This window comes from Halogeometricum rufum, from assembly GCF_900112175.1.
Lineage (GTDB): Archaea > Halobacteriota > Halobacteria > Halobacteriales > Haloferacaceae > Halogeometricum > Halogeometricum rufum.
In genome coordinates, this window is record NZ_FOYT01000001.1 from 992,602 (window position 1) to 1,103,340 (window position 110,739).

A 110,739-nucleotide genomic window follows, 5' to 3' on the forward strand; every position below is an offset into this window, starting at 1 on the left:
GTCCTCGACGCGTTCGCCGAGTTCGACCAGTCGGCCGATTTCGTCCTCGTCGAGGACGCGGGCGCTCCGCTTGTCGTCGGAGACCTCGCGTTCGACCGTCTGCCCGGTCTCGACGTCCTTCTCCATCATCATCTTCTTGTCCGCGACGGTGGCCGTCTCGACCTCGCCAGACTCGCGGTCGACGACGTAGTTGTCGGGCGAGACGGACCCCGAGACGACGGCCTCGCCGAGGCCCCAGGCGGCCTCGATGATGATGCGCGGTTCGCCCGTGGAGGGGTGCGAGGTGAACATCACGCCGGACTTCTCGGCGTCCACCATCTCCTGGACGACGACGGCGATGTCGACTTCGTGGTGGGGGAACCCCTTCCGATTCCGGTAGTATATCGCGCGCTGGGAGAACAGCGACGCCCAGCACTCCTTGACTCGTTCGATGAGGGCGTCTCGCTGGACGTTCAGGAACGTCTCTTGCTGTCCGGCGAACGACGCGTCCGGGAGGTCTTCGGCCGTCGCCGACGACCTGACGGCGACGAACGCCTCGCCGTCCCCGACGTCCTCGTAGGCGGCGAGAATCTCCTCGCCGACGGCGTCGGGAACCGGCGTCTCCATGATGAGTTCGTGTGCCCGTTCGTGCGCTTGCTTCAACGCCGCGGAGTCCTCGTGGTCCACGTCGACGGCGTCGAAGAGTTCCTCGTCGATACCCGCGTCCTCGATGAACGAACGGTACGTCCCGGCGGTCACGACGAACCCCGGCGGGACGGGGAGACCCGCGGAGGTAAGTTCGCCGAGTGAGGCACCTTTTCCGCCGACTGTGCCCAAGTCGTCGGCGCGTACGTCGTCCAGCCAAACTACAGCCATTAGCGTTCGTCAATGATTGTAAGCCCTCATAAGTACTTTCCGAACAACTCCAACGTGAATTATACTATACTCGGCTCCGAGTACGTAATTCTCGCCGGAATCGTCACTCGCCGGCACGCCGTTCGCTGCCGTGGGTTTCGCAGAGAATCTCGCCGGTTTCAGGGTCCAGATAAAACGGTTTGCCGGTGCGTACCGCGGCCCCGCAGACCGCACAGCCGTCGTCGTGTCGGAGGAAGTACTTCCCCGCCGCGCGGCCCGTCTCCAGTCGGTCCGCCTCGACGGCGACGCGCGTGAGTCCCTCGCCTATCTGCGTCCGGTCCGGTCCGTCGGCCTCCTCGAAGCGTATCGGTCGCACGGGTGAGACGACGGGCGGAAACCGCGTAAACCCCCCGTCGGCGAGAGCTTCTTTACCACGGGGGACCTCACTACTCGTGTGCTGCTCGACTGGGTATCGCTGGTGCCGGGATGGCTCGTCTTCGGCGTCGTCGGCGGACTCGTCGCCTCCGTGTTCGTGGCCGGCGTGTTCGTCGTCGGCGGCCGTCTGTTCCCCGACGAGCCGATTTCGCGGGGGAGTATCGACGGTGCCGGCCGTCGCCGGATGGAGATACGCGACTACCTTCGAGAGATAGGCGAACCGTTCGCAGAGGACCACCCGATTCACGGCGAGACGGTCGAGTTCTACCTCCCGGGGCGCGACGTGGCCGTCACGTTCGACGCGCAGGCCTACTTCCGCCTCGAACGCGCCGGGACGTACACGGTGCTGTGCGAACACGAGATGCCCGCCCGCGGACTCGGCCGCCGCTTCCCGTTCGAGGTTCCGGAACTCGAACAGCGCCCGCCCGCCCCCGACGACCCCGTCGCGACGGCGTTCGACCACCTCGACCTCCCGCAGAGCGCCAGTCCGTCGGAGGTCAAGAGCGCCTACCGCGAGAAGGTGAAGACGGCTCACCCCGACCACGGCGGGTCGCAGTCGGAGTTCCAGCGACTGCAGGAGGCGTACGCGACGGCCAGAGAACACGCGGAGCGGGCGATAGCCTCCTGACGACTCCACGTCGCGGTCGTCGCTGCTCCGCCTCTCCCTGCGCCGCCGTTCACTCCGCCGCGCGCGCCGCCTCCGTCACCTCGTAGAGGACGTCACCGTCGCGGAGGGCGTCCGTCACGCGCCCAACGAGGTCCGTCGTCGCCACGACGACGCTCTCGAGGCCGCGCGCCGCCGCTTCGGCCGCCACGTCGCCCGCCGCCAGCGACGTCTCGACGTCGACGTCCGCCTTCCGCAGGGCGACGACGGCTTCGACGCCCGCGGCGACGACCACGTCCGCGTCGTCGCACGCCGCCGCCAGCGACGCCCCGTCGAGGGCGCGACTGCCGCCCGAACGCGCGGGGGGCACCTGAACGACGGTGACGCCGCCGGGGTCCATCTCGATGACGCCCTCGAAGCCGGTGATGCTCACGTCCTCGCCCGCCTCGGCGTCCGTCGTCGCCACGCCGGTGGCCGGGCCGCCCTCGCCGGGCGTCGCGTGCAGGAGTCCCCTGCGGAGCGTGAGCGTCACCGTCTCGCCGGCGGCCACGTCCTCGGTGGCGATGGCGGCGTCCTCCTGGACGCTCTCCAACACGTCGTCGGTGACGTGGTCGGCGAACCGCCGGAGGTCCTTGGCCTCCTGAAACAGCCAGTCGACCCCCTCCTTCGTGACGCGGTACCGCGACCGACCCTCCTTCTCGACGTACCCGTCCTCGACGAGTTGCCGCGTGTACTCGCTGACGGCCTGACTCGTCACGCCCACCGCCTCGGCGACTTCGCCCTGACTCACCGCTGGCTGTCGGTCGGCGATTTCGACGAGGATACGCAGACGCGTCGCCGTCCGTTTGTCTTCGAGGGCACCGCTCATACCCGTGGGGAGGGAGTGCGCGATGAAAAATCCCCCCGACCCGTCGCCGTCCGCCGTCAGTCGTCGCGGGGGCGTCGCCCGACGCCACCGCACCGCCCGACGCCACCGCCCGACGCCCGCGAACGCCACCGCTTTGCGCGTCCGGCGCCTTCCCTCCCGCGTGGACGACGTGACCTACCGCGACAGGGCGGTGTACCTCCCCGCGGCGGAGACGCTCGTCGTCGCGGACCTGCACGTCGGCCGCGCCGAAGCCTCCGACGTGGCGTTCCCCCTCGGCGAGGGCACCGACCTCCGGGAGCGACTCGCCGCGCTGGTCGGTACGTTCGACCCCGGGGCAGTCGTGTTCGCGGGCGACGTGCTCCACCGGTTCGACACGGCCACCGCCGCCGCCGAGTCGGGACTGGCCGACCTCGTGCGCGTCTGCCGGGAGGCGGGCGCCGAACCGGTCCTCGTCCGCGGGAACCACGACACGGTGCTGGAGACGGTGTGGGACGGCGACGTGTTCGACGAGTACGTCGTCGGGTCGGCGGGCGACGCCGGCGACTCGGGCGTCGTCGTCTGCCACGGCCACGCCGACCCCGAGGCGGACGCCTCGCTGTACGTCGTCGGCCACCTCCACCCGGCGATAACCATCGAGGGCCGCCGCCGGCCGTGTTATCTCTACGGCGACGCCGCCCACCGCGGCGCCGACGTGCTGGTCCTGCCGGCGTTCACCCGCCTCGCCGCGGGCGTGCCGGTCAACGGGATGCGCGGGGAGACGCGCTCACCGCTGGTCGACGACGTGGACGCCTTCCGACCACTCGTCTACGACGAGGACGCCGAGGAGACGCTGTCGTTCCCGCCGCTGGGAGAGTTCCGCCGGATGCTGTGACTGTCCTCTGGGCCGTCGTTCGGCTCGGCCGACGGCTCTCTCACGTCACTCCGCGTCGGACAGAATCGCCGCCGCGGCCTCGCGTCCGCTCCGCATCGCCCCCTGAATCGACGACCACGCGGTGTAGTCGCCCGCGAGGTACGTCCGCCCGCCGGGTGCGCGGTAGTCCGGGAGGGCGTCGTGGACGCCCGGCGGTTGAGCGAACTGGGCGAACTCGATGCGGTCGGTGTGGAGCGGTTCCAGGTCGGCGAACGAGCGGTCGGGATACCACGAGGCAAGCGTCGCCTTCGTCCGCGTCGCCAGTTCCGAGGCGTCGCGGTCCAGCGCGGACGCGCCGAGGAACGTCGCGTTCAGGAGTTCGGCGTCGTCGGGGGCGTACTCCGGCGCTACCTCGCTCATCGGGACGACGGTGTTCGGCGCGTCGTCGCCGGCGTTGAGCAGAATCTTCCTCCGCGTCCCCAGTTTCGCGCCCTTCGGGAGGCGGTAGTACTGCGTGACGCTGCTGCGCGCCTCGGTCGGAATCAGGTCCACGCCGGTCAGCCGTCGGGCCTCCCTCGGGTCGGTGGCGACGAGGGCGGCGTCGGCGTCGACCGTCTCGCCGCCCGCGGTGACGGTGACGCCGCCGGTCGCTCGGCCGGTCGCGGCGCCCGCACCGTCGTCGGCGTCCGTTTCGGTCGCGTCCACGACCTGCTCGACGCCGGTCTCGGTGGCTATCTCCGCGCCCGCCTCGCGGGCCGCCGCGGCCAACTGCTCGGGAATCGCGCCAATCCCCTCGGCGGGGACGCCTATCTCGCCCTCGCTCAGCATCTTGAAGGTGTACTCGAAGACGCGCTTGGAGGTGGCGAGCGACCGGTCCAGCGTGATTCCGCCGTAGAACGGCGCGACGAAGTTCTCGACGTACCCATCGGAGAACCCCCACTCGCGCAGGTAGTCGCGGATACTGTCGTCCGCGCTGTCGAATATCTCCGCCTCGTCCATCGACCCGACGTGCTGGCGGAGCGCCAGCGTGCGGAGTTTGTCGGTGGTCGTCACCTCGCGGTTCAACAGCGACGCGACGGCGGCGCGCGGGTCCCGTATCGGGTCCGACAGCGTCGAGCGCTGGCCGGGGCGGGCGACGACCGCACCGGGCGAGAAGTAGCGCATGTCCAGCGCCGACAGGTCGAGTTCGCGGCGCACGGCGGGGTAGCCGGTGAACAGCACCTGGAATCCCCTGTCGAAGGTGAAGCCGTCCCGCTCCTGCGTCCGAACGCGGCCGCCGACGCCGGGTCGTCGCTCGAACACGGTCACGTCCGCGCCTGCCTCGGCGAGGTGTCGCGCCGCGACGAGGCCCGCGAGGCCCGCGCCGGCGACGACGACGCTGTCTCCGTCCATACGTCCGCGTCGTCCGGCGAACACAAAAGAGGGACGGGGTTCCGGAACGGCCGCGGGGGGCGATCACCGAACGTCGGAACTGGCGGTCAGTCGCTACTCTCCGCCGCTCCCTCGCCGTTCCCCTGTTGGAGGCGCTTCCACTCCTGGTGGCCCTGTTTGAGGATGTCGTAGGCGGCGTCGCGCGAGTCCCAGCCCTCGATCACGATCTCTGCGTCGCCGGGTTCCAGGTTCTTGTAGGTACGGAAGAACTCCTCGATGACGTTCTGCTGGTGTTCGGGGATGTCCTCACGCGCCTCGATGTGCCCGAACCGCGGGTCGTCGGCGGGCACGCCGATTATCTTGTCGTCTTTCTCGCCCGTATCGTTCATCCGGATGACCGCGACCGGGCGAAGGTCGAAGATGCAGCCCGTGAACAGTCCGTCCTCGGTCAGCGCCAGGAAGTCGAGCGGGTCGCCGTCGCCGCCGGCCGTCTGCGTGAAGAAGCCGTAGTCACCCGGGTAGACGACCGAACTGTAGAGCGCGCGGTCGAGTATGAAGCCCGGAATGTCCTTTCGGTACTCGTACTTGATCTGTCCGCCTTTCTCTATCGCGGCGACGGCCGTCGCCGTCTGCGGGAAGTTGTCGGTCTGTTCGACACCGTCGACCAGGTTCGTGGGTTCGTGAGAGCTCATCGAATCGGATCCGCCTTGCTTCGCGTGCGCGTTGCCGTCTTCAGAAGCTGCTGTGCGCCCAACTGCCGACATCCCTGCCAGGCTTCCCACGCCCGCGAGGAACGAGCGACGAGAGCCCGACGGTACCAGGCCGCTGTTGTCGTCCGCCATGCGCCTACAGCTCCAGGCACGAAATTATTAGAATTTTATAATAGTCTAAAATAACACTAACACCAGAATGAATCAATGGGTAACGGTACATATTAATCGAGGAGACGACTGTACGGAAATCGTACTAGTCTACCCCGTTCGTCGGTGAGAGCCGCTCTCTGTGGTATGCCCCCGTCGAAACACCGGCTCGGTTATGTTTCCGAGTGCGGGGCTGACGGTACGCGCTGTACCGACCCCCGAGCAAAGCGTGGCCCGGGGTCAGCGGGAGGCGGGAAATGACCAGACGTTAGTCCGTCGGCCCGTAGCCTCCACCATGGACACGAGCGAGGCGTTTCGCGGACTGGAGTGCGCCGAGACGGGCGAGCGATACGACGCGACGGCGACGGGCGAGAGCGACGCCGGCGCGCACCTGACGCCGGTGTACGACTTCGACGCCGTCGACTGGGGCGACGGCGCTCTCTCGGACCGGCCGACGGACACGATGTGGCGCTACGCGGACCTCCTGCCGTTCGCGTCCCCGCTGACGGCCGACGAGGGGGCGACGCCGTTGGTGGAGTCGGCGGCACTCGCCGACGAACTCGGCGTCGGGACGCTCTCGGTGAAGGACGAGGGGCGCAACCCGACGGGCACCGTCCTCGACAGGGGACTGTCGCCCGCCGTCACCGACGCGCGCGAGGCGGACGCCGAACTGGTCGCCCTCGCCGCCGCGGGGAACGCGGGACAGTCCGCGGCGTCGTACGCCGGGATGGCCGGGCTTCGCTCCTACGCGTTCGTCCCCTCCCGCGCGCCGTTCTCGAACAAGGCGATGGTGAACGTCCACGGCGGGGAGATGCGCGTCGTCGGCGGGCGGTACCCCGACGCCGAGGACGGACTACACGAGCAACTGCAGTCCGACTGGTTCACGCTGCAGGAGTTCGACAACCCGTACCGCCACGACGGTATCAAGACGCTGGCGTTCGAGGTGGCCGAGTCGCTGGACTGGACGGTGCCCGACGCCGTCGTCGTCCCGGCGAGTACGGGCGAAGTCGTCGTCGGCGTCGCGCAGGGCTTCCGCGAACTCCGTGAACTCGGCCTCGTCGACGCGGTGCCGCCGTTGTACGCCGCGCAGGCGTCCGGGTGTGCGCCCATCTACGCCGCCCACGAACGCGGCGAACGCGACGTCGAGGCGTGGGCGAACCCCGACACCATCGTCGGCGAGTTGGAGATTCCCGACCCGAAGGGCGGCGCCGCCGCCGTTCAGGCCGTCGAGGAGGCGGGCGGCGACGTCCTCGCCGTGGACGACGACGACATCCTCGAGAGCGCCGTCGTCGCCGCGCAGACGGCGGGCGTCGAAGTCGGCACCGCGGGCGGCGCGGCGATGGCCGCCGCGTGGCGACTCGCCGAGGAGGGCGTCGTGGACGAAACCGACCACGTGGTCGTCGTAAACACCGAGTCCGGGACGAAGACGGCAGATATCCTTCGAAGCCACCTGATGGGTCAAGGAATCTGAACCTGCGACGGCGCTTCGTCACGTAATCGACCACTATTATTCCCAGCAGGTTTTTGTTTTAGACCCGTCTAATCCGCCGTATGTTGAGCGACGTGATGGAGGACTACCTCAAAGCCATCTACCAGATAGAGGCGACGTCCGGTCCCCCCGTCTCTACCTCGGCCATCGCGGAGTACCTCGGGAAGACGCCGCCCACGGTCACGAGCATGCTCGGGAAACTCGAAGAACGAGGGCTCGTCGAACGCGAGAAGTACAAGGGCGTCGAGTTGACCGCGGAGGGGGAGACGGTCGCCCTCGAGGTGTTGCGGCACCACCGCCTGCTCGAGTCCTACCTCGCCGAACACCTCGATTACTCGTGGAGCGAGGTCCACGAGGAGGCAGACGCCCTCGAACACCACATCTCCGAGGAGTTCGAACGCCGCGTGGCGGACGCACTCGGCAACCCGACCGTCGACCCCCACGGCGACCCGATTCCCTCCGCGGACCTCGCGCCCATCGAACACGACGAGACGGACGCCCTGACCGACCACCCCGTCGGTGACCGCGTGGTCGTCGCGCGGGTCAGCGACCGCGACGAGGAGGAGTTGGAGTACCTCGCGGCGGCCGGCATCACGCCCGGAACCGCGCTCGAAGTCGTGGACGTGGCCCCGTTCGGGATGGTCACCGTGCGGACCGAAGGCGGCGACGAACAGAGCCTCCCCGACTCGGTGGCCGCGTCCATCCGCGTGAAGTCGCTGGAGGACGCCGACGCCGCGAGTGACGACGGAAACGGCGGCAACGGGGAGGTGCAGACGACGTGAGCGGCTACTGGGAGATAGTCGCCATCGCCCTCGTCACCCAGTTGGCGGTGCTGCCGGGCGAGAAGGTCCAGTTCATCATCGCCGGCCTCTCGACGCGCTACAACCCGCTGGTGGTCGTCGCCGCCGCGGGGTCGGCGTTCGCGGGGTGGACCGCGCTCGAAATCCTGTTCGGACAGGCGCTCCGGTCGGCCCTCCCGCCCGTCGTCCTCGACGCCATCTCGGCGGCGTTGTTCCTCACGTTCGCGGTGCTGCTCTACCGGTCGGCGCCCGACCCGAACGAACCCCACCGGGACCTCGCGGCGGAGACGGACGGCGGGGTCGCGAACCTGACCGACCGGGTCGACCTGCCCGCCCCGTTGGACCGCCTCTCGGGGTCGTTCGGCGGGTTCGTCCCCATCTTCGCCATGATGGCCGTCGGCGAGTTCGGCGACAAGACCCAACTGGTCACCATCGGACTGGCCGTCGAGTACGGCGCAACCTCGGCCATCTGGCTCGGCGAGATGCTCGCCATCATCCCCGTGAGCCTCGCGAACGCGTACCTGTTCCACACGTTCTCGCACCGGTTCGACGTGCGGAAGGCGCACTTCCTCTCGGCGGCCCTGTTCCTCTTCTTCGGCCTCGACACGGTGCTGGCGATGCTGACGGGCTTCTCCCTCTGGGAGACGGCCGTCGGCGTCGTCACCGCGGCGCTCGGATTCGCCTGACGCGGCGAACGAGTCCGTCCCGGTCGTCCCCTCCCGCCGCGTCGCTCGTTCCGGCCCGCTTCGCTCGACGCCGTCGCCGCGTTCCCGGCGGGGGTGACCGTTTTCGGTTGATTTATCCACCGCTCGGTCCGGGAGGTGTACGTGGCAACCGTCGTCGTCACCCTCCTGGCGGGCGTCGTCTTCGGCCTCGCGCTGGCCGCCCCGCCCGGCCCGATGAACGCCATCATCGCCGAGGAGAGCGTGCTCCACGGCTGGCTGGCGGGGTTCAAGGCCGGTCTCGGGGCGATGACCGCCGACGCCATCTTCTTCGTCCTCGCTGCGCTCGGCGTCGTCGCGTTCGTCGAGCGGTTCCCCACGCTCCGGGCCGTCATGGTCGGCATCGGCGGCGTGTTGATGCTCTACTTCGCCTACGGCGCCGCCCGCGACGTGCAGTCGTCGTTCCACGCCGCCGCCGACGCCGAGGTCAGGAAGACGGGCACCGGCTTCACGAAGGCGTTCGTCCTCGCCCTCACGAACCCGTACCAGATCCTGTTCTGGCTCACCATCGGCGTCGGCCTGCTGGACCCGGGGACGCTGGACGTCCTCGCCGAGACGCCGTACGTCGGCGCGTCGCTGGCCGGCCTCCTCGTGGTCGAGACGGGGTCGCCCGCGCTCGTCGTCGGCTTCTTCGGCGGCATCGTCGTCTGGATAACGGGCTTCCCGGCGGCCCTCGTCGGCGCCGAACGGCGCGTGAACGCCCTCGCGCCCGTCGTCGCCGGCGCGAGCGCCGTCGTCCTCGCCGGCTTCGGCGTGCTGTTCCTCTCGCAGGCCGTCGGGACGTTCGTGCCGGCGTGACATTCCGGCCGTCGCCACCGCCGAAACACTAACACTTTCATCCGTGAGGGGGGAGGTTCCACCATGTTCGACAAGTCTACGTGGATACAACTCCCGCGGAACGTCCTCGTGGGTCACGGCGTGCTCGACGAACTCGCCGACGCGGTGGACGAACTCTACCTCACCGGTCGGCCGTTCCTGGTCACGAGTCCGACGCCGAACGACATCGCGGGCGACGCCGTCCGCGCGCAGTTCGACGACCCGGCGTCGGTCACCATCGAGACGGCGAGTTTCGAGTCGGTCGAACGCGTCGTCGCCGCCGCGGAGGCGGCCGACGCGGGCTACCTCGTCGCCCTCGGCGGCGGCAAGGTCATCGACACGGCGAAGATGGCCTCCGACAGCCTCGACTGCGGCTTCGTCTCCGTCCCGACGGCGGCGAGCCACGACGGCATCGTCTCCGGCCGGTCGTCCATCCCGGAGGGCGACACGCGCCACTCCGTCGCCGCCGACCCGCCGTTGGCCGTCGTCGCCGACACCGCCATCCTCGCGGAGGCGCCGTGGGAACTCACCACCGCGGGCTGTGCGGACATCATCTCGAACTACACCGCGGTGAAGGACTGGCAGTTGGCCCACCGCCTGAAGAACGTCGAGTACTCCGAGTACGGCGGGGCGCTCTCGCAGATGACCGCGGAGATGCTCGTCGACAGCGCCGAGTCCATCAAACCCGGGCTGGAGGAGTCCGCGTGGGTCGTCGTGAAGGCGCTCGTCTCCTCCGGCGTGGCGATGTCCATCGCCGGCACCTCCCGGCCCGCCTCGGGCGCGGAACACCTGTTCAGCCACCAACTCGACCGGCTCGTCCCCGGACGCGCCCTGCACGGCCACCAGGTCGGCGTCGGGGCCATCGTCACCGAGTACCTCCACAGCGGCGAGAAGGGCGAGTGGCGCGACATCCGCGACGCCCTCGGCGAGGTGGGCGCACCGACGACGGCCGGCGAACTCGGCATCGACGACGAGACGATTATCGAGGCGCTCACGACGGCGCACACCATCCGCGACCGGTACACCATCCTCGGCGACGGGCTGCGCGAGGACGCCGCCCGCGAGGCGGCCGGGTTCACGGGCGTCATCTAGCGCTCCCGCCACCGCACCGTCTCGCCCCTGCGACACCGCCTCTGTCCCCGCCACCGCGCCCCGAATCGCCGTCCCGAATCCGAAGAGGGAATACGGGCGCTTCCCAACGCCCGCTATGGCAACTGCGAGCGCCGACAACGCGCTGAAAGAGCATCCGCTGGCCGTCACGGCCGTCCTCTCGGTCGTCGGCTACGGCCTCGTCGTCGGGACGTTCCTCGGCTTCGTCCCCGGGGGCGTCTACCCCGACCTCTCGCTGTCACAGGTGAACCTGCTGTCGGACGCCATCGCCGCCGTCAACGCGGTGAACGTCCTCGTCATCGCCGCCGGGTGGCGGTGGATTCGCCGCGACGAGGTGAAGAAGCACGCCGCCGCGATGGTCACGTCGTTCGGCCTCATCCTCGTCTTCCTCGTGATGTACCTCACGAAAATCGGCGGCGGCGGCACGAAGGAGTTCGTCGGCCCGGCGTTCGTCTACTACCCGTATCTGGCGATGCTGGCGATACACATCGTCCTCTCCATCGTCGCCGTGCCGGTGGTGCTGTACGCCCTCGTCCTCGGCATCTCGCACTCGCCGGCGGAACTGCGCCGCGAGACGCCGCACCGACGCGTCGGCCGCATCGCCGCGGGGTCGTGGCTGCTCTCGCTGAGTCTCGGCGTCGTCACCTACTTCCTCCTCAACCACGCCTACGGGTGGGAGTACACCCAGTCCGCGGCGGCCGCACTCGTCTCCGCGCCGTTCTGAGGCGGATTCGCTGCCGCTCGGACCCGCCGCGACCCGACGAGCGAATGTCGAGGATTTTTATCACGCGGCCGCAAGCCGATGCGTATGCGAATCGCGTTCGTCTCGATGTTCACCGAACAACTCCGAGCCGACGGTGCCACGAGACGGATGCGACGGGTCGCCGAACGCCTCGCCGCGCACGGCCACGACGTGTCGGTCCTCTGCGCGCAGTGGTGGGAGGGCGACGTCCCCGAGTTCGAACAGGAGGGGGTGAACTACGTCGCCGTCACGGAGACGCCGTCGGCGACGACGTTCGCCTCGAAGGTGCCGTTCGCCCTCCGGCGCGTCAAACCCGACGTGATTCACGCGACCAACAGTCCGCCGACGCAGGTGACCGGCGCGAAGACGGCCGCGCGCCTCCTCCGCGTCCCCGTCGTCGTGGACTGGTGGGCCGAACGCGAGGGCGACTCCCGCGGCGCGTCCAAGCGGGCGGCGCGCGGCGCCAAGCGCGTCGTCACCCCCTCGCAGATGGTCAAGACCACGGTGCGGGAGTTCGGCGTGAGCGAGGACGCCGTCCGCGTCGTCCCCGAGTCCATCGACTTCGACCTGATACGCGAGGCGGAGACGGACGACCGGGCGGACATCCTCTACTCGCGGCACCTCGACCAGTACGCAAACGTCGAATCGTTCTTCCTCGCACTCGCCGAACTCCGCGACAAGGACTGGCGCGCCGCCGTCGTCGGCGACGGGCCGGAACGCGCGCAGGCCGAACAGACGGCCGCGGACCTCCGCATCGACGACCGGGTGGAGTTCCTCGGCGAACTCCCGCCCGAGGAGTTCGTCCCCATCATGAAGGGCGCGCACGTCTTCGCGCAGACGGCGGCCGTCGAACCGTTCGCCACTCCACTGCTGTGGGCGCTCGCGTCCGGATGCGTCGGCATCGTCGAGTACCAGGCGCGGTCGAGCGCGCACGAACTCGTCGTGAACTGCGACCGGGGCGCGCGCGTCACCAGCCCGCAGGAACTCGCCGACGAGATTTCGGCGGCCGCGGGCCACTCGCAGGAGTCGCTCAACGAGGCGTTCGCCTCGTACGACCACGACGACGTGATTCGCCGCTACGAGACGATATACGAGGACGCCGTCGACGACTACGGGTTCTTCTGACACCGCTCTCCCCCGCCCTTCTCACCGGCGTCGGAGCGCCCGTTCACCGCCGGAGATCGAGTGGCTTCGTTCCGCCGGCACGAACCGCGCCCTCACCAGCGGTGCCCGGCGATGTCGAGTATCGCGCCGCAGCGACGGCACTCCGTCACCTGCAACGGGTCCGAACGTGCGTGGTTGACGACGACGGCCGTCGGGCCGCTCGGTTCCCCGCACCGTCTACACCTGTCTCCCGCCGACGTTGTCTTCGCTCGCATAGTACCTCGGGACGTGTACACGACCCGTGACAGCAACTACCTTCGTGTCGAATTCCGGAACGTCACCCCGTCTGTCGCGTGTTCTGTTGCCCGTCCGCGAACGGGGTCTCCCCCGTGCGCTCCGGGAATCCCATCCCCGAGTTACATTTCGCTCGCCCGCGTACCGCCGAGCGATGTCCGCCGCCCTCCACCTCGCCGTTCGACTCGTCCACGTCCTCGGGATGGCAGCGCTCGTCGGCGGAAGCGCGGCCACGTGGTACGCGCTCCGCATCGACCTCCCGCGGTCGCTCCGCCTCGCGACCCGCTTCGAGTGGCTGTTCTGGGCGTCGCTGGGGCTCATGGTCGTCACCGGCGTCGGCAACCTCGGAACGCTCGGCCCGCCGGCGCCCGCGACTCGCTGGGGAACGGTGCTGACGGTCAAACTGGTCGTCGTCCTCGCCGTCGGACTCGGCTCCGCCGTCCGGTCGCTCGCAGTCGGTCGACTCCGTGGCCGCGGCGCGGACGCCGCGACGCGCGCGTCGCTCCGGCGACTGTACGCCGCGACGGCGTGGTCGCTCGTCCTCCTCGTCGCCCTCGCGGAGGTGCTCGCGCATGGCTGACCGGGACGAAGCGGTCGCGCGCGACGGCGTCGGTCCCGGCGTGAGCGACCGCGACGGCTGGTTCGACGCGTGGGTCGTCGCGACGTTCGACCTCGTGGCGCTCTCGCTCCTCGTCCTCGTCGCGGCCCACGCCTCGGGCTTTCTGGCCGGGGCACTCTCCGGATTCGGGACGCTCCCCGGACTGCTCGTCTTCGGCTACCTCTGGACGCTCGTCGTCGTCGGCGTCCGCTGGGTCCTCTCGGCCGGCGGACTCGATACGTTCGCGTCGAGGCGGCGTCGGGCTCGACTCGTTCGGGGCGTCGCCGGCGGCGCGTTCGTCGGGAGCGCGTTCGTGCTCGGAACCGTCCTCGTCGGTGGCGGCGTCGCCGCCGTCGCGGACCCGGAGTTGGTCGCGACCGTCCTGTTCGTCGCGGGCGTCGGAACCGCCGTCGCCGCCGTCGTCGGCGCCGTCGTGGGACTGGTCTCGACCGGGGTCAACCTGCTGCTGTTCCGCGTCAGCGGCTGGGTCGTCCCGAGCGGCGGAGACGACGCGGAACGCGCGTGAGGCGAGCGAACCGACGGCTCTCGCGGCGTCGAAGCGACCGAATCGGAAGCGGCGAGGCGCCGACTACTCCTCGATGTCGTAGTCGCCGCCGTACTTCAGGAAGAAGAACGCGAGGCCGAGCGTCGCGACCATGGTGAACGTCGTGGCGATGCCGAGCGTCTTCGCGGAGTCCGGCACCGACGGGACGTTCGACGGCGCGGGCGTCGAGATGGACTCGACGACTTCGATGGCGCCGAGCATCCCGGCGGACTTGTGGGGCGCGCAGTGGTACTCGTACTCGCCGAGCGTCTCGAACGTGTGCTCGTAGGTGAAGCCCGTGTTCTCGATGGGTTCGTGGCCGGACCAGCCGGCGCCCTCGGGTTGGCTGTCGACGACGATGTTGTGGTTGTCGGACTCCCAGTTGAACGTCACCGTCGTGCCGGGCGTAATCTGGAGCGGTTCCTCCGTCCCCGGCGTGAAGACGAGGCTGCCGTCCGGGCCGACGGCGACGGTCTCGCTCCCGCCGCCACCGCCGCCACCGCCGCCACCACTGCTGGTGCCGGTGCCCGTCCCCGCGGACGTGCCCGTGCTGGTTCCCGTCCCGGAACTGGTTGCGGTGCCCGTCGACGTCCCCGTCTCTTGCGCCGCGGCCGCACCGGACGCGCCGGCCGCCGCCGCCGTCCCGGCCGCAGTCGTGAGGAAGGCACGGCGGGACATCTCCGCGTTGCCGTCAGTCATGGTCGGCGCTTAGGGGTCCGCTGTAGTGAATACTTTGGTTTCGACTCGTCGCCCGCTCGCCGGAAATCGCCCGACAGGACGGGGTTCAGAGCGTGTAGTCGTGTTCGCCGGTCTCCGTGTCGAGGAAGGCGGTCAGCAGGTCGATGGTCGCGTCCACGTCTTCGACGTGCGCGCTCTCGGTGACGGTGTGGAGGTACCGGGTGGGGACGGAGATGGCGCCGACGGGTTTCGCGCCGTGGGTGTTCTGAAAGCCCGCGGTGTCGGTCCCGCCGGCGGGGAGAATCTCGTACTGGTAGGACACGTCCTCGGCGTCGGCCACGTCGCGGAGGCGACGGTGTACCTTCGGATTCGTGATGACGCTGCCGTCCTTGAGTTTGATGGCGGTCCCCGCGCCGAGTTCGGTGACGTGGTCGCCCGCCTCGAACCCGGGCACGTCGTTCGCGACGGTCACGTCGAGGGCGACGGCGAGGTCCGGGTCGAGGTCGACGCCGAGGGCCGCCGCGCCGCGCAGACCGACCTCCTCCTGCACCGTCGCGGCGAAGTGAACCGTCACCGCGGGGTCGTCGAGACGCTTCGCTGCCTCCAGCATGGCGAACAGGCAGACCCGGTCGTCGAGCGCCTTCCCGGTGACGTGGTCGCCCATCTCGACGGTCGTCTGCTCCATCGTCACGAGGTCGCCCACGTCGACCGTCTCCGCGGCCGCGTCGCCGTCGAGGCCGAGGTCCACGTACACGTCCTTCACCTCGTCGTCCTTCTCCTTCTGCTCCTCGGTGAGCGTGTGCGGCGGCGGCGACCCGATGACGCCCGTCACGTCGCCATCCTCGGTGTGTACCTGCACACGCTGAGCTTTCAGGATGCGCGGGTCCCAGCCACCGAGGGCGTCCAGTTGGACGAACCCCTCGTCGGTGACGTGGCGGACCATGAAGCCAATCTCGTCCATGTGGGCGGCAATCGCCACGGAGTAGTCGGAGTCGCCCTCGACGGTCCCGACGACGTTGCCCATCGCGTCCGTCCGCACCTCGTCCGCGTGCGCTTCGAGTTCCCGGCGAACCACGTCGCGGATGCGGTCCTCGTACCCCGGAACGCCACTCGTCTCGGTCAACTCCCGCAGCAACTCGAAGTCGAAGTCGTAGTCTGCCATGGTGGCATCTTTTGCCAGTCGAGACTAAAGGACTCGTGTCTCGGAACGTGTCGTAAACTGACAATCTGTTTGGAGTTGTTCCGGAACGTTTTTGCCGTGTATCTGTGCATTAGGTGGCATGGCAGACGTAGAGGCGGAACTCCGCGAGCAGTTCACCGAGGCGTTCAGTGACGCAGACTTCCCCGTCAAGAACCAGATGGACCTCGTCCCCGCACTCCCCAACGGCCCGGGGACGCGGTTCGAGGCGGGCGACGGCGAAGTGAGCTTCACGGCGATGGAGATGGCGGCCAAACTCGGCTCCCACCAGGAGTTCCCCTACGACGACGTCGAGACGCTCGTCGACGACGTCATCGCGGGGCTGAAGGCCGAGGACATGATCTGAGTTCCGGCGACCGAACCAGATTCTTTTTCGATATGCGAGAGACGAAGCGAACCCTGTGGGAGTCGTGGCTGGACCGGAACGTCGACGCCGACGACCCCGTCCCGCTGTTCAACACGGAAGACGACCTGACCGTCTCTCTCGTCGACCACGGCCGGGCGAAACGCCGCCCGGTTCTCGAACGGAGTCGTGAGATGGAGGCGTCAGTTCGTTCCGCCGTCGCGAAGGTCGCCGACGACCACGAGACGCGCCGCGGGCGATACGACGGCGTCGTCTACATGATGTACACGCTGGACCGCAGCGAGCTCGTACCGCTCTACATCGGCAAGTCGGGCAAGTTCAAGAAGGAGAGCGACGGGCTGAGCGCGAACTTAGAACACGTCGAGAGCAACGACAACAAGTTCGCTCGGTGGGGGTACGGAAACGCGTACCACATGGGCGACCTGAGCGCGGCGGCGCTCGACGCGTGCGACGACGTCGACACCTCGAATCACGGTTCCCCGAAGGCGAAGTACCGGACGTGGGCTCGGCGGATGTTCGAGACAGGGACGCGTCGCCTCCAACGGCCGGTGTACTTCTGGATTCGGGCATGGGACCGGAGCGAAGGACCATACCCCGACACGTATCCGTATCTCGCGGAACTGGAGTACCAGCTCATCGGCATCGCATACGAACTGTACCCGGAGACGCTACTGAACACCGAGGGCGTCCCGAACAACCCGGACGCCTACGCGAAGATGCGCGAGTGGATTCACCGCGACCAGACCGGTCTCGACGACTTCTGACCCCTTCCGCCACACGAAGCATTACGGTTCCGCCGGCGGAACTGACTCCCATGACGCACGACATCGAGCGGTACCTGAACGTCCGCAGCGCGTACGGCGCGTCGTTCGGTCCCGGCGGCGAACGACTCTCCTTCCTCATGGACACGACGGGCGTCCCGCAGGTCTGGACGGTGGACGGACCGGGGGCGTGGCCGGAGCAGCGGACGTTCTACGACGAACGCGTCACGTTCGCCTCGTGGTCGCCCGAGAACCCCGAACTCGTCTTCGGCATGGACGAGGGCGGCAACGAACGCCAGCAACTCCTCCGCTACGACCCCACCGCCGGCGAAGTGACGAACCTCACCGCGACGCCGGACGCGAAACACCGCTGGGGCGGGTGGAGTCACGACGGCGAGCGGTTCGCGTTCACCTCGAACCGCCGCGACGAGTCCGTCTTCGACGTGTACGTGCAGGGCCGCGAGGAGACGGGCGAGGACGCCGAGTTCGTCCACGAGGGAGACGGCTGGCTGACGCTCGGCGGGTGGTCGCCGGACGACTCCAAACTGCTGGTCGAGGAGGCGTACTCGAACTTCGACCAGGACGTGTCCGTCCTCGACCTGGAGACGGGCGAACTGAGGCACCTCACGCCGCACGAGGGGACGGTCCGGTTCCAGAGCGCCGAGTGGGGGCCGGACGGCGAGAACGTCTACCTCGTCTCCGACCGCGAGAGCGACACGACGGACCTCTGGCGCGTGAACGTCGAGTCCGGCGAGTTCTCGCTCGTCGCCGCGGACGACGAGTGGGAGATAGACGGCGTCGCCGTGGACCACGACTCCCGTCGCGTCGTCTACTCGACGAACGTGGACGGCTACACCGAACTCGTCGTCGGCGAACTCACCGCTCCGGACCGAATCGACGAGTACGCCGTCCCGGACCTGCCGCGGGGCGTCGCCGGCGGCGTCGCCTTCGCGCCCGACGGCGACCGGTTCGCCATCACGGTCACGCGGAGTTCCGACACGGCGAACGTCTACGTCGTCGACGCGAAGACGGGCGAGGCCGAACAGTGGACGCACGCGGCCACCGCGGGCATCCCGCGCGACACGTTCGTCGAACCCGAACTCGTCCACTACCCGACGTTCGACGGGCGCGAGATACCGGCGTTCTTCTCGGTCCCTGACGACACCGCCGACGGGGAGACGCCGGTCATCGTGGACATCCACGGCGGTCCGGAGTCCCAGCGCCGGCCGTCGTTCAACGCGGTCAAGCAGTACTTCCTCGCGAACGGCTACGCCGTCTTCGAACCGAACGTCCGCGGGTCGGCGGGCTACGGGAAGGCGTACGGTCACCTCGACGACGTGGAGAAGCGGATGGACTCGGTGGCCGACGTCCGGGCGGCCGTCGAGTGGTTGCACGACCACCCGTCGGTCGACCCCGACCGAGTCGTCGCGATGGGCGGGTCCTACGGCGGGTTCATGGTGTTGGCGTCGATGACGGAGTACCCCGACCTGTGGGCCGCCGGCATCGACATCGTCGGCATCGCCAACTTCGTCACGTTCCTCGAGAACACCGGCGACTGGCGGCGCGAACTCCGCGAGGCCGAGTACGGGTCGCTCGAGGAGGACCGCGAGTTCCTCGAATCCATCTCGCCCATCAACAACATCGAGAAGATTCGCGCGCCCCTGTTCGTCCTCCACGGCGAGAACGACCCGCGCGTCCCCGTCGGGGAGGCGCACCAGATAGTCGAGGAGGCGGGCGAACACGTTCCCGTCCGCGAACTCATCTTCGAGGACGAGGGTCACGGGTTCACCAAACTGGAGAATCGCATCGAGGCGTACGCGGCAATCGTCGAATTCCTCGACGAACACGTCTGAGACCGCCAGTCTCAGATTCATACGCCGGTTTTCTCCTTCTGTCGTATGAGAATAGGTATAAGTAGGTGCGACAAGGAAGGTTCGTCAGATATGTCACGGGGGGAAGAAGACCGCGGACGCGTCTTGATCGTCGTTTCGGACCGCGACCCGGTTGGAAACGCCGACGACCGCGTCGCGTCCCTCCAGGCGCGGTTGGGGTCCGAAACGGTCGTTCGCCGGGGGGCGACCGCCGTGGAGTACGTCCGCGAACTCGGCCCGACAATCGACTGCGTCGCGGTGTTGGACGACGACCCGTCGCTGGTCGAACTGCTCGCGGGCGTCGAAACCGGCGTCCCGATGCTGGTCTACGGCGAGACGGACGCCGACGTGGACGACGTCGTTCCGCCGTCCGCGGGCGTCGACACCCTCGCCGACTGCATCTCGCGGGAGGTGTCGTCGGACCGCGAACGCAGCGAACTCGTCGAGGCCAACGCGAAGTTGACCGCGCTGAGCCGACACGCGAACGCGATTACGGGGTGTCAGACCGTCGAGGAGGTGTGCGAGCAGACGCTCGACGCCGCGGTGGACGCCCTCGCCTTCACGTTCTGCGTCGTCGCCCTCGTGGAGGGCGACTACATCGTCCCTCGCACGTCGACGCTCCGGGAGGAGAATCAGACCAGTTGCCGACTGGACGAGGGCGTCGCCGGACGCACGCTCCAGACGGGGGAGACACAGCGCGTCGACGACCTGCACGCGGACGAGGACGCGCGGTTCCGCGACACGTTCCGGTCGGTCGTGAGCGTCCCCCTCGGTCAGTACGGCGTGATACAGGTCGTCTCCGACGACGTCGGCCACTTCGGCGAACGGGACGCGGAGTTTCTGGAGATTCTGGCGGGGTACACCACCGAGACGCTCTCCCGTCTCGACAGGGAGTCCGCGCTCAGACAGGAACGCGACAGGCTCCACGCGTTCTTCGAGAGCCTCCCCGTCCCCGCACTCTACGTCGAGGAGGACCCGGTCGTCTCCGACTACGTCCGCTGCGAGACGAACGCCGCCTACGACCGGACGTTCGGGGTCAGTCGGGGGTACGAGCGAGGGACGCTCGATTCGATACTGCCGACGGAGACCGAACGACGACTGTTCGCCGACCACCTCCAGTCCGACGAACCGGTCGTCGGCACCGTCGAGCGCGCGGTTCAGACCGGCGAGACGGAGTCGCTGGACCTCACCATCGTCCCCGTCCCCTCCTCGGGTCCGGTCGGTGCGGTCTACGGCGTCTACAACTGCGAGGAGACGCGCCTCCTGACCTCCTTCGATTCCTCCTGAATTTCCGTTAGAGTCAAAGCGCACGGCGGCGAACGAACGTGCATGAGCGCCGACACGGAACGCGGACAGCAACAGCGGAACATCCGTTGTCTCATCGCCAAGGTCGGACTGGACGGTCACGACAGGGGCGCACACGTCATCGCGCGCGCCTTCCGGGACGCCGGGTTCGAAGTCGTCTACTCCGGACTCCACCGCGCGCCCGACGAAATCGTCCAGGCGGCCGTGCAAGAGGACGTCGACGTGTTGGGCATCTCCATCCTCTCGGGGGCGCACAACACGCTCGTTCCGAAGATAATCGACGGCCTGAAAGAGTACGACGCGTTCGAGGACACGCTCATCCTCGTCGGCGGCATCATCCCCGACGAGGACCGGTCGCAACTGAAGGAGATGGGCGTCTCGGAGGTGTTCGGCCCCGGCACGCCGATGCAGGAGACCATCGAGTTCGTCCGCGAGAACGCCCCGCACCGCGACTGATGGGTCACGCTGAAGACCAGACGGGCGAGACGCGCACCGACGAACTCGTCTCGGACCTCCTGGCCGGGAAGCACCGCGCTCTGGCGCGAGCCATCACGAAGATAGAGAACCGGAGTCCGGGCTACCGCGACCTGGTCTCCCGCCTGCACGCCCACACCGGGGACGCCGACGTCATCGGCATCACGGGCAGTCCCGGCGCGGGCAAGTCGACGCTCGTGGACAAACTGGCGAAGGCGTACCGCGACGCGGGCCTCACGGTGGGCGTCATCGCCGTCGACCCGTCCTCGCCGTACACCGGCGGAGCCGTCCTCGGCGACCGCATCCGCATGGCGTCGAACGTCGGCGACATGGACGTGTTCTTCCGCTCGATGAGCGCGCGGGGCCAACTCGGCGGCCTCTCGACGGCGACGTCGGACGCGGTGAAAGCGCTCGACGCGTTCGGGAAGGACAAGGTAATCGTCGAGACGGTGGGCGCGGGGCAGAACGAGGTGGACATCGTCCGCACCGCCGACACCGTCACCGTCCTCGTCCAACCGGGCAGCGGCGACGACGTGCAGATGCTCAAGGCGGGCATCCTCGAAATCGGCGACGTGTTCGTCGTCAACAAGGCCGACATGGACGGCGTCAACCGCACCGTCGCGGAACTGGAGGAGATGATACACCTCCGCGACAACCCCGGCGCGAAACTCGACGTTGGCCACCACGGCGTCGAGACGGGTCTCCCCGAGGGCGTCTCGGGCGCGAACGGGCGGGACCACGCGGACGGCGACAACGCGGGCGACGGCCACGGGTCGGACGGCGAGGACGACGAGAGCGACGCGGCGACCGAGTGGAAACCGGCCATCGTGGAGACGGTGGCGACCACCGGCGACGGCGTCGAGGAACTCGTCGAGACGCTGGCCGCCCACGCCGACTTCCTCGACCAGTCGGGCATGCGCGCGCAGAAGGCCCGCACGCGCTACGCCGAGGAGATTCGGCAACTCCTCCGCAACGACGCCAACGCGTTGCTGCAGGAGGAACTCGCTCGCCGCGGCGGTGTCGAGTCGCTGGCCGAGGACGTGGCGAACCGGGAGACCGACCCCTACGCCGTCGCGACCGAGGTTTTCGAACCGCTGCGCGACTGCGTCGAGTCGAAGCGAGACGACTGACGCCCGCGGTCGGACGGCGGCGACGAACCGGCATCCCTCGCCGGAACCGCGGCGGTCCCCCGCAGGCTATACTATCGTCGCGTCCGTGTCTCCCGGTATGAAGTTGCGAAACGTCGTCGGTGGCGTCGTCGCCGGTGCCGGTCTGCTCGCCGCGACCAACGCCGCCCTGTCGCGTCGGGCACCGCCACTCGAACCGGCCCTGTCGGGCGACCAGCGGACGTATCGGTGGCGCGGAATCGACGTGCGATACGCCGAGGCGGGCGACGAGGACGACCCGGACCTGCTCCTCCTGCACGGCATCAACGCCGCCGGGTCGAACGGCGAGTTCCGCGAGGTGTTCGACGAACTCGCCGAGGACTACCACGTCGTCGCCCCGGACCTGCCCGGGTTCGGCACGTCCGACCGACCGCAACTCCGCTACTCGGCCGCCCTCTACGAGGACTTCGTCGGCGACTTCGTCTCGGAGTTCGACGACCCCGCCGTCGTCGCCTCCTCGCTGACGGCCGCCTACCTCGTCGGCGCAGACCCGGACGTGTCGCGGATGATCCTGGTCTGCCCCACCGAACGCGGCGGACCGGAACCGAAGCAGTGGCTCCGCGAACTGATTCGCGCGCCCCTCGTCGGCGAGGCGGTGTTCAACCTCCTCGGGTCGAAGCCGTCGATTCGGTACTTCAACGCCGACCACGGCTACGCCGACCCGACCCGAGTGTCCGAGGAGTGGACCGACTACGAGTGGCTGACCGCCCACCAGCAGAACGCCCGCTTCGCACCGGCGTCGTTCATCAGCGGCTACCTCAACTCCGAGGTGGACCTCGAAACCGCACTCGCCGACGTGGACGTGCCGGTGACGCTGGTGTGGGGTCGCGACTCGGACCTCGTTCCGCTGAAGCGCGGGCGCGAACTCGCCGAGGCGGCCGACTGCAGACTCGTCGTCTTCGACGACGCCAAACTCCTGCCGCACGTGGAGTTCCCCGAACAGTTCCTCGAGACGGTCAGAGAGGACGTGGGCGTCCCGGCCTGACGCCGCCGCGTCCCGTCCCGCCCCGTTCCACCCCGTCCCGTTCTCCTCCCCGCTCCTCGCGTTCGCGTTCGTCAGCGCGGTCGGAACACGAGCATCGTGTCGCCCGTGTCCGGGTTCTCAGCGGTGTCGACTCCGACCGACGTGCCCACCGACGGGTCCGGTTCGTCGTCGTCCAGTACGCCGCGCAGGACGCCCGTGAGGCGGACGGCGTCGAACGACGCGACGGCCGTGACGTACGGCGTCTGACTCTCGAAGTCCGGACCGGCGACGTGAATCTCCGAGAACGTCTCGACGGTGCCCGATTCGGGGAGGGGCGTCTCCGTCAACTCGGTCGCCCCGCACTGCGGACACGTCCGCCGCGGCGGCAGCGACCCGTGGCCCTCCGGGCAGGCGAGGTAGTAGCCCTCGCCCGCGCCGACGGCCGCCAGCCACTCGTCGTAGCCGCTGTCGGTCATTCGACCACCTCCAGCACGTGGACGACGGCGCTGGCGACGGTGCCGCCCGCGTTGTGGGTGACGCCGACGCGCGGGTCCGACAGCGCGTCGCTGTTGGCGTGGTCGCCGCGGAGCAGTTTCGTCATCTCGACGATCTGCGCGCCGCCGGTGGCGCCGACCGGGTGGCCCTTCGCCTTCAGACCGCCCGAGAGGTTGACCGGCAGGTCGCCGTCCCGAGTCGTCTCCCCTTCGCGGGCCGCAGAGATGGCCTCGCCCTCCTCGAACAGGCCGAGCGACTCCAGCGCCATCACCTCGGCGATGGTGAAGCAGTCGTGCACTTCGGCGACGTCCACGTCGTCGGGGGCGACGCCGGCGTCCGCGTAGGCCGCCTCGGCCGCCGCGTCCGCGGCGGGCGTCCGCGCGAGGGCGTCGCGGTCCTGCAGGGCGAGGTTGTCGCCGCCCTGTCCGCTGCCGGTGACGGCGACGGGCGCGTCCAGTCCGTGCTCCTCGGCGTAGTCGTCGCTGACGAGGACGACGGCGCTCGCGCCGTCGGTGATGGGGCAGGCGTCGAACAGGTGGAGAGGCGTCGCGACGGGTTGGCTCTCCATCGCCTCCGCGACGGTTATCTCGCGGCGGTACTGCGCGTACTCGTTCGGGACGGCGTTCGCGTGGTTCTTCACCGCGACGTGCGCCAAGTCCTCGCGGGAGCCGCCGTACTCCTCGAAGTACGCCCGAGCCATCAGGGCGTACGCCCCGGGGAACGTCATCCCCGCCCGCACCTCGAACAGTTCGTCGGCGGCGATGGCCAGCGACTCGGTGACTTCGGTCGTCGGGAGGTTCGTCATGCGCTCCATCCCGCCGGCGAGGACCACGTCGTGTTCGCCCGCGCGGATGGCGTGGACGGCCTGTCTGACCGCCACGCCGGCCGAGGCGCACGCCGACTCGTGTCGGGTCGCGGGACAGTCCAGACCGGCAGCCTCCGCCATCAGCGGTCCCTGATGGCCCTGTCGCTCCGCGAGCGACCCCATGAAGTTGCCGTAGTGGAGGGCCTCGTACGCGTCGCGCGCGACACCGGCCTCCTCGCGCGCCGCGAGAGCGGCCTCTGCGAACAGGTCGCGGCCCGTTCGCTCGGGCTGTCGCCCGAACGGGGTGAGGCCGACGCCGGCGATTCGTACGTCGTTCATGGATAATTGTACGGGTAAAGAGGCGTATGAAGGTGCCGGAATCGGTGGGTTTCGACGCCCGACCGGGACGCCGGGTCGCGAGCGACGAATCCGGCGGCCCGCGGGGGGCACCGTAACGTTCAGTGAGCGGACGCGAGAGATGGGGGTATGACAGACTGGATCGGCGAGACGTTCACCAGCGACTTCGGATGGAACCACCTCGAGTCCCTCGTGGACGTCGGCGACCGGATGGCCGGGTCGCCGGGCGAACGCGAGGCGATGGAACTGACCCGCGACGCACTCGAACGGGCGGGCGCGCGCGACGCCCGCATCGACCCCTTCGAGATTCAGGGGTGGGAACGCGGCGACAGTCGCCTGTACGCGGGCGAGACGACGCAGGACTGCATCGCTCTCCCGCGCAGTCCGTCCGACGCTGCCACCGGGGAGTTCGTGGACCTCGGCTACGGTCTCCCGGAGGACTTCGAGGACGACCTGTCGGGGAAGGTGGTGATGGTGTCCTCGACCGTCCCCGACCACTACGAGCGGTTCATCCACCGCCGAGAGAAGTACTACCACGCCGTCGAGGCCGGCGCCGAGGCGTTCGTCTTCGCCAACCACGTCGAGGGATGTCTGCCACCGACGGGGAGCGTCGGCACCGAGGACGCCCCCGTCGGCGACATCCCCGCCGTCGGCGTCAGCAAGGAGGTCGGCGCCCGTCTCGTCCGCCGCTTCGAGGGCGATGAGGTGACCGTCGAGGTCGACTGCGAGACGCCGGACGCCGACAGCGGCAACGTCCACGCCGAACTCGGCCCCGACACCGAGGAGGAACTCCTCGTCACCAGCCACCTCGACGCGCACGACATCGCCGAGGGCGCGTGGGACAACGGGTCGGGCACCGCGATGGTGGTCGAACTCGCGCGCGTCCTCGCCGAACGCGAGGACGAACTCGACACGCGCGTCCGCTTCGTCGCCTTCGGCGCGGAGGAGGTCGGCCTCGTCGGCTCTGAGCACGAGGTGGACCGCCTCGGCGACGACAGGGAGCAGATCAAGGCCGTCGTCAACGGCGACGGCGTCGTCTTCGGTCGGACGCTGAAGTTCAACACCCACGGCTTCGACGAACTCGAAGCGGCGGCCGAGTCGGTCGCTGACCGGTTCGACCACCCCGTCTCCGTCGTCCCCGACCTGGTCCCGCACAGCGACCACTGGCCGTTCGTCCAGTGGGGCGTGCCGGGCTACATGGTCTCCTGCGAGACGGAGGGGCGCGGCCGCGGGTGGGGGCACACGTTCGCCGACACGTTCGACAAACTGGAGGTGCGGAACCTCCGCGAACAGGCGATTCTGCTCGCCGAACTCGTCGTGACGCTCGCCGACGCGGACACGGAGACCCACCACAAGGCGGAGGCGGATATCATCGAAGCGCTGGAGGACGAGGACCTCGCGGCGGGGATGAAGATAACGGGCGACTGGCCCTACTGACGGCGGAATCGGCCGGCGGCGGTGAACCGCCGGGTCTTTTACCGCCCCGAGCGTACCCCCGCCCCATGTGTGAGCGCGGGAACCGGGGGCCCGGAGTGTGAGCGGCGACGCACCCGTCGTCGTCGTTCGCGGCGACGACGCGGACGCGAGCGCAGTCGCCGAGTCCGTGACGGCGGCCGGCGGCGTCGTGGTCGACGGGAGCGACGGCGGGACGCCCGCCGCGGACGCGTCCGACGCCGACGCCGTCCTCGCGGTGGGCGAACCGTCGCTGTTCGCGTTCGCCGACGAGGTCCCTCCCGCGCCGATTCTCCCCGTCGCCTGCGGCGTCGGCCGGTCGCTCTCCCGCGCGGACGTCGCCGCGGCGGTCAGAGCGCTCCGGACGGGAGCGACGCGAACGGTCGAACACCCGCTCCTCACGGTCACCGTCGACGGTGCCCCCGTCGGGTCCGCGCTCGCGGACGTGACGCTGATGACGGACGAACCGGCGCGCATCTCCGAGTACGCCGTCTCGACGCCCGCGGAACACGTCGGGACGTTCCGCGCCGACGGCGTCGTCGTCGCGACGCCCCTCGGCAGTACCGGCTACGCGCACGCCGCCGGCGGGCCGATTCTCGCGCCCGGGACGGGCGTCGTCGCCGTCCCCATCGCGCCGTACACGACCCTGACGGAGTCGTGGGTGCGGCAACTCCCCGTCACGCTCTCCGTCGAACGGGACGAGACGGACGTCTCGCTCATCCTCGACGACGAAGCCGTCGCCGACGTGCCCCCGCACGCGGCCGTCGAACTCGCGGCCGACGGCACGCGGCCGTTCCTGCGACTGACCGAGGGAGCGAGCGACGCCGCGTAGCCGTCGCTCACAACCGAGTCGTCACGATTGCGTCGTCTGGCGAGCCTCGCGACGCGAGTTCGGACGGGGCGACGACGCCGGACTCGTTCGAGGCGGCGTCGGACGCGCTGAGACGTTCGAAGCGAGAGAGCGAGAAGAGGGGGCGGCCGTTCAGACGACGAGGTTCCAGTAGTCCGCGACGAGGAAGAACAGGCTCTGGTACGCGGCGTACATGAGGACGAGGACGGACGCGCCCAGCGCCGCCTTGGGTCGTTCGAGGTCGAGCGACTTCGAGCGCGCCTCGACCTGACGCGACTCGAACTCGAAGACGTCGGCGAGGAACAGACCCAGCACGAGGACGGACAGCACCGTCCCCGCGTGGGGTTCGAGGAGCAACAGCGCGAACGACGCGAACACGAGCAGCAGCGTCGAGGCCGTGTGCGGGAGGTACCGTGAGAGCGTCTCGTCGTCGTCGTCTCTGACCTGCTTGACGTGCGAGCGGTGCGCGAGCAGACGCGTCACGATGTTGACGAGGACGAGGCCCAAGATGACGTACTTGAGCACCGGTTCGACGGCCTCCAGCGCGTCGAGCGGAACGAGGAACTGTAACGGTTGCATACTTCACCCTCGGTGTAGGACTCATTAGAGTTTTTCCAATCCGACGCGCCGTCTGGGGGCGGCGGCGGGGCTGTCGGTCGGCGAGAGAACCCGGCCGGCGAGCGACCGGCGAAGAAGTCGCGGTCCGTCTACGCGCGCCGCTCTCTGAGCGCTTCGCGGGTCTGTCGGAAGACGGGGATGAGAACCCAAAACGTGAGCGCGCCGAGGAGGGCGAACCAGAACAGCCCGTCCATCAGGAGGACGCCGATAGAGTCGAACAGGGTACCGCCCGAGGTGACCGGCTCGATGAGCTGTCTGCTCGTCTCGAAACTGCTCGTTCGGTACCAGCCCGCGAGCACCATCCAGCCGAGTCCGGCGGCGGTGAAGATACCGAGTCCCTTGATGAACTCGTCAGCCATTGTTATTCTGAGTCTTCGTCGGAGTCCTCTTGAGACTTTCCCATTCCGCGAGCGCGGAACCGCGTTCCGAGCGTGTACACGCCCGCGCCGAATCCGATGACGGCGAGGCCGACGATAGCGAGGGCGGTACTCACGACGCCGTCCGCGACGGAGACGCCGAGCACGGAGAGGCCACCGGTGACGATGGACCCGAGGAAGCTCACGTTCAGCGTCGCCGCGTCGAGGAGCATGAACCCGAAGACGACGCTGACGACGGCGATGAGCGTCGAGAACACCGTCACGGTCTTGTAGAGTCGCATCGGGACGACGACGTCGCGCCGGCCGCGCTCCGTGCCGTCTCGCTGTGTAGATTCGGCGCCCGTCGTCCCGTCTCCGTCGGTCATCGGCGAGAGTTAGGGTGGGAAGGAAAAGGGCTTTTCCGTGTGCCGGCGTCGCGTCCGCGACCGGTCAGCGGCTCACTTCGGCGGGCGGAGGCGGTAGTACCGGCGGTTCAGGTCGTACATGTACCCCTCGCGCATCGTCTTCAGCACCGCGTAGGTGACGACGCCGCCGACGATGGGCGCGAGGAACGTCAGGTCGAACAGCGTGTCGACGTTCCCGGGGTAGAGGTTCTTGACCGCGAGGATGCTGATGGTGAACGCGAACAGGACGCCGCCGACGCCGACGGCGGCCCAGAACGGTTCCTCGACCGGTCGTCGCGCGCTCCCCTTGTTGAGGAACGGCACCATCGCGATGACGCCGACGACGATGATGTTCGCCACGACGCCGTACGTACGGTCGGCCAGCAGTTTGGTCCCGCCGAGGATGCTCAGGTCGGGGTTCAGCGGACCCAGCTTGAGCAGTCCGAACGACCAGTAGAGATACCAGTCGGGCAGGATGATGGCCGGCGTCGAACTCGGGTTCGCGGGCGGGCCGATGTGCGGCGGGAGCGTCGCCGAGAGGAACAGAATCATCCCCACGAAGAAGCTCGTGATGGCGAGGTTGCGGATTATCTCGTGCGGCCACGTCGGGAACGCGAGCACGTCGCGCTCGACGTAGTCGGACTCCTGCCGCAGGTCCTGGTCTTCGCGCCGGGAGCGCTCGAAGTACTCGTAGGTGAGGCGGGAGAGGCCGACGGAGCGCTCCTTGCGCTCGCGCCACGTCGGCGTCTCGTCGTCCGGCGCGACGATGCCACTGCCGTCGGTCTGAATCTCGTCGTCGGTTGGGTCTGTTTCCGTCATTGTTCTATCAGTGTGGTTCCGCGATGCCCTGCACCCACACGATGCCGATGTGGATGGCGATGAGCGTGGTCACGACGAACGGCAGCAGGAAGACGTGGATGATGTACATCCGCTGCAACGTCGCCTGGCTCAACGAGAACCCGCCGAACAGGAGCTGTGCCGCCCACTCGCCGATGAGGGGGATGGACAGCGCCATCTCGACGCCGATCTGGCCCGCCCAGTAGGCAAGCTGGTCCCACGGCAGGAGGTAGCCGGTGTACCCGAACACCATCGTCAGGCTGATGAGGATGATGCCGAGCAGCCAGTTGAGTTCGCGCGGTTCCTTGTACGCCCCGGTGAAGTACACCCGGAGCATGTGGAGGAACACGGCGGCGACCATCACCTGCGCGGACCACCGGTGGATGGACCGGAGCATGAACCCGAACTGGAGTTCGGTCATGATGAACTCGATGGAGTTGTACGCCGTCGAGGGGTCACCGGTGGTCGCCGGGGAGTAGTAGAACCCCAGTAATGCGCCGCTGATGGCGGCGACGACGTACGCGAGCGTCGAGAACAGTCCCAGCGTGTACAGCGGGTACCAGTACCAGAACTTGTTGTCGAGGTTGTACTGTTCGGTGTGACTCTTCGGCATCTGGAGGTTGACCCGGTAGTAGAGGGTCTCCATCAGTTCCAGATAGTCGACGATGCGAAGCCGCTTGTCGAGCCAGATGAGCGTCGTGAGGAACGTGGACTCCACCGGCGTGAGGTCCTTCTCCTTCATCCAGCCCTTGTGGTCGTGTTCGTCTTTTCGTTCTAGACTCATTGTTATCTCTTGTAGTACGGGTAGACGGCGCGTTTGACCTGGTCCCACGCACCGGTCCCGAGTTCGGTGCCGTCGACGTCCTCCTCACGGACGTAGAGGTCTTCCCACTTCCGACGGCGCTTCTTCACGATGACCACGTCCGGGAGGAACTCCTTGCGGTACAGCGCGAGGATGAACGCGAGGTCCACGAAGATGACCGCGAGGATGGCGCCGAGGAACATGTTCCCGGTGTCGGACAGGCCCCATCCGGAGACCAGCCCGTAACTGAACAGGAACACGAAGACGACTTCGATGATGGTCAGGAGCACGATGGCGATGGCTGCCGCCGTGCTCTCCCGCGCCGGTTCGTACCGGTGGATGTCACCGTACGTGCTGCCACTCGACGACATTATCCGTTCCTCCCCGTACCAGTGTGTGGGGACTCACCATACTTCAAGATGTAGAACGTGAAGATGGCGGTGACGATGATGCCGAGGATTGTCGCGGCGCCGACCCAGTGTGCCTGAATCGGGACGCCGAGTTCCTCGAGTTCCTTCTCGCCGCCGCCCTCTCCGCCGCCGGGGTTCTCGGTGACGACGATGGTGCCGACCATGCCCGCCGACTGGTGCGGCTGACAGTAGTAGGCGTACTCACCGAGGGTGCTGAACGTGTGGCTGTAGGTGAACCCCGTGTTCTCGATAGGCTCGTGGCCTTCCCAGTTCGCGCCGTCCGGTTGGCTCTCGACGACGATGTTGTGGTTGTCGGACTCCCAGACGAACTCCACCGTCGTCCCTGGGGCGATCTCCAACGGTTCGTCGGTGCCCGGTTCGAACACCAGCGACCCGCCCGGGCCGACGACGACGGTCTCGGTGACGCCGCTGCCACCGCCGCCGCCGCCGCCCGTCCCAGTGCCAGTACCCGTACCGGTTCCTGTTCCTGTGCCCGTTCCGGTGGCGGTGCCAGTCCCGTCCGACGTCGAGGTGCCCGTCTCTTGGGCGACCCCGACTCCGGCGGCGGCAGATGCCGTCGCGGTGGCGGCAGGGACGCTTGCCGCTCTCAGAAAGTCCCGCCTTTTCATACAGAATTTTCTCAGGATGGAACGCGCTTAAACCCACCGACTTCCCCCCTCATCGCCCGATGACGCCGTCTCGGGGGACGGCGGCCCGCGGCGTCAGGTGCCGCCGAGACGCCCGTCGCTCGGGGCGTCGCCGTCACCCTCGCTGGATTCGAGCGGCGTACCAGACGCGTCGTCTATCGGAACGAAGTCGGGGCGTCCGCCCTCCCGGAGCGCGCGGAGTCGATTTCGGTACTCCTCCGAGCGGAACCGGTCGGAGAGGCGGGCGTTGGCGACGACGAGGAACAGGAAGAAGCCGATGAGGAGGAAGAACGCCGCCGCGACGGGCGGGACGATGTTCAACTCCCCGTTGGAGGCGAACGGGATGAGGCCGGTGAACAGCCACAGACCCAGCAGCACCAGACCGCCGATGATCTGTCCGGCGGCGATTATCTGCAGCATCGTGTTGCCGAGTTCGCTCGACCCCTCGGACACGGCGTCGGGGTCCGGGAGCGCGAAGTTCTCGGGCGGGTCGGCCACCTCGAAGTCGTCCATCGAGCAGAGGACGAGCGTCGGTTGCACGTCGCGGTAGACGGTGCCCTCGCCCTCGATGTCGCCGTCCGCCGAGACCAGCGCGTACCCTTCGTCGGAGTAGACGAGGACGTGCGGTTCGCCCTCGACGCTGACGCGTTCGACCACGCCGAATATCTCCCGGCGGGCGACGCGGTTCTTCAGTTCCTTCTCCACGCGCGCGAGGAGTTCTTCGCCGACGACCCACGAGTCGGGGTCGAACGCCGCCTCCCACTCTTCGGCGGTCATCTCCGCCATCTCCGCCGGTCCGAAGTCGTCGAAGTCGTACTTCTCTTCGACTTCCCGGCGCAGTGCGTCGAGTTCGGCGTCCTCGGGGTCTTCGGGTTCCGTCCGGCGTTCGGCGCGTCCGTCCGAGGCGTCGGCCATCAGGGGAAATTCGCCCCCGACGCTGTTAAGCCCTCCGACGTGCGCGCTTCGGTCCTGCTATCGACCCTCGTTCGCCGCGCCGGAGTCGGGCCATTTAGGCCGCTCGACTCCTAACTCTCACCGATGGTATCCGAGTCGGCCATCGCGACGGGTGCGGCGTTGATGGTCACGGCCAGTTTCCCCTTCTACATCTACGGTGCGTGGATAATGATAGACGCCGAGACGGTGACGTGGGACGTCCTCGTCTACCACCTCAAGTTCATCGTCCCCGGCCTCGTCCTCAACACCGTCCCCGTCGTCTTCTGGATGGCGCCGCGCCTCCTCTCGCAACTCGGCGGGCTCTCCGCGCTCCACGCGGTCCTCGGTCTTCAGGCGTACGCGATGCTCGTGTTCGCACTCACGGGCATCGTCCGCATCTTCCAGGCCAAGCGCAACGCCGACCTCTACCACGACCCCGACAAGGACGTGGACCTGGACGACCTGCACGAGAACATGGGCGCGTGGCGCGGCCGCCTCCGCATCGGCGTGTTCGGCTACGTGCTGTTCTGGATTCTCGCCTGGTTCCTCGGCATCTACCAGTACGCGTCGGCGTACGTGTTCTGACGCGTCGTCGCCGCCGCGTCACCGACCCTCACGACGACACCACAGTCCCTCACCGCGCCGTCGTCCCGCACCGCGTCGTCGTCCCGCACCGCGCCGTCGTCCCGCACCGCGCCGTCGTCCCGCACCGCGTCGTCGTCCCGCACCGCGTCGTCACCACGCTTCGCCACTGGCAAGGTCGACGTCGTGGTCCAGTTTGGAAGACGGACAGACGTCCTCCAGCACGCAGTCCCCGCAGTCGGGGTTGCGCGCGTCGCAGACGGCCCGGCCGTGGCTGATGAGCAGGTGCGTGAACTGCTGCCAGTCGTCTTCGGGGACGACGGGCATCAGGTCCGTCTCTATCTTCTCGGGGGCCTCCTCCTCGGTGATGCCGAGGCGACGCGAGAGGCGTCGGACGTGCGTGTCGACGACGATGCCCTCGACCACGTCGTGGCCGTGTTGGAGGACGACGTTCGCCGTCTTCCGCCCGACGCCCGAGAGGGCGGTGAGTTCGCTCATCGTGTCCGGCACCTCGCCGTCGTGTTCCTCGACTAGCGTCCGCCCGGTGGACTGCAGGTAGCCGGCCTTGTTGTTGTGGAAGGTGATGCCGTAGATGTCCTCGGCCAGTTCGTCGACGTCCGCCTCGGCGTAGTCCTCGGGCGTCCGGTACTTCTCGAACAGGTCCGCCGTGACCTCGTTCACTCGCTCGTCGGTACACTGCGCCGACAGGACGACGGCGACGAGCAGTTCCAGTCGGGTCGAGAAGTCGAGCGAGATGGTCGTGTCGGGGTACTCCTCGTACAGTCGGTCGAGTATCTCCCGCACCTGCGCCTCTCTGGAGTCCAGTGGCGTTCCCATACACGGTCGTTCGCGCGTCTCGTGTTGAGTGGTTCGGGTTCGGTGCGGTCCGCACGAACTCGTCCGTCTGTCCGTCCCTCGCCCCCGAACGGGGCCGCGACCCGTCGCCGGTCCGACCCTCGGCCACGGGTGGCACAAACTTACGTCTCCGCTACGTACGCGTCCACATGGAATCCGGTTCATCCGGAGAAGAGGACCTCCCCGTCGGCGAGGGCGAGAGAATCGTCTCCGAACCGGCGGAGATTCTCGAACGCGTCTCCGACGGCTTCTACGCGCTCGACGACGAGTGGCGCATCAGGTACGTGAACGAACGGGCCGAGGAGTTCCTCCGGCGGTCGGAGGACGAACTGCTCGGCCAGTCGGTCTGGGAGGCGTTCCCCGGGGCGAGGGAGAGTCCGCTGTGGGAGCAGTACCACGAGGCGATGGAGACGCAGGAGTCGGTCACCTGCGACTTCTACTACGAACCGCTGGAGAGTTGGTTCGAGGTCAACGCCTACCCCTCGGAGACCGGCCTCTCGGTGTACTTTCGCGACGTGACCGAGGCGAAAGAGCGCGAACGGGAACTGCTGGAGACGCAACGGCGGCACCGGACGCTCGTTGAGAACGTCCCGAACGGAGCCGTCGCACTGTTCGACGAGGACCTGCGATTCCTCGTCGTGGGCGGCGACGCCGACGACCTGGACTCCATCGAGGCCGACCGACTGGAGGGGATGACCCTGTTCGAGGGAGTGGACCCGGAGGTGGCCGAACGGGTGGAACCGCACTATCGCGCCGCCCTCGACGGCGAGCGACGAACGTTCGTCCACACGCTCGACGGACAGGTCCGGACCGTCAGAACCGTGCCCGTCCGGGGAGAGGACGGCGACGTCATCGCCGGACTCGCCATCTCGCAGAACGTCACCGGCCAGGTCGAGCGTCGGCGCGAACTGGAGAAGCGGTCGCGTCAGCAGGACGTCGTCGCGAACCTCGGGCGCATGGCGCTGGAGAACCCGCCGCTGGACGACCTGTTCGACAGGGCGACCGAAGCCGTCGCCGAGACGCTCGGCAACGAGTACTGCAAGGTGTTGGACCTCGACCCGAACGGCGAGGAACTGCTCCTGCGCTCGGGCGTCGGGTGGAAACCGGGGTACGCGGGCGAAGCCACGGTGCCGAACGACGCGGGGTCGCAGGCGGGGTACACGCTCCGGTCGGCTGAACCCGTGGTCGTCGAGGACCTCCCCGCGGAGGACCGATTCTCCGGGCCGGACCTGCTCGTCGAACACGACGTGCGGAGCGGCATCAGCACCATCATCGGCCCCGCGGCGAACCCGTGGGGTATCCTCGGGACCCACGACACCGAGCGACGGTCGTTCGACGAGTACGACGTGGACTTCGTCCAGAGCGTCGCCAACATCCTCGCCAGCGCCATCGAACGCCGGGAGACCGAACGCGAACTGCACGCACAGCGGAACCGACTGGCGGCGCTCAACGACCTGAACTCGCTCGCCCAGCAGATTTCGGAGTCGGTGGTCAAAGAGTCCAGCCGCGAGGAGATAGAGCGCCTCGTCTGCGAGGAACTGGCCGCTTCGGATTCCTACGTGTTCGCGTGGATCGGCGAGGCGGACGAGTCGGGTGGCGAAGTCCTCTCGCGCGCGGAGGCGGGCGTGGAGAACTACGCGTCGAAGCTCTCGCTCCGCCTCGACGAGGAACCGGGGCGGTCCGGCCCGACGGCGCAAGCGCTACTCACGGGCGAGACGCAGGTGGTCCAGGACGTGCGGGAGAACGCGAACTACGCGGGGTGGCGGGAACACGCCCGCGACCACCGCTACCGTTCCTCGGCGGCCATCCCCATCGCGTTCCAGGGCACGCAGTACGGCGTCCTGAACGTCTACTCCGAGCGACCCGCCGCGTTCGGCGAGGAGGAACGGACGACGCTCTCCCGACTCGGGACTATCGTCGGCCACGCGCTCCGGTCCGTCGAGCGCGACAGGCGACTGCGCGAGAGCGAACGCCGCTATCGCACCCTCGCGGAGAACGTCCCGAACGGGTCGGTGACGCTCGTCGACAGGGACCTGCGCTACGTCCTCGCGGCGGGGTCGAACTTCGACGACCTCGGCGTCGACGCCGAGGCGATAGAGGGTTCACACGTCAGCGAACTGTCCTACCTCTCGGCTGACGTCCGCGAACGGATGCGCGAGGCGCTCGAAGCGGCGCTCGACGGCGAGACGACGACGGTCACGCTGGCGTACGACGGCAAGGTGTACGAGTACCGGGCGGTTCCGGTCCGCGACGGCGAGGAGATTCGCGCGGCGATGTCGCTCTCGCAGGACGTCACCGAACGCGTCCGGCACGAGGAGGAGCTCGAACGCGAACGCGAGCGGCTGGAACTGATGAACCGCCTCATCCGTCACAACCTCCTCAACAGCCTCAACGTCGTCGAAGCGCGTCTGGCGTTCCTCGAAGGAGAGGTCGAGGGCGACGCCGCCGAGCACTTGCGGACGGCGCGCAACCGAACGGAGTCGATGGTCCAACTCGTCGAGACGATTCGGTCGCTGATGACGGCCATCGCCGACCGAGGCGAACTGGACCTCGAACCCGTCTCGCTGAACGACGTCGTCGAGCGCGAACTGACGGCCGCCCGCGAGATGTTCCCCGACGCCGAGTTCGACGCCGAGATGCCGCCGGACGTCTCCGTCGCGGCGAACGAACTGCTCGAGGAGGTGGTCGAGAACCTGCTGGTCAACGCCGTCCAGCACAACGACAAACCGACGCCGGAGGTGACCGTCGCCGTCGCCGCCGACGAGGAGACGGCGACGCTGACCGTCGCCGACAACGGGCCGGGCGTCGCGCCCGACATGGAGGCGAAACTGTTCGACAAGGGGGCAAAGGGGTTCGACAGCCCGGGCACCGGGTTCGGGCTCCACCTCGTCCGCGAGATAGTCGAAGCGTACGGCGGCGACGTGAGCGCCGAGAACCTGACGCCGACGGGGACGAAGTTCGTCGTCACGCTCCCCCGCGCGGACGGCGACGCGTCGGCGTCGTAGGGCGTAGCCGACGCCCGCCGAGGCGTGTGGATTAAGTCGCCGGCCCCGAAACCGAGGCGGCATGATAGACATCGACGCGGCCCCGTGGCGCACCGGCCTCGCCACCGCCGCCGGCTACGGCGTCCTCCTCGTCGTCCTGTTCGTGGCGCTGTTCGTGGTTCCGTACCTCGTCGCCGTCGCCCTGTAGCGGGCGGTCACGGGGCCGCGACTCGTGGCCGGTTACACTCGGACGGCCGCGTCGCTTCGGGGACATCGAGCGCGTGAAAATCGAACCGTCCGAACTGGTGGTTACGCGAAGGCGCGAGAGACGTCGCCGTCCTCGTCCGCCTCGGCCTGAATCTTCTCCCACGCGGAGACGAAGTCGGTCATGTATATCTCCGTGCGGTCGTCGCGGATGGCGAACATGCCGGCCTCCGTGCAGATGGCCTTCACGTCGGCACCGGAGGCTTCGTCGGCCATCTCGGCGAGTTGCGCGAAGTCCACGTCGTCGTCGACGTTCATGTTGCGCGTGTGAATCTGGAAGATTATCTCGCGACCCTCGGAATCGGGCTTGGGCACCTCGATGAGGCGGTCGAACCGGCCCGGCCGGAGGATGGCGGGGTCGAGCATGTCGAAGCGGTTCGTCGCCGCGATGATGCGGATGTCGCCGCGTTCCTCGAAGCCGTCCATCTCGCTGAGCAGTTGCATCATCGTCCGCTGGACCTCGGCGTCGCCGGACGTCTTCGAGTCCGTGCGCTTGGAGGCGATGGCGTCTATCTCGTCGATGAAGATGACGGCGGGTTCGTTCTCGCGCGCCACCTCGAACAGGTCGCGGACGAGTTTCGCCCCCTCGCCGATGAACTTGTGCACGAGTTCGGAGCCGGCCATCTTGATGAACGTCGCGTTCGTCTGGTTCGCGACGGCCTTCGCGAGCATCGTCTTCCCGGTGCCCGGCGGTCCGTAGAGGAGGACGCCGGACGGGGGCTGGATGCCCACCTGCTCGAACATCTCGGGCGATTCGAGCGGCATCTCGACCGTCTCGCGGACCTCCTGCATCTGCTGTTCCAGTCCGCCGATGTCGGCGTAGCTCACCTCGGGGCTGTGCTCGACCTGCATGACGCGCGCCCGCACGTCAGTCTCGTTGTCGAGTCGCTTGACGATAGACAGAGAGTTGTTGACGGCGACTCGGGAGTCGGGTTCGAGGTCGTCGCGCAGTTCGTCGGTGACCTCGGTGAGCGCCTCCTGGTTGTTTCCGTGCTGCTTGATGATGACGCCCTCGTCCGTTATCTCTTGGACGGTGGCGACGAACAGCGGCGACTGCTTGAGCTTCTTGTTCTCGTGGGTCAGTCGCTCCAGTTTCTGCTGGTACTTGTTGTTCTCAGCGTTCGCGTCCAGCAACTTGTCCCGCATCTCCTCGTTCTGAGATTCGAGAACGTCGAGGCGCTCTTGGAGCGCCTGAATTTTCTCCTGCTGCGACGCCGCGTCCTCGTCGTACGGGAGGTCGACGTCGTCCACAGTGTCGGTCATCACCCGTCGTAGGGTAGCGCTTCATAAGAGCCTTCGGGTAGATGCGACAGCCGCCCGTCTGACGCCGCCTACTCGCGGTCTCTCGATTCGCGCCGCCCGTGAAGAATTCTTGATAGTAATATTTCTATACAGCAAATATTATTACTCTACATGCACGAGGAGGAAGTACGAATGAGCACCACCGAAGTAGTCGGCGCGGACGAGGGGACGACCGACCGCTGGGAGTCGATTCGAGAGATGCCGCCGAGCGCCAAACTCGTCGCGAAGGTTCTCGACTACAACGAGACGCTGACCCAGAGCCAACTCGCCGAGGAGACGCTCCTGCCGCCGCGCACGGTCCGGTACGCGCTCTCCCGCCTCGAAGAGGCCGACGCCGTCGACTCGCGGTTCTCCTTCTCCGACGCCCGCAAGCGGCTCTACACGCTGAACATTTAACTACGGGGACGGGACCAGACGTCCCGTGCCCGACGCTTCCCCGCCCGCAGACGATTCATCGCTCACGGACGCTTCGCCCCCGGACACTTCACCGCCGAGTCCCGACGCCGTCCGCGACGCCTTGCGTGCGTTGGCGACCGGTACGGCCCCGGCGCGGCGGCCCGCGTTTCGCGAGACCATCTCCGAGGCGGAGGCGGCGACGGACTGCGCTCTCGAGGCGACGGCGTTCCTCGCCGCCGGGCGACTCCCGGAACTCGCGCGGGCCGTCGCCGACGCCGAACACGCCGACGAGACGGGGACGGCCGAACGCGGCGCGGAGGCACTCGCGGCCCTCCGCCGACTCGACGCCGCGGCCGCGGCGCACGGGGACGACCCGCGGGACGCCGAGTCCGCGGACGGCGACCACTTCCACCGCGCTCGCGGAATTGTTTTACCACCGACCGGCCAAGCCACGGACAGATGACACGGGTGATACACACCGGCGACACCCACGTCGGGTACCAGCAGTACCACTCGCCGGACCGGCGTCGCGACTTCCTCGACGCGTTCGAACAGGTGGTCGAAGACGCCGTCGCGGACGACGTGGACGCCGTCGTCCACGCGGGGGACCTGTTCCACGACCGACGGCCGGAACTCCGGGACCTCATGGGGACCATCGACGTCCTCCGGCAGTTGGCCGACGCGGAGATTCCGTTCCTCGCCGTCGTCGGCAACCACGAGTCCACGCGCGGCGGGCAGTGGTTGGACCTGTTCGAACGCCTCGGACTGGCCGAACGACTGGGCGACGAACCGCGCGTCGTCGGCGACACGGCGTTCTACGGACTCGACCACGTGCCGAAGGCCCGGCGGGACGACCTGACGTACGACTTCGAACCGCACGACTGCGACCACGCCGCCCTCGTCGGCCACGGCCTGTTCACGCCGTTCGCCCACGCCGACTGGGAGACGGAGACGGTCCTCGGCGAGTCGAACGTCGCGTTCGACGCGTTCCTCGTCGGCGACAACCACGCGCCCGGCACCGAACGGGTCGACGGCACGTGGGTGACGTACTGCGGGTCGACCGAACGCGCGAGTGCCGCCGAGGAGGACGCGCGCGGGTACAACCTCGTCACGTTCGACGGCGAGGTGGACGTCCGCCGCCGGTCGCTGGACACGCGCCCGTTCGCGTTCGTCTCGGTCGAACTGGCCGCGGGCGAGGGCGCCGAACGCGTCCGCGAACAGGTCCGCCAGCACGACGTAGAGGACGCCGTCGCAATCGTGGAGATAACGGGCGACGGCGAACCGGTGACGCCCGCCTCGATAGAGGAGTTCCTCGCCGAACGGGGGGCGCTGGTCGGCCGCGTCACCGACCGCCGGACGACGGAGACGGAGACGGAGGTGAACGTCTCGTTCGCCGACCCGGACGACGCGGTCCGCGAACGCGTCTCCGACCTCGGCCTGTCGGCGGCCGCCCTCGACGTGGACGAGACGGTCCGCGCGAGCAAGACGGCGGACGCGAACGTCCGCGAGGAGGTGAAGACGCGCGTCGATTCGCTCGTGGAGGCGGGTGACCTCGACGCCTTCGCGCCCGCCGAGGACGCGGCGGACGACGCGGCGGAGTCCGTGACCGCCGTGACAGATGCGACCGACGGAACAGAGACGACCGATGCGACGGATACCACCGAGGCGACCGACGACGGCATCGCGAACGACGTGGCCGACCCGACGACCGAGGCCGACGCGACTGCGGCGGCCGGGGAGACGGCTGGAACGAACGCGACGGACGAAGCGGACGTGACGGACGAAGCAGACGTGACGGACGAGTCGAGTGCGACTGCGGCGGCCGACGGGACCGACGAAACCGCTGAGAGCGACGCGAGCAGCGAAACCGCCGAGACCACCGAGAACGACGACGGAGACGGCCAGTTCACCATGGAGGACTTCTAGATGCGCTTCGACCGGATTCGAATCCAGAACTTCAAGCCCTACGCGGAGACGGACCTCGACCTGACCGACGGCGTGACCGTCATCCACGGCCTGAACGGGAGCGGCAAGTCGTCCCTCTTGGAGGCCTGCTTCTTCGCGCTCTACGGCGCGCGCGCCCTCGACGAGAACCTGGAGGACGTGATGACGACGGGGACGGAGGAGTCCGAGATAGAACTGTGGTTCACGCACGACGGCGCGTCGTACCGCGTCCACCGTCGCCTCCGCAAGTCCGGCGACCGGGTCCAGACGGCCACGTGCGTCCTCGAAGGCCCGGACACGGCCATCGACGGCGCGCGCGACGTTCGCGCCTTCGTCGCGGACCTCCTGCGGATGGACGCCGAGGCGTTCGTCAACTGCGCGTACGTCCGGCAGGGCGAGGTGAACAAACTCATCAACGCGACGCCGAGCGAGCGTCAGGACACGATAGACGACCTGCTCCAACTCGGCAAACTGGAGGAGTACCGCGTCCGCGCGGGCAAGGCGCGACTCGGCGTCGAAGACGTGCTGACGCAACGCCGCGGCGCCCTCTCGAAGGTCGAGTCGCAGATAGCGGCCAAGGAGGACGCCGGCCTGCACGAACGGCTGAACGCCCTCGAGACCGAACTCGGCGAGGTGGACGACGGAATCGCGCGGTACGAACAGCAACGCGAGAAGGCCGCCGAGACGCTGTCGGACGCCGAGTCGGTCCTCGAGACGTACCGCGAGAAGCGCGCGGAACTCGACGAACTCGACGCGGAGATAGCCGACCTGCGCGAGACGGTCGAGTCCGACGAACGGAAGCGAGAGACGCTGCGAAGCGAGGCCGGCGAGGCGAGAGACCGGGTGGACGACCTCCGAAGCCGAATCGAGTCGGTCAGAGCCGAGACGACGCTGGACGAGGCGACGGCCGACGCCATCTCGGCCCGCCGCGACGAACTGGACGAACGCGAGGACGAGATTCGGACGGACCTCACCGAGGCGCGGGAGCGACGCACGATGCTCTCGAATCAGGCCGAGAAACTGCGCGAACGCGCCGAGGAGTTCGAGTCGCGGGCGGCCGAGAAGCGGTCCCGCGCCGCGGAACTGGACGACGGCGCCGAGGAGGCCGCCGAGGAACTCGAACGGCGCAGCGACCGACTCGACGAACTCGAAGCCGAACTGGAGACGCTGACGGCGGAGTTCGAGGACGCGCCCGTCGAACTCGGCGCGGCGGCGTCGCACCGCGACGAGATTCGGGAGACGCTGACCGACGTGCGCGCCGACCTCACCGAGACGAACGCGGAGGTGGAGAACGTCCGCGACCGACTCGCGGAGGCCGAGGAACTGCGCGCGGAGGGGAAGTGCCCCGAGTGCGGGCAACCCGTCGAGGACTCGCCGCACGTCGACGCCATCGGCGAGTACGAGGCGCGCAGCGAGGCGTTGGAGTCGACGCTGTCGGACCTCCGGGAGCGACGCGAGACGCTGGAGTCGCGCCTCGACCGGGCGAAGTCGCTGGTCGAGACGGAGAACCGCGTCGGGGAACTCCGCAACAGCAGGGACCTGTTCGCGGAGCGAATCGAGGACGCCCGGGAGACGGTCGAGGAACGGCGGACGGAGGCAGAGACGCTCCGCGAGGAGGCCGACGAACTGGCGGCGGAGGCCGAGGAGAAGCGGACGGCGGCGACGACGCAGTCCGAAGCGGCCGCGGAGGCGGCCGAGACGGTCCGAGAACTCGAAGCCGACCTCGAATCCGTCGCCGACGCCGAGGAGCGACTCGACACGCTGTCGGACCTCCGTTCGACGCTGTCGGAGACCGAGTCCGAAATCGAGCGCCTCGAAGAGCGTCGCGAGAACCTCGCGGAGTTGAACGACGAACGCCGGGAGCGACTGGCGGACAAGCGCGACAGACGCTCCGAACTCGCCGACGACGTGGACGAGTCGACCGTCGAGGAGGCGACGGAGCAGCGAGAACGGGCGGAGACCTACCTCGAACAGGTGGACGACGAACTCGAATCGCTGCGCGAGAAACGAGACGAACTCCAGAACGAAATCGGCGGCGTCAAGGGCGAACTCGCGCAGTTGTCCGAACTCCGCGAGGACCGGGACGAACTCGCCGCCCGCGTCGACGCGCTCGAATCGCTTCACGCCGAGACCGAGGAACTGGAGGCGATGTACGGCGACCTGCGCGCGGAACTCCGCCAGCGCAACGTCGAGACGCTCGAACGGATGCTGAACGAGACGTTCGAACTCGTCTACGGCAACGACGCCTACTCCCGCATCCGCCTCGACGGCGAGTACGAACTGACGGTGTTCCAGAAGGACGGGACGGCGCTCGACCCCGAGCAGTTGTCCGGCGGGGAGCGAGCGCTGTTCAACCTCTCGCTGCGTACCGCCATCTACCGCCTCCTCGCGGAGGGAATCGAGGGGGCGGCGCCGATGCCGCCGCTCATCCTCGACGAACCGACGGTGTTCCTCGACTCGGGCCACGTCTCGCGCCTCGTGGACCTCGTCGACGAGATGCGTGACCTCGGCGTCCGACAGATAATCATCGTGAGCCACGACGACGAACTCGTCGGCGCGGCGGACGAACTCGTGACCGTGGAGAAGGACCCGACGAGCAACCGGTCGTCCGTACGGCAGGAGGACCCCGACGCGCTCGTCGCGGCGGAGTCGCTCGCGGACGACTGAGCGCCCGGGCCGAGGTTCGAGGCGTTCGCGTGCGGCCGAGGCGGCGGGCGGTGACGTCGTCGACCGGCCGCGCCGCCGGAGTTACTCCGATCCGCCCCGGAGGGCGGCGACTGCCTCTCTCGCCGCCTCGGTGGCGGCGTAACCGCGTTCGCCGTGGACGGTCGTCTCCGTGAGGAGTCCGGCCGCGCGGAACTCGCCGAGCAGGCCGTGGAGGTCGGACTCACAGAGGTCGTAAGCGTCCAGCAACGCCACCACCGACACCGCGTCGCGGTCCACCAGTTCCACGAGGAGGCCGAGCGAGCGTTCGTCGTGGACGGCGGTGACGGCTCGTCGGACGGGGTCGGCGACGCCGGACGCGGCGGCGACCAGCGGTGAGACGCCCTCGAACGTCAGGTCGTCGTTCGGGAGGTATCGCTCCTCGCCCGTCGCCGGGTCGCGGACGCGACTGGAGTCGCCGGAGCGTTTGACGAGGACGTAGCGCTTGCCGTCGTCGTCGCGGACCGTCTGCATGGTCGTCCCGAGGGCCGAGCGCGGAATAGGCGTTCCGCTCCGGGGGTCAGCCGTCGCCGTCCGTCTCGTCTGCGCCGGCCGCGTCGTCTGCGTCGGCCGTGTCGTCTGCTCCGGCCGCGTCACCTGCTTTGTAGCCTCGGTAGGAGTAGTACGCGCGGACGAGGGCGAGTGCACCGACGACGGCCGCACCCCCGCCGAGGAGGAAGTTCCCGCGGAAGTACGCGAACATCGCGCCGAGACTGACGCCCGCGACGCCGACGTTCACGAGGACGACGACGGCCCAGAACGTCGAGGCGAGTTCGCTGTCGATTTCGACCGGTTGCTCGTCGCCGTCGTCGCCCTCGTCGCCCTCGCCTCCGACCGAGGGGACGTTCACCAGGTCGTTCTCGGGGTCGCCCCATCGGTCCTCGGGGTCGGATTCGTCGGGTTCGTCGGGCCAGGCGTCGGAATCGCGCGGCACGTCCGCGGGGACGGGCGGGCCGACGAAAAGCAGTTCGTTTCGAGCGCTTCTCAGAGGTACTCTTTCAGCGTGATGGTTCGAGTCGTCTCGACCCACGCGAGCGGGTTCTGCGGGTCGTAGAATACGACCCCACCCTCGACCTCGTAGGACTCGACGTCGTCGAGTCCGTTCGCCTCGCCTGCCGGCGACTGCGTGGCAGGCGACCGATCCGGCCGCTTCGAATTCGCGTGGTCGGTCATGTTGCAACCCGTGGTACGAGTTGGCACACTAAATGTGTTGCGTATGCGCACCTTCTTTTTCTGACAGATATTGCCGCCCTAACGATAGTGGTTCGGCCCGTGGTGGAAGGGCGAAAGGCCGAAGCTTTTACCGCGGAGTGCCGAACGCAACCGCATGAAGCAGGCAGGGCTCACGGACGGCAACTGGGGCGGGGGCGACGACGCCGACGGCGCGCGGCCGGACGCGGAGGCCGAACACGTCGCCGGCAACGGGAGCCAACACGTCTCGGACGTCGTCGACGCCGAGGACATCAAGTTCCCCGACGCCGACGGCACCGTCGAACTCGCGGTCACGCAGGTCGATTACACCATCGAGGGGAGCGGTCGCCGCGAGTACCCGGTCGTCCACGTCTTCGGACGCACCCGCGACGACGAGACGGAACACGTGCGCGTCCTCGGCTTCGAGCCCTACTTCTACGCGCCGACGGACACGTTGGACGACGAACTCCTCGACGAGGCGGTCATCACCCGGACCGAAGAGGGGTACGAGAGCATCCGGGGCGAGGAACTGACGAAGATCTGCACGCAGACGCCGCGGGACGTGGGGCAGATTCGCGACCAGTTCGAACACTACGAGGCGGACATCCTCTTCCCGAACCGCCTGCTCATCGACAAGGACATCGAGAGCGGCATCTGCGTCCCCGCGCGCCGACTCGACGACGGGTCGATTCAGGTGCCGCACGACGAAGTCGTCCCCATCGACGTGGACGCGGACCTCCGCGTGAACACGTTCGACATCGAGGTGGACGACCGGTCGGGCTTCCCCGAGGAGGGCGAGGAGCCAATCGTCTGTCTCACCTCCCACGACTCCTACCGCGACGAGTACGTCGCGTGGCTCTACAACGCGCCCGAGGCGGGCGACGGCGTCGAGTCGCCGACGGACCTCGGCGACTACGAACCGCTGGACGACGACACCGACGTGGAGATACGCGCGTTCGACCGCGAGGACGCGATGCTCGACGCGTTCGTCGGCTACATCGAGGAGACGGACCCCGACGTGCTCACCGGGTGGAACTTCGAGGACTTCGACATGCCGTACTTCCTCGACAGACTGGACGTGGTGGACCCGTCCTCGGACTACGACCTGGACCCGGACCGCCTCTCCCGCGTCGGCGAGGTGTGGCGAAGCGGGTGGGGCGGCCCCGACGTGAAGGGCCGCGTCGTGTTCGACCTGCTGTACGCCTACAAGCGCACGCAGTTCACCGAGTTGGAGTCGTACCGACTGGACGCCGTCGGCGAACTCGAACTCGACGTGGGGAAGGAGCGCTACTCCGGCAGCATCGGCGACCTGTGGGAACAGGACCCCCGGCGACTGCTGGAGTACAACGTCCGCGACGTGGAACTCTGCGTCGAAATCGACAGGAAGCAGGACGTCATCGCGTTCTGGGACGAGGTGCGGACGTTCGTCGGGTGTAAACTGGAGGACGCGCCGACGCCCGGCGACACCGTCGACATCTACGTCCTGCACAAGGTCCACGGCGAGTTCGCCCTCCCCTCGAAGGGCCAACAGGAGTCCGAAGACTACGAGGGTGGGGCCGTCTTCGACCCCATCACGGGCGTCAAGGAGAACGTCACCGTCCTCGACCTGAAGTCGCTGTACCCGATGTGCATGGTGACCATCAACGCGTCGCCGGAGACGAAGGTGGACCCCGAGTCCTACGACGGCGACACGTTCCGCGCGCCCAACGGGACGCACTTCCGGAAGGAACCGGACGGCATCATCCGGGAGATGGTGGACGAACTCCTCGCGGAACGCGAGGAGAAGAAGCGCCTCCGCAACGACCACGACCCCGGCACCTCGGCGTACGAACAGTTCGACCGCCAGCAGGGGGCCGTGAAAGTCATCATGAACTCGCTGTACGGCGTGCTGGGCTGGGACCGCTTCCGCCTGTACGACAAGGAGATGGGCGCGGCCGTCACCGCCACCGGTCGGGAGGTCATCGACTACACCGACGAGACGGCCAGCGAGATGGGGTATTCTGTCGCGTACGGTGACAGCGTGACCGGCGACCGGCCCGTCGTCGTTCGAGACCCGAACGGCCGCGTTCGGGTCCTCCCGATCGAGACGCTGTTCGAGACGGGCACGGCGAGCGCGGACGGTGAACTGCTCATCACGGCCGACGGCGGCCCCGTCGCGACGGCCTCCGTCGGGAAGGACCGGCGAGAACTCGACGGGTGGGAGGCGCTCTCGGTGAACGACGAGGGCGTGTCCGAGTGGAAGCCCATCGAACAGGCGATCAGGCACGAGACGGACAAACCGGTCGTCAAACTCCAGCACAAGTTCGGTGAATCGACGACCACTCACGATCACTCGTACGTCGTCGACGGCGGTGATGGACTCGTCGAGGCGCCCCCCGAAGACGTGAGCCAACCGCTCCGAGTCGACGGGCTCCCGAGCGTCGACACCGTGGAGACTATCGACGTCTACGACGTTCTCGACGGATACGAACGGGAGTACGAGGACGGCCGAAGCGTCGGACGCGAGCACGCGCAGACGAAGGTCAAACGCGTCCACGCCGACGACGAGTACGTCTGGTTCGGCCACGAACACCAGCGAGACCAGTCGAAGACGGTCAAAGTCGAGCGGTACGTCGACCTGTCGAGCGAAGACGGGCGCGCACTGGTTCGACTCCTCGCGGCGTACGTCACCGAGGGAAGCGCGTCGACCGCCGAGACGACCGACAGTTGGTACGGGGCGAGTATCGCCGAATCGAGGCGAGAGTGGTTGGAGCAGTTGCAGGCGGATTACCTCCGTCTGTTCGACAACGTCGATGCCGGCATCGTCGAGAGCGACGTCAGACCGGAGCGAACCACGTCGTACGAGACGACCGCGGGCGAGGAATCGACGTCGTACGACGACCGAACGCTCAAACTACAGATGATGAACGAACTCGCGGCCGTCTTCTTCCGCGAGTTCGCCGGACAGACCTCTCGCGGCAAGCGCGTTCCGTCGTTCGTCTTCCACCTTCCGGACGACCTGCAAACACTGTTCATCGACGTGATGGTCGAGGGCGACGGTTCGCGCGAGTTCCCTCGCTACTCCGAGGAGTACGCGGCTCGGAACTTCGACTTCGAGACGACGAGTCGAGAACTCGCCGCCGGCCTGTCGATGCTCCTCACTCAGCGTGAACGGAAACACTCGCTGAAGTACCGGGACTCGAAAGGTTCCTACACGGTTCGGACCTGTGATTACTACCGGACGGGACGCGACACCGTCCTCACCGACGTCGAACACGACGGCTACGTCTACGACCTCAGCGTCGCCGACAACGAGAACTTCGTGGACGGGGTCGGGGGCATCGTCCTGCACAATACGGATTCCGTCATGCTCGAACTCGGCCCCGACGTGTCGAAGGAGGAGGCCATCGAGCAGTCGTTCGAGATAGAGGAGTACATCAACGCCGCCTACGACGACTTCGCGCGCGACGAACTCGGCGTCGACCTGGAGGCGGGCGAGGAACACCGCTTCCAGATCGAGTTCGAGAAGCTCTACCGCCGCTTCTTCCAGGCGGGCAAGAAGAAGCGCTACGCGGGCCACATCGTCTGGAAGGAGGGCAACGACGTCGACGACATCGACATCACGGGCTTCGAGTACAAGCGCTCCGACATCGCCCAGATAACGAAGGAAGTCCAGAAGAACGTCATCGAGATGATCGTCTACGGCGAGGACCACGAGGAGATCAAAGACTACGTCCATCAGGTCATCGCCGACTTCCAGGAGGGGAACCTCCCCTTGGACGAAGTGGGCATCCCCGGCGGCATCGGCAAGCGCCTCGACGCGTACGACACCGCGACGGCGCAGGTCCGCGGGGCGATGTACGCGAACGCGTTCCTCGGGACGAACTTCGGGCGGGGGTCGAAGCCGAAGCGACTCTATCTGGCGAAGGTGCACCCCTCGTGGTTCCGCCGGATGGAGAGCGAGGAGGGGTTCGACCCGCAACGAGACGACCTGTACGGCGAGTTCAAACGCGACCCGGACGTCATCTGCTTCGAGTACGCCGACCAGGTCCCCGATGCGTTCGAGGTGGACTGGGAGACGATGCTCGACAAGACGCTGAAGGGTCCCATCGCGCGCATCATCGAAGCGCTCGGGATGTCGTGGGACGAGGTGAAGTCGGGGCAACAGCAGACCGGGCTCGGAAGCTTCATGTGAGCGCGAGATATCGCTCGAACCGGTTGTTCACGCCGCGATTCGCCGGCTGAACGCGTCGACGGCACGTCGGGTGAGCCGACAGTCGCCTTTCTGAAACCCAAATATATTTTCTCTGCAGTAAAGCGAGTGGTTGTGAATGCGTAACCATTATGGGTGGGAGACCCCTCGATTCCTGTACGAGGCAACGAGACAACAATGGCTACACTCGAAATCAAGAACCTCCACGCGGAAGTCGCGGAGGAAGACGGTGAACAGATTCTTCGTGGCGTCGACCTGGAAGTCAACTCTGGCGATATTCACGCGTTGATGGGCCCGAACGGATCCGGGAAGTCGACGATGGCGAAGATCATCGCCGGCCACCCCGTGTACGAAGTGACCGACGGGGCGATTCTCCTCCACCTCGAAGACGACGAGTTCGGCGAGGAGTTCGACATTCCGGAGGACAAACGCACGTGGAACCTCCTCGACCTGGAGCCGAACGAGCGCGCCGCGCTCGGTATCTTCCTCGGCTTCCAGTACCCCGCCGAAATCGAGGGCGTGACGATGACGAACTTCCTCCGCACGGCGCTCAACGCCAAGATCGAAGAGCGCGAGGAGCTCTTCGAGGAGGACGACGAGGCCGAGGAAGCCGACGCCGACGACGAGGACTCGGGCTACGACACCTCGCCGATGGAAGGCCCCGCCGACGAGGGCGAAGTCGGCGTCGCCGAGTTCCAGCAGCTCCTGAAGGAGAAGATGGAGCAGCTCGACATGGACGAGAAGTTCATGCAGCGGTACCTCAACGCCGGGTTCTCCGGCGGCGAGAAGAAGCAGAACGAAGTGCTGCAGGCCGCCATCCTCGAACCGTCCATCGCGGTGCTCGACGAGATCGACTCCGGGCTGGACATCGACCGCCTACAGGACGTCTCGAAGGGTATCAACGCCCTCCGCGACGAACAGGGCACGGGCATTCTCCAGATTACTCACTACCAGCGCATCCTCGAGTACGTCGAACCCGACCACGTCCACATCATGCTCGACGGGAAAGTCGTCAAGAGCGGCGACGCCTCCCTCGCAGAGCAGTTGGAGGACGAGGGGTACGACTGGGTCCGCGAGGAAGTGTACGAGGCCGCGTAACTGGAACCAGTTACGCACAGGCTCATAAGAAACGAACCGCAAACACACACTACACACAATGAGTTCAGATCAAGACCACCTCAAAGAGACGGACACTGAAGCTCGCTTCGAGTTCAAGAAGGAGCAGAAGTCGTCGTTCCAGGCCGACAAGGGCCTCACCGAGGAGACGATTCGCGTCATCTCCGAGGACAAAGACGAACCCGAGTGGATGCTCCAGCGCCGTCTGCGCGCACTGAAGCACTTCCAGGAGATGCCGATGCCGACCGACTGGCCCGGCCAGCCGGACCTCTCGGAAGTCGACGTCAACGAAATCGTCCCGTACATCCGCCCCGACGTGGAGACGCGCGGCGGCGTCGACGACTGGACGGACCTGCCGGACGAGATCAAGGACACGTTCGACAAACTGGGCATCCCGGAGGCCGAGAAGAACGCGCTCTCGGGCGTCGGTGCGCAGTACGAGTCCGAAGTCGTCTACCAGAACATGCAGGAGCGCTGGGAGGAGAAGGGCGTCGTCTTCATGAACATGGACCAGGCGGTCCAGGAGCACGAGGACCTCGTCAAGGAGTACTTCATGACGAAGTGCGTCCCCCCGAGCGACAACAAGTTCGCCGCGCTTCACGGCGCCATCTGGTCCGGCGGCTCGTTCGTCTACGTCCCCGAGGACACGACGGTCGACATGCCGGTGCAGGCGTACTTCCGGATGAACAGCGAAGGGATGGGCCAGTTCGAGCACACGCTCATCATCGCCGAGGAGGGCTCCGAGGTCCACTACATCGAGGGCTGCTCGGCACCCAAGTACTCCGCGTTCAACCTGCACTCCGGCGGCGTCGAAGTGTTCGTCGGCGAGGACGCCCACGTGCAGTACTCGACCGTGCAGAACTGGTCGAAGAACACGTACAACCTCAACACCAAGCGCGCCATCGTCGAGAAGAACGGCCGCATGGAGTGGATTTCGGGCTCCATGGGCTCGAAGGCGACGATGCTGTACCCCGCCTCGATCCTCAAGGGTCGCGGCGCGTCGGACAACCACATCACCATCGCGTTCGCGGGCGAGGGACAGAACATCGACACCGGCGCGAAGGTGTACCACAACGCCCCGAACACGAAGTCCACCATCGAGTCGAAGTCCATCTCGAAGGACGGCGGCCGCACGAACTACCGCGGCCTCGTCCACATCTCCGAGGGCGCGCGCAACTCCTCGACGGCCGTCGAGTGTGACGCGCTGATGTTCGACAACGAGTCGACCTCGGACACGATGCCGTACATGGAGATCAACGAGTCCACCGTCGACGTCGCCCACGAGGCCACTGTGGGTAAGATCGGCGACGAGGACATCTTCTACCTCCAGTCGCGCGGTCTGGACGACGACGACGCCAAGCAGATGATCGTCTCGGGCTTCATCGAGCCGATCACGGAGGAACTGCCCATCGAGTACGCGGTCGAACTCAACCGCCTGGTCGAACTGGAGATGGAGGGTAGTCTCGGATAACATGAGTGCGCAGCTACCAGCGAACCTGTCCGAAGAGACGGTACGAGAGATATCCGAACAGCGCGACGAACCGGAGTGGCTCCTCGAGCGCCGTCTGAGCGCCCTCGCGGCGCTGGACGACGCGGACCTGCCCGACGTCATCCAGACGCCCGGCCGCCGTTGGACGAACCTCGAGGCGCTCGACTTCGAGGACCTCGTCGACCCGCTGAACCAGTCCGACGAGACCGAACGCGTCACCGACGAGGGCGTCCACGTCCTCCCGTTCACGGAGGCCGTCGAGGAGTTCGGCGACCTCGTCGAGGCGAACTTCGGTCGGACGGTCGACCCCGAGTCGAACTACCTGACCGCCCTCTCGGCGGCGCTGTTCACCACGGGAACGTTCATCTACGTGCCCGAGGGCGTCGACGCCGAGGACGTGAAGGTCCGCGCCGAGATGAACTCGAAGTCGCTGTTCAGCCACACGCTCGTCGTCACCGAGGACTCCTCCTCCGTGACGATTCTGGAGCGAATCGACAGCGGCGACTCGGTCGAGGGCGCGCGGTACTTCTCGAACATCGTGGAGGTCGCGACCGGCGAGAACTCGTACGTCCAGTACGGGTCGCTGCAGAACCTCGACGAGGACACGTACCACTACACGCTCAAGCGCGGTGACGCCGGCGTCTACGGCACGATCAACTGGATCGAGGGCAACATCGGCTCTCGACTCACCCGCTCTGACGTGGAGACCGAACTGAACGGCGACTCCTCGGAGACGAAGATCGTCGGCGCGTTCTTCGGCCACGAGGACCAGCACCTCGACCTCAACGCGCGTGTCTGGCACAAGGCCGAGAACACGACGGCCGACCTCGTGACGCGCGGCGTCCTCGACGACGAGGCGCGTTCCGTCTACGAGGGCGTGCAGGACGTGGGCCGCGACGCGTGGAACACCTCCTCGTACCAGCGTGAGAACACGCTGATGCTGTCGGACGAGTCCGAGGCCGACGCGTCGCCGAAGCTCATCATCCACAACCACGACACCGAGGCGTCGCACTCCGCGACGGTCGGACAGGTCGACAAGGAGGACCTGTTCTACATGACCTCTCGGTCCGTCCCGCCGCTGCAGGCGCGCAACATGCTCGTCGAGGGCTTCTTCGTTCCCGTCCTCGAGGAGATAGCGGTCGACGAGTTCCGCGAGGACCTCCAGGAACTCATCTCCGCGCGCCTTCGGTAGGCGTCCGCGGTCCGCCGCGGTTCCGCGACACCTGCGGTCTTTCTCTCTCTCGCTCTCGATTTTAGTCACCACGAGCGCCGGCGCCGGCGTCGGTCGGCATCGGTCCCGCGGACCGCTGACCGCGGACAGCGGACGACCGCACGGGGCCAGTCTCAGGGCCGGCCGAGCGGCACCCGCTGGCCCCGCCTGTCGCCGCGAATCCACGCGTACTCGCAGGCGTCGAGCGTGAACGTGCACCGTCCGTCTTCGACCGAGTACTCGCCCGGGCCGACGATGCGCGTGGCGGCCGCGGCCGGCGGTTCGAAGTCGACGGTGACCTCGCGGCGTTCGTCGGCGGTGTTGTGCGCAGTCAGGAGGACCGTACTCCCCTTCGTGAGGCGGTGGACCCACACCTCCTTCGGCGGCACGTCTCTCACCTCGATGTCGCCGGTGCCGATCTCCGAACAGAGCCGACGAGCGTCCACGAGGCGTTCAATGCGCCGCAGGAGGGAAGTCGGGTCGACGATCTGGTCGGCGACGTTGACCGACCGGTATCCGAACTCGCCGTCGGCGGTGACGGGGTTGACGAGTTCGTCCGCGTCGGCCGTCGAGAAGCCGCCGTTGCGGTTGTTCGACCACTGCATCGGCGTCCGGACGGCTTCGCGTTCCGGCAGGTCGAGGTTCGCCCCCATCCCTATCTCGTCGCCGGCGAGGAGGACGGACGTGCCGGGCATCGCGAGCATGAGGCTGTGGGCGAGGGCGATTCGGTCGTGGTCGCCGGCGTAGAGGTCCGCCAGACGGAGGCGGTGGCCGCGGCCGAATATCCACGAACTGCCGTCCTCGGGGCCGAAGAACTCCCGGCCGTGGTCCATCGCCTCCCACGGGAGTTTCAGGAGGTTCCACTCGTCGTGGTTGCGGAGGAAGTTCGCCCAGTGGCCCACGTCGGAGACGTCGGGCAGGACCTCCATCGCGCGGTGAAGCGGCCACGTGTCCTTCACGCCTACGCCGTAGACGAGGTGGGAGTTGAGGACGAAGTTGAACATCAGGTCGAAGGAGTCGCCGCCGCCGAAGTAGTACGCCAGTTCGTCCGGTTGGTCGTCCGCCTCGGCGAGGAGGATGGCCTCCTCGTTCTTCTCGTGCACGCGCGCTTTCATCTCCTCGAACAGACCGATGGGGTCGTCGAGTTTGGTGCCGTCGTGGCCCTTGGGCATCGTCATCGGGTGCGCGGCGTCGATGCGGAAACCGTCCACCCCGAGGTCGAGCCAGAACTCCAGCACGTCGAATATCTCCTCCTGCACGTCGGGGTTCGCCACGTTGAGGTCGGGCTGGAAGCTGTAGAACTGGTGGAAGTAGTGCTTCTCCGCCACCTCGTCGTACGACCAGACGCCGTCCTCGTAGTCGGGGAAGATGTTCCCCCGCTTCTGGGCGTTCTCGACGTCGCTGGTCCAGAGGTAGTAGTCGTGGTAGTCCGAGTAGGGGTCCTCGCGCGCCCGCTTGAACCACGGATGCTGGTCGGAGGTGTGGTTGAACACGGTGTCGATGATGACGCGGATGCCGCGTTCGTGCGCCCGTTCGACCAGGTCGGTGACGTCGCCGAGGGTCCCCAGTTTCGGGTCCACGGCGTAGTAGTCCGAGACGTCGTAGCCGTTGTCTTGGATGGGGCTCGGGTAGAACGGGCGGAGCCACAGGCAGTCGACGCCGAGTTGCTCGATGTAGCCCAGTCGGTCGATGAGGCCGCGGAAGTCCCCCCAGCCGTCGCCGTCGGAGTCGTTGAACGTCTTCACGTCGATGGAGTAGATTATCGCGTCACGGTACCAGTCCGGGTTCGCCATGGGGGCCGTACTCGCGGAGGGGTTGTGGTTCTTGTCGCCGTCTCGTCGCGGTCGTCCGGCGGTCGCCCGTCGCTCGAACCGCCGCGAGAGCCGTCGCCGTCGGTGCGACGGACGGCGAGGGAACCGCTTAAGTCGGTCACAACCCTGCGAACGTGTATGAACGTCAGGGTATCGCACGCGGCCCGGGTGACGCCATGAGCGTCGGCCACCGCGTGTCCTCGGACCACCAACTCGCCCGCCTGCTCCAGATAGGCGTCGTCTTGGAGGAGGTGGTCGAGGCGCGGGCGTACCACCACTACCAGTCGCTCGCCGACGAGGACCGCGAACTGGACGAGGAGATCGAAGAACTCCTCGAACACGCCGCCGAGGAGTCCGCAGAGCACCGCGAACGACTCGAGTCGGTCATCGGCGAACTCGACGCCGAGAGCATCCCGTTCGAGGACATCGAGACGCTGGTCGAAGCGCAGTACGGCAAGACGAAGCCGGACGACTTCGACGGCGTCCTCTACGACCAACTCTGCAACGAAGAGACGGCGTACAAGTTCTACGACGACCTCATCGAAGCCATCGAGGCCAGCGACGCGCAGTTCAGCGTGGACCGCGAGCGTCTGGTCGGCCTCCTCTCGGAGATTCGAGAGGAGGAGGCCGAGGGCGTCGAGGCTGTGACGAAAATCATGGAGACGCGCGAATGACGCGAGCCGAGTCACCGGGAGGACATCGATGAACACCGCAGACCAGTACGTGAAGGCAATCTACCTCTTACAGGAGATGGAAGACGGCCCGGCAGCGACCGGCGCACTGGCGGACATGCTCGACGTGAGTCCCGCGAGTGCGAACGAGATGATCGGAAAACTCGAAGGGCGCGGGCTCGCCGAACACGAGAAGTACAAGGGCGTTCGCCTCACCGACGAGGGAATCGTCCGCGCCCGCGAGGCCCTCCAGACGTACTGTATCATCGAACGCTTCCTCGCGAACGTCCTCGACGTCGAGGAGTTCCGGGCGGAGGCGCGGGAACTCGAACCCGTCATCGACGACACCGTCGCGGAGCGACTCGACACCATCATCGACCGGAACAGCGAGTGTCCGGACTGTTTCGACCCCGAGACGGACGCCTGCTGTTACCTCGAACTGGCGAGCGAACCCGAGGAGACGCCCGCGGACTGAGTTCCGGCGTCGAAACGATGACGAAGCGTTAAGTTGGCGCACCGTGACTCCCCGTCTATGGTAGGAACTGAGGCTATCGGTCGTCTCCTCCGTCTCGCGGGCGTGGGACCTCGCGAACAGGCGGAGACACGGGGGGAGCCGGAGTTCCCCTACGTCTGTCGCGGATGCGGGACAGCGTACGACGTCCAGTATCACGTCTGCCCCGAGTGCGGTGGGTTCTCCGTCGAACGACGCGTCGACGACGGGCTGAGTCCCGGCTGAGGCGACTCCGACACCGACTGACGACGGCGGGTCGAACCCGATGCATTTTCAAAGGCTCACCGACGAGTGGAAACTGCAGTCCCGCGATGCGCGGTTAGATGTGACTCGGAGTCCCGTGGTGTAGTGGCCAATCATAATGGCCTTTGGAGCCATTGACGGCGGTTCGAATCCGCCCGGGACTATTCTGTCTGAACGGAGTGAGGACGAATAGCGGACGGTGGATTCGACACCCAGAGGACGAGCGGATTCGCGTCTTCGCGGTTCGACCCCGCCCGAGACTACTCTCCGTCCGAACGAACCCTCTCGCCGTCTCTGTTCCCGGATACGCACGGAGCGTCTCGAACGCGGACGCCGCCGGGGGCCGCCTCAGTCTCCGCTCACGGCCGACTCGCCGTCGCCGCCCGAGAACAGACTCGTCTCGAAGTAGACCAGTTCGAGCACGACGACGACCACGCTGATGGCGGCGACGGTGTAGAAGACGGCGCGCTGAGAGGTGAACAGGTGCCACACCATCATCGGGAGGAACAGGACCGTGCCGACCAGCCCGACGGCGGGCGGAATCGCCGACACGTCCTCGTGGTCACGCTGTTGCAGTGCGAGGAAGCTCATCGCGCCGAAGACGACGATGAACGTCAGCGACGCGAACGACGTGATGCCCTCCAGACTGCCGACGACGGTGAACGCGGCGGTCAGCACGCCGAGGAGGAGGATGATGCGCTTGGGGAGTTCCTCGCCCTCTTCGAACTCGTCGGGGGAACTCGTGTCGAGTCGGTCCGGCAAGAGGTCGTTCGCGATGAGTCGGTCGGAGAACTGCGCGCTGGTGAACAGCGTCGCGTTGATGGCGCTGGCCGTCGAGAACAGCGCCGACAGCGCGATGATGAAGTGCCCCGTCCCGCCGCCGAACTCCGAGGCGGCCGTCGCCAGCGCCACCTCGGGGTGCTGGGAGACGAGGTCGACGCCGACGATGCTCGTCGTGACGATGGCGACGCCGATGTAGATGAGGACGGCCGTCGGGATGGAGAGGTAGATGGCCGTCGGGTTGGTGTCGCTGTGGTCCTTAATGGTGCTCTGGGAGTACATCAGCAACTGCCAGCCCTGGAACGCCACGAACGACATCGCGGCGGCCATGATGGGTTCGAAGCCGAGCGAATCGATGCCGGTGTCGATGCCGCCGTTCGACGACCCGAACCAGAGTCCGAAGCCGACGAAGCCGACGAGGACCGCTATCTTGAGGACGACGAGGACGACTTCGACCCAGCCGGACTCCTCGACGCCGACGAGGTTGAGCCCGACGAACAGGCCCACGATAGCCAGAGAGAGGAGTACGCGAAGCGGGAGGCCGAACACCTGCTCGACGCCGAGCATGTCGACGGAGTAGCTTCCGAACGCGTAGGCGTACATCGCCATCGACCCGACGTAGCCGAACAGCAGCGTCCACCCCGCCATCCCGGCGAGCGTCGAACTGTCCGCGAACCACTCCAGATACGTCGGCGACGCGCCTTCGGGGTTGCTCAGTTGGTTCAGCTTGATGTACGAGTAGCCCGCACAGAGGGCGACGAGACCGGCGAGGACGAACGCTACCCACGCCGTCGCCCCGGAGATGTTGACGACGACGCCGAGAACCGCGTAGATGCCGCCGCCGATCATCCCTCCGAGAGCCATCGACACCGCACCGGTCAATCCGAGGTCGCCGCCTGCAGAATCATCGACCATTGGGGCGGTGTAGTCGAGGCATCCCTTTCAGTCTTTTAGCCGAGAACTAGATGGATTGAATTTACTATCGGAATCTGTGGTATAGAGTTGCGACCGCCGAACCGCCCGGCGAACCACTGCAAACAGATTGTTAGGCGACGGGCTCGACGTACGGATATGAGACAGGCTGGGGAGACGTTGGTCGACGAACCGATCGCCGGTGCGATGCCCCAGACGGACCACGGGCGGTGGCTCGTACTCAACCCCGTGAGCGGCACCGCCGACCACGCCGACCGGGTCCGCGAACTCGCCGAAGAACGGGGATTCCGGGTCGAGGAGACCGAGCGCGCGGGTCACGCCACCGAACTCGCCCGGGCCGCCGCGGCCGACGGCGCCACCCTGATAGCCGTCGCGGGTGGGGACGGAACCGTCCACGAGGTCATCGACGGCCTCGACCGGGCCGACGCGTTCGACCGGACGACGCTCGTACCCGTGCCCGTCGGGACGGCGAACATCGTGGCGACCAACCTCGGTATCGGGAGCGTCGAACAGGCGTTCGAGGTGGTCGAGACGGGGGCACGCAGGCGAATCGACGTCGGCGTCGCCGACGGCAAACCGTTCGCGATGTCCTGCATCGCCGGCCTCATCGCGGACGCGAGCATCAACACCTCGGACGACTCGAAAGAGCGGTTCGGGTCGTTCGCGTTCGTCGTCGAGGGCCTGCGGGAGATGGCCGACTTCGACGGCCTCCACGTCGACCTCACGGCCGTCTCGAACGGCGAGGAGCGCCGGTGGTCCGGCGAGGCCGTCTGCGTCCTAGTCGGGAACCTCCGGCGGTTCGCGAAGGAGGGCGGGCAGGCGGACGTCGAGGACGGCCACTTCGAGGTGGTCGTCATCGAACAGATGCCGACCGTCGAGATGGTCGCCGAGGCCATCGCCCAGCGAGTGCTCGGCGAGAGCACGGAGAACGTGTTCCACGTCCGCGCCAGTCAACTCGAGATTCGCGCCGGCGACGACGAGAGCATCGACTTCAGCCTCGACGGCGAACCCTACGCGACCAGTCGCCTCTCCCTGCACACGCGTCCGCTGGCGCTCCGCGTCTGCGTCGGGCCCGACTACGACCCGTCGCCGTTCGACGCCTGACGCCGCGCCGCCGACCGTCCCGTCGGCACCCCCGACCGAAAGGGGCATACTCCGCCCGCGAGTCTCCCCGTGCGATGGACTTCGACGTCCCGTCGCTCGGCCGCGCGGACGGCCCGTCGCTCGCGTCGCGACTGCGGTGGCGTCTCCGCCGGCCGTTCTACGGCGCGTACTACGCGGTGACGCGCGCGAACCACGAGCGCGAACTGGTCGCCACGCGAAAGCGCGTCGGCGACGCGACGTTCCGGAGCTACGAACCCCTCCTCCGGCACGGCGACGACGTGCTGCTCGAACGCCTCCTCGACGCGGTGGCCCCCGGCGACGTGGTGTACGACGTGGGCGCGAACACCGGCGTGTACTCGCTTGCCGTCGCCGCGAGCCACCCCGACGCGCGCGTCGTCGCCTTCGAACCGGACCCGGCGGTTCGGTCGCACCTCGCGGCGAACGTCCGCGTCAACGACTTCGCCAACGTCGCGGTGCGGGGCGAGGGGGTCGGCGACGAGACGGGGACCCGCCGGTTCTTCCGGTCGACGTACGACGAACTCGGCTCGTTCGACGAGGCGCGAGCGAGCGCGTGGGAGGCGCGCGTCCGCGGCACCGTCGAGGTGCCGGTAGTGACGCTGGACGGCCTCGTCGCCGCCGGAACCCCGCCCCCGGACCACCTGAAGGTCGACGTGGAGGGCGGCGCGGCGGCGGTCCTCGCAGGCGCGCGGGCCGTCCTCGAATCGGCGCGGCCGACCGTCTACTTCGAACCGCACGACGAGAGCGAACGCCGCGCCGTCGCCGACGCTCTCGCTCCGCTCGGATACGAGATTCGCACCCGGCCCGATGGGTGGGTCTGTACGCCCGACGGCTAGTCGCTCGCGACGGTGGTCACTCGTCGAGGACGAACTCCACGCGCTCCTCGGTCGCCCCCTGCGTCCGGCGGCCCGTCACCTCGACCGCTCCTATCTCCGCCGTGTCGGCGACGTGCGTCCCCGCGCAGGCCGTGCGGTCGAACGGCGGGTCGTCGTCGCTCGCGCCGGCGACTTCGACGATGCGGACCTCGGTGATGGAGTCCGGCAGCAGGTGGATGCGCGTCCGCGCCGTGTCCAGCGACTCCTCGGCCGCCTCACGGTCCATCACGTGCCAGCGAACGGGCCGCGCGTCGGCGACGAGTTCGTTCAGTCGCGACTCGACGGCATCGAGGTCGCTCCGCTCGAACCGATCGTACGCGCAGTCGAGGTGCGCGTGGTCGTCGTACAGTTGGTTGCCCGTCGTCTCGGCGTCGTACTCGTCCAAGAGGACGGCCGACAGCAGGTGCTGGGCGGTGTGGTAGCGCATGTGGGCGCGTCGGCGGTCCCAGTCGAGTTCGCCCGTCACGGCCGTCCCCGGGTCCGGCGGGTCGCCGTCGAGCGTGTGGAGAATCTCGCCTCGCTTCGTCACGTCCGTGACGCGCCACTCGCGGCCCTCGTCGTCGCGGAGGGTGCCGGTGTCGTTCGGTTGCCCGCCGCCGGTCGGGTAGAAACAGGTCCGGTCGAGGACGACCCGGTCGCCGGCGACGGACGCGACGGTCGCCTCGAACGACCGTCGGGCGGTGTCTTCGAAGTAGAGGGGTTCGCTCGGCATCTGATGGCCTCAGTACGACCGCAGGGAGTAAGGTCCTTCGGTCGCCGTACGGGCGTCGGGCGGTCCGCGCGCCGCCGAGCAATGGTTTCGCTCGTCGTAACGCCTAAGAGCGGAACAACCATTAATTCGGGTAATGAATACGAACGCGAACGTTCGAACTTCCCTCCAACGTGTCGATCGGAGGTGGCACTGTGGGCGTTGAAATAAAGGAATCTCCCGTGTCCGCCGAGGAGTTCGAGACGATGCAGCGATTCGTCGAGGACTACCTCGCCGCCAGCGTGGAGAACGAAGACGACGGCGGCCGCATGCGGTGGTATCCGTGGCACAGCGCGGAGTACCGGTTCAACCACATCCTCAACGTCGTCGACCTCGCCTCGAAGATAGCCGAACGCGAGGGGGGAGACGTGGACGTCGTCCGCGTCGCCGCCCTGTTCCACGACATCGCCAAACTGGAGGCCGACCAGGAGGTCCACGCCGAGGAGGGCGCGCGCGTCGCCCGCGAGTACCTCACGTCGCACGGCGACTTCCCGCAGTCGTTCGTCGAACAGGTGTGTCAGGTCGTCGCCGACCACTCCTATCAGGGGTCGCTGGAGGACGTGACGCTGGAGACGCGGTGTCTCATCGAGGCGGACATCCTCGACAAAGTCGGCGCGAACGGCACCGTCCTGATGCTCCTCCGCATGGGCTACGAGGCGCGCACCCACATGGACGCCTCCGAGATGGTCGAACGCGTCCTCGAACGCGGGCACGCCGCGACGGACCGCATCGAGAGCGACAGCGCGGAGAGCATCGCCCACCAGCGACTCAAGCGGGTCAAGTGGTTCCGCGAGTGGTTGGAGGAGGAGGTCCCCGGCATGGACCACGACGAGTTCGGGGACTGAGGCGACGGGCGCGTGCGGCGGTCGACCGAGACGCGGGCGACAGTGATGCCCGCGACCGAGACGGCCGCGAACGGCATGCGGCCGAGTGACGCCGACATCTACAGCGTGTCCAGAATCTCCAGCACCGACTCCTCGGCGTCGCGGCCGGGGTCCCACTCGGAGCCGTCGCGGTCGGAGTCGCGGTGGTCGTCCACCGACGCCGCCATCGCCTCGTCGAGGGGGGTGGAATCCCAGCCCAGGTCGGCCAGTTTGTTCGTGTCGAGGACGTGCGGGTAGTCCCGGTAGAGGACGAAGTCGTCCGCGGAGAGGTCGGCGGCGGCGAGTTCTCGTTCGCCCGCGTGGACGACTTCGACGGTTGTGTCGGCCGCCTCGGCTATCAGGTCCACCATCTCCTCCAGCGTGACGAGTCGCCGGTCGCCGACGTTGTACGCCTCGCCGGGCGTCCCGCGTTCGGCGACGACGCGGAGCGCACTCGCCACGTCCTTCACGTACGCGCGGTGCCAGACGTTCATCCCGTCGCCGGGGACGACGACGCGGTCGGACGTCTCGACCCGGTCTATCCAGTAGTCCAGTCGCTCCGTGTAGTCGTCGGGGCCGTAGACGATGCACGGGCGGACCGACATCGCGTTCACGCCGTCCATCGCGGCGTCGAAGACGATGCGGTCGCCCTCGGCCTTCCGCGGCCCGTAGGACTCCGAGGAGTCTGACTCGGCCTGTTCGGGCGTGCAGTCGCACAGCGGTGTCTCGCCCTCACGCTTCGGAATCTCCTCGCGGCTGTACGCCGCACCGCTGGAGATGTAGACGTAGGCGTCCACGTCGGCGAATATCTCGACGGCCGCCTCCACGTCCGCGGGGTGGTACGCCACGCAGTCGACCACGACGTCCGGTTCGACGGAGAGTTTCGCGGCCTTCAGCGCCGTGTCGTCCGTCCGGTCGCCCTCGACGTGGGTGACCCGGTCGTCCTCGGCGAACGGGTTCTCGTGGTTGCCGCGGTTGAAGATGGCGACGTCGTAGCCGTGGTCCAACAGGTCGTCGACGGCGTGCCGGCCGATGAAGCGCGTCCCGCCGACGACGAGTGCGGTGTCGGTCATACGACCCACTCTGCGGGCCGCGGTGAAAAGTGTGGAAGTACCGGAGTCGGCTACCGGGAGTGGGCGGCGTCCCGGGCGGCCTCTCCCCGTGCAAGTCCGGTCAGCGCCGCAGTCCGCTCAGTCGTCGCTGGTCTGCGCCAGCGTCCCGGACTCGCCGTCGGGCGAGACGGCCGACGCCGACTCGGGGAGTTCGCGCCGCACGTCCGCCTCGGCGCGTTCCGCGACGATGTCGGCGTAGGCGTCGGGCATCACCTTCACGAAGTCGTCCACGACGCTCGCCCAGTCGTCGAGCATCCACGACGCGCGCTCGGAGTCGGTGTACGCCGCGTGGTTCTCAACGAGACGGTGCAGCATCGCCTCGTCGGAGTCGTCGAGTGCGTCCGAGAGCGACACCATGCCGGTGTTCGCCTTCGCCTCGAACTCGTCGTCGGGGTCGTACACGTACGCGACGCCGCCGGACATCCCCGCGGCGAAGTTGCGGCCGGTGTCGCCGAGGACGGCGACGACGCCGCCGGTCATGTACTCGCAGCCGTGGTCGCCGACGCCCTCGACGACCGCTTTCACGCCGGAGTTGCGGACGCAGAAGCGCTCGCCCGCGACGCCGTTGACGTACGCCTCGCCCTGCGTCGCCCCGTAGAAGGCGACGTTGCCGACGAGGACGTTCTCGTCGGCCTCGTAGGCGGCCGTTTCGGGCGTCGTGACGACGACTTTCCCGCCGGAGAGTCCCTTGCCGACGTAGTCGTTCGACGCGCCCGAGAGGCGCATCGTCACGCCGCTGGCGAGGAACGCGCCGAACGACTGGCCGGCGACGCCGGAGAACTCACAGCGGATGGTGTCGTCAGCGAGTCCCTCGCCGCCGTATCGGTTCGATATCTCGTTCGACAGCATCGCGCCGATGGCGCGGTCCACGTTCGACACCTCGCGGCGAATCTCGACCGGTTCGCCGCGTTCGAGCGCCGGTTCGGCCGCCTCGACGAGTTCGTGGTCGAGGCTCTCGGCCACGTCGCTGTGCGCCTGTTCTTCGGTCTTGTAGCGCGCGCCCGAGGCGGGCTCGGCGATGACCGACGAGAGGTCGAGATGCTTGGCCTTCTCGTGGTCCGTCTCGCGCTGGGAGAGCAGCGAGGGGCGGCCGATCATCTCCTCGACCGACCGGAAGCCGAGTTCGGCCAGTATCTCGCGGAGTTCCTCCGCGATGAACGTCATGTAGTTGATGACGTGGTCGGGCTGGCCGGGGAAGCGCTTGCGCAGGTCCTCCCGCTGGGTGGCGACGCCGACCGGACAGGTGTTCTCGTGGCACTGTCGGGCCATCACGCAGCCCGAGGTGACGAGCGATGCCGTCCCGAAGACGTACTCCTCGGCGCCGAGGAGGGCGGCGACGGCCACGTCGCGACCCGTCTTCATGCCGCCGTCGGCGGTGACGCGGATGCGCGAGCGCAGGTTCGTCGCGCGGAGCATCTGGTTGGCCTCCGCGAGTCCGAGTTCCCACGGCAGGCCGGCGTTCTTGATGGACGTCTTCGGCGACGCGCCGGTGCCGCCGTCGTGGCCCGAGATGTGGACCACGTCGGCGTTCGCCTTCGCGACGCCGGCGGCGATGGTGCCGATGCCGGCTTCGGAGACGAGTTTCACGTTGACGTCCGCGTCGGGGTTGGCAGACTTCAGGTCGTGGATGAGCTGCTTGAGGTCCTCGATGGAGTAGATGTCGTGCAGCGGCGGCGGCGAGATGAGACCGACGCCCGGCGTCGCGAAGCGGACGTGCGCTATCATCTCGTTGACCTTCTTGCCGGGCAGGTGGCCGCCCTCGCCGGGCTTGGACCCCTGCGCCATCTTTATCTGCAGTTCGTCGGCGCTGGAGAGGTAGTGACTGGTGACGCCGAACCGGCCGGACGCCACCTGCTTGACGTTACACTCCTTCTCCGTGCCGAACCGCTCGGGCGGTTCGCCGCCCTCGCCGGAGTTGGACTTCCCGCCGATGCGGTTCATCGCGATGGAGTTGTTCTCGTGCGCCTCCGGCGACAGGCTGCCGAGCGACATCGCCGCCGTCGAGAAGCGCTCGACGATGTCCTCGACCGGTTCCACCTCGTCGAGGGGCACCGGGTCGCGGTCGGAGTCGAACTCCAGCAGACCCCGGAGCGTCTGGAGTTCCTTCGACTGGTCGTTGATGAGGTCGGCGAACTCCTGATACTTCTCGTAGTCGCCCGAGCGGACCGCCTGCTGGAGCGTCCCGACCGTCTTCGGGTTCCACTGGTGGTAGATGCCGTTCGAGCGGTGCTCGTACTCGCCCTGATGCTGGAGTTGGGGGTCGGCGCCGTAGGCGACGGCGTGGCGGGTCAGCAGGTCCTGTTCGACGACGTCGATGCCGATACCCTCGGTCCGAATCTCCGTCCCCTCGAAGTACTCGGCGACGAAGTCGGAGTCGAGCCCGACGGCCTCGAATATCTGCGCGCCCTGGTAGGAGGCGACGGTGGAGATGCCCATCTTCGCCATCGTCTTCAGCACGCCGTCTTCGAGCGCCTTCGTGTAGGCGGCGATGGCCTTCTCCTCGTCCGCGCCGTCGGGGCCGGCGACGATGTCGCCGATGGTCTGGTAGGCGAGGTAGGGGTTGACCGCTCCCGCGCCGTAGCCGACGAGCGTGGCCATGTGGTGCACCTCGCTCGGTTCGCCCGACTCGACGACGAGGCCGGCGTGGTTGCGCAGGCCGGTCCGGACGAGTTCGTGGTGGACCGCGCCCGTCGCGAGGAGACTCGGGACGGCCGCTCGGTCGGCGTCGAGGCTCCGGTCCGAGAGGACGACCACGTCCGCGCCGTCCTCGATGGCGGCCACCGCGTCGGCGCGGACGCGTTCGACGGCGTCCCGGAGGGCCGTCTCGGTGTCGAACGTGATGTCCACGACCGCCGAGGACATGTCGCCGTTCAGGTCCTTGATGGCGGCCGTCTCGGCGTCGGAGATAATTGGCGAGTCGAGGACGAGTTGCCGGGCGTGTTCCGGCGTCTCGTCCAGCAGGTTCCGCTCCGGTCCGAGACGCGACTCCAGCGAGGTGACGAGTTCCTCCCGGATGTAGTCTAACGGCGGGTTCGTCACCTGCGCGAACAGTTGCTTGAAGTAGGTGAAGAGCGGGCGGTCGAAGTCCGACAGTACCGACAGCGGCGTGTCGTCGCCCATCGAGCCGACGGGGTCCTTCCCGTCTCTCGCCATCGGTTCGATGAGGTGGTTCAGCTGGTCGGTGGTGTAGCCGAAGGCGGCCTGCCGGGCGCGGAGGTCGTCGACGACGCCGCGCGGCGCGTAGTCGTCGGCGTCTGCGAGGTCGGACATCCGGCGCTGCTGGTCGTCGACCCACTCGCCGTACTTCTCGTCGGTCAGCGAGTCGAACACCTCCTCGTCGGGGATGACGCGCCCCTCTTCGGGGTCGGCGACGAACAGTTGGCCGGGCTGGAGCCGACCGCGTTCGCGAATCTCGGAGGGGTCGGTGTCCAGGGCGCCGACTTCGGAGGCCATCACGAGCGTGCCGTCCGTCGTCACGTCGTAGCGGCAGGGGCGGAGCCCGTTGCGGTCGAGGACGGCCGCCACCCGGTCGCCGTCGGTCGCCGCCACGAGGGCGGGACCGTCCCACGGTTCGACCAGCGAGGCGTGGTAGTCGTACCACTCGCGGCGTTCCGCCGACATCGCGTCGTCGCCGCGGTAGGCCTCGGGGATGAGCATCCGCAGGACGTGCGGGAGTTCGCGGCCGCCCTGAAGCAGGAGTTCGACCGCGTTGTCGACAGAGGCGGTGTCGGACTGGTCGGCCTTCGTCACCGGCTTGACCGTGTCGATGTCGTCGCCGAAGTCGGGGTGTTCGAGGTCCGTCTCCCGCGCGCGCATCCAGTTGACGTTGCCGCGGATGGTGTTTATCTCGCCGTTGTGGATGATGTGGCGGTACGGGTGCGCGAGGTGCCACGCGCCAAGCGTGTTGGTCGAGAACCGCGCGTGGACGAGCGTGAGCGTCGTCTTCAGCCGTTCGTCCCGCAGGTCGGGGTAGTAGTCCGCGAGCTGTTCGCCCTTCAGGAGGCCCTTGTAGACCAGCGTCTTCCGCGAGAGCGAACAGACGTAGAAGCGCGCGGCTCCCCGTTCGTCGAGTTCGTCCACCGCGTTCTCGACGGCGCGGCGCGCGAGGTAGAGCGCGCGGTCGAACTCGTCGTCGTCCATCTCGGTCTCCGGGACGACGAACGCCTGCCACACGTCGGGCTCGGAGTCGAGCGCCGTCTTCCCGAGGTCCGCGTTGTCCGTGGGCACGTCCCGCCAGGTCACGACCGTCAGCCCGTGCGCGGCGAGTTCGCGCTCGAACAGGTCGGTGAGCGTCTCGCGGGCGGCGTCGTCCGTCGGCATGAATATCGACCCGACGGCGTACTCGTCCGGTAACGCCGCGTCCACGACGGCGTCGAAGAACTCGTCGGGTCGCTGGACCATGATGCCGGCGCCGTCGCCGGTGTCCTCCTCCGCTCCGGTGGTGCCCCGGTGTTCGAGGTTCTCCAGTAGTTCGAGCCCGTCCGCGACCGTCTCGTGGCTTACCCCACCGTCGAGGTCGATTACGGCACCAACCCCGCAGTTCGAGCGTTCGTCGGTCGGGTCCGCGAGTCCGTCCGACGGAACAGGGGTGTCTCTATGTGGCTTGGTCATGTGTCCCACTTAGCCTCTCCATTTAAACGCGTTATCCTGAAAGCATAAGGGCATGTTTATCACATACTAGGAGATATAATGAATCGGTATTCTGCAGACAGATGGTACTCGGAGGCGAAGAAATCGACAGACGCGACCGAAATAAAAGGTGTCTCGGAGACGCCCGTCGCTCAGGAGTGTCGTCGGAGTCGAACTCGGTCGTCGTCGTAGGAGTCGACGTGTTCGTCGCGGAGTTCGTTGTCGTCGTCGTCGTCGCCCCACCCGAGCATGTCCTTTATCTTGCCCGTCAGGCCGTCGCTGTCCTCGTCGCGTTCGACCGTCGCGCGCCCGTCGTTCACGTCGTGGATGGTGCCGATACGGTCGCCCTCGGCGGTCACTACTTCCTTGTTACGGTCGTCGTCTCTGAATTTTCGTGCCATCGCGATAGAAAATTAACACGGCACTCGTAAGGAGGTGTTGGCCGCGAACCTGCTACGTCACCGGTCCGAGTAATTCAGCACGCGGTGAGAACGGCGGCGACGGCGACTATCCGGTGTATCCGGGCAGTCGGATGCGGTTGCCGTCCTCGTACTCATCGACGTCGTCGCCGGTCAGTTCGTAGGTGTCGTCGTCGTCGCTCCAGCCGAGCATCTCCTTTATCTCGTCGGTGAGGCTCTCGTCGTCGTCGGTTCGTTCGACCGTCGCGCGGCCGTCCTCGACGCCGCGAACCGTCCCGACGGTGTCGCCGGCGGCGGTCACGATGCGTTTGTCCACGTCCTCCTGCGTGAAGGGGCGTACCATCGCGTCGCCACGTTCGGTCGGTACGAGTAAGGGACTGGTGGCCGTCCCGGCGGCGTCGGTGCCCGCCCGCCGGGACGCGTTTCTCCCGGAGTCCGCTCAGTACGACTTCGCGAAGTACGCCGTCTCCTCGGCGTCGTCGCCGCAGACGGCGCACTCCTCGCCGCCGTGAATCTCGGCCTCCTCGTCGTTGAGGGGGACCATCACTATCTCCGCGGCTATCTGGTCCTTTATCTCCGCCTCGCAGTCCTCGTCGCCGCACCACGGCGCCTTCACGTACCCGCCGTGCTGACCGATGGTGCCGAGGATGTCGGCACGGGAGTCCGCCTCGCGGACGTTCTCCGCGAGGTTCTCTTCGGCGGTGGCGTACAGTTTCGCGTACACCTCGTCGAACTCCGCGCGCACCGTCTCGGCGATGTCCTCGCGGGGGACTTCCTTCGACTCGCCGTCGGGGCGGTGGACAACCGTCACTACGTCGTCGTCCACCTCGTTCGGGCCGATTTCGAAGCGGACGGGGACGCCCTTCAGTTCCCACTCGTTGAACTTGAAGCCGGGATTCCGCTCGTCTCGGTCGTCGAGTTCGACGCGGATGCCGTCGGCCTCCAGTTCCTCGGTGATGGACTCGGCGTACTCGAGCACCTTCTCCTGCGTATCGGCCTGCCAGATGGGGACGACGACCACCTGTTCGGGCGCGACGGTGTGCGGCAGGACGAGTCCCTGGTCGTCGGAGTGCGTCATGATGAGCGCGCCGAGTGCGCGCCAGGAGAGGCCCCACGACGTGGTGTGCGTCGCCTGACTCTCCTCGTCCACGTCGGTGTAGGTGATGTCGAACGCCTCCGCGAAGGAGGTACCGAGGTGGTGGGAGGTGGCTCCCTGCACGGACTTGCCGTCGGGCATGAGTGCCTCCACCGTCGTCGTCGTGTGCGCGCCGGGGAACTTGTCGTGCTCGGGTTTCGCGCCGCGGAGGACCGGAATCGCCAGCAGGTCCTCGTACACCGACTCGTACTGTTCGAGACGCGTCATCGTCTCCTCCCACGCGTCGTCGTGCGTCGCGTGCGCGGTGTGTCCCTCCTGCCAGAGGAACTCCTTCGTGCGGAAGAACGGCTTCGTCTCGGTCGCCTCCCACCGAACGACCGAGGCCCACTGGTTCACGCGCATGGGGAGGTCGCGGTGACTACGGACCCACTGCGCCATGTACGGCGCGATTATCGACTCGGAGGTGGGTCGGACGGCGAGTCGTTCCTCCAGTTCCTGGTGGCCGGCGTGCGTGACCCACGCGACTTCGGGGTCGAACCCCTCCACCACGTCCTTCTCGCGTTCGAGGTAGCTCTCGGGGATGAAGAGCGGGAAGTAGGCGTTCTGGACCCCCGTACTCTTGAACTTCGCGTCGAGGAACCCCTGCACTCGCTCCCAGAGCGCGTACGCCCGCGGACGCGTGACGATGAAACCGCTCATGCCTTCGGGACCGTAGTTGGCGAGACCTGCCTTCTGGACGACTTCGGCGTACCACTCGCCCGTGTTGTACTGCTTGGACTCGGTGATGCCGAGTTCCTGTTCGTCGCTCATTAGCGGTATTTCTCCCGACTGCGGCCTTAAATCTCCTGAAGCGTCGGAGGCTCATCGAACCTGTCTCCCCGGTAGACTCCCCGTCGGCGGAGTGTTTCCGGACGCACGGATAGTTCGCTCAGCGGTGAGGAGGCGTCAGCTAGATGTGCCCCCACGATGTACGATACGCTAGGTGGGTTCGATGTTAACACGGGTCACTAAGCGACCGGAGAACCGAGAACGGACGACCGAACGGTCGGAACGTACCGGCGGGTCCGACCGGAACGAGACGCGGGTCGAACTGTGGCGCGAGGCGACGGAGACGGGCGGCCGAAACGAGTTCGACCGGGTGGCCGAACGCCTCCGTCACCTCGAGGAACGCGGCGACGTGGACGCCGCCGCCGTCGAGACGTGGGACCGGTACGTGGACGTCGCCGGCGGGTACCCCGACGACGAGGTGCCGCGGAGGACGCTGGACCGCCTCGGAAAACTGAAGCGCTGGGCGTGGCGACGCGGGAGCGACGCCTCCATCTCGACGGAGTCGCGGACGGTGGGTCGCGGACGGATGGGACCCCCCACGCAGATGCGGCGCGTCCCGCGCGCGGCACTCGTCGAGTTCGAGAACGGCGTCGTGACGAACGTCACCCTCTGCGACGAGTACACCGGGTGTCTCACCGAGCGACTGCGAACCATCGCCGAACGCGAACGTCCGGCGACCGAGGAGCGCGACGACGGCGAACCCCTCGAACGGGTCCTCTCCTAATCCGGCGTCACCGCGAACGGGCTCTCCCGTTCGCGCCACTCCCAGCCGGGGAGTCGGGTCTGGAAGCCGGCCGCGAGGGCGGCGTCTAGGTCGTCCGCGCCGGCGACGCCGTCGGTGTGCGTCGCCGTGTCCGCGAAGTGGAACGTCGCCTGCGCGAGCAACGAGAGCGGTTGCCCGCCCGCGATGGTCGCCGCGAGTTCGCGGCCGAGAATCTCGTCGACGACGAACCCCGGATAGTCGTCTTGGACGTCCAACTCGCGCAGGATACCGACGTAGCCCGCGACGTTGACGGCCACGTCGCCGTCGGCGAACACCGTCGCGACTTCCTCGCGGTACTCCGCCTCCGTCACCGTCCCCACGTCGGTGTCGAACAGGTCGCCCAACCGCGTCCGCGTCTCGTTCAACAGGGGGACCACGACGGTAGACCGGTCGCTCACCCACCGCGCCTCCTCGGCGACGGCGTCGGGTGTCAGTTCCATACCCTCCCGAGGGGCTCGAACTGCTTCGACTTTGCGAAGGCTTTTATACCGAGGCAAGAATACGTCCGAGTAAGCGGGTTTTCCCTGCCTCTTCCCGCAGTCAGGATAGCCGGAGATAGCGATACGACCGCAGACTACCCTATGCTCTCTCACGATTACATCCAGTCCGACCGTGCGGCCGTAGTGACCGTCTCGTCGGTCGACTTCCTGCGAGGCAGCGAGAGCCCGACCCCGCTACCGTCCGTCACGACACGGACGAGTGGTACTCACTTATGAGTTCAGTAGACAAGCAGCTCGAGGAACTGAAAGCAGAGATAACGAACGAACTCCCTTCGGACATCTCGGTCTCCGACGTCAAGTACGAGGGACCGGAACTGGTCGTGTACACGCGCGACCCGAAGAAGTTCGCACAGAACGGCGACCTCATCCGAAAGCTCGCCAGCAAACTTCGAAAGCGAATCACGGTCCGACCCGACCCGGACGTCCTCTCGCCGCCGCGAGAGGCGGAGGAGCAGGTACTCGGCGTCATCCCCGACGAGGCCGGCGTCACGGACCTCGACTTCCACGAGGACACCGGCGAAGTCGTCATCGAGGCGGCCAAACCCGGGATGGTCATCGGCCGACACGGCTCGACGCTCCGCAAGATAACGCAGGAGGTCGGCTGGACGCCCGAAGTCGTCCGGACGCCGCCCATCGAGTCCTCGACGGTCTCGAACGTGCGGAACTTCCTGAAGCAAGAACGCGACGAGCGACGGCAGATTCTCGAACGGGTCGGCCGGCAGATACACCGCGAACAACTCTCCGACGACGAGTGGGTCCGCATCTCCACGCTCGGATGTTGCCGCGAAGTCGGTCGCGCCTCGTTCATCCTCTCGACGCCGGAGACGCGCATCCTCGTCGACTGCGGTGACAAGCCGGGATCCGACGACGTGCCGTACCTGCAGGTGCCCGAAGCGCTCGGGTCCGGGGCGAACTCGCTCGACGCCGTCGTCCTCACCCACGCCCACCTCGACCACTCGGCGCTCATCCCGCTCCTGTTCAAGTACGGCTACGACGGCCCCATCTACACGACCGAACCGACGCGGGACCTGATGGGCCTGCTCACGCTCGACTACCTCGACGTGGCGGCCAAGGAGGGACGGACGCCGCCCTACGAGTCCGAGATGGTCCGCGAGGCCATCAAGCACTGCATCCCGCTGGAATACGGCGACGTGACCGACATCGCGCCCGACGTGAAGCTCACGTTCCACAACGCGGGCCACATCCTCGGCTCGGCGGTGTCGCACTTCCACATCGGCGACGGCCTCTACAACGTGGCGTTCTCGGGCGACATCCACTACGAGGACACGCGCCTGTTCAACGGCGCGGTCAACGACTTCCCGCGCGTGGAGACGCTCGTCCTCGAATCGACGTACGGCGGGCGCAACGACTACCAGACCGACCAAGAGGACTCCGAACAGAAGCTCATCGACGTCATCAACGAGACGCACGACCGCGGCGGGAAGGTCCTCATCCCGGCGTTCGCGGTCGGTCGCTCTCAGGAGATCATGCTCGTCCTCGAAGAGGCGATGCGCTCGGGCAAGATTCCGGAGATGCCCGTCCACCTCGACGGGATGATATGGGAGGCGACGGCCATCCACACGACGTACCCCGAGTACCTCCGCGACGACCTGCGCGACCGCATCTTCCACGAGGACGAGAACCCGTTCCTCGCCGACGAGTTCAACCACATCGACGCCGGCGAGGACGAACGGCAGGAGGTCGCCGACGGCGGCCCGGCCATCGTCCTCTCCACCTCCGGGATGGTGACGGGCGGCCCCATCATGTCGTGGCTCCGCCACGTCGGCCCCGACCCGAAATCGCGCCTCGTCTTCGTCGGCTACCAGGCGCAGGGAACGCTCGGCCGTCGCATCCAGAACGGGTGGGACGAGATTCCCATGAACGACCGCGACAACATGGGTCGCTCGAACACGCTCACACTGAAGATGGACGTGGAGACGGTCGACGGCTTCTCCGGCCACGCCGACCGGGCCGGTCTGGAGAACTTCGTGAAGACGATGAACCCGCGTCCGGAGAAAGTGCTGTGCGTCCACGGCGACGAACGCTCCGTGCAGGACCTCTCCTCGGCGCTGTACCACAACTACAACATGCGCACGTTCGCGCCGAAGAACCTCGAGACGTTCCGCTTCAAGTAACGCGCACCGCTCGACGCCTCGGCCGACGGCACCGCGCACCTTCTTACCGCTGCCACCCGCACGGTGTGGTATGCGTCTCGCGCTCATCGCACACGACGAGAAGAAACCGGACCTCATCGAGTTCGCACAGAACCGGGAGGACGACCTGGCACACTTCGACCTGACGGCGACGGGGACGACGGGCAAGCGCCTCGTCGACGCGACGGACCTGGACGTCGAACGCAAGCAGTCGGGCCCCCTCGGCGGCGACATGCAGATCGGCGCGGAGATCGCCAGCGAGGACTGCCACGGCGTCGTCTTCCTCCGCGACCCACTCACCGCGCAACCGCACGAACCCGACATCACCGCGTTGCTCCGAATCTGCGACGTGCACGACGTGCCACTCGCCACCAACCTCGCCAGCGCGGACGCCGTCCTCGACGAACTGCTGTACCAACTCGACGTGGAGTTCGACCCCACCGAGTGAGGCGCGCCCGTCGGATTCTCCCGACTGATAGTCGGTCCGAACGTTCAAGTCCGATTCGGGAGACAGTCTCCCTATGCGACATCTCGAGCGCGCGCTCGCGGCGGCTCTCGCCGTCGCCGTCCTCACCGCGGCCGTCGCGGCACCCGTCGCCGCGCAGGCGGGCGGTGACGACGGGTCCGAACCGGTGTGCTTCCCCGGCGGCGGCCACGAGTTGGACATCGGCACCGAGGGGCCGGGCATCGCCGTGACCGTCCACACCTCGCTGTTCACGAACCTCACCGACGCCGGCGCACTCGGCATGGAGGCGCGCGGGACGGCGCTGAACGCGACGATAATCGAACTCCGCACGGGCGTCGTCTTCGACGGCGTCGGCCCGGCCGAGGAGTTCCTCGCGAACCCGTTCTCGCGGTTCGCCATCCTGTTCGACTACTCGTTCGAGTTGCCGATGTTCGCGGGGTTGGTGGACGACTCGAGTTACGAGACGGACGAGTCGCCGGTGAGTGGCGTGGACTCGCGGGGCTGTTGAGGGGAGGGAACCTGTTCGACCCACCTACTCACCGACCTCTTCCGCGGACGACCGGCTCGATGCGCGGGTCGACGAGGCTCACAGCAGCGTCCGGCCCTTCGTCTCGACTCCCCAGACCAACAGCGCGACCCCGGCGACGAAGAGCGACACCGCGACGGGAGCGAGCGCGACGAGATAGCCGAACTGTGCGAGCGTCCCGAAGAACACCGGGCCGGCGGCCGCGGCGACCTTCCCGATGGAGCCGGTGACCCCCAGACCCGTCGAGCGGACCTCCGTGGGGAACACCTCCGAGGTGTACGCGTACAGCACCGCCCACGCCCCGAGCACCGCGAACCCCATCACGAACAGGCCGAACAGGAACGCCTCCGTTCGGGCCGCGCCGAGGTCGATACCGGCGCCGGGAATCGCCGCCGCGAACAGCAACGTCCCGGCGCCGCCGAGGATGGTGAACCCGCCGAGCGTCCACTTGCGGCCGAGAACCTCGATGAGGTACGCCGCGCTGAGCTGTCCGGTCAACTGGAAGACGGTGACGACGAACAGGAAGCGGTAGAGGTCGTCGGCGTACCCCGCGTTCGCGACGGTGTCGGGGAGCCAGGTGAAGATGCCGTAGAACGCGAGGTTGACGACGACCCAGAGGCTCGCGAGCAGGACCGTCGTCCCGACCAACTCGGGGTCGAACAGCCGCCGATACCCCGTGTCGTCCGGGTCGGCGGCGCGCCACGGACCGGACGTCGACGGCGGTTCGACCCGGTTCAGGACGGCCATCGTTTCGAGCGCCTCGGTCGCGGCGTCCGTCCGGCCCTGTCGGGCGAGGAAGTACGGCGACCGCGGGAGCGAGCGGGCCGCGACGACCGCGAGACCGAGCGGCAGGATACCGGCGGCGAAGAACACGCGCCACGCCGCCACGCCGCCGACCGTCCCGTCCGGACCGGTGAGAACCGAGAAGACGCCCCACGCGAGCGCCACCACCGCGATGCTGCCGACCGAGAAGCACGCTTCGAGGTACGTGACGAACCGACCGCGGACCTGCGAGGGGAGTTGCTCGGCGAGGTACGACGCGCCCGCGACGAGTCCCCCGCCGAGGCCGATGCCCGTCACGAACCGGAGACCGATGGCCGAGTACAGGCCGACCGCGAGCGCGGTCAGCGCGGTGAAGACCGAGAACGTGACGACGGACGCGACGAGCGTGCGCTTGCGCCCCGCGCGGTCGGCGTACCACCCGCCGACGGTGTTGCCCACGAGCATCCCGAGCAGACTCGCGCTTCCGAGGACGCCCGCGGTGAACCCCGACAGGTTCCAGATCTCGATGAACGTCGGGAGCGCGAAGGAGACGGCGAGTATCGACATCGCCATGGCGGCCCAGACGCCGCCCACGGTCGCCATCACCAGCCAGTGAAAGCGCCCCACCGGGATGGTATCGACGACGTCACCGATTCGCTGCCCCTGACCGTCCATGCTGCCGGTGGTCGCTCGCGGGCGTGTTAAACTCGGGGGAACGCGAACGCGACGCCTCGCCGACGGGTCACTCCTCCGCAGTCGAGGGGTCGACCACCGTCTCGTCCACCTCGTCCACGCCCACGCGGTCGCACAGGTCGTACAGCGGACACGCCTCCGGCCCGTCGAGACACGCCGGCTTCCGCGCGGAGCAGTACTCGCGGCCGAACTGAATCATCGCGGTGTGACCGAAACCGCACTTCTCGGCGGGCACGTCGCGTTCGAGGGCCTCGCGCACTCCCTCGTGGTCGGCGTCGGCGGGAGCGAGGCCCATGCGCCGCGCGATGCGGTGGACGTGGGTGTCGACGGGGAAGACGCCGCCGCGGCCGCCCGCGAACAGGAGGACGCAGTCTGCCGTCTTGGGCCCGACGCCGTGGATGTCGAGGAGTCGGTCTCTGACCGCGCCGGGGTCCTCGTCCTTCACGAAGTCGTCGAAGCCGTCGGCCCCGCCGAACTCGTCGCAGATTCGCTCGGCCGCGCCGAGTATCATCTCGGACTTCTGGTTGTAGAGCCCCGCCGAGGAGATGGTCTCGGCGAGTGCGGCCCGTTCGGCGTCGGCGAGTGCTTCTGCGAGGTCCGCTCGGCCGGCATACCGCTCCATCAACGCGTCGTGGGCGGGTTGGCTCGCCACGTCGCTGGTGTTCTGGCTGAGGATGGTCCGGACGAGGCACTCGAAGGCGTCCTGTCCGCCGTAGGCCTTCTGCCAGTACATCCGCCCCAACTCGTCGACGACGGCCTCCGCGCGGGAGTCGGCCTCGCCGGGCGCGAACGCCGCGGGCGTGCCGCCGCCGCCGTCGCCGCCGCTGATGTTCTCCGCAGGTTCCTCGGGCATGCTCGGAGGATAGGACGCCGTCTCGAAAAGCGGTCGGGATGCGGCCGTCGTCCTCACTCCACCCGGAGCGTGAACGTCACGTCGCCGCCGTCGGCCAGTGCCGACACGAGGTCACGGTCGAAGTCGGCCGCCGCGGCGTCTGCGCCGACCAGTATCGTGCGGTCGTCCACGTAGTCGCTGGTGCGCCCGACGTGACTGCGGTCCCCCGCGAAGCTCAGGTCGGGGTGGCCGCGCCCCTCGACGGTCTGTCGGTACGTCTCGCCGTCGGGGCCCTCGACTTCGACGGTGGCTGTGAGGGTCGCGTCGGCGTCCCGGCAGGCGTCCACGAACGCCTCGTCGAAGTCGGCGGGGGTCCGGTCCGCCTCGACAGCGAGGATGCAGTCTCCTGCGGGGGTGAGCCAGTCGTCGGACGTGACCTCGAACGTGCTCTCGTGTTCGGCGGAGACGTTCTCGTGCCCGCGCGCGCGAACGACTTCTTCGTGCATACTCCGAGGTGGCCGTCGCGGCGGTAAATCGCACTCGATTCGGCCGCGTCCGGCCATCGGCGCGGCCGCCGGCCCCCGAACGCCTGCTCGAAGCCGCGCCCACGCCGACGAACGCTAACCATGCGTGTTGTTACCACGGGACTTTATATGCCCCGTCTCACACTCGAAACCGGGGTATCGTGCCGTTTCACGCCCCGTGGTAGCGGTTTTCAGGGGTCGGAACCACCGGAGGACTTATATACTGCTACGTACAATGTGTAGGTACCAGAACGCCTCCGGCGTTCCGGCGGCACAGCACGCAGAATGATCGGGAATTCTTATCCACGGTCGGCAGCACCACCACGAGCAGCCGCCACGCACGGAGTGGTAATGGTATCGAGGTTTGATCACGCATGGTGACACAGCAAGACGTTCTCACGGAATACGACGTACAGGAGCTCAGCGATTCGGACAACGTTGAGCTCACGGACGACCAACTCGACAGCGGCTCCAAAGGTCAGCTCATCAAACTCGCGGGACAGCTCCGCGACCGACGAAACGACCTGAACCAGATGGCCTCCGAGCGCGCTTCCAAGCGCGACGACCTGAACGCGAAGACTCGCGAGAAGGTCGACGAGGCCCAGGAGCACCGCGAGAAGCGCGACGAGCTGAACGAGCAGGTCCAAGAGCACAAGAACAAGCGAAACGAGCTGAACGCCGAGGCCAACGAACTGTTCGACAAGGTCGAACAGATGAAGGAGGACCTCGAGCTCGACGACGGCAAGGACATCGAGGAGCTCAAAGAGGAGATCGAGCAGCTCGAATTCCGCCAGCAGACCGAAGTCCTCTCGACGGAGGACGAGCGCGAACTCATCGAGAAGATCGAGAACAAGCGCGAGGAACTCCGTCAGAAGAAGGACAAAGTCGAAGACAGCGGCGAGCTCGAGGAACTCATCGAGGAGGCCGAGGAGGTCCGCTCGGAGGCGTCCCAGCACCACCAGAAGGTGACGGAACTCGCCGACAAGGCGCAGGAACACCACAACCAGATGATCGAGGCCTACCGTGAGGCCGACGACATCCGCGACAAGGCCGACGCGATGCACGAACTGTTCGTGGAAGCGCAGGAGGCTGCCGACCGCCACCACGAGGACTTCGTCCGCGTCCAGAAGCGGCTCCGCGAACTCGACAAGCAGGAGGAAGAAGAGCGCGACGCCGAACGCGCCGAGAAGCGCGAGGCCGCCAAGGAAGAGGCCGAAGAGATCTACCAGAAGTTCAAGGAAGGCGAGACCCTCGACACCGAGGACCTGATGAAGCTCCAGAAGACGGGGCTTCTCTAAGCGCCGGAGCGCGTATCTTCTACGTTTTCTCACGACCCCGAGCGGCCGCCACGCCGGCGGGCGCGACGCGACTATCTTTTATCACTACGGAGTCCCACCGACAGGCATGACAGTCGTTGGTGAGACGGCGTGACCGACCGAGAGCGGAGCCTCGAACGCGGCGTCCTCGTGGTCGCCGTCGCCGCCGTCGCTGGACTGGCGGGGTGGCTCCTGTTCTACGTCGTCCCGTACGACCTGGCGAGTCTGCTCGGCGTCCTTCTGGTCGTCGCGACGGTGTTCCTCGGCGTCCGACTCGGGAGTCGCGTCGCGTCCGCCCGATTCCCCGACTACGACGTGGCCGAAGTCGGCGTCGAGGGTCCCATCACCCGCGACGGCGGGCCGACCGGCTTCCCGAACCGACCGGGCGGCGCGTCGAGCGACGACGTGGTCGAACAGATACGCGCGGCCGACGACGACGACGCCGTGTCGGCGCTGCTCGTCCGTCTGAACACGCCGGGCGGCGCGGTCCTCCCGAGCGACGATATCCGCCGGGCGGCGGCGGCGTTCGACGGGCCGACCGTCGCCTACGCGACCGATACCTGCGCCAGCGGCGGCTACTGGATCGCCAGCGTGTGCGACGAGATATGGGCACACGACGTGAGCATCGTCGGGAGCATCGGCGTCATCGGGTCGTCGGTGAACGTCCACGAACTCGCCGAGCGACTCGGCGTCTCGTACGAGCGGTTCGCCGCCGGGAAGTACAAGGACGCGGGCACCGCGCTGAAGGAACCCTCGGAGGAGGAACGCGCCTACCTGCAGGGCATCGTCGACGACTACTACGACGACTTCGTCGAACGGGTGGCCGAGGGGCGCGATATGGACCCCGAGACGGTTCGCGACACCGAAGCCCGCGTCTACCTCGGGTCCGACGCGCACGAACTCGGTCTCGTGGACGAACTCGGCACCCGCGAGGACGTCGAGGACCGACTCGCGGCACTGCTCGGCACGGAGGCGGTGTCCGTCCGGGAGTTCTCGTCCGGCGAGAGCCTCGTCTCGCGCCTCCGCGGTGGCACCGAACGGGTCGCCTTCGCACTCGGTGCGGGCGTCGCCTCGGCGTTCGACGACGAGGCGTCGGAGTTCCGGTTCCGCCTCTGAGCGCCGGCGACCGGGGCGGTCCGCTCCGGAGTGCTCGGGAGGCGACGGGCCACCACGGGTTTAGGTCGGCCGTCCCTCAGCGGCGTACGGCGGCGCGCGTCCCCGCGCCCGTTCCCTTCGTCTGTCGCCATGAACTCCGTCACGTCACTCGTTCCGATGGTCATCGTCGATGAGTTGAACGACCTCCGAGACAGTCCGACCCGATGGGTGTTCCTCGTCGGCAGTCGCCCCATCCTCGGTATCTGCCTGTTCGTCGGCTTCCTGTTCGTCTTCTACGGGCTCTGGGCCGCCGGACTGGTCCGGTTCACCAACCAGACGGCCATCCTCTACATCCTGAGCAGTCTCGTCGGCGGCAACCTCACGCTCGTCACCCTCGTCATCTCCATCAATCAGGTCATCATCTCCCGGCAGTTGGGTTCCCCCGGCGAACTCCGCGAGGACATCGAGAAGGTCAACGAGTACCGCCGGCAGGCCATCGACCCCGACCGAACGGAGGTGGTCCCGGTCACGCCGTCGGACTTCCTGAAACTCCTCCTCGAGAGCATCCGACGCGACCTGCAGCGACTCGGTGGGCTGACCGCGTCGGCGGACGACGAGCAACTGCGGGCCGACACCGACGACATCGTCACCAACCTCACCGAACACGTCGACCGGGTGGACCGCCTCATCGAGGGGAACGGGGCGGGGACGTTCGACACCCTCTCGGCGCTGTTGACGACGAACTACGCGGACCGAATCTACCAGATACGCCGGCTCCGGTCCAGACACCGGGAGGCGCTCTCGGAGTCGGCCACGGACCTCACCGACGACATCGTCTCGAAACTGCAGGAGATAGACGTCGCGCGGCAGTACTTCAAGACGCTGTACATCCAGACGGAACTCGCCTACATCTCCCGCGTCCTCCTGTACGCCGGCGTCGTCGCCGAGGTGGTGCTCATCTCGTCGCTCCTGGTGCTGAGTTCGGCCGGCGAGACGGCCGCCGTCAGAGCGCTCCCGTCCGCCAGCGTCCCGGCGATAGCGGCCGTCGGACTGCTTCCGCTCGCCGTGCTGTTCTCGTACGCGCTCCGACTGGCCGTCGTCACGCAGCGAACCATCGCCATCACGCCGTTCACGACGCCCGAACAGGAGGACGAACTCCACCTGTGACGGCCGTCGGGTCCCGCCGACGGTTCGGCCGACCGGAACCGAAACGCCGACGTTCCACCCCGCTACCGAGAATACTTTAACCCGGAGAGACGTTCGCACGGGTGTGACCACGCTCGTCCTCTGTGTGGACCGTTCGAACGACATCGGACGGAAGGCGGGTGTCCCGACGCCCGTCGTCGGGTGGGAGGCGGTCCGGTCGCTCGTCACCGACGTGGGACTGGCCGACCCGGAGGACTCCAACGTGAACTGCCTGCTCGAAGCGCTCCGCGTCGCTCGCGACTTGCGCGACGAACACGAAGACTCCGTCGTCGCCGTCGTCTCCGGGGCGTCGGAGACGCTCGTCGGCGCGGACCGCTCGCTGGCCGCACAGGTGGACGAACTCGTCGCCGAGTACGAGCCCGAATCGGCCATCGTCGTCGTGGACAGCGCGGGCGACGAACGTGTCGTCCCCGTCATCGAGAGTCGACTCCGCGTCGACTCCGTCGACCGGGTGGTCGTCCGGCAGGCGCACGACATCGAATCGACGTACTACCTGCTCAAGCAGTTCCTCGCCGACGAGGAACTCCGCTCGACGGTGCTCGTCCCCCTCGGCGCGACGCTGCTCCTGATGCCGCTGCTGTTGACGCGCTTCTCGCCGGAGATCGCGCTGGCCGGACTCGGCTCCGTCCTCGGAGCGGTGTTGCTCTACAAGGGGTTGGCCATCGACCAACTGCTGGCCGAGTCGCCCGACAGAGTCCGGGACGCGCTCTACTCCGGGCAGGTATCCATCGTCACCTACGTCGTCGCCGCGGGCCTCACGCTCGTCGGCGCGTTCCTCGGCGCCCTCTCGGTGACCCCGCAGGCGAACGCCGGCACGGGCGCGACGCTCATCTCGACGATGCAGTTCGTCTACCACGCCGTCCCGTGGCTGGCGCTGGCCGCGTTGACGGCCAGCGCCGGACGCCTCCTCGACGAACTCATCGGCGCCGACGGCGTGAGTCGGCAGTACATGAACCTCCCGTTCGGCGTCGTCGCCCTCGGACTCGTCGTCCGCGGCTTCGCCGGCTGGTTCCTCCAGCGAGAGGGGATTCTCGCGGACGCCGTCCTGTTCGGCTGGACCGTCTCGGCCCAGCAGCGACTCGCGCTGTTCATCGTCGGCGGTATCTTCGTCAGCGCCATCGGCGTCCGCGTCGCCGCCACGATGAGCGAGAGCGAGACGCTCGAGGACGCCGTCGAACAGTAGAACGAACCGTCGACAGAAGGGGCAGTTACCGCGCGCCGCGAGCGCGGTACTCGCCGTGTTTGACTCCCAGTGCGAGGCAGATAGCGCCGAAGACGAGCATCGCCGGCGTCACCATCATCAGCACCGTGCTCGTCGCCATGAATCCCATACCGACGAGCGCAACGGTTCCGAGGACGACGAGTCCTACGAGCGCTCCCACCGTCACCGTCAGGTCGAACTCCATACGCCGTCGTTAGGACGCCGTCGCCTAATCGGTTTCTCAATCGGACGCCGAAAGAGGGCGTGACGGGAGCCGAGAGTGGTTCGATGCTCGAAACGGGTGCGGTCGCGGTGCCGGTTACCAGGGAGCGAAGTCGGGGTCGACCTGCCGGTCGGTGCGGTCGATGGCGTCGATGCGCTCGACGTCCTCCGGTTCGAGTTCGAGGCGGAGCGAGTCCCAGTTGTCGTCGATGTGGTCCTCGCTCGTCGCCTTCGGGATGGCCGTGACGCCCTTCTCGCGGAGCCACGCCAGCGACACCTGCGCGGCGCTCACGCCGTGTTCGTCGGCAATCTCCTCGAGTTCGGGCACGTCGAACACCTCGCCGCGCGCCAGCGGCGAGTAGGCGACGACTTCGACGTCGTGTTCCGCGCACGCCTCGCGAAGTTCCTCCTGCGGGAGCAGGGGGTGCAGTTCGACCTGATTGGCGAAGACGGGCGCCTCGGTGTACTCGACGGCCGTCTCAACGTGTTCGGGCTGGAAGTTGCTGACGCCGATGCGGTCGATGCGGCCCTCGTCGTACAGTTCGTCGAACGCGCGGAGCGTCTCCTCGGGGCTGTACTCGCCGGACGGCCAGTGGACGTACAGCAGGTCCACGGACTCGACGCCTAGTTTCTCCAGACTCTCCTCGGTCGATTCGATGACGTCGTCGTACGCGAGGTTGTCCGTCCACACTTTCGTCGCGAGGAAGACGTCCTCGCGGTCGACGTCGGCGTTCGCGATGCCCTCGCCGACCGCCTCCTCGTTACCGTATATCTGGGCGGTGTCGACGTGCCGATAGCCCATGTTCAGCGCCGTCTCGACGGACCGCGCACAGTCCGTCGGGTCGTCGTTCTGCCACGTGCCGAGACCGAGCATCGGCATACCGTTCGCTCGCGGCACGTCTTCGGGGGCGAGAGACTGCTGTTCAGACATAGTCAGACGAGAAGAGGGTCGTCGCGCCAAAAGACGTTGCGGCAGGGTGGTTCGTATGCCGGAAAGCGTGCGAACGTGTCGCGTCCGCGGAGCGGTTCGGACACCGCCGCGAACGAGGTCCGCGAACTGGACGGGACGGGGGAGACGGAGGAGGCGGAACGGGTCGTCGCCGGGACGACGGAAGGGAGGTGACGTCAGTACTTGGGGTCGGTGCCGACGAGTTCGTACAGGTCGTCCATCACGGCGTCGCGGGAGCGCTGCCAGCCCTCGAACCCGCGCGGCGAGGAGGGGTAGGCGTTGTAGAGCCGCGTTATCTCCTGCGCCCGCTTTCGGACGCTGTACAGTTCGTACAGGGCGTCCCAGTGACCGAACGTCTTCACCAGCGTCTGCAGTTGGAGCCCGAAGCTCATCTTCGAGGAGCCCTTACTGAGCGAGTCGAGGAGTTGCTGTCCCGGGAGCGAGGAGACGATTTCGACGAGTTCGTCCATCTCGTGGGCCATCCCCCAGATGTTGTAGAGGTCCACGGCGGCGAACCGCTTGCCGAAGTCCGTCATCACGTCGCGGTTGTACTCCCAGAGGTTCGCCTCGCTCACGTCGCCGTCGGAGATGGCGTTCACGGCGTGTTTAGCCGCCCAGTGAGCGGACTGGGCCGCACCGGGGATGCCGCCGCCGGTGGTGGGGTTGACGTGGCCGGCGGAGTCCCCCGCGGCGATGAACCCCGGCGCGACGGCGGAGTCGTAGGGGCGGCGCGTCGGCAGGGCCGCGCCGAGTTTGTTCTTCACCGTCCCGCCCTGGAACTCGGGTCGGTTGCGGAGGTCACGCTTGAGTTCGTCCACCAGCTTCATCGGGTCCTCGGTCATCTGGAAGCCGAGACCGACGTTTATCTCCGTCGCGGTGCGCGGGAAGTACCAGAGGTAGCCGAGTTCCGCGGCCGGTTTGAACACGATGGCGTCCTCGTACTCGACCGGTTCGGGTACGTCGATGACCTCGCGGTACGCCGAGCAGAACTGCGAGTACGAGACGTTCGTGTCGAACGTCGTCCCCGAGAAGTCCGTCTTGTCCTGCAGAATAGAGAGCGCGCCGGCGCCGTCGATGGTCACCTCGGCCTCGTACTCGACGACGCTGCCGTTCCGCTTGGCGCGGACGCCGGTGACGCGGCCGTCGTCGTCCTGCGTCACGTCCTGCACGACGGTCTCGAAGTGCATCTCCGTGCCCAGGCGCTCGGCCTCTTCGAGGATTATCTCGCCGTAGCGCTTCCGGTCGACGACCGCACCGGCACCGCGGAACGGGACGTCCAGGTCCTCGCCGCGGGGGTTCTCGAACACCGCGCGCGTGATGTTCTGGTTGGTGAACGACTCGTCTTTCAGATAGTCGAGGTCGATGACGTCGGGGAAGGTGCTCGTGCCCTTGATGGCGTCGCCGCAGGCGATGTGGCCTGCTTCCTCCTCGGACTTCCGTTCGAGGAGGACGACGTCGAGACCCTCGGACGCCGCGGTGGCCGCGGCGAAGGCTCCCGCCGTGCCCCCGCCGACGACGACCATGTCGTAGGCTTCCGCTGGCATGTTACCTCACGTTGTCCGTGCCGTCATAAAAATAAACCGTATCACCCCGCTGAACCGCATATTCTGCCTCTCTCGAAGGGACGAGAAACGGTCCCTTAGATTTACTACGTCACGTGTTGACGTATTCATGAGGTGGCAAATAATGTCGCAACTCACCACGGAGAACACCAACGCGTTCGCGCACCGAATCGCGGGCGATTCGCTCGTCTACGACTGCCCGGAGTGCGAGTTCGGCGAGGTGTTGGTCACGGAACTCATCGAGTCCGAGGACGCGCGCTGTCTCGACTGTGACGCTCGGTACCGTCTGTACGCCGAACGCGTCGAGGACTGACTCGTCGGACCCGCTTCATCCGACCCCCTCCCCCCGACGTTCTCCCGTCTCGCCGCGCTCTCGACGCCTCGCGTCCGCCCTTCCGGCAGACCGGGTGACAGCAACGGTCATGCTCTCGACAGTCGTATCGGAGTCATGTTCCGCCGGTCGGTGCCGTTGTGCTGTGTCGTCGTCCTCGTCGCGCTCTCGGGGTGTCTCGGAACGCTAGTCGACGCGGACGCCGGCGCGACGACGATTCCGACGGCGGCGTCCGAACGCGAGGGCTACGTCGCGGGCAACGAGACGAGAGTCCCGTTCCGGATTCCCGTCGGCGGCGGCGGCGTCGGCGGGGAGGTGACCGTCACGGGGCACCTCGCGGGCCACTCTCGCACCGTCGCGGCCGACCGGACGGCCGCGCTCCTCCTCGTCACGACGCCGGACGTCCGCATCGCCGGCGCGTCGGTCAACCCGCTTCGCGGCGCGACGGACCCGAACGCCGTCCGGGCGGGACTCGCACTCGCGGGTCGGGCCCGCACGCTGGGCGGCGTCGAGAACGTGACCGACCTCCGCGAACAGTCCGTCCGGAACGTGACGTTCCTCGGGACGACGGCGCCGCTGACGACGTACGCCGGCGTCGTCGAGACGGACGCGGGGCGCGCGGACGTTCGGGTACACGCCGCCTCGGTCGAACACGAGGGCGACGTGGTCGTCGCCGTCTCGGTCCATCCGGCCACGATGGACGAACGCGACGCCGTGAGTCGGATGCTCGCCGCCGCGGAGTACCGCACGGTGTGACCGAGTGACGGCGGGCGCGGACGGGGACGAGGGAGGCTCTGTGGCGGACCGTGGTCGGGGGACCTCTCGCGGCTAGCCGGTCGCGTCGGCGAGGACGCCGGAGACGAGGCGGACGAATCCGACGCCGGGGCCGGCGTCGCGACTCCAGACGACGGACTCCCGACCCGTCCCAACGCCGCCGTTCTCCCGGGCGGAGACGACCATCGCCGCCTCGTCGTCGAGACGGAGGGCGCGGGCGACGTACTCGCGGTCACCGCCGCCGCCGTCCGGTCGCAACGGCCGAACCGACCGCTGCGGCGTCAGGACGGCCACGCCGTCGCCGAGTTCGGCCGTCGCGTCCCGTCCGGCCACCTCGCCGACCGGCGGGCTGTTGTCGTCGCCCTCCTCACAGGTGGTATTTGTATCGGCAGCGCGTGCGACTAATCGTGACATCCCCTCCTCTGGAACGAGATGCGGTTCTGTCCCTCCTGGGTAACCGCGTTCGACGCGCAGTCGTGGACGCCGGCCGGACGCTCGACGCGCCCGTTTCGTTGCCACGGGTCGCAGACGCGGTGGCGGCATCGCTCTTCGCGCAGTCCGAGACGACCACCGCCGAGACGGCGATGGTGACGAGCAGGCTCGAACTGCAACTCCACCACCGGCACCTCCCGAAACTGGACGCCGCGGGCGTCCTCACCTACCGGACAGACGACAACGTGCTCGCCGAACTGGACGACTGCGCGCTCTCGCAACTGGCCACCGCGTCCGACGCGCTCACCGGCAGTCGCGGCGACACGCTCCTGGCCGAGTGACCGGCGTTCGACGCCGCCGTCGGTCGGCGCGGAGACGAAAGAAGAATCGGGTCGGGACGGTACCGCGCCCCCGGTCCCGCCTCAGTAGAACTCGCGGACGAGGTCCATCGCGCCCTCGGGCGCGCCCTCGTCTACCTCGGACATGTTCTCGGTCACGCCGTGTTTCTCGCCGTAGGAGACCGAAGACTCGTCCTGCCAGACGACGCCCTGGAACTCCTTGTCGGCGTCGAGGATGGCGTCCTTGGCGGCGTCGTAGTCGGTCGGGTCGTGGCCCTCCTCGGCGAGGTCGACGAGCGAGTCGCGGAAGTAGTCGTACGTGTCCACGTCGTTGAACGTGACGCACGGGCTGAACACGTTGACGAAGCCGAAGCCGTCGTGTTCGATGGCCTTCTCGACGATTTCGGCGTGTCGCTGCGCGTCCGTCGAGAACGACTGAGCGATGAACGTCGCGCCCGAAGCGAGCGCCAGCGCCATCGGGTTGACGGGGGGTTGCTGCGGGCCCTCGGGCGTCGTGGACGTCTCGAAGTCCTCGCGCGAGGTGGGCGACGCCTGTCCCTTCGTCAGGCCGTAGATGCGGTTGTCCATCACGACGTACGTCATGTCGACGTTCCGTCGGACGGCGTGGATGAAGTGGCCGGACCCGATGGAGTAGCCGTCGCCGTCGCCGCCCGCGACCATCACTTCGAGGTCGGGGTTGGCGAGTTTCACGCCGGCGCCGACGGGGAGCGCTCGCCCGTGGACGCCGTGCAGGGCGTACGAGTGCATGTACGTCCCGATTTTACCGGAACAGCCGATACCGGCGACGACGAACGTGTTGTCGGGGTCGTTCCCCGTGTTCGCGAGGGCTTTCATCATCCCGTTCATCGTGCCGAAGTCCCCACAGCCGGGGCACCACGTCGGTTGCTTGTCGGACTTGAAGTCCGTGAATCGGATTTCGGAGCTCATTGCTTAGGCCTCCAGCGTCTCTTTGATGTCCGCCGCGAGTTCGTCCGCCTTGAACCGGACACCGTTGTACTTGTTCACCCGCTTGACGCGTGTAAGTGTGTCGTGCTCGATGACGTCGGCGAACTGCCCCGTGGCGTTACACTCGACTACGACGACGTCCTCGGCGTCCTCGAACTCGTCGGTCAGGTCGTAGCGCGGGAACATGTAGGGAATCGAGAGGAAGCGCACGTCGACGCCCTCGTCTTCGAGCATGTCGATGGCCTCGACCATCGCGCCCTCGTTCGACCCCCACGAGACGACGAGGTTGTCGGAGTCGGGGTTCCCGAACTCGCGGGGACTCCAGTCCTCTTCGGCCTTCGCCGTCTCGACCTTTCGGTTGCGTTTGTCCACCTGTTCGATGCGCATGTCCGTGTCCTCGGTCCGGCGGCCGAGTTCGTCGTGTTCGAGACCGGTGGACATGTGTGCGCCCTCGGCCGTGCCGGGGAACGCGCGGGGGGAGACGCCGTCGTCGGTGACGGCGTGGGGCTGGAACTGCCCCTTCTCGTTCTGCCACTCGGAGATGGTGTCGTCGTCGACGACCTTGCCGCGGTCGATTTCGACCTCGTCCATGTCGAACGTCTCCGGCGAGAACGTCTGCTCCGTGACCGCCAGCGAGAGGTCCGCCGTCAGATAGACCGGCGTCTGGTACTTCTCGGCGAGGTTGAACGCCTCGACGGTCTTCCAGAAGCACTCCGAGATGGTCGTCGGCGCGAGGACGAAGCGCGGCACCTCGCCGTGGCCGCCGTAGAGGAGCATGTTCAGGTCGCCCTGCTCCTGCTTCGTCGGCATCCCCGTCGAGGGACCCGAACGCATCACGTCGCAGATGACGAGGGGCGTCTCGCTCGTGGCGACCAGCCCGAACGTCTCGGTCATCAGGTCGATACCGGGACCGGAGGTGGCGGTCATCGACCGAGCGCCGGCGCGGGCGGCGCCCAGCGCCATGTTGATGGCCGACAGTTCGTCTTCCGCCTGGACGACGTGGCCGCCGAAGTTCTCGATGCGGCCCGTCAGGTACTCCATCACGTCCGTCGCGGGCGTGATGGGGTAGCCGGCGTAGAACTTACAGCCGGCGGCGATGGCGCCCATCCCGATGGCCTCGTCGCCGTTCAGGAGGACGTAGTCCTCGTCGGTCGTCTCGAGGTCGTAGTCGAAGTCGTGGTCGTACTCGTCGTCGACGTAGTTCTGGCCCTTCCGGGCGGCCTCCTTGTTGTTGTCGACGAGTTGCTGACCTTTCGACCCGAAGCGCTTCTCCAGTGCGCTGTCGAGGTTCTCGATGGGGAAGTCGGCGACTTCGCACGCCGCACCGAGTGCGACGACGTTGCGCATGATTGCCCCACCGGCTTCCTCGGCGAGTCGCTTGAGGGGAACGTCCAGCCCGATCATCCCCTCGGGTATCTCGACGTTCTCCATCGTGGTCCGCTCACCGTCGTAGATGATGACGGAACCCTCGTGGAGTTCGTCGAGGTTCTCCTCGATAGTTCGGGGAGTCAGTGCGATGAGCACGTCGAGTCGGTCCACGACGCTCTGCACCGGGTCCACCGCTGTCCGGACCTTGTACGCCGTGTACCCACCGCGGATACGCGACGCGAAGTCCTTCGAGGTGAAGACGTGTCGTCCAGCCCGAGAGAGTGCCTGGGCGAAGATCTTCCCCGTCGAATCGATGCCATCGCCGGCTTCCCCGCCGATGGCCCAGTTGAAGTCCGCAGGCATGTGGTTGGGGGGTACCCGTGGCCCGATGAAAAGCCTTCTGAAAGGCATTGAAAACGATGAACGACTCTATCCGAGAAAATGCCGCAGTTCACCCGCCGTCCGGGCATTTCTCGACTCGGCAACGCCGCGTCTCGGTACGTCAATCGCAAATAATGACGGGTTCGTCAACCGAACCAGCGTGGGTGATGACTCCCCCCGCGCCGCCGCGATGGCAAGACCCTTCGGCGGCCCTCCCGAACCGGCGTCCATGGATGCGACAGTCGCGGTCGCCGCGGTCCGAGAGGTCGGGCCGGGAACGGTCGCCATCGAGTTCGAGACGCCCGACGGCTTCGAGGCGGAACCCGGCCAGTTCGTGAAGCTCTCCGGGACCGTCGACGGCGAGGAGTACAGCCGATTCTACACGCTCTCCTCGCCGGGGGTCGAGGAGACGTTCGAGGTCACCGTCGGCGTCGACCCCGAGGAGGCCGGGCCGTTCAGCCGGCACCTCACCGACCTCCGAGAGGGCGACGAACTCGACGTCTCCGGGCCGTTCGGCCGGAGTTACTACCAGGAGGAGTCGTGCGTCGTCGTCCTCGCCGGCGGGCCGGGCGTGGGGCCCGCCGTCGGCATCGGCGAGGCGGCCGTCGCCGACGGCAACGAGGTGGCCGTCGTCTACCAGACGGACGCGCCCGCGCACGCAGAAAGACTAGACGCACTCCGCGACGCGGGCGCGTCCGTCGTCGTCACCGAGGGCGCAATCGGCTCCGCCGTCGCCGACGCGGTGACGGGCGAGGAGGCCGAACAGGTGTTCGTCTACGGCTTCGACGACTTCGTCGAGGAGGCCGAGGCGGCCATCGAGGCGGCCGGCGGCGACGCCGACGCCGCGAAAGTCGAGAACTTCGGCTGAATAGCGGCCGGGTCGACGAGGCGGACGCGCGTGCCGGCCGACCCTCAGTCGCTCACGTCCTCGACGGCGGGCCAGACGCGCCAGACGGCGACGCCGAGGCCGACGGCCCACCAGACGAACAGGCCGACGAGGTTCCAGAGAGGGTCGCCGGCGGCCACCTCCGCGCCGCCGACGACGCCGACGGCGGCCGACAGGACGAGCCCCCGGAACGCGCTGTTCGGGCTGAACGCGAGGAGCGCGCCGACGCCGTCCGCCGGCACGACGCCGGCCGCGAGGCCCGCCAACAGCGTCGTGTCGATGCCGAGGACGAACAGCGCGGCGAGGACGGCCGCCAGCGCGAACGCCGTCCGGACGGTCCGCGCCGCCGCGGAGACGGCGAGCGTCGCCGCGAGGACGACCAGCGTGAACGCCGCCGCGAGGACGACGAACCGGACGAACCGCAACGCCGAGTCGGCGGCCGTGTTCACCGCGAGGAACGTCGGCACGTCGGCGGTCAAGAGCGGCACGAGTGCGCCGCCGAGGACGAGGGCGACGACGACGGTGCCGACCAGCGCCACGCCGCGGCCGACGTAGACGCCGCCGACGTAGGCGAACCGGCTCACGTCGTACGTCCGGAGGACGTCGAGTTCGCCCGTCAGCCTGTCGTCCACGATGGTCCGGTAGCCGTAGGCGAACGCGAGCAACGGGACCAGCACCTCGACGAACGTCAGCAGGTCCAGCGTCAGCGGGACGAACCCGCCGCCGCCGCCCGTCCCGGCCCACGCGACGCCGACGACGCTGGCCGCGAACGCCGCCGAGAGCGCGAGGAGCGCGGGCGTCCGCACGACGGTCCGGAGTTCCCGCGTCGCCACGACGAACAGGTGTTCGACCGACTCGTTCATCGGTCGCCACCTCCCTCGGTCCCGCCCGTCGCCGCGGCGGCGTCCGCGCGCACGGTGACCGACCCGGCGTCGGCCTCGACGAGGCGGAGGAACGCCTCCGAGAGCGACGACGACTCCGTGGCCGTCAGGAGCGACGCGGGCGCGTCGCGGGCGACGAACGACCCCCGGTCGAGGACGGCGACGGTGTCGGCGTGCGCCTCGATGGCCGGGAGTTCGTGGGAGGCGACGACGACGGCCGACCCCGAGGCGGCGAGTTCGCCGACGACGGAGAACAGGCGCTCCACCATCGCCGGGTCGAGTCCGCTGCCGGGTTCGTCGAGGACGACCACCGCCGGGTCGCCCAGCACCGCCTGCCCGAGGCCGAGCAGTCGGGTCATCCCGCCCGAGAGCGACCCGACCTTCCGGTCGGCGACGCCGGCCAGTCCGACCCGTTCGAGCGTTTCGGTCACCTCGTCGTCGCCGACGCCGTCGAGGAACTGCGAGTAGAACTGGAGGGTGTCCCGGACGGAGAAGCCCGCGCGGAAGGCGGGTCGCTGCGGGAGGTAACCCACGTCGCGGACGCCCGCCGCCCGTCGCGAGACGGCCACCGACCCGGAGTCGGCCGGTCTGACGCCCGCCAGCACCTCCAGCAGCGTGGACTTCCCGGAGCCGTTCGGGCCGACGAGGGCGAACAGTTCCCCGCGCTCGACGGTGAACGAGAGGTCCGAGAAGACGCCGACGTCGCCGAACGACCGGGTCGCGTTCGAGACGGTCAGGGCGACGTTCGACGCGTCGTCGCCGGCCTCGTCGCCGTCGGATTCGCCGTCGGCGGCGTCGTCGCCGGTGGCTTCGGTCACGTCGTCGCTCACGCCGACGCACCTCCCCCCGTCGACGCCGTCTCGTTCCACTCGCCGGTCGCCGCGGCCACCGCCGCCGGGTCGAACGGCCGCGTCCGCGCCGCCGTGTCGACGACGCCCGTCTGTCGCAGTCCCGAGACCACGTCCCGGACGCGGCGGAGGGTCGCGGCGGCGGGCGACTGCGCCAGCGTCGTCGCGCCCGGCGTCTCGCCGAGGCGGCCGTCTACGGTCCCGGACGGGTAGTACGCCCGGTCGTAGACGCCGTCGCCGTTCGCGTCCGGGATGGGGAGGGCGCCCCAGTGGTTGCCGACGCCGTGTGTCGTCCACGTCCGCAGGGGGCCGAGGTTCGAGGAGACGCGTCGTTCGTTGTCCACCACGTCGTTGCGGACCACCCAGTTCGACGGCAGAATCTCCGCCGCGCGCATCCCCACCTCGTTGTCGACGACGACGTTCGAGTCGAACGTGTTCCGGTCGCCCGCGACCGTCAGACCGTACACGTTGCCGACGAGGACGTTCTCGCCGTAGTAGGAGTCGCCGCCGGCGGGGACGACGCCGTAGGTGCTGTCTCGGACGACGTTGCCGACGACGAGGTTGTCCGTCGGTCGGGTCATCACGACGACGCCCATCTGCGCGTCGCGCACGGCGTTTTCTGCGACCAGCGTCCCGGAGGTGTACATCTCGTGGACGCCGTAGCGACCGGGCGAAAAGCGGTTGTCTCTGACGACGCTCCCGTCCGCGCGGTGCGTGTAGACGCCGTCGCGGCCGCCGACGAACGTGGACTCCTCGACCACGCTCCGCCCGCCGATGAGGACGGCGCCCATGAACCCCTCCGAGGCGGTGTCGGCGCCGCGGACGGTCAGGTTCCGCAGCACGGAGTCGTCGCTGTCGCGGACGACGACGCCGCTGGCGGGCGTGTCTATCGTCACGTCGGCGACGACGCCGCCGTCGACGCCGTCCAGCACGACGGCGGCGTCGCCGTAGCCGTATGCCAACTGGACCGTGGTGTCCCAGTCCATCGACTCGTTTCGGCTGTCGACGCCGCGACTTCCGACGGGGCCGACGCCCTCGACGCGGAGGTTCCGAACCGCCGCGCCGTCCGCCCGGAGGACGAGGACGCTCCCCTCGCCGTCGCCGCGGACGACGGTGTCCGGCCCCGCGCCGGCGAGGGTGACGGAGTCGTTCACCTCGACGGCGTCCACGTCGTACGTCCCCGGCGGCAGGTAGACGGTGGTGTTCGGCGGGGCCGCGGCGACGGCGGCGGCGACGGTGGGGGCGTCGCGGCCGACGACGACCGACCGCGGCCGGTCCGCGCGCGCCTCGGCCGCCGCCACCGTGTCGTTCGCCCACGCGTGCCGAGTCGCCTCCGCGCGTTCGAACCGGGCGAGGCGGTCCTGCAGGCGGTCGCCGAGGCGCGACTGGAGCGTCTCCCAGTCCACCACGCTGCCGCCGTGGGCCGCGGCGAACCGCCGGGCGTCCGCCGCCTCGGAGAACGGGAGCACCGTCGGACCGGAGGGGACCCGGGCGTCGCTGCCGACGACGAAGTGGGCCGACGGCCCGGCCGTCCACCCGACGGCCCGGCCGCGTTCGGGGACGACGAACCCCTCGTCGGTCAGCGTCGGCGTCACCGTCGAGAAGTCCGAGACGTAGACGGCCAACGGCCGCCCGAACTGTCGCTGCGTCCCCGGGTCGGCGAGTTCGCTCGCCGCGGTGTCGACGCCGACGTAGCCGACGACGTAGCGGTAGCCCGAGAAGAACACCTCCGCGCGCGGGATGGCGAACCCCTCCGCGTCGGCCCGACGGGCGTCGACGCCCGTCCCGCCCATGCTCACGGTGTCGGAGAACGCCACGGGGCGCAGTTGCTCGCCGCTGACGGGCGTCAGGGCGAACGAGAGGCTGGCGAGGACGAGTACCGCCGCCACCGCGGCGACGACCCACTTCGTCTCCGACGGCGTGAGAAGCGCCATCACCGCCCGAGGCCGGCGACGACTTCGGGCGTCACCTCGTCGTGCGTCGCCAGCGACCCGCCCCACTCCGACCGGAACGACTCCGCGTCCGCCTCCTCGGTGAAGCCGACGAGGTCACGCCCCATCGCCCCCTTCACCTCGGAGTCCACGACGTACGTCACGTCCGCGGCCGGCACGAACGTCGACGCCTCGTAGTGCCGCGAGATGAACGTGTCGCCGCCGTCCTCGAACGTCCGGTAGTCCACCGCGGAGTGGTCGGTGACGTAGAAGGCGACGTCCTCCCACCCGGCGTCGTCCTTCTCGAACTCGTACTGGTAGGCCTCCCACGTGCTGTCGAACCGCGCGGGGTTCTCGTGGTCGTTCGGTCGCTGGTCGCGGTAGAAAATCTCCGCCGAGGGGCCGGGGTTCTGCCGAATGTTCATCCCGCACACCTCGCACGTCGCGCCCTCGGGTATCGTCTCCGCCGGCGGCGCCGACGCCCGGTCGCCGCCACCGCCGCCCCCGAGACATCCCGAGAGCGCCGCCGCCCCCACGGCGGCACCGGCGAAGAGGACGCGCCGTCGTCGGAGTCCGGGACCGCCGTCCGCGTGTCGTCGGTTGCACATACGCTGACGTTCACGCCGGGCGGGGATAACTGGCTTGTCGATTCGTCTCGCCGACCACCGCGCCGGGACCCGAATCCTTAATCATTTGCCCGGCAAATTCTGCGCCATGTACGACGAGGACGAACTCGCGGACATCCGTGAGGCCCGCGAGGACTGGGAGTCGGAGACCCGCGACCCGACGCGAGAGCGGTTCGGGGAGCGAAAGGACCGATTCGCGACCGTCTCGAACCTCGAAGTCGACGACCTGTACACCCCGAACGACGTGGCGGGCGTCGACTACGAGGAGGACCTCGGCTTCCCGGGTGAGTTCCCGTTCACCCGCGGCCCGTACCCGACGATGTACCGCGGTCGGACGTGGACGATGCGGCAGTTCGCCGGGTTCGGCACCGCGGAGGAGACGAACGACCGGTTCCACTTCCTCGTCGAGAACGGCCAGACCGGACTGTCGACGGCGTTCGACATGCCCTCGCTGATGGGGAAGGACTCCGACGACCCCCTCTCGGACGGCGAAGTCGGAAAGGAGGGCGTCGCCGTCGACACCCTCCGCGACATGGAGATTCTGTTCGACGGCATCGACGTGGGCGAGGTGTCCACCTCGTTCACCATCAACCCCTCCGCGCCCGTGATATACGCGATGTACGTCGCCCTCGCCGACCAGCAGGGCGTCCCGCGCGAGGAGATTCGCGGCACCCTCCAGAACGACATGCTGAAGGAGTTCATCGCGCAGAAGGAGTGGGTCATCCCGCCGGCGCCGTCGCTCGACATGGTGACCGACACCGTGGAGTTCGCGGCCGAACAGACGCCGAAGTTCCACCCCATCTCCGTCTCGGGCTACCACATCCGCGAGGCGGGTTCGACGGCGGTGCAGGAACTCGCCTTCACCCTCGCCGACGGCTTCGCGTACGTCGAGGACGCCCTCGAACGCGGGATGGACATCGACACCGTCGCGCCCCTGCTCTCCTTCTTCTTCAACTCGCACAACTCCATCTTCGAGGAGGTGGCGAAGTTCCGCGCCGCCAGACGCATCTACGCGCGCGTGATGGAGGAGTGGTACGACGCCGAGGACGACGCGTCCAAGCGCCTGAAGTTCCACACGCAGACGGCGGGGCAGTCGCTGACCGCCCAGCAACCGCTGAACAACATCGTCCGCGTGACGATTCAGGCGCTGGCGGGCGTCCTCGGCGGGACGCAGAGCCTCCACACGAACAGCTTCGACGAGGCACTCGCGCTCCCCGGCGAGGAGGCGGTTCGCGTCGCCCTCCGCACCCAGCAGATAATCGCCGAGGAGTCGGGCGCGGCGGACGTCATCGACCCCCTCGGCGGCAGTTTCTTCGTCGAGTCGCTCACCGACGAAGTGGAGGCGGAGGCGATGGCCTACATCGAGGAGATACGCGAGATGGGCGACGGCTCCGTCCGCGACGGCGTCCTCGCCGGCATCGACGAGGGCTACTTCCACCGCGAGATTCAGGGGGCGTCCTACGAGTACCAAGAGCGCGTCGAGGAGGGCGAGGAGATAGTCGTCGGCGTCAACAAGTACACGATGGAGGAGGACACCCGCCCGGACATCCTCACCGTCGACGAGGACACGCAGGACCGACAGTTGGAGCGTCTCGCCGCGGTCAAGGACGAACGCGACGACGAGGCGGTCGAAGCCGCACTGGACGACGTCCGCGCGGCCGTCGAAGCGGGCGAGAACGTCATGCCGTCGCTCGTCGAGGCGGTGAAGGCGTACGCCACGATGGGCGAGATCATGGACGTGTTCGCCGAGGAGCACGGCACGTACCGCGAGACGGTCGGCGTGGTGTGAGGCCGGGCGCGGCGGAGACGACTGTCCCCCGACCGACGCCCGTCTGACCGCCGAGCGATGCACCTTTTTTGCAACCCCTCACGCACGTACGGCAGACGGAGAAACGGCGTTCTCCCCTCGCTATCCCTCCGCAGTCGGTCGATTAATCGTATTGTGCGTTCACATAGATTTATCATGGAGGATTCGGTAGGTTTGCACGACCTATGTCAGACGGTGACGGAGAACTCGAGGCACGGCTAGTTGAACAGGAGGAGTTCGAACCCACCGAGGAGTTCGTCGAACAGGCGAACGTGTCCGACCCGGGCATCTACGACGAGTTCGAGGAGAACTGGCCGCACAGTTGGGAGCGCGCGGCGGAGATGCTCGACTGGTTCGACGACTACGACCAGGTGCTGGACGACTCCGACGAACCGTTCTACGAGTGGTTCGTGAACGGGAAGCTGAACGCGTCGTACAACTGCGTCGACCGGCACGTCGAGAACGGCGACAAGAACCGCGTCGCCATCAAGTGGGAGGGCGAACACGGCGACACGCGCACCTACACCTATCAGGACCTCTATCGCGAGGTGAACGAGTTCGCGGCCGCCCTCCGTGAACTGGGCGTCGAGGAGGACGACGTCGTCACGCTCTACATGCCGATGGTGCCCGAACTCCCCATCGCCATGCTCGCCTGCGCCCGCATCGGCGCGCCGCACTCGGTGGTGTTCGCCGGCTTCTCCGCGGACGCGCTCGCCACTCGGATGAACTCTGCGGACTCTCGCTTCCTCGTGACGTGCGACGGCTACTACCGCCGCGGCGACGCCCTCGACCACATGGAGAAGGCCAACGAGGGCCTCGACGGCGTCGACCACGGCGTGGACGCCACCGTCGTCGTGGACCGACTGGGCGACGACGGCTTCGGGCACGACCTGAAGGGCAACCAGCACGACTGGGACGACCTGATGGCCGACCACGACGGTGACCGCGTCGACCCCGTCGAACGCGACGCCGAGGACATGCTGTTCCTCATGTACACCTCGGGGACGACGGGCGAACCGAAGGGGGTCAAGCACACGACGGGCGGTTACCTCGCGTACACGTCGTGGACCTCCCACTCCGTCCTCGACCTGAAGCCCGAGGACACCTACTGGTGCTCGGCGGACATCGGCTGGATCACGGGCCACTCGTACATCGTCTACGGCCCCCTCTCGCTGGGGACGACGACGGTGATGTACGAGGGGACGCCGGATTACCCCCAGCGCGACCGTCTGTGGGAGATCGTCGAGAAGTACGCCGTAGACGTGTTCTACACCGCGCCGACGGCCATCCGAGCGTTCATGAAGTGGGGGTCGCAGTTCCCCGAACGCCGCGACCTGTCGTCGCTCCGCCTCCTCGGTACGGTGGGCGAACCCATCAACCCGCGCGCGTGGAAGTGGTACTACCAGCACATCGGCGACGAGGAGTGCCCCGTCGTCGACACGTGGTGGCAGACGGAGACGGGCGGGATGATGGTCACCACCCTGCCCGGCGTCGGGACGATGAAGCCCGGGTCGGCCGGGCCGCCGCTTCCGGGCATCGACGCGCGCGTCGTCGACACGAACGGCAAGGAAGTCGAGGCCGGCCGCGCCGGCTACATCACGGTGAACAAGCCGTGGCCGGGGATGCTCCGGACGCTGTACGACAACGACGAGCGGTTCATCTCCGAGTACTGGCAGGAGTACTCCGACTCCGACGAGGGCGAGTGGGTGTACTTCCCCGAGGACGGCGCGAAGATAGACGACGACGGCTACATCACCATCCTCGGCCGGGTGGACGACGTGCTCAACGTCTCGGGGCACCGCCTCGGGACGATGGAGATAGAGTCCGCCATCGTCGGCGTCGAGGGCGTCGCCGAGGCGGCGGTCGTCGGCGGCGACCACGAGGTGAAGGGCGAGGCCGTCTACGCCTACGTCATCCTCGAGGACGGCTACGAGGAGACCGAGGAGATGCGCGGGAAGATAATCGAGGGCGTCGAGGACGCCATCGGTCCCATCGCCCGCCCCGAACAGGTCGTCTTCACGCCCGAACTGCCGAAGACGCGGTCGGGGAAGATAATGCGTCGGCTCCTCGAAGAGATCGCCAACGACGAGGAACTCGGCGACACCACGACGCTGCGGAACCCCGACATCGTCGAGGACATCCAGACGAAGGTCCGCGGCGACTGAGAGGAGCGACCGCTACCTGACGCCCGACCGGCGACGGCCCTCGGGCCTCACCTCGGCCGTCACTCCACTCCCGCCTCGGCGTCCAACCACGCGCGGACGCACGACTCCTCGCGGAAGTAGCGTCGCGTCCGCGTCCCTCGTTCGTCGAGGACGACGAGCAGGTGTTCTTCGGAGAGGACGAGTTCGTCGCCGCAGTTCGCGCAGGGTTCCGTCCGGGTGCGGCCGGGTTGCCAGAGTCGGTGCGGCGCGACGCGGACGACCGTCGCGTCCTCGTTACCGACGGGCGACTGCCCGGTGTAGTCTGAGAGCGCCATTGCACCCGTGTTCGAGCGACTGCCTAAAGTTATTTTCTCCACTCTGATATGTTGGAATATACTCGGCTTCCCAGCGTACCGTCGCCCTCGGTAGCGGTAATAGCCGTGGGGAGACGTCGGGAGCGATTGCGTCGACCCTTGTATTTATCATCGACGTTGGTGAATTACTCACGCGATGGAGAAACCACTGCTCGTCACGGACTTTCTGGACCGAGCACGGCGTTACTACGGCGACCAGGAAGCGGTCGTCGCGACGACCGGCGAACGATTCACCTACGACGAACTCGGGGACCGCGCGGACGGATTCTCCGCGGCCATGGCGGCCCGGGGCGTCGAGAAGGGCGACCGGGTGGCCGTGTTGGACCCGAACACCCACTACCACCTCGAGGCGGCGTACGGGTCGATGCAACTCGGCGCGGTCCACACGCCGTTGAACTACCGACTCGTCCCCGCCGACTACGAGTACATCCTGAACGACGCCGAGGTGACGGCGGTGTTCGCGGACTACGAGTACGCCGAGAAGATAGAGGAGATACGCGACGACGTGCCGACGGAGATATTCGTCACGAACGACGCGGACGCGGTGGAGGGCGACTGGCTCTCGTTCGACGAGATAATCGCCGACGCCACCGACTACGACCGCCCGGAGATGTCCGAGGACGAACTCATCACCATCAACTACACCTCCGGCACGACGGGCGACCCGAAGGGCGTCTGCCGGACGCACCGGACGGAGACGCTGCACGCCTACCTCGTCACGTCCCATCAGGACATCGCCGACGACGACGTCTACCTGTGGACCCTCCCGATGTTCCACGTCAACGGCTGGGGCCACATCTACGCCGTCACCGGGGCCGGGGCGAAGCACGTCTGTACGCGGGGCGTCGACGCCGAGTGGATATTCGACACCGTGCGCGAGGAGGACGTCTCGTACATGTGCGCCGCGCCGACGGTGTTGAACATGCTGATGGACCACTACGACAAACAGGGCGGCGTGGAGACGTCGGGCGACGCGCCCGTGCGGGCGGCCACCGCGGGCGCGGCCCCGCCCGAGGCGACCATCCGGACCGTCGAGGACGAGTTCGGCTGGTACCTCATGCACGTCTACGGCGCGACGGAGACGGGACCGCTCATCACCACCTCCGACGCCCGGCGCTTCTTCGACGACGACAGCGACGAGCGGTTCGAGGTGAAGAAACAGCAAGGCATCGGCTACCTCGGCACCGACGTGCGCGTCGTGGACGAGGACGGCGAAGAGGTGACCCGCGACGGGCAGACCGTCGGCGAAATCGTCGTCCGCGGCAACCAGGTGATGGACCGCTACTGGAACAAACCCGAGGAGACCGAGGAGGCGTTCACCGACCGTCTGGAGGGCTACTACCACATGGGTGACCTCGCCGTCGTGGACGAGAACGGCTTCGTCACCATCCAGGACAGGAAGAAGGACATCATCATCTCCGGCGGCGAGAACATCTCCTCCATCGAGTTGGAGGACACGCTGTTCGACCACGACGCCGTCGGCGACGTGGCGGTCGTTCCGATGCCCTCCGACGAGTGGGGCGAGTCGCCGAAGGCGTTCGTCGTCCCGGCGAACGGCGACGTGGACGACCCCGGCGTGACCGAGGCGGACCTCATCGACTACACGCGCGAACGCATCGCGACGTACAAGGTGCCCAAGGAGATCGAGTTCGTCGACGAACTGCCGAAGACGGCCACCGGGAAGATACAGAAGTACGAACTCCGCGAACGCGAGTGGGAGGACGAAGACCGGATGGTCGGGCAGGGCTGACGACGGACAGTCGTCGAACGGGGCCGACTACAGGTAGGCGGCGTCCCAGCGGGCCGCCTTCCGCCGGTTCCCGCAGGTGTTGCACTCGATTCGTTCCATCGTGTCCATCGCGATGTCGAAGCTCTCGTCCTCGCCGCACATCCACCCGTAGCGCTCGCTCCGTTCCGGGTCGAGGAAGACGGCGTAGAACGGCGCCTCCTTCCCCCGGACCGCCTCGTCGTAGGCCACGTACACCGTCTCCCCGTCGTCGAGGGTCCGTTCCTCGGTGACGATTCGCTCCCCCTCGGCGTCGAGTCGCTTCGCGTACGTCTGCTCCTCGAAGGACTCGCCGCCGATTTCGATGCGTCGGTCGTCGGTCCGCTCGTACCCCTGTTCGGCGTAGAAGTCCGCGCCGGCCTCGTTGTCCGCGAGTACGCTCCCCTCGATGCGGTCCACGCCGCGGTTCGTCAGTTCCTGTTCGGCGCGCTTGAGCAGTTGCGACCCGACGCCCTCGCTCCGGTGGTCCGGACTGACGTGGAGCCAGTCTATCTCGCCCACCGTCTCGCGTCCCTCCGAGACGTACGACTGGACGAACCCGACCACGTCGCCGTCCTCGACTGCGACGACGAACACCACGGCGTCGTCCGAGAGCCAGTCCGAAAGCGTGTCGGCGTCGTACCAGGTCTCGACGGCGTCCGCGATGGTCTCCTCGCCTATCGCGTGCCCGTACGAGGCCTGCATCGACCCGTTCGCGACGGTCCGAATCTGTTCGATGTCCGACGTGGTTGCGTCTCGAAGGTCCATGACACGTGGTACACAGTCACGTCACTTCACGTTCGTGGTCGTCGTCGTCCGGTGGAACCGACTCGCGGACGCCGCGGCGGCCCCCTCTTTCTTGCGCCTGCGCATCGACAGCACGGTATGGCGCGCGCGCTCTGCTTCGACATGTACGGGACGCTCTGCGACACGACGACGGTCACGGCGCGACTGGCGGCGGAACTCGACGCCTCGGGCGCCGTCGTCGACGGCGTCGAGGCACTGTGGCGGGAACGACAGCTTCGATACTCCACGCACGCGGCGTTGATGGACGCGTACGAACCGTTCTGGGACCTCACGTCGCGCGGACTCGACTACGCGCTCGCCGTCTACGGGCTGGACCCCGACTCTGCGACGCGCCGCCGCATCCTCGAAGCGTACGACGAACTGGACCCGTTTCCGGACGCCGCAGAGACGCTTCGCCGTCTCTCGGACGCGGGGCGAGAACTCGTGGTCCTCTCGAACGGCGACCCGGCGATGCTGGACCGTCTCGCCGAGAACGCGGGACTGGCGGACCATCTCGACGGCATCGTCAGCGCCGACGAGGTAGCGACGTTCAAACCCGACCCCGCGGTGTACGAACACGCCGCCGACAGACTCGACCGGTCCGTCGGCGACTGCCGTCTCGTCTCCTCGAACGCGTGGGACGTCGCGGGCGCGGGCGCGGCGGGGATGCGGACGGCGTGGGTGAACCGCCGGAACGACCCGCCGGAGGAACTCGGCGCGGACCCCGACGTGGAACTCGCTTCGCTGGCGGAACTGCCCGACACAATCGTGTGAATAGATACCACTTCATACTAGAACATCATCCCATATCATTGTCTGGTAAATATTATCATACCCAACATTCCATGTTCCTTTGACAACTATAACGAGTGGGTAAGGCACATTATACAAAACAATTATTAACAATCGATAAAGCGTTAGCCCATGGCACGGGATAACAGGTCCCTCAATAGACGAGACTTGTTGAAAGCGGCAGGCGCCAGCACCGTCGGAATCGCGGGACTGGCCGGCTGCTCAGGAAACGGCGGGGAACAGACCGACGGGGGTGGTGGCGACCAGACGGGCGGGGGCGACACCGACTCCGGCGGCGACGGCGGGAGCGAAGACTACCCGGCGCTCGGCAACTACCCCATCGAGGGCGACACGGCCATCTTCGGGTTCAACGTCCCGCAGTCCGGACCGTACGCCTCGGAGGGGCAAGACGAGCTTCGAGCGTATGAGCTCGCGGTCAAGCACCTGAACGAGGGCGGGGGCTGGGTCGACAGCCAGTTCGACGACCTGTCGGGCGACGGCGTCCTCGACTACACCATCGACTACGTGGACGGGGACACCGCGACGGACGCCGACACCGCGCGGCAGTCGGCGTCGCGGATGATCCAGCGTGACAACGCCATCATGGTGTCCGGCGGCTCGTCCTCGGCGGTGGCCATCGCCGTTCAGGGGCTGTGTCAGAACGAGAACGTCCTGTTCATGGCGTGTCTGACGCACTCGAACGACACCACCGGCAAGGACTGCGCCCGCTACGGGTTCCGCGAGATGTTCAACGCCTACATGACCGGACAGGCGCTGGCACCCGTGGTCGCAGAGGAGTACGGCGAGGACCTCACGTTCTACCAGTTGTACGCGGACTACAGTTGGGGGCAGACCCAGCAGGCGTCGATGGAGAAGTTCATGACCGAAGTCGCGGGCTGGGAACAGGCCAACTCCGTGGCGACGCCGCTCGGGACCAGCGACTACCAGTCGTACCTCTCGGAGGCGGCCAACTCCGGCGCGGACGTGCTCATCCTGAACCACTACGGGCTGGACGGCGCGAACTCGGTGCAGCAGGCTGTCGACGCCGGCATCGACGAGGACATGGAGATTCTCGTCCCGCTCTACAATCGGCCGATGGCCGAAGCGGCGGGCGGCGCCATCGAGGGCATCTACGGCACGGTGGCGTGGGACTCCCAGATAGACAACGAGCCGTCCAACCAGTTCACGCAGGCCTTCCAGGACGAGTACGACCGGGTCCCGTCCGGTCCGGCGCAGTTGGCGTACGCACAGACGCTGCAGTACGCCGCCGCCGTCGAGCGTGCGGGGACGTTCTACCCGCCGGAGGTAATCAAGCAACTCGAAGACTACGAGTACGACAACATCGGCATGGGCGCGGAGACGATGCGCGCCTGCGACCACCAGGCGCAACGCGACGTGCCCGTCGTGCAGGGGCTCCCGGAGTCCGAACAGGAGAGCGGCCGGTACTTCGACATCATCAACATCACCAGCCGAGAGGAACTCGGCTACGCGTGTGACGAGGGGCCCGCGGCGGAGTGCGAACTCGGACCGGCCGAGTAGTAGGTTCGCCCGTAACGCCACCTTCATAATCTTTAGACCGAAACCCGAACTCGATACTGTCATGATAACTCACACCACGAACCGGACGGAGCGTATTTCGATACGGACTCCGGGGAGGGCGCGATGAGCGTCGTCTCCCAGTTGGCCACCATCCTGTTGAACGGGCTTCAGCAGGGCGCCATCTACGTGCTCTTGGCCGTCGGACTCTCTATCATCCTCGGGACGCTGAAGTTCGTCAACTTCGCGCACGGGGCGCTCTACCTCATCGGAACGTACGCAGGACTGTTCATCGCGCTCGACATCACGCTCTCCTCGGGGAAGCTTCAAGAGTGGGGATACGCCGACTTCGGCCTCGGCTGGGGGTTCCTCGCGGCCCTCGTGTTGGTCCCGCTCTTCGTCTTCGCCATCGGTCTCCTGATGGAGCGGTTCCTCGCGCGCCCGTTCTACGACCGGCCGGACACCGACCAGATTCTGGTCACGTTCGGACTGGCCATCGTCGTCCAGGAACTGTTCCGCATCCTGTTCGGGAGCAACAGCCTCCCGTTCAACCAGCCCGAGTACATCCTCTCGGTCATCCCCGTCTCCGGGCCGATGCAACTGCCCATCGTCGGGAACTTCCCGCGGTGGCGGCTCTGGGTCATCGGCATCACGGCCGTCCTCGTCGGCATCGTCTACCTGCTGGTCGAGCACACCGACTTCGGCCTGGTCGTCCGGGCCGGGACGCGCGACGCCGAGATGGTCCGACTCCTCGGCATCAAGATATCGCGACCGTACCTCGTCGTCTTCGGCATCGGCGCGGCCCTCGCGGGCGTCGCCGGCGTCGTCGGCGGTCCGCTGAACGTCGTCAACCCCACCGTCGGCATGAACATCCTCGTCCCCGCGTTCCTCACCGTCGTCATCGGCGGCGTCGGCACCATCGCGGGCGCGGTGGTGGGCGGCCTCATCATCGGACTGGTACAGGCGACGCTCATCGGCCTGCCGTCGGTGACCATCGCGTCGTTCACGCTGAACTTCTCGCCGTGGTCGCAGGTGGGGCTGTACGCCATCGCGGCCATCATCCTACTCGTCAGACCGCAGGGCATCCTCGGTGACGAGGAGGTGGCCCCATGAGCGACCGAAACACGACCGGCGAGGGAAGCGCCAACGCCACGAGCGACGGCGGCGCCGTCATCAGCGACGGCTCGCTCGTCGCCCGCTGGGAGGCGATTCGAGAGCGCGAGGTGACGGTGGTCGGACTGACCGTCATCGCCGTCGCCCTCTTCCCGTGGCTGTTCTCCCGCGCGCCGGTGGTCAGCGACCTGCTGCTCGGCTACCAGTCGCTGGCGACGCTGATGCTCATCTGGGGCATCTTCGCCGTCGGCTTCGACCTGCTGCTCGGTTACACCGGCCTGCTGTCGTTCGGCCACGCGGCGTTCTGGGGCGGGGCGGCGTACGTCGCCGGCATCGTGGCGAACAACGTCTCCGCGGACCCCATCGTGATGGTCGTCTCGGGGACGGTGTTCGCCATCCTGCTGGCGTGGGTTCTCGGGTTCCTGTCGCTGCGACGCGGCGGCATCTACTTCAGCATCCTCACGCTGGCGTTCGGACAGATGCTCTACTACATGTCCGCGGCACCGCTGGCGTTCCTCACGGGCGGGGAGAACGGGCTGACCGGCATCTCGGTCGGTGCGCTGTTCGGCCAGTTCCACCTCGAGTCCGAACTGCCGTCGGTCGCGGGCACGCTGCTCGGTAACTGGATGTACCTGTTCGTCGCCGTCTTCGCCGTCCTCGCCGTCGCGGCGGCCTATCGCATCCTCAACTCGCCGTACGGGATGGTGTTCCGCGCCATCCGCGAGAACGAACAGCGCGCGGAGTTCGTCGGACTCAACGTCTGGCGCTACAAGCTGATGGCGTTCATCATCTCCGGCGCGTTCGCGGGCGTCGCGGGGAGCCTGTTCACCATCCACGGATCGTACGTTCCGCTCCAGTCGCTCTACTGGACGGAGTCCGGCGAAATCGTCATCATGACCGTCCTCGGCGGCACCGCCTCGCTGTTCGGCCCGATAGCCGGCGCGGGGCTCTACCTCTACGTCGAGAACATCGTCAGCGGGGTCCAGACGCTCTACCTGCCGTTCACGCAGGTCGTCCTCGTTCAGGACTTCGGGACGTACTGGCACCTGCTGCTCGGACTGGTGTTCGTCGTGGTCATCTGGGTGGCCCCCAGCGGTATCTGGGGCGGGGTGTCCGACCTGCGCTCGTCCGTCCGCAACCTCGTGGGAGGTGACCGTCGATGAGTTCCGACGCCGGAGACGGCTCCGACCGCGAGTCGACGCCGACGCCGACCCCCGATGCAGGTTCGGAACCGCTGTTGCAGACGCACGGTCTCACGAAGGAATTCGGCGGCCTCGTCGCCACCGACGACGTCGACCTGACGGTCGAACGCGGCGAACGCGTCTCCATCATCGGACCGAACGGCGCGGGCAAGTCCACGCTCATCAACCTCATCACGCGGCGTCTCGACCCGACCGAAGGCGACATCCGGTTCAAGGGCGAGTCCATCGTCGGGATGGAACCGCACGAGGTGGTGCAACGAGGCGTCTCGAAGTCGTTCCAGACCGCCTCCATCTTCCCCGACCTGACGGTGAGAGAGAACGCAGAGATAGCGGCGCTCGCCGCCGAACAGGGCGACTTCGGATTCAACTTCTTCACCCACCGGAACAAACTGACCGACGTCCACGAGCGCACCGAGAACACGCTGGACGCGGTCGGCCTGTTGAACCAAGCGCACACGGACGCCGAGGACCTCCCCTACGGCGACAAGCGCCGCCTCGAAATCGGCATCGCCCTCGCGGCCGAACCGGACCTGCTCCTCATGGACGAACCCACGGCCGGGATGTCGCCCGAGGAGACCAAGGCGACGGTCGACCTCATCGAGGAGGTCAAAGAGGAACTCGGGCTCACGTTCGTCCTCGTCGAGCACGACATGGAGATCGTGTTCAGCATCTCCGACCGCATCGTCGTGCTGAACCGCGGGCAGGTCATCGCCGAGGGGACGCCGGAGGAGATTCGCGGCAACCCCGACGTGCAGGAGGCCTACCTCGGAGGTGTCGAACTGTGAGTCTGCTCGAACTCTCGAACGTGGACTCCTACTACGGGGAGAGCCACATCCTCCGCGACGTGACGATGAACGTCGAGGAGGGCGAGATATGCGCGCTCCTCGGTCGCAACGGTGCGGGCAAGACGACGACGCTCCGCTCCATCGCGGGCGCGACGCCGCCGGAGGTCCGCGACGGGACCGTCTCGTTCAAGGGCAGGGATATCACCGGTACCCCGGCCGAGGACGTCTCCGCCGGCGGCATCTCGCTCGTCCCCGAGGAACGCCGCATCTTCCCGAACCTCACCGTCGCCGAGAACCTCCACCTCGCGGAGGTGGTTCGCAACAAGTCGAACACGTGGGGTCGGTCGCTCTCGTTCGACCGCGAGGGGATGTCCACGGAGGAGGTGTACGCGCAGTTCCCCCGCCTCGACGAACGGCGGGGACAGAAGGCCGGGACGCTCTCGGGCGGCGAACAGCAGATGCTGGCCATCGCCCGCGCGCTGAAGCAGAACACCGACCTGCTCCTCCTCGACGAACCGTACGAGGGACTCGCGCCGAAGATAATCGAGGACGTCGAAGACGCCGTCGAGCGCATCAGCGACGACGGCACGACCATCCTGCTGGTCGAGCAGAACGCGGCGGCGGCGATCAAACTCGCCGACCGGGCGTACGTCATCGACCAGGGCGGCATCGTCTTCGACGGCACCGCCGAGGAACTCCGCGACGACGAAGAGACGCGCGAACGCTACCTGGGGGTGTGACGATGTCGACGGACACCCCTCCCCACGGACGCGCGGACCCCGAGGCGGCCCTCGACAGACTCGTCGAACTCGGCGCGGTGGCGGAGGACGAAGACGGCAGTCTCTCCACCACGCCCGCCTTCGAGAGCGACCGCCGGGTCTACCGGAACACGTACGACTACATGGGAGACGACGGCGTCGCCGACACCGTCGCGGACCTGTTCGGCGTCGAGAAGGAGGCGGCGCTCGACCTCCTCGAACGCGGCGAGGTGACGAGCGAGGACGTCGTCGCGTACCTCGCCATCCAATCGTTCGCCGACGAGTCGCTCGAAACGGCCGAACACGCCATGATGGCGGAACTGCTCGTCCGACTCGGTCCGGACACGCCCGTTCCGGCCGACGTCGAGGAGGTCGACGACGACTCCTACCGAGCGTTCCTCGACGACAACCCGCACGCGGTGCTCACGGTGTGGAAGCACGACTGCGACCCCTGCGAGGCGATGAAGGGCGACGTCGCGGCGATTCTCGAACTCGTGCCCGACGGCGTCGCAGTCGCGGGCGTCGACGGTGAGAACGTGCCCGAGTTCCGCGCGGCGTTCGACGTCGACGCCGCGCCCGCGGTGCTCTGTTTCCGAGACGGCACGCTCGACGCGGTTGCGACCGGACGAAAACGACCGGGCGAACTCGGTGCACTGTTCGCCGACGTGTACGACGCGCCGGCGTAACCGCCCGCCCGCGCCCGTCTGTTCTCAGTTCAGTCTTCGACGCCGGTAGCCATCACCGGTCGGTTCGCACCGAGGATGACCGACTGGGTGACGCTCCCGAACAGGGCCTTCCCCGCGGGCGACCGCTTCCGACCGCCGACCACGATGAGGTCCGCGTCCAACTCGTCCGCCGTCGAGACGATGGCGTCGGCGGGGTCGCCGCTGGACTCCTCGACGTCGTAGTCGATACCCGCCTCGTCCAGCATCTCGCCCGCCTCGCGGACGGAGTGGACCTGCGTCGCCGACGCCCCACTCGGGTTGTCGCTGAAACTGTGGATGAGCGTCACGTGCTTCTCTGCGGGGTCCCCCGGGAGGTTCACGACGGCTTCGATGCACCGCCGGACGTGCGACTCCTTCTCGTCGATACCGACTACTACATGATACATAAGGATAAATTCCGTGCCGCGGAGCTTAGTCTTTTGGGGGACGGCGGCGCCGTTCGAGGGTTCTTCCCCGAGTTCGGGCCGATACGTGCGCGGTGTCGTCACACCACCGCGTCGATACGTGCGCGGTGTCGTCACACTCCCTCGTCGTCGACGTGCCGCGACACGAACGCGACGAGAGCCAGCGGAATCCCGAGGACGACGGCGATGGTCAACGCGCCGTACGCCGCGAATCCGAGTAGCGTCGGCGGGAACGGGACGAGAAACAGGAAGCGCGGCGCGCGCAGACCGCCCACGAAGACGGAGACGAGTGCGCCGGCGACGCCGGCGACGACGACGAGTGCGAAGTAGACGATACCGACGAGTCGAGGGCCGCGGATGCTCCGCTGTCCGGCGACGCGTCCGCCTCCGTCGCTACGTTCGCTCACGTTCTTCGGTCGGGTTGCCACTCGGTTAGCCGTTCCGCTCTCGGCGTCGCACCGACGACTCTTTGCCCGTGGAACCCCGACCGTTCGGGTATGTCCGACAGAGACCTACTCGGTCTTCTCCTCGCCGGCGTGGCGGTACTGATGTCCGTGACGGGCATCCTCCTCGCCGTCTGACCCGTTCGGTCGACGCGGTTCGCTCCGTCCGCCGAGCGACTGCGTTCGGCGACGGCGCTCGGATTCGACCCCGAGAGCAGTCGCTCGGGGGCGTGAGTCACGAACCAAAAAACCGCGAGCGGGCGGGAGCGTCTACTTCGACTGGTCGTCGTCGTTCTCGGGGACGCCGCCGTCGGTGAGCGTCTCCTCTTCCTCGCCGCCGTCCGCGATTGCGGTCTTTATCTTGCGGTCGTACCACTCCCACTCGGCGGTGTAGAGTCCCTCTTCCTTGAGGTTCCACGGGTCGCCGTCCTCGACGACGGGGCCTTCGAGCCACGACTGGACGAAGTTCCAGACGAAGATTATCTGGCCGACGAGGAGGATGAGCGCTCCGAGCGTCGCTATCTGGTGGAGCGTGGCGAACTCGGGCAGGTACGTCGCGTACCGGCGCGGCATGCCGCCGTAGCCGAGCAGCACCATGGCGAAGAACGTCACGTTCGTCCCGACCATGGAGAGCCAGAAGTGCGCCTTCCCGAGCGTCTTCTGGTACATCCGACCGGTGTAGATGGGGAACCAGTAGTAGATGCCGGCGAACCCGGCGAACGCGATGGCGCCCATGACGACGTAGTGGAAGTGCCCGACGACGTAGTACGTGTCGTGCAGGATGAGGTCGACGGGCACCGAGGCGAGGAACACGCCGGTGACGCCGCCGATGATGAAGTTCGAGACGAAGCCGATGCAGTAGAGCATCGGCGTCGTGAGGCGGACGTTCCCGTTCCACATCGTGGTTATCCAGTTGAACGTCTTGACTGCGCTCGGGATGGCGATGGCCAGCGAGACGGCCATGAACGAGGCGCTGAGGCGCGGGTCGATACCCGTCGCGAACATGTGGTGCGCCCAGACGCCGAACGAGAGCACGCCGATGGCCAGCGTGGAGTAGACGACGAACTTGAAGCCGAACAGCCGGCGCCCGGAGAACCGCGGCAGGACGTAGCTGACGATGCCCATCGGGGGCAACACGAGGATGTAGACTTCGGGATGACCGAAGAACCAGAACAGGTGCTGCCAGAGGATGGGGTCGCCGCCGTTGACGAAGAACGACGTGGCGAAGTTCCGGTCGAGCAGCAGCATCAGGATGGCGCTCCCGAGGAGGGGGAACGCGAACAGGATGAGTCCCGACTGGGTGAGGATGGTCCACGAGAAGATGTCGAGGTTCGCCCAGGTGACCTTCTCGGCGCGCTCGGTGAAGATGGTCGCGATGAAGTTGATGGCACCCATCGTGGCGGAGACGCCCGTGAGGTGCAGACCGAGCAGCATCAGGTCCACGCCGGCGTTCATCTGGTTTCCGTTGCCGACACCGGCCGACAGCGGGGTGTACATCGTCCACGCCGTCTGCGCCGGGATGACGTCCGGGAGTGGGAAGAAGCCCGCCCAGATGAGGAGCGCGCCCGGCGGCAGGAGCCAGAACGCGATGGCGTTGATGCGCGGGAACGCCATGTCGTCGGCGTCGATGAGCAACGGCACGAAGTAGTTACCGAACGCCGCGATGATGGGCGTCCCGAACAGGAAGAGCATCGTGATTCCGTGGCTGGTCAGGAGCGAGTTGTAGTACGTGTTCGAGATGAACGTCATCCCGGGGTCGGCCAGTTCGATCCGCATCACCACGACCATGAGGCCGCCGACGGCGAACGCGACGAGCGCGTACGCGCCGTACAGAATCCCGATGTCTTTGTGATCGACGGTGGTCAGCCAGCGGATGATTCCGGCCGGCTTCTCTTCGGAGGTGTATCCCTCCCCTTGCCCGAAGGCGCCCCCGCCCCCCGCGAGCGGTGTGTACGTGCGCCAGTTTTCGACCCGCGCGAGCCACGCGGCGACGACCACGAGGAAGACCCCCATGAGAATCGTCAGTGCGAGCTGTCCGTTAACCTGCATGGCTGTGACTGAGGAACGGAGCGTAATGAAAGGTTCGGGAACGGTCCGGCGGTTCGAACGAAGGGTCGGCGAACTGACCGCTGCCCGGCGTTATTCGTCGTCTTCGTCGGTCAGTTCGGCGGCGCTCTCGTCGTCGTCCTCGACTGCCGCCGCCTCGGCGGCCTCGGCCTGTTCTTCGTACTCTTCGAGCGTCGTCGCGTTCTCGACCGTCGCCTGTCCGGGCAGGTAGACGGGCGCGCGCTTCTCGTCGCCCGCGATGGCCTTCCCCGAGAGGTACGTCAGGATGGCGAGGAACACGAACGGGACGGCGAGCAGTCCGAACTGCACCGCCGACGCGAGCGGTTCGACGCCGAACGCCGGGAAGACGGCGAAAGCGACGACGAAGAAGGCGATGATGAACAGCGGGATGATGTTGACCGTGAGGTCGAGCAGGGTTTCCCTGTCGAATATCTCGTTCGCCATACCCGTCCGTTTCGGTGCGGAATCAAATAGGTTGTTGGTTCGCCGGTGCCGGCCGCCGTCAGTAGCCGGGGTCGCGGTTCTGCACGAACAGGTGACCGACGACGGCACCGAACAGCAGGAGGACCCCGCTCGTCACGATTGCGAGTCCGCGCGTCTGTAGGTCGAGCGCGGTGAACAGGAAGGCACCGCCGAGGGCGAGGAGGCCGACGCCGATGACGGCGAGCGGTCCCCACGGGGTCTCCGCGTAGCCGGACTCCCGCGTCATGCCGGCGACGCTCCCGGAGAACAACAGGAGACCGCCGACGGCGATGGGGAACAGGTCGAACAGAATTCCGATTTCGGAGATGGGGATGCCCAGCGCGACGAACATCGGCCACGGGCTTGCCATCCGATACTGGTCGGAGA

At 67.5% G+C, this 110,739-nt stretch carries 112 protein-coding genes, 1 tRNA gene and 1 pseudogene (2 of these 114 cut by a window edge); 61 read left to right on the plus strand and 53 right to left on the minus strand.

Annotated elements, in window-relative coordinates:
- Both ppsA and BM310_RS05195 read right to left on the minus strand, forming a co-directional pair.
- Positions 1-855 carry the start of a phosphoenolpyruvate synthase gene (ppsA, locus tag BM310_RS05190; protein WP_089805250.1) on the minus strand. The gene continues 1,434 nt to the left of window position 1, outside the view, so only the first 855 of its 2,289 coding nucleotides appear in the window; its start codon is at positions 853-855; its stop codon lies beyond the left edge, outside the window.
- Between the two features lie 103 nt (positions 856-958).
- A complete protein-coding gene (locus BM310_RS05195; RefSeq protein ID WP_089805252.1) occupies positions 959-1,210 on the minus strand; it encodes a hypothetical protein in 252 nt (83 codons plus the stop codon).
- Between the two features lie 78 nt (positions 1,211-1,288).
- On the opposite strand from BM310_RS05195, the gene BM310_RS05200 reads away from it, so the two are divergent.
- Positions 1,289-1,897 carry a J domain-containing protein gene (locus tag BM310_RS05200; RefSeq protein ID WP_089805254.1) on the plus strand — a complete coding sequence of 203 codons (609 nt, stop codon included), beginning with the start codon at positions 1,289-1,291 and terminating at the stop codon, positions 1,895-1,897.
- 49 nt (positions 1,898-1,946) lie between these two features.
- Here the strand turns inward: BM310_RS05200 and BM310_RS05205 are convergent, their stop codons facing one another.
- Entirely contained in the window at positions 1,947-2,741 is a 795-nt protein-coding gene (locus BM310_RS05205; protein WP_089805256.1) for a DUF7839 domain-containing protein, read from the minus strand.
- Between the two features lie 160 nt (positions 2,742-2,901).
- Here BM310_RS05205 and BM310_RS05210 point away from each other — a divergent pair, with 160 nt between their 5' ends.
- The gene (locus BM310_RS05210; protein WP_089805258.1) at positions 2,902-3,612 is read left to right on the plus strand and encodes a metallophosphoesterase; all 711 of its coding nucleotides are present in this window, start codon (positions 2,902-2,904) and stop codon (positions 3,610-3,612) included.
- A 45-nt stretch (positions 3,613-3,657) separates the two neighbouring features.
- Here BM310_RS05210 and BM310_RS05215 read toward each other — a convergent pair whose 3' ends face one another.
- Positions 3,658-4,983, minus strand: coding sequence for an NAD(P)/FAD-dependent oxidoreductase (locus BM310_RS05215; RefSeq protein WP_089805260.1), 1,326 nt, complete (start codon positions 4,981-4,983; stop codon positions 3,658-3,660).
- A gap of 86 nt (positions 4,984-5,069) precedes the next feature.
- The gene (locus BM310_RS05220; protein WP_089805261.1) at positions 5,070-5,654 is read right to left on the minus strand and encodes an inorganic diphosphatase; all 585 of its coding nucleotides are present in this window, start codon (positions 5,652-5,654) and stop codon (positions 5,070-5,072) included.
- A 463-nt stretch (positions 5,655-6,117) separates the two neighbouring features.
- Here BM310_RS05220 and BM310_RS05225 point away from each other — a divergent pair, with 463 nt between their 5' ends.
- From BM310_RS05225 to BM310_RS05255, 7 genes are all read left to right on the plus strand, one after another.
- Positions 6,118-7,293, plus strand: a complete 1,176-nt coding sequence (locus BM310_RS05225) for a pyridoxal-phosphate dependent enzyme (protein ID WP_089805263.1) — start codon at positions 6,118-6,120, stop codon at positions 7,291-7,293.
- Between the two features lie 80 nt (positions 7,294-7,373).
- The gene (locus BM310_RS05230; RefSeq protein WP_089805265.1) at positions 7,374-8,093 is read left to right on the plus strand and encodes a metal-dependent transcriptional regulator; all 720 of its coding nucleotides are present in this window, start codon (positions 7,374-7,376) and stop codon (positions 8,091-8,093) included.
- Positions 8,090-8,797, plus strand: coding sequence for a TMEM165/GDT1 family protein (locus BM310_RS05235; RefSeq protein WP_089805267.1), 708 nt, complete (start codon positions 8,090-8,092; stop codon positions 8,795-8,797). Before BM310_RS05230 ends, BM310_RS05235 begins: the two co-directional genes overlap by 4 nt.
- 141 nt (positions 8,798-8,938) lie before the next feature.
- On the plus strand, positions 8,939-9,631 hold the full coding sequence (locus tag BM310_RS05240; RefSeq protein ID WP_089807039.1) for a LysE family transporter: 693 nt from the start codon (positions 8,939-8,941) through the stop codon (positions 9,629-9,631).
- A 63-nt stretch (positions 9,632-9,694) separates the two neighbouring features.
- Positions 9,695-10,741, plus strand: a complete 1,047-nt coding sequence (locus BM310_RS05245; protein ID WP_089805269.1) for an NAD(P)-dependent glycerol-1-phosphate dehydrogenase — start codon at positions 9,695-9,697, stop codon at positions 10,739-10,741.
- A 115-nt stretch (positions 10,742-10,856) separates the two neighbouring features.
- On the plus strand, positions 10,857-11,483 hold the full coding sequence (locus tag BM310_RS05250) for a DUF420 domain-containing protein (protein ID WP_089805271.1): 627 nt from the start codon (positions 10,857-10,859) through the stop codon (positions 11,481-11,483).
- Positions 11,484-11,567: 84 nt separating this feature from the next.
- Entirely contained in the window at positions 11,568-12,626 is a 1,059-nt protein-coding gene (locus BM310_RS05255; RefSeq protein ID WP_089805272.1) for a glycosyltransferase family 4 protein, read from the plus strand.
- Positions 12,627-12,718: 92 nt separating this feature from the next.
- On the opposite strand, the gene BM310_RS21255 is transcribed toward BM310_RS05255, so the two are convergent.
- Entirely contained in the window at positions 12,719-12,880 is a 162-nt protein-coding gene (locus BM310_RS21255) for a hypothetical protein (RefSeq protein ID WP_177232537.1), read from the minus strand.
- A gap of 173 nt (positions 12,881-13,053) precedes the next feature.
- Between BM310_RS21255 and BM310_RS05260 the strand changes: the two genes are divergently transcribed.
- The gene (locus BM310_RS05260; RefSeq protein ID WP_089805274.1) at positions 13,054-13,479 is read left to right on the plus strand and encodes a CopD family protein; all 426 of its coding nucleotides are present in this window, start codon (positions 13,054-13,056) and stop codon (positions 13,477-13,479) included.
- Positions 13,472-14,023: a hypothetical protein gene (locus BM310_RS05265; protein ID WP_089805276.1), complete on the plus strand. Its 552-nt coding sequence runs from the start codon at positions 13,472-13,474 to the stop codon at positions 14,021-14,023. Before BM310_RS05260 ends, BM310_RS05265 begins: the two co-directional genes overlap by 8 nt.
- A gap of 63 nt (positions 14,024-14,086) precedes the next feature.
- Here BM310_RS05265 and BM310_RS05270 read toward each other — a convergent pair whose 3' ends face one another.
- Positions 14,087-14,740, minus strand: a complete 654-nt coding sequence (locus tag BM310_RS05270) for a plastocyanin/azurin family copper-binding protein (RefSeq protein WP_089805278.1) — start codon at positions 14,738-14,740, stop codon at positions 14,087-14,089.
- A gap of 85 nt (positions 14,741-14,825) precedes the next feature.
- Complete coding sequence (locus BM310_RS05275; protein ID WP_089805280.1) at positions 14,826-15,881, minus strand: M42 family metallopeptidase; 1,056 nt, start codon at positions 15,879-15,881, stop codon at positions 14,826-14,828.
- Positions 15,882-15,999: 118 nt separating this feature from the next.
- On the opposite strand from BM310_RS05275, the gene BM310_RS05280 reads away from it, so the two are divergent.
- The 7 genes from BM310_RS05280 (at position 16,000) to BM310_RS05310 (ending at position 22,843) form a co-directional block, all read left to right on the plus strand.
- Positions 16,000-16,263 (plus strand): MTH865 family protein, encoded by a 264-nt coding sequence (locus tag BM310_RS05280; RefSeq protein WP_089805282.1) that lies wholly within the window; start codon positions 16,000-16,002, stop codon positions 16,261-16,263.
- A gap of 32 nt (positions 16,264-16,295) precedes the next feature.
- Positions 16,296-17,045, plus strand: a complete 750-nt coding sequence (locus BM310_RS05285) for a hypothetical protein (protein ID WP_089805285.1) — start codon at positions 16,296-16,298, stop codon at positions 17,043-17,045.
- 50 nt (positions 17,046-17,095) lie between these two features.
- Entirely contained in the window at positions 17,096-18,895 is a 1,800-nt protein-coding gene (locus tag BM310_RS05290) for a S9 family peptidase (RefSeq protein WP_089805287.1), read from the plus strand.
- A 90-nt stretch (positions 18,896-18,985) separates the two neighbouring features.
- Entirely contained in the window at positions 18,986-20,200 is a 1,215-nt protein-coding gene (locus BM310_RS05295) for a GAF domain-containing protein (RefSeq protein ID WP_089805288.1), read from the plus strand.
- Between the two features lie 42 nt (positions 20,201-20,242).
- A complete protein-coding gene (locus BM310_RS05300; RefSeq protein ID WP_089805290.1) occupies positions 20,243-20,674 on the plus strand; it encodes a cobalamin B12-binding domain-containing protein in 432 nt (143 codons plus the stop codon).
- A complete protein-coding gene (gene meaB / locus BM310_RS05305) occupies positions 20,674-21,822 on the plus strand; it encodes a methylmalonyl Co-A mutase-associated GTPase MeaB (protein ID WP_089805292.1) in 1,149 nt (382 codons plus the stop codon). Before BM310_RS05300 ends, meaB begins: the two co-directional genes overlap by 1 nt.
- Positions 21,823-21,919: 97 nt before the next feature.
- The gene (locus BM310_RS05310; RefSeq protein ID WP_089805294.1) at positions 21,920-22,843 is read left to right on the plus strand and encodes an alpha/beta fold hydrolase; all 924 of its coding nucleotides are present in this window, start codon (positions 21,920-21,922) and stop codon (positions 22,841-22,843) included.
- Between the two features lie 71 nt (positions 22,844-22,914).
- Here the strand turns inward: BM310_RS05310 and BM310_RS05315 are convergent, their stop codons facing one another.
- Positions 22,915-23,298, minus strand: coding sequence for a Zn-ribbon domain-containing OB-fold protein (locus BM310_RS05315; protein WP_089805296.1), 384 nt, complete (start codon positions 23,296-23,298; stop codon positions 22,915-22,917).
- On the minus strand, positions 23,295-24,461 hold the full coding sequence (locus BM310_RS05320; RefSeq protein WP_089805298.1) for a thiolase domain-containing protein: 1,167 nt from the start codon (positions 24,459-24,461) through the stop codon (positions 23,295-23,297). Before BM310_RS05320 ends, BM310_RS05315 begins: the two co-directional genes overlap by 4 nt.
- Before the next feature lie 147 nt (positions 24,462-24,608).
- Here BM310_RS05320 and BM310_RS05325 point away from each other — a divergent pair, with 147 nt between their 5' ends.
- On the plus strand, positions 24,609-25,916 hold the full coding sequence (locus BM310_RS05325; RefSeq protein ID WP_089805299.1) for a M28 family peptidase: 1,308 nt from the start codon (positions 24,609-24,611) through the stop codon (positions 25,914-25,916).
- Between the two features lie 97 nt (positions 25,917-26,013).
- Positions 26,014-26,763: an NAD(+)/NADH kinase gene (locus BM310_RS05330; protein ID WP_089805301.1), complete on the plus strand. Its 750-nt coding sequence runs from the start codon at positions 26,014-26,016 to the stop codon at positions 26,761-26,763.
- Between the two features lie 150 nt (positions 26,764-26,913).
- Here the strand turns inward: BM310_RS05330 and BM310_RS05335 are convergent, their stop codons facing one another.
- The 8 genes from BM310_RS05335 to BM310_RS05370 form a co-directional block, all read right to left on the minus strand.
- The gene (locus BM310_RS05335) at positions 26,914-27,360 is read right to left on the minus strand and encodes a DUF7313 family protein (protein WP_089805303.1); all 447 of its coding nucleotides are present in this window, start codon (positions 27,358-27,360) and stop codon (positions 26,914-26,916) included.
- Positions 27,361-27,488: 128 nt separating this feature from the next.
- Positions 27,489-27,758, minus strand: a complete 270-nt coding sequence (locus BM310_RS05340) for a DUF7314 family protein (protein WP_089805305.1) — start codon at positions 27,756-27,758, stop codon at positions 27,489-27,491.
- 2 nt (positions 27,759-27,760) lie between these two features.
- Entirely contained in the window at positions 27,761-28,141 is a 381-nt protein-coding gene (locus BM310_RS05345) for a DUF7315 family membrane protein (RefSeq protein WP_089805307.1), read from the minus strand.
- A gap of 72 nt (positions 28,142-28,213) precedes the next feature.
- Positions 28,214-28,978: a cytochrome b family protein gene (locus tag BM310_RS05350; protein ID WP_089805309.1), complete on the minus strand. Its 765-nt coding sequence runs from the start codon at positions 28,976-28,978 to the stop codon at positions 28,214-28,216.
- A 7-nt stretch (positions 28,979-28,985) separates the two neighbouring features.
- Positions 28,986-29,780: a cytochrome b gene (locus BM310_RS05355; RefSeq protein WP_089805312.1), complete on the minus strand. Its 795-nt coding sequence runs from the start codon at positions 29,778-29,780 to the stop codon at positions 28,986-28,988.
- A gap of 2 nt (positions 29,781-29,782) precedes the next feature.
- Positions 29,783-30,169 carry a DUF7318 family protein gene (locus BM310_RS05360; protein WP_089805315.1) on the minus strand — a complete coding sequence of 129 codons (387 nt, stop codon included), beginning with the start codon at positions 30,167-30,169 and terminating at the stop codon, positions 29,783-29,785.
- Positions 30,169-30,837, minus strand: coding sequence for a plastocyanin/azurin family copper-binding protein (locus BM310_RS05365; protein ID WP_089805316.1), 669 nt, complete (start codon positions 30,835-30,837; stop codon positions 30,169-30,171). The genes BM310_RS05360 and BM310_RS05365 overlap by 1 nt, the downstream gene beginning before the upstream one ends.
- Positions 30,838-30,930: 93 nt before the next feature.
- The gene (locus BM310_RS05370; protein WP_089805318.1) at positions 30,931-31,770 is read right to left on the minus strand and encodes a DUF7319 domain-containing protein; all 840 of its coding nucleotides are present in this window, start codon (positions 31,768-31,770) and stop codon (positions 30,931-30,933) included.
- 123 nt (positions 31,771-31,893) lie between these two features.
- Here BM310_RS05370 and BM310_RS05375 point away from each other — a divergent pair, with 123 nt between their 5' ends.
- A complete protein-coding gene (locus tag BM310_RS05375) occupies positions 31,894-32,373 on the plus strand; it encodes a DUF7321 family protein (protein ID WP_089805320.1) in 480 nt (159 codons plus the stop codon).
- Here the strand turns inward: BM310_RS05375 and BM310_RS21260 are convergent.
- Positions 32,343-32,516 (minus strand): hypothetical protein, encoded by a 174-nt coding sequence (locus BM310_RS21260; RefSeq protein WP_177232538.1) that lies wholly within the window; start codon positions 32,514-32,516, stop codon positions 32,343-32,345. The two genes, BM310_RS05375 and BM310_RS21260, sit on opposite strands and share 31 nt — an antisense overlap.
- Before the next feature lie 7 nt (positions 32,517-32,523).
- Positions 32,524-33,207, minus strand: a complete 684-nt coding sequence (gene nth, locus BM310_RS05385; protein ID WP_089805324.1) for an endonuclease III — start codon at positions 33,205-33,207, stop codon at positions 32,524-32,526.
- Positions 33,208-33,374: 167 nt separating this feature from the next.
- Between nth and BM310_RS05390 the strand changes: the two genes are divergently transcribed.
- Positions 33,375-36,230 (plus strand): PAS domain-containing protein, encoded by a 2,856-nt coding sequence (locus BM310_RS05390; protein WP_089805327.1) that lies wholly within the window; start codon positions 33,375-33,377, stop codon positions 36,228-36,230.
- Positions 36,231-36,291: 61 nt separating this feature from the next.
- Entirely contained in the window at positions 36,292-36,417 is a 126-nt protein-coding gene (locus BM310_RS21820) for a hypothetical protein (RefSeq protein ID WP_255473563.1), read from the plus strand.
- A 101-nt stretch (positions 36,418-36,518) separates the two neighbouring features.
- Here BM310_RS21820 and pan1 read toward each other — a convergent pair whose 3' ends face one another.
- A complete protein-coding gene (gene pan1, locus BM310_RS05395; protein WP_089805329.1) occupies positions 36,519-37,736 on the minus strand; it encodes a proteasome-activating nucleotidase Pan1 in 1,218 nt (405 codons plus the stop codon).
- A 171-nt stretch (positions 37,737-37,907) separates the two neighbouring features.
- Between pan1 and BM310_RS05400 the strand changes: the two genes are divergently transcribed.
- From BM310_RS05400 to rad50, 4 genes are read left to right on the plus strand one after another with little or no spacing between them, the layout of a single operon-like run.
- A complete protein-coding gene (locus BM310_RS05400; protein WP_089807041.1) occupies positions 37,908-38,171 on the plus strand; it encodes a MarR family transcriptional regulator in 264 nt (87 codons plus the stop codon).
- Positions 38,172-38,196: 25 nt separating this feature from the next.
- Complete coding sequence (locus tag BM310_RS05405; RefSeq protein ID WP_177232539.1) at positions 38,197-38,634, plus strand: hypothetical protein; 438 nt, start codon at positions 38,197-38,199, stop codon at positions 38,632-38,634.
- Complete coding sequence (gene mre11 / locus BM310_RS05410; protein ID WP_089805331.1) at positions 38,631-40,097, plus strand: DNA double-strand break repair protein Mre11; 1,467 nt, start codon at positions 38,631-38,633, stop codon at positions 40,095-40,097. Before BM310_RS05405 ends, mre11 begins: the two co-directional genes overlap by 4 nt.
- Positions 40,098-42,782 (plus strand): DNA double-strand break repair ATPase Rad50, encoded by a 2,685-nt coding sequence (rad50, locus tag BM310_RS05415; RefSeq protein ID WP_089805333.1) that lies wholly within the window; start codon positions 40,098-40,100, stop codon positions 42,780-42,782.
- Positions 42,783-42,863: 81 nt separating this feature from the next.
- Here rad50 and BM310_RS05420 read toward each other — a convergent pair whose 3' ends face one another.
- Both BM310_RS05420 and BM310_RS05425 read right to left on the minus strand, forming a co-directional pair.
- The gene (locus BM310_RS05420) at positions 42,864-43,292 is read right to left on the minus strand and encodes a DUF7346 family protein (protein WP_089805335.1); all 429 of its coding nucleotides are present in this window, start codon (positions 43,290-43,292) and stop codon (positions 42,864-42,866) included.
- A gap of 46 nt (positions 43,293-43,338) precedes the next feature.
- Positions 43,339-43,752, minus strand: a complete 414-nt coding sequence (locus tag BM310_RS05425) for a DUF7322 domain-containing protein (protein WP_089805337.1) — start codon at positions 43,750-43,752, stop codon at positions 43,339-43,341.
- Between BM310_RS05425 and BM310_RS21910 the strand changes: the two are divergent.
- A pseudogene (locus tag BM310_RS21910) lies at positions 43,657-43,872 on the plus strand (hypothetical protein); the annotation flags it as partial. The gene BM310_RS05425 and the pseudogene BM310_RS21910 overlap by 96 nt on opposite strands.
- Here BM310_RS21910 and BM310_RS05430 read toward each other — a convergent pair.
- Entirely contained in the window at positions 43,803-43,991 is a 189-nt protein-coding gene (locus BM310_RS05430; protein ID WP_089805339.1) for a DUF7331 family protein, read from the minus strand. The pseudogene BM310_RS21910 and the gene BM310_RS05430 overlap by 70 nt on opposite strands.
- A gap of 154 nt (positions 43,992-44,145) precedes the next feature.
- Between BM310_RS05430 and BM310_RS05435 the strand changes: the two genes are divergently transcribed.
- The 4 genes from BM310_RS05435 (at position 44,146) to sufD (ending at position 51,998) form a co-directional block, all read left to right on the plus strand.
- Positions 44,146-48,183, plus strand: coding sequence for a DNA polymerase domain-containing protein (locus BM310_RS05435; protein ID WP_089805341.1), 4,038 nt, complete (start codon positions 44,146-44,148; stop codon positions 48,181-48,183).
- A 195-nt stretch (positions 48,184-48,378) separates the two neighbouring features.
- Positions 48,379-49,299, plus strand: a complete 921-nt coding sequence (locus tag BM310_RS05440; RefSeq protein WP_089805343.1) for an ABC transporter ATP-binding protein — start codon at positions 48,379-48,381, stop codon at positions 49,297-49,299.
- Positions 49,300-49,357: 58 nt separating this feature from the next.
- Positions 49,358-50,788: a Fe-S cluster assembly protein SufB gene (gene sufB / locus BM310_RS05445; protein WP_089805345.1), complete on the plus strand. Its 1,431-nt coding sequence runs from the start codon at positions 49,358-49,360 to the stop codon at positions 50,786-50,788.
- Between the two features lies 1 nt (position 50,789).
- Positions 50,790-51,998 carry a Fe-S cluster assembly protein SufD gene (sufD, locus tag BM310_RS05450; protein WP_089805347.1) on the plus strand — a complete coding sequence of 403 codons (1,209 nt, stop codon included), beginning with the start codon at positions 50,790-50,792 and terminating at the stop codon, positions 51,996-51,998.
- A gap of 152 nt (positions 51,999-52,150) precedes the next feature.
- On the opposite strand, the gene BM310_RS05455 is transcribed toward sufD, so the two are convergent.
- Positions 52,151-53,809 (minus strand): alpha-amylase family protein, encoded by a 1,659-nt coding sequence (locus BM310_RS05455; protein ID WP_089805349.1) that lies wholly within the window; start codon positions 53,807-53,809, stop codon positions 52,151-52,153.
- Between the two features lie 194 nt (positions 53,810-54,003).
- On the opposite strand from BM310_RS05455, the gene BM310_RS05460 reads away from it, so the two are divergent.
- The 4 genes from BM310_RS05460 (at position 54,004) to BM310_RS05475 (ending at position 55,416) form a co-directional block, all read left to right on the plus strand.
- A complete protein-coding gene (locus BM310_RS05460; RefSeq protein ID WP_089805351.1) occupies positions 54,004-54,501 on the plus strand; it encodes a rubrerythrin in 498 nt (165 codons plus the stop codon).
- Between the two features lie 28 nt (positions 54,502-54,529).
- The gene (locus BM310_RS05465; protein WP_089805353.1) at positions 54,530-54,973 is read left to right on the plus strand and encodes a metal-dependent transcriptional regulator; all 444 of its coding nucleotides are present in this window, start codon (positions 54,530-54,532) and stop codon (positions 54,971-54,973) included.
- A gap of 57 nt (positions 54,974-55,030) precedes the next feature.
- Positions 55,031-55,234 (plus strand): hypothetical protein, encoded by a 204-nt coding sequence (locus BM310_RS05470; RefSeq protein ID WP_089805356.1) that lies wholly within the window; start codon positions 55,031-55,033, stop codon positions 55,232-55,234.
- 109 nt (positions 55,235-55,343) lie between these two features.
- Positions 55,344-55,416, plus strand: a tRNA-Gln gene (locus BM310_RS05475).
- 184 nt (positions 55,417-55,600) lie between these two features.
- Here BM310_RS05475 and BM310_RS05480 read toward each other — a convergent pair.
- On the minus strand, positions 55,601-56,947 hold the full coding sequence (locus BM310_RS05480) for an APC family permease (protein WP_089805358.1): 1,347 nt from the start codon (positions 56,945-56,947) through the stop codon (positions 55,601-55,603).
- Positions 56,948-57,103: 156 nt separating this feature from the next.
- On the opposite strand from BM310_RS05480, the gene BM310_RS05485 reads away from it, so the two are divergent.
- Both BM310_RS05485 and BM310_RS05490 read left to right on the plus strand, forming a co-directional pair.
- Positions 57,104-58,069 carry a diacylglycerol/lipid kinase family protein gene (locus BM310_RS05485; protein WP_089805359.1) on the plus strand — a complete coding sequence of 322 codons (966 nt, stop codon included), beginning with the start codon at positions 57,104-57,106 and terminating at the stop codon, positions 58,067-58,069.
- 74 nt (positions 58,070-58,143) lie between these two features.
- Positions 58,144-58,923, plus strand: a complete 780-nt coding sequence (locus BM310_RS05490; RefSeq protein WP_089805361.1) for an FkbM family methyltransferase — start codon at positions 58,144-58,146, stop codon at positions 58,921-58,923.
- A gap of 16 nt (positions 58,924-58,939) precedes the next feature.
- Here the strand turns inward: BM310_RS05490 and BM310_RS05495 are convergent, their stop codons facing one another.
- Complete coding sequence (locus tag BM310_RS05495; protein ID WP_089805363.1) at positions 58,940-59,674, minus strand: alanyl-tRNA editing protein; 735 nt, start codon at positions 59,672-59,674, stop codon at positions 58,940-58,942.
- A 191-nt stretch (positions 59,675-59,865) separates the two neighbouring features.
- Between BM310_RS05495 and BM310_RS05500 the strand changes: the two genes are divergently transcribed.
- The gene (locus BM310_RS05500) at positions 59,866-60,555 is read left to right on the plus strand and encodes an HD domain-containing protein (protein WP_089805365.1); all 690 of its coding nucleotides are present in this window, start codon (positions 59,866-59,868) and stop codon (positions 60,553-60,555) included.
- Between the two features lie 98 nt (positions 60,556-60,653).
- Here the strand turns inward: BM310_RS05500 and BM310_RS05505 are convergent, their stop codons facing one another.
- The 5 genes from BM310_RS05505 to proS all read right to left on the minus strand — a co-directional run bounded on the left by BM310_RS05505 (position 60,654) and on the right by proS (position 68,639).
- A complete protein-coding gene (locus BM310_RS05505; RefSeq protein WP_089805367.1) occupies positions 60,654-61,646 on the minus strand; it encodes an NAD-dependent epimerase/dehydratase family protein in 993 nt (330 codons plus the stop codon).
- A 117-nt stretch (positions 61,647-61,763) separates the two neighbouring features.
- Positions 61,764-66,296 (minus strand): glutamate synthase large subunit, encoded by a 4,533-nt coding sequence (gene gltB, locus BM310_RS05510; RefSeq protein ID WP_089805368.1) that lies wholly within the window; start codon positions 66,294-66,296, stop codon positions 61,764-61,766.
- 170 nt (positions 66,297-66,466) lie between these two features.
- A complete protein-coding gene (locus tag BM310_RS05515; protein ID WP_089805370.1) occupies positions 66,467-66,715 on the minus strand; it encodes a hypothetical protein in 249 nt (82 codons plus the stop codon).
- Between the two features lie 106 nt (positions 66,716-66,821).
- A complete protein-coding gene (locus BM310_RS05520; RefSeq protein WP_089805372.1) occupies positions 66,822-67,076 on the minus strand; it encodes a hypothetical protein in 255 nt (84 codons plus the stop codon).
- A gap of 96 nt (positions 67,077-67,172) precedes the next feature.
- Positions 67,173-68,639 (minus strand): proline--tRNA ligase, encoded by a 1,467-nt coding sequence (gene proS, locus BM310_RS05525; protein ID WP_089805374.1) that lies wholly within the window; start codon positions 68,637-68,639, stop codon positions 67,173-67,175.
- 181 nt (positions 68,640-68,820) lie between these two features.
- Between proS and BM310_RS05530 the strand changes: the two genes are divergently transcribed.
- Positions 68,821-69,381, plus strand: a complete 561-nt coding sequence (locus BM310_RS05530; protein WP_089805376.1) for an HTH domain-containing protein — start codon at positions 68,821-68,823, stop codon at positions 69,379-69,381.
- Here the strand turns inward: BM310_RS05530 and BM310_RS05535 are convergent.
- On the minus strand, positions 69,378-69,860 hold the full coding sequence (locus tag BM310_RS05535; RefSeq protein WP_089805378.1) for a hypothetical protein: 483 nt from the start codon (positions 69,858-69,860) through the stop codon (positions 69,378-69,380). The two genes, BM310_RS05530 and BM310_RS05535, sit on opposite strands and share 4 nt — an antisense overlap.
- A 272-nt stretch (positions 69,861-70,132) precedes the next feature.
- Here BM310_RS05535 and BM310_RS05540 point away from each other — a divergent pair, with 272 nt between their 5' ends.
- The 3 genes from BM310_RS05540 (at position 70,133) to BM310_RS05550 (ending at position 73,047) form a co-directional block, all read left to right on the plus strand.
- Positions 70,133-72,055: a beta-CASP ribonuclease aCPSF1 gene (locus tag BM310_RS05540; RefSeq protein WP_089805380.1), complete on the plus strand. Its 1,923-nt coding sequence runs from the start codon at positions 70,133-70,135 to the stop codon at positions 72,053-72,055.
- Between the two features lie 70 nt (positions 72,056-72,125).
- Complete coding sequence (locus tag BM310_RS05545; RefSeq protein ID WP_089805381.1) at positions 72,126-72,521, plus strand: methylglyoxal synthase; 396 nt, start codon at positions 72,126-72,128, stop codon at positions 72,519-72,521.
- A 73-nt stretch (positions 72,522-72,594) separates the two neighbouring features.
- Positions 72,595-73,047 carry a DUF7332 family protein gene (locus BM310_RS05550; RefSeq protein ID WP_089805383.1) on the plus strand — a complete coding sequence of 151 codons (453 nt, stop codon included), beginning with the start codon at positions 72,595-72,597 and terminating at the stop codon, positions 73,045-73,047.
- Positions 73,048-73,125: 78 nt separating this feature from the next.
- Here the strand turns inward: BM310_RS05550 and BM310_RS05555 are convergent, their stop codons facing one another.
- The 3 genes from BM310_RS05555 to BM310_RS05565 all read right to left on the minus strand — a co-directional run bounded on the left by BM310_RS05555 (position 73,126) and on the right by BM310_RS05565 (position 75,858).
- A complete protein-coding gene (locus BM310_RS05555; RefSeq protein WP_089805385.1) occupies positions 73,126-74,502 on the minus strand; it encodes an MFS transporter in 1,377 nt (458 codons plus the stop codon).
- Positions 74,503-74,569: 67 nt separating this feature from the next.
- Positions 74,570-75,373: an endonuclease III domain-containing protein gene (locus tag BM310_RS05560; protein WP_089805387.1), complete on the minus strand. Its 804-nt coding sequence runs from the start codon at positions 75,371-75,373 to the stop codon at positions 74,570-74,572.
- Positions 75,374-75,426: 53 nt separating this feature from the next.
- Complete coding sequence (locus tag BM310_RS05565; RefSeq protein WP_089805389.1) at positions 75,427-75,858, minus strand: DUF371 domain-containing protein; 432 nt, start codon at positions 75,856-75,858, stop codon at positions 75,427-75,429.
- Between the two features lie 392 nt (positions 75,859-76,250).
- Here BM310_RS05565 and BM310_RS05570 point away from each other — a divergent pair, with 392 nt between their 5' ends.
- From BM310_RS05570 to BM310_RS05585, 4 genes are all read left to right on the plus strand, one after another.
- Complete coding sequence (locus BM310_RS05570) at positions 76,251-77,174, plus strand: coiled-coil protein (RefSeq protein WP_089805391.1); 924 nt, start codon at positions 76,251-76,253, stop codon at positions 77,172-77,174.
- A gap of 129 nt (positions 77,175-77,303) precedes the next feature.
- Complete coding sequence (sppA, locus tag BM310_RS05575; RefSeq protein ID WP_089805393.1) at positions 77,304-78,308, plus strand: signal peptide peptidase SppA; 1,005 nt, start codon at positions 77,304-77,306, stop codon at positions 78,306-78,308.
- A 129-nt stretch (positions 78,309-78,437) separates the two neighbouring features.
- A complete protein-coding gene (locus tag BM310_RS05580; RefSeq protein WP_089805395.1) occupies positions 78,438-79,454 on the plus strand; it encodes a hypothetical protein in 1,017 nt (338 codons plus the stop codon).
- A gap of 103 nt (positions 79,455-79,557) precedes the next feature.
- A complete protein-coding gene (locus tag BM310_RS05585) occupies positions 79,558-80,676 on the plus strand; it encodes a DUF373 family protein (protein ID WP_089805397.1) in 1,119 nt (372 codons plus the stop codon).
- A 25-nt stretch (positions 80,677-80,701) separates the two neighbouring features.
- Here the strand turns inward: BM310_RS05585 and BM310_RS05590 are convergent, their stop codons facing one another.
- From BM310_RS05590 to BM310_RS05600, 3 genes are all read right to left on the minus strand, one after another.
- A complete protein-coding gene (locus BM310_RS05590) occupies positions 80,702-80,899 on the minus strand; it encodes a DUF7333 family protein (protein ID WP_089805399.1) in 198 nt (65 codons plus the stop codon).
- Between the two features lie 114 nt (positions 80,900-81,013).
- A complete protein-coding gene (locus BM310_RS05595) occupies positions 81,014-81,847 on the minus strand; it encodes an aldo/keto reductase (protein WP_089805401.1) in 834 nt (277 codons plus the stop codon).
- A 194-nt stretch (positions 81,848-82,041) separates the two neighbouring features.
- The gene (locus tag BM310_RS05600; protein WP_089805403.1) at positions 82,042-83,409 is read right to left on the minus strand and encodes a geranylgeranyl reductase family protein; all 1,368 of its coding nucleotides are present in this window, start codon (positions 83,407-83,409) and stop codon (positions 82,042-82,044) included.
- Between the two features lie 142 nt (positions 83,410-83,551).
- On the opposite strand from BM310_RS05600, the gene BM310_RS05605 reads away from it, so the two are divergent.
- The gene (locus BM310_RS05605; protein WP_089805405.1) at positions 83,552-83,740 is read left to right on the plus strand and encodes a hypothetical protein; all 189 of its coding nucleotides are present in this window, start codon (positions 83,552-83,554) and stop codon (positions 83,738-83,740) included.
- Between the two features lie 135 nt (positions 83,741-83,875).
- Positions 83,876-84,514 (plus strand): DUF6517 family protein, encoded by a 639-nt coding sequence (locus tag BM310_RS05610; protein WP_089805407.1) that lies wholly within the window; start codon positions 83,876-83,878, stop codon positions 84,512-84,514.
- Between the two features lie 72 nt (positions 84,515-84,586).
- Here BM310_RS05610 and BM310_RS05615 read toward each other — a convergent pair whose 3' ends face one another.
- Entirely contained in the window at positions 84,587-84,946 is a 360-nt protein-coding gene (locus tag BM310_RS05615; protein WP_143105109.1) for a hypothetical protein, read from the minus strand.
- On the opposite strand from BM310_RS05615, the gene BM310_RS05620 reads away from it, so the two are divergent.
- Positions 84,940-85,305, plus strand: coding sequence for a DUF7344 domain-containing protein (locus BM310_RS05620; RefSeq protein WP_449271701.1), 366 nt, complete (start codon positions 84,940-84,942; stop codon positions 85,303-85,305). The two genes, BM310_RS05615 and BM310_RS05620, sit on opposite strands and share 7 nt — an antisense overlap.
- 81 nt (positions 85,306-85,386) lie before the next feature.
- Here BM310_RS05620 and BM310_RS05625 read toward each other — a convergent pair whose 3' ends face one another.
- Positions 85,387-86,250, minus strand: coding sequence for a 2-oxoacid:ferredoxin oxidoreductase subunit beta (locus BM310_RS05625; protein ID WP_089805413.1), 864 nt, complete (start codon positions 86,248-86,250; stop codon positions 85,387-85,389).
- A gap of 3 nt (positions 86,251-86,253) precedes the next feature.
- Positions 86,254-87,999 (minus strand): 2-oxoacid:acceptor oxidoreductase subunit alpha, encoded by a 1,746-nt coding sequence (locus BM310_RS05630; protein ID WP_089805415.1) that lies wholly within the window; start codon positions 87,997-87,999, stop codon positions 86,254-86,256.
- Between the two features lie 247 nt (positions 88,000-88,246).
- Between BM310_RS05630 and BM310_RS05635 the strand changes: the two genes are divergently transcribed.
- Entirely contained in the window at positions 88,247-88,885 is a 639-nt protein-coding gene (locus BM310_RS05635; RefSeq protein WP_089805417.1) for a ferredoxin--NADP reductase, read from the plus strand.
- A gap of 44 nt (positions 88,886-88,929) precedes the next feature.
- Here BM310_RS05635 and BM310_RS05640 read toward each other — a convergent pair whose 3' ends face one another.
- Genes BM310_RS05640 through BM310_RS05655 form a run of 4 tightly spaced genes read right to left on the minus strand, consistent with a single transcriptional unit; the run spans position 88,930 to position 93,171 of the window.
- Positions 88,930-89,766 carry an ABC transporter permease subunit gene (locus tag BM310_RS05640; protein ID WP_089805419.1) on the minus strand — a complete coding sequence of 279 codons (837 nt, stop codon included), beginning with the start codon at positions 89,764-89,766 and terminating at the stop codon, positions 88,930-88,932.
- A complete protein-coding gene (locus BM310_RS05645) occupies positions 89,763-90,614 on the minus strand; it encodes an ABC transporter ATP-binding protein (protein WP_089807043.1) in 852 nt (283 codons plus the stop codon). The genes BM310_RS05640 and BM310_RS05645 overlap by 4 nt, the downstream gene beginning before the upstream one ends.
- Entirely contained in the window at positions 90,611-92,566 is a 1,956-nt protein-coding gene (locus BM310_RS05650; protein ID WP_089805421.1) for a NosD domain-containing protein, read from the minus strand. Before BM310_RS05650 ends, BM310_RS05645 begins: the two co-directional genes overlap by 4 nt.
- Positions 92,566-93,171, minus strand: coding sequence for a nitrous oxide reductase accessory protein NosL (locus BM310_RS05655; RefSeq protein WP_089805423.1), 606 nt, complete (start codon positions 93,169-93,171; stop codon positions 92,566-92,568). The genes BM310_RS05650 and BM310_RS05655 overlap by 1 nt, the downstream gene beginning before the upstream one ends.
- Before the next feature lie 106 nt (positions 93,172-93,277).
- Between BM310_RS05655 and BM310_RS05660 the strand changes: the two genes are divergently transcribed.
- Both BM310_RS05660 and acs read left to right on the plus strand, forming a co-directional pair.
- On the plus strand, positions 93,278-94,978 hold the full coding sequence (locus BM310_RS05660; protein ID WP_089805425.1) for a methylmalonyl-CoA mutase family protein: 1,701 nt from the start codon (positions 93,278-93,280) through the stop codon (positions 94,976-94,978).
- 203 nt (positions 94,979-95,181) lie between these two features.
- Entirely contained in the window at positions 95,182-97,161 is a 1,980-nt protein-coding gene (gene acs, locus BM310_RS05665) for an acetate--CoA ligase (protein ID WP_089805427.1), read from the plus strand.
- A 59-nt stretch (positions 97,162-97,220) separates the two neighbouring features.
- Here acs and BM310_RS05670 read toward each other — a convergent pair whose 3' ends face one another.
- Positions 97,221-97,475, minus strand: coding sequence for a DUF7576 family protein (locus BM310_RS05670; protein WP_089805429.1), 255 nt, complete (start codon positions 97,473-97,475; stop codon positions 97,221-97,223).
- A gap of 175 nt (positions 97,476-97,650) precedes the next feature.
- On the opposite strand from BM310_RS05670, the gene BM310_RS05675 reads away from it, so the two are divergent.
- Complete coding sequence (locus BM310_RS05675) at positions 97,651-99,264, plus strand: long-chain-fatty-acid--CoA ligase (protein WP_089805431.1); 1,614 nt, start codon at positions 97,651-97,653, stop codon at positions 99,262-99,264.
- Positions 99,265-99,291: 27 nt separating this feature from the next.
- Here the strand turns inward: BM310_RS05675 and BM310_RS05680 are convergent, their stop codons facing one another.
- Positions 99,292-100,047 carry a GNAT family N-acetyltransferase gene (locus BM310_RS05680; protein ID WP_089805433.1) on the minus strand — a complete coding sequence of 252 codons (756 nt, stop codon included), beginning with the start codon at positions 100,045-100,047 and terminating at the stop codon, positions 99,292-99,294.
- Positions 100,048-100,164: 117 nt separating this feature from the next.
- Between BM310_RS05680 and BM310_RS05685 the strand changes: the two genes are divergently transcribed.
- The 7 genes from BM310_RS05685 (at position 100,165) to BM310_RS05715 (ending at position 106,937) form a co-directional block, all read left to right on the plus strand.
- Positions 100,165-100,839 (plus strand): haloacid dehalogenase type II, encoded by a 675-nt coding sequence (locus BM310_RS05685; protein ID WP_089805437.1) that lies wholly within the window; start codon positions 100,165-100,167, stop codon positions 100,837-100,839.
- A gap of 150 nt (positions 100,840-100,989) precedes the next feature.
- A complete protein-coding gene (locus BM310_RS05690; RefSeq protein ID WP_089805440.1) occupies positions 100,990-102,396 on the plus strand; it encodes an ABC transporter substrate-binding protein in 1,407 nt (468 codons plus the stop codon).
- A 123-nt stretch (positions 102,397-102,519) separates the two neighbouring features.
- Entirely contained in the window at positions 102,520-103,506 is a 987-nt protein-coding gene (locus tag BM310_RS05695) for a branched-chain amino acid ABC transporter permease (RefSeq protein ID WP_089805442.1), read from the plus strand.
- Positions 103,503-104,669, plus strand: coding sequence for a branched-chain amino acid ABC transporter permease (locus tag BM310_RS05700; RefSeq protein WP_089805444.1), 1,167 nt, complete (start codon positions 103,503-103,505; stop codon positions 104,667-104,669). The genes BM310_RS05695 and BM310_RS05700 overlap by 4 nt, the downstream gene beginning before the upstream one ends.
- Positions 104,666-105,493, plus strand: coding sequence for an ABC transporter ATP-binding protein (locus tag BM310_RS05705; protein WP_089805446.1), 828 nt, complete (start codon positions 104,666-104,668; stop codon positions 105,491-105,493). Before BM310_RS05700 ends, BM310_RS05705 begins: the two co-directional genes overlap by 4 nt.
- Positions 105,490-106,233, plus strand: a complete 744-nt coding sequence (locus BM310_RS05710; protein ID WP_089805448.1) for an ABC transporter ATP-binding protein — start codon at positions 105,490-105,492, stop codon at positions 106,231-106,233. The genes BM310_RS05705 and BM310_RS05710 overlap by 4 nt, the downstream gene beginning before the upstream one ends.
- Before the next feature lie 2 nt (positions 106,234-106,235).
- A complete protein-coding gene (locus tag BM310_RS05715) occupies positions 106,236-106,937 on the plus strand; it encodes a thioredoxin domain-containing protein (protein WP_245778433.1) in 702 nt (233 codons plus the stop codon).
- A 29-nt stretch (positions 106,938-106,966) separates the two neighbouring features.
- On the opposite strand, the gene BM310_RS05720 is transcribed toward BM310_RS05715, so the two are convergent.
- The 5 genes from BM310_RS05720 to BM310_RS05740 form a co-directional block, all read right to left on the minus strand.
- The gene (locus BM310_RS05720) at positions 106,967-107,362 is read right to left on the minus strand and encodes a universal stress protein (RefSeq protein ID WP_089805452.1); all 396 of its coding nucleotides are present in this window, start codon (positions 107,360-107,362) and stop codon (positions 106,967-106,969) included.
- Between the two features lie 131 nt (positions 107,363-107,493).
- Positions 107,494-107,787 carry a DUF7520 family protein gene (locus BM310_RS05725; RefSeq protein WP_089807045.1) on the minus strand — a complete coding sequence of 98 codons (294 nt, stop codon included), beginning with the start codon at positions 107,785-107,787 and terminating at the stop codon, positions 107,494-107,496.
- Positions 107,788-108,093: 306 nt separating this feature from the next.
- On the minus strand, positions 108,094-109,872 hold the full coding sequence (gene ctaD / locus BM310_RS05730; RefSeq protein WP_089805454.1) for a cytochrome c oxidase subunit I: 1,779 nt from the start codon (positions 109,870-109,872) through the stop codon (positions 108,094-108,096).
- A gap of 90 nt (positions 109,873-109,962) precedes the next feature.
- Positions 109,963-110,334 (minus strand): DUF6684 family protein, encoded by a 372-nt coding sequence (locus BM310_RS05735; RefSeq protein ID WP_089805456.1) that lies wholly within the window; start codon positions 110,332-110,334, stop codon positions 109,963-109,965.
- Between the two features lie 58 nt (positions 110,335-110,392).
- Positions 110,393-110,739 carry the 3' portion of a DUF7541 family protein gene (locus BM310_RS05740; RefSeq protein WP_089805458.1) on the minus strand. Its footprint extends 19 nt past the window's final position, so the window shows 347 of its 366 coding nt (coding positions 20-366); its start codon lies beyond the right edge, outside the window — the gene reads right to left on this strand; its stop codon occupies positions 110,393-110,395.

What these genes read in the sequence shown, in the direction of transcription:
- BM310_RS05205 (WP_089805256.1), bottom strand. Translation starts at nt 2,741, where the DNA reads ATGAGCGGTGCCCTCGAAGACAAACGGACGGCGACGCGTCTGCGTATC.
- BM310_RS05215 (WP_089805260.1), bottom strand. Translation starts at nt 4,983, where the DNA reads ATGGACGGAGACAGCGTCGTCGTCGCCGGCGCGGGCCTCGCGGGCCTC.
- BM310_RS05220 (WP_089805261.1), bottom strand. Translation starts at nt 5,654, where the DNA reads ATGAGCTCTCACGAACCCACGAACCTGGTCGACGGTGTCGAACAGACC.
- BM310_RS05225 (WP_089805263.1), top strand. Translation starts at nt 6,118, where the DNA reads ATGGACACGAGCGAGGCGTTTCGCGGACTGGAGTGCGCCGAGACGGGC.
- BM310_RS05230 (WP_089805265.1), top strand. Translation starts at nt 7,374, where the DNA reads ATGTTGAGCGACGTGATGGAGGACTACCTCAAAGCCATCTACCAGATA.
- BM310_RS05245 (WP_089805269.1), top strand. Translation starts at nt 9,695, where the DNA reads ATGTTCGACAAGTCTACGTGGATACAACTCCCGCGGAACGTCCTCGTG.
- BM310_RS05250 (WP_089805271.1), top strand. Translation starts at nt 10,857, where the DNA reads ATGGCAACTGCGAGCGCCGACAACGCGCTGAAAGAGCATCCGCTGGCC.
- BM310_RS05255 (WP_089805272.1), top strand. Translation starts at nt 11,568, where the DNA reads ATGCGAATCGCGTTCGTCTCGATGTTCACCGAACAACTCCGAGCCGAC.
- BM310_RS21255 (WP_177232537.1), bottom strand. Translation starts at nt 12,880, where the DNA reads ATGCGAGCGAAGACAACGTCGGCGGGAGACAGGTGTAGACGGTGCGGG.
- BM310_RS05260 (WP_089805274.1), top strand. Translation starts at nt 13,054, where the DNA reads ATGTCCGCCGCCCTCCACCTCGCCGTTCGACTCGTCCACGTCCTCGGG.
- BM310_RS05265 (WP_089805276.1), top strand. Translation starts at nt 13,472, where the DNA reads ATGGCTGACCGGGACGAAGCGGTCGCGCGCGACGGCGTCGGTCCCGGC.
- BM310_RS05270 (WP_089805278.1), bottom strand. Translation starts at nt 14,740, where the DNA reads ATGACTGACGGCAACGCGGAGATGTCCCGCCGTGCCTTCCTCACGACT.
- BM310_RS05275 (WP_089805280.1), bottom strand. Translation starts at nt 15,881, where the DNA reads ATGGCAGACTACGACTTCGACTTCGAGTTGCTGCGGGAGTTGACCGAG.
- BM310_RS05280 (WP_089805282.1), top strand. Translation starts at nt 16,000, where the DNA reads ATGGCAGACGTAGAGGCGGAACTCCGCGAGCAGTTCACCGAGGCGTTC.
- BM310_RS05285 (WP_089805285.1), top strand. Translation starts at nt 16,296, where the DNA reads ATGCGAGAGACGAAGCGAACCCTGTGGGAGTCGTGGCTGGACCGGAAC.
- BM310_RS05290 (WP_089805287.1), top strand. Translation starts at nt 17,096, where the DNA reads ATGACGCACGACATCGAGCGGTACCTGAACGTCCGCAGCGCGTACGGC.
- BM310_RS05295 (WP_089805288.1), top strand. Translation starts at nt 18,986, where the DNA reads ATGTCACGGGGGGAAGAAGACCGCGGACGCGTCTTGATCGTCGTTTCG.
- BM310_RS05300 (WP_089805290.1), top strand. Translation starts at nt 20,243, where the DNA reads ATGAGCGCCGACACGGAACGCGGACAGCAACAGCGGAACATCCGTTGT.
- meaB (WP_089805292.1), top strand. Translation starts at nt 20,674, where the DNA reads ATGGGTCACGCTGAAGACCAGACGGGCGAGACGCGCACCGACGAACTC.
- BM310_RS05310 (WP_089805294.1), top strand. Translation starts at nt 21,920, where the DNA reads ATGAAGTTGCGAAACGTCGTCGGTGGCGTCGTCGCCGGTGCCGGTCTG.
- BM310_RS05315 (WP_089805296.1), bottom strand. Translation starts at nt 23,298, where the DNA reads ATGACCGACAGCGGCTACGACGAGTGGCTGGCGGCCGTCGGCGCGGGC.
- BM310_RS05320 (WP_089805298.1), bottom strand. Translation starts at nt 24,461, where the DNA reads ATGAACGACGTACGAATCGCCGGCGTCGGCCTCACCCCGTTCGGGCGA.
- BM310_RS05325 (WP_089805299.1), top strand. Translation starts at nt 24,609, where the DNA reads ATGACAGACTGGATCGGCGAGACGTTCACCAGCGACTTCGGATGGAAC.
- BM310_RS05335 (WP_089805303.1), bottom strand. Translation starts at nt 27,360, where the DNA reads ATGCAACCGTTACAGTTCCTCGTTCCGCTCGACGCGCTGGAGGCCGTC.
- BM310_RS05340 (WP_089805305.1), bottom strand. Translation starts at nt 27,758, where the DNA reads ATGGCTGACGAGTTCATCAAGGGACTCGGTATCTTCACCGCCGCCGGA.
- BM310_RS05345 (WP_089805307.1), bottom strand. Translation starts at nt 28,141, where the DNA reads ATGACCGACGGAGACGGGACGACGGGCGCCGAATCTACACAGCGAGAC.
- BM310_RS05350 (WP_089805309.1), bottom strand. Translation starts at nt 28,978, where the DNA reads ATGACGGAAACAGACCCAACCGACGACGAGATTCAGACCGACGGCAGT.
- BM310_RS05355 (WP_089805312.1), bottom strand. Translation starts at nt 29,780, where the DNA reads ATGAGTCTAGAACGAAAAGACGAACACGACCACAAGGGCTGGATGAAG.
- BM310_RS05360 (WP_089805315.1), bottom strand. Translation starts at nt 30,169, where the DNA reads ATGTCGTCGAGTGGCAGCACGTACGGTGACATCCACCGGTACGAACCG.
- BM310_RS05365 (WP_089805316.1), bottom strand. Translation starts at nt 30,837, where the DNA reads ATGAAAAGGCGGGACTTTCTGAGAGCGGCAAGCGTCCCTGCCGCCACC.
- BM310_RS05370 (WP_089805318.1), bottom strand. Translation starts at nt 31,770, where the DNA reads ATGGCCGACGCCTCGGACGGACGCGCCGAACGCCGGACGGAACCCGAA.
- BM310_RS05375 (WP_089805320.1), top strand. Translation starts at nt 31,894, where the DNA reads ATGGTATCCGAGTCGGCCATCGCGACGGGTGCGGCGTTGATGGTCACG.
- nth (WP_089805324.1), bottom strand. Translation starts at nt 33,207, where the DNA reads ATGGGAACGCCACTGGACTCCAGAGAGGCGCAGGTGCGGGAGATACTC.
- BM310_RS05390 (WP_089805327.1), top strand. Translation starts at nt 33,375, where the DNA reads ATGGAATCCGGTTCATCCGGAGAAGAGGACCTCCCCGTCGGCGAGGGC.
- BM310_RS21820 (WP_255473563.1), top strand. Translation starts at nt 36,292, where the DNA reads ATGATAGACATCGACGCGGCCCCGTGGCGCACCGGCCTCGCCACCGCC.
- pan1 (WP_089805329.1), bottom strand. Translation starts at nt 37,736, where the DNA reads ATGACCGACACTGTGGACGACGTCGACCTCCCGTACGACGAGGACGCG.
- BM310_RS05400 (WP_089807041.1), top strand. Translation starts at nt 37,908, where the DNA reads ATGAGCACCACCGAAGTAGTCGGCGCGGACGAGGGGACGACCGACCGC.
- mre11 (WP_089805331.1), top strand. Translation starts at nt 38,631, where the DNA reads ATGACACGGGTGATACACACCGGCGACACCCACGTCGGGTACCAGCAG.
- rad50 (WP_089805333.1), top strand. Translation starts at nt 40,098, where the DNA reads ATGCGCTTCGACCGGATTCGAATCCAGAACTTCAAGCCCTACGCGGAG.
- BM310_RS05420 (WP_089805335.1), bottom strand. Translation starts at nt 43,292, where the DNA reads ATGCAGACGGTCCGCGACGACGACGGCAAGCGCTACGTCCTCGTCAAA.
- BM310_RS05430 (WP_089805339.1), bottom strand. Translation starts at nt 43,991, where the DNA reads ATGACCGACCACGCGAATTCGAAGCGGCCGGATCGGTCGCCTGCCACG.
- BM310_RS05435 (WP_089805341.1), top strand. Translation starts at nt 44,146, where the DNA reads ATGAAGCAGGCAGGGCTCACGGACGGCAACTGGGGCGGGGGCGACGAC.
- BM310_RS05440 (WP_089805343.1), top strand. Translation starts at nt 48,379, where the DNA reads ATGGCTACACTCGAAATCAAGAACCTCCACGCGGAAGTCGCGGAGGAA.
- sufB (WP_089805345.1), top strand. Translation starts at nt 49,358, where the DNA reads ATGAGTTCAGATCAAGACCACCTCAAAGAGACGGACACTGAAGCTCGC.
- sufD (WP_089805347.1), top strand. Translation starts at nt 50,790, where the DNA reads ATGAGTGCGCAGCTACCAGCGAACCTGTCCGAAGAGACGGTACGAGAG.
- BM310_RS05455 (WP_089805349.1), bottom strand. Translation starts at nt 53,809, where the DNA reads ATGGCGAACCCGGACTGGTACCGTGACGCGATAATCTACTCCATCGAC.
- BM310_RS05460 (WP_089805351.1), top strand. Translation starts at nt 54,004, where the DNA reads ATGAGCGTCGGCCACCGCGTGTCCTCGGACCACCAACTCGCCCGCCTG.
- BM310_RS05465 (WP_089805353.1), top strand. Translation starts at nt 54,530, where the DNA reads ATGAACACCGCAGACCAGTACGTGAAGGCAATCTACCTCTTACAGGAG.
- BM310_RS05470 (WP_089805356.1), top strand. Translation starts at nt 55,031, where the DNA reads ATGGTAGGAACTGAGGCTATCGGTCGTCTCCTCCGTCTCGCGGGCGTG.
- BM310_RS05480 (WP_089805358.1), bottom strand. Translation starts at nt 56,947, where the DNA reads ATGGTCGATGATTCTGCAGGCGGCGACCTCGGATTGACCGGTGCGGTG.
- BM310_RS05485 (WP_089805359.1), top strand. Translation starts at nt 57,104, where the DNA reads ATGAGACAGGCTGGGGAGACGTTGGTCGACGAACCGATCGCCGGTGCG.
- BM310_RS05490 (WP_089805361.1), top strand. Translation starts at nt 58,144, where the DNA reads ATGGACTTCGACGTCCCGTCGCTCGGCCGCGCGGACGGCCCGTCGCTC.
- BM310_RS05495 (WP_089805363.1), bottom strand. Translation starts at nt 59,674, where the DNA reads ATGCCGAGCGAACCCCTCTACTTCGAAGACACCGCCCGACGGTCGTTC.
- BM310_RS05505 (WP_089805367.1), bottom strand. Translation starts at nt 61,646, where the DNA reads ATGACCGACACCGCACTCGTCGTCGGCGGGACGCGCTTCATCGGCCGG.
- gltB (WP_089805368.1), bottom strand. Translation starts at nt 66,296, where the DNA reads ATGACCAAGCCACATAGAGACACCCCTGTTCCGTCGGACGGACTCGCG.
- BM310_RS05515 (WP_089805370.1), bottom strand. Translation starts at nt 66,715, where the DNA reads ATGGCACGAAAATTCAGAGACGACGACCGTAACAAGGAAGTAGTGACC.
- BM310_RS05520 (WP_089805372.1), bottom strand. Translation starts at nt 67,076, where the DNA reads ATGGTACGCCCCTTCACGCAGGAGGACGTGGACAAACGCATCGTGACC.
- proS (WP_089805374.1), bottom strand. Translation starts at nt 68,639, where the DNA reads ATGAGCGACGAACAGGAACTCGGCATCACCGAGTCCAAGCAGTACAAC.
- BM310_RS05530 (WP_089805376.1), top strand. Translation starts at nt 68,821, where the DNA reads ATGTTAACACGGGTCACTAAGCGACCGGAGAACCGAGAACGGACGACC.
- BM310_RS05535 (WP_089805378.1), bottom strand. Translation starts at nt 69,860, where the DNA reads ATGGAACTGACACCCGACGCCGTCGCCGAGGAGGCGCGGTGGGTGAGC.
- BM310_RS05540 (WP_089805380.1), top strand. Translation starts at nt 70,133, where the DNA reads ATGAGTTCAGTAGACAAGCAGCTCGAGGAACTGAAAGCAGAGATAACG.
- BM310_RS05545 (WP_089805381.1), top strand. Translation starts at nt 72,126, where the DNA reads ATGCGTCTCGCGCTCATCGCACACGACGAGAAGAAACCGGACCTCATC.
- BM310_RS05550 (WP_089805383.1), top strand. Translation starts at nt 72,595, where the DNA reads ATGCGACATCTCGAGCGCGCGCTCGCGGCGGCTCTCGCCGTCGCCGTC.
- BM310_RS05555 (WP_089805385.1), bottom strand. Translation starts at nt 74,502, where the DNA reads ATGGACGGTCAGGGGCAGCGAATCGGTGACGTCGTCGATACCATCCCG.
- BM310_RS05560 (WP_089805387.1), bottom strand. Translation starts at nt 75,373, where the DNA reads ATGCCCGAGGAACCTGCGGAGAACATCAGCGGCGGCGACGGCGGCGGC.
- BM310_RS05565 (WP_089805389.1), bottom strand. Translation starts at nt 75,858, where the DNA reads ATGCACGAAGAAGTCGTTCGCGCGCGCGGGCACGAGAACGTCTCCGCC.
- BM310_RS05570 (WP_089805391.1), top strand. Translation starts at nt 76,251, where the DNA reads ATGGTGACACAGCAAGACGTTCTCACGGAATACGACGTACAGGAGCTC.
- BM310_RS05580 (WP_089805395.1), top strand. Translation starts at nt 78,438, where the DNA reads ATGAACTCCGTCACGTCACTCGTTCCGATGGTCATCGTCGATGAGTTG.
- BM310_RS05590 (WP_089805399.1), bottom strand. Translation starts at nt 80,899, where the DNA reads ATGGAGTTCGACCTGACGGTGACGGTGGGAGCGCTCGTAGGACTCGTC.
- BM310_RS05595 (WP_089805401.1), bottom strand. Translation starts at nt 81,847, where the DNA reads ATGTCTGAACAGCAGTCTCTCGCCCCCGAAGACGTGCCGCGAGCGAAC.
- BM310_RS05600 (WP_089805403.1), bottom strand. Translation starts at nt 83,409, where the DNA reads ATGCCAGCGGAAGCCTACGACATGGTCGTCGTCGGCGGGGGCACGGCG.
- BM310_RS05605 (WP_089805405.1), top strand. Translation starts at nt 83,552, where the DNA reads ATGTCGCAACTCACCACGGAGAACACCAACGCGTTCGCGCACCGAATC.
- BM310_RS05610 (WP_089805407.1), top strand. Translation starts at nt 83,876, where the DNA reads ATGTTCCGCCGGTCGGTGCCGTTGTGCTGTGTCGTCGTCCTCGTCGCG.
- BM310_RS05615 (WP_143105109.1), bottom strand. Translation starts at nt 84,946, where the DNA reads ATGTCACGATTAGTCGCACGCGCTGCCGATACAAATACCACCTGTGAG.
- BM310_RS05625 (WP_089805413.1), bottom strand. Translation starts at nt 86,250, where the DNA reads ATGAGCTCCGAAATCCGATTCACGGACTTCAAGTCCGACAAGCAACCG.
- BM310_RS05630 (WP_089805415.1), bottom strand. Translation starts at nt 87,999, where the DNA reads ATGCCTGCGGACTTCAACTGGGCCATCGGCGGGGAAGCCGGCGATGGC.
- BM310_RS05635 (WP_089805417.1), top strand. Translation starts at nt 88,247, where the DNA reads ATGGATGCGACAGTCGCGGTCGCCGCGGTCCGAGAGGTCGGGCCGGGA.
- BM310_RS05640 (WP_089805419.1), bottom strand. Translation starts at nt 89,766, where the DNA reads ATGAACGAGTCGGTCGAACACCTGTTCGTCGTGGCGACGCGGGAACTC.
- BM310_RS05650 (WP_089805421.1), bottom strand. Translation starts at nt 92,566, where the DNA reads ATGGCGCTTCTCACGCCGTCGGAGACGAAGTGGGTCGTCGCCGCGGTG.
- BM310_RS05655 (WP_089805423.1), bottom strand. Translation starts at nt 93,171, where the DNA reads ATGTGCAACCGACGACACGCGGACGGCGGTCCCGGACTCCGACGACGG.
- BM310_RS05660 (WP_089805425.1), top strand. Translation starts at nt 93,278, where the DNA reads ATGTACGACGAGGACGAACTCGCGGACATCCGTGAGGCCCGCGAGGAC.
- acs (WP_089805427.1), top strand. Translation starts at nt 95,182, where the DNA reads ATGTCAGACGGTGACGGAGAACTCGAGGCACGGCTAGTTGAACAGGAG.
- BM310_RS05670 (WP_089805429.1), bottom strand. Translation starts at nt 97,475, where the DNA reads ATGGCGCTCTCAGACTACACCGGGCAGTCGCCCGTCGGTAACGAGGAC.
- BM310_RS05675 (WP_089805431.1), top strand. Translation starts at nt 97,651, where the DNA reads ATGGAGAAACCACTGCTCGTCACGGACTTTCTGGACCGAGCACGGCGT.
- BM310_RS05680 (WP_089805433.1), bottom strand. Translation starts at nt 100,047, where the DNA reads ATGGACCTTCGAGACGCAACCACGTCGGACATCGAACAGATTCGGACC.
- BM310_RS05685 (WP_089805437.1), top strand. Translation starts at nt 100,165, where the DNA reads ATGGCGCGCGCGCTCTGCTTCGACATGTACGGGACGCTCTGCGACACG.
- BM310_RS05690 (WP_089805440.1), top strand. Translation starts at nt 100,990, where the DNA reads ATGGCACGGGATAACAGGTCCCTCAATAGACGAGACTTGTTGAAAGCG.
- BM310_RS05695 (WP_089805442.1), top strand. Translation starts at nt 102,520, where the DNA reads ATGAGCGTCGTCTCCCAGTTGGCCACCATCCTGTTGAACGGGCTTCAG.
- BM310_RS05700 (WP_089805444.1), top strand. Translation starts at nt 103,503, where the DNA reads ATGAGCGACCGAAACACGACCGGCGAGGGAAGCGCCAACGCCACGAGC.
- BM310_RS05705 (WP_089805446.1), top strand. Translation starts at nt 104,666, where the DNA reads ATGAGTTCCGACGCCGGAGACGGCTCCGACCGCGAGTCGACGCCGACG.
- BM310_RS05715 (WP_245778433.1), top strand. Translation starts at nt 106,236, where the DNA reads ATGTCGACGGACACCCCTCCCCACGGACGCGCGGACCCCGAGGCGGCC.
- BM310_RS05720 (WP_089805452.1), bottom strand. Translation starts at nt 107,362, where the DNA reads ATGTATCATGTAGTAGTCGGTATCGACGAGAAGGAGTCGCACGTCCGG.
- ctaD (WP_089805454.1), bottom strand. Translation starts at nt 109,872, where the DNA reads ATGCAGGTTAACGGACAGCTCGCACTGACGATTCTCATGGGGGTCTTC.
- BM310_RS05735 (WP_089805456.1), bottom strand. Translation starts at nt 110,334, where the DNA reads ATGGCGAACGAGATATTCGACAGGGAAACCCTGCTCGACCTCACGGTC.